Below are 115343 nucleotides of genomic sequence, written 5' to 3' on the forward strand. Positions count from 1 at the left end.
GCGGCCTCTGCGTCGCCCCTTATCACTACCGCCATTTCGACGAGCTGATGGCCGATATCGGCGCGAAAAACCAGAAGCGCGGCGGACTCGCGGGCCGCTTCCAGCCGCCGGATGCGGATGCTTACGCCAAGTTCCTGGCGACGGCGCCGGACTACCGGGCGGCGTGAAAGGAGAATTGCGGCGGCTCGCCTCCGACGTCTACGATCTCGCTGGCCATCGAATCGACGGGAACCAGCCATAGGATCGGCCATGGGATCGAGACGACTTGCCGCCGCGGCCCTCGCGGCTGTTGCCATCTTCGGCGCGGTGCCCACCGTTGCGCAGAAGGCGGCGCCGACGCCACAGCAATCGGAGGCGCTCGCGGCTTACGAGCGCGCGCTCGGCGACTTCAAATCCATCCTCACTGAGCGGCGGCGCCAGATCGAGGCGAAGGAGCCGCTGCCGAACCTGCCGGGACAGGCGCTCTATCTCGCGCGCGTCGCTGTGATCAGCAGCTACAAGGACCTCACCGACGTCATGCCGTCGCGGATCGGCCGGCCCAACAAGTTCGAGATTCCTCCGGCCTATTTCGACGCCGAGATCGAGCCGCTGGTCGACGAATACGGCAGGCTCTTCGACCTCATGGAGGCGCCGCCTGCCAGCGCGCAGAGCTCGCCGACGCCGTTCAAGGACGTCGTCGATCTCGCCGTTGCGATCGCGCGCGCCAAGGGCCTCGCGCCCGAACATGCCGAAGTTGCGGGGCGGATCAGCCTCGGGCTGTTCTTTGCGGAGACCAACGGCAAGCAGAACGTCCGCAACGCACGCTCGAACACCTATATGGGCAGCTTCCAGACCGGCCCCTCCGAAGACCGCAACGGCCGGCGGAAATGGGAGAAGATCAAGGGCGACGTAGCTGCGATCGACCCGGGCTTAAGCGCGCGAGACGACAAGGAGGAGGCGCGTGCCCGCGGCACCGATCAGCGCTTCAACCACTGGACCAACGTCCGCAACGGGTTGATGAACGCGCACTCCGATCTGTTCCGCGAGATTCCGGGTATCGTCAAGACGCTGCCTGATACGATCGACCAGATGAAGCTTTTCCAGCTGATCCAGATCGTTCCAACCCCGACGCGGTCCGCGCTCAAATCGGGCGATCTCCTGAATTACCGGGTGTCAAGCCCCAGAATCATGGGATACCTGCGCAACAACAGCATCTTTGCCTTCGGACGGGCCGACCGGGCGAAAACCTCGGCGAGCTACCGCGAAATCTTCGCCGCGATGTGGCTGTTCAACCGGAAGTTCGAGAAAGCGATGGCGAAATACGCGGAGATCAGGGCGCGCTGAGGAAGCGGGTTGCAACTGCCAGCGCAGGTTGTAGTCTCGCGGTGGCATCGATCACGCGGACCTTTCCATGCGCATTCTCGTTCTCGGCGGCAGCCAGTTTCTCGGCCGGGCGATCGCAAGCCACGCCTCCGCTGGCGGGCATGACGTGACCTGCGCGGCCCGCGGCCTTGCGGGGCCGATTGCCGCCGGCGCCCGCTTCCTGCGGATCGACCGCGACGTGGCCGACGGACTTGCGCCGCTCGCGGGTGAGACATTCGACGCCGTGGTCGATGTCTCGCGTCATCCCGGCCAGGTCCGTCGCGCAGTCGCCGCGCTGAAGCGGCCGGGCGTGCATTGGACCTTCGTCTCGACGATCAGCGTTTATGCGGACAACCGCATCCCGGGGCAACGCGCCGACACGGCGCCGCTGCGCGAGCCTGTTGCGGGAGAGATCGAGCACAGCACCGAGGCGATCTACGGCGCAGCCAAGGTCGCCTGCGAACAGGCGGTCGGCGATGACGCCTTCATCTGCCGCGCCGGACTGATCGCAGGCCCCGAGGACCCGACCGGACGGTTCGCCTATTGGCCGGCGCGGCTTGCGCGCGGCGGCGAGGTGCTGGCGCCGGGATCGCCGGAGGATGCGGTCCAGTTCATCGACGTGCGCGATCTCGCGCAATGGATCGTGCATGCGGCAGAGAGCGGTCTCGTCGGCATCTATGACGGGATTGGGCCGATCCGCACGCGCGGCGGATTCCTGAGCGAATGCGCTTCCGCGCTGAACGCGTCCTGCACCTTCACCTGGATCGATCGCGCCTTTCTGGAAGCGCATGACGTCAGGCGTTGGGCGGGCCCGCGGTCCTTACCGATGTGGCTGCCATTGCCGGACTACGCCGGCTTCCTGACGCGCGATACCTCGCCGGCACGCGCGGCCGGATTGACCTCGCGACCGCCGGGAGACACCGCGCGCGATACGCTTGATTGGCTCAACGCCAACAACGGGCCCGTCGTAGGTCTCACTGCCGAAGACGAGAAGGATGTGCTCGCGGCGTGGCATGCGCGCCAGCCCTAGGTGCAGACGGGCCAATCGTTCGCCGGTGAAGAAGCGCCTTGTCGTGACAAATCTGTCAAAGGCCACACTGCCGTTTTCGGTGCAAGACCCGTGACCGCCATGGCTATGGTGTTCCACGACTGCCCGTTTGTTGGTAGCCTGCCGCACCGACAGACAGCAATCGGGGACCACCGAATGACGCGCGCCAATCCCGCATCTCCCGCACGACGCAATGGAGCAGCGAGGAAACATATCGGTCGGGCACTCGCCGCAACCGCGGCATTGGCTGTGCTCGCCGGCTGCGAGGACAAGAACACGTTCGTGGCGCCGCCGCCGCCCAAGGTCGACGTCGCGACGCCGGTGCAGCGTCCGGTGACGCGCTACATCGAGGCGACCGGCAACACGGCACCGATCAAGAGCGTCGATCTCGTCGCGCGCGTGCAGGGCTTTCTGCAAACGATCGACTATCAGGACGGCACATTCGTGAAGCAGGGCACCCAGCTGTTCACGATCGAGCCTGAGACCTACAAGCTCAAGCTCGAGCAGGCGCAGGCGGCCGAAGTCGGCGCGCAGGCCTCGCTCCGGCAGGCGGAGGCCGACTACAAGCGACAGGCCGAGCTGGTGCAGCGCCAGGCGGTCTCGCAAGCCACGCTCGACACCTCGACCTCGAACCGCGACAACGCCCAGGCCAATCTGCAGCAGGCCCAGGCCAACACCAAGCTCGCCGAAGTCAATTACGGCTACACCAAGGTCACGGCACCGTTCGACGGCATCGTCAGCGCGCACATGGTCTCGATCGGCGAGCTCGTCGGCGTCTCCTCGCCGACCCAGCTCGCCACCATCGTGGCGATGGACCCGATCTATGTGAACTTCACCGTCAACGAGCAAGACGTGCTGCGCATCCGCGCCGAGGCGACCCGTCGCGGACTGACGCCCGCGGACATGAAGCACTTCCCGATTCAAGTGGGGCTGCAGACCGATACCGGCTACCCTCATGAGGGCAAGCTCGACTACGTCTCGCCGACCCTCAACCAGTCGACCGGCACGCTGGCCGTGCGCGGCCTCGTTCCCAACGACAAGCGGGTGCTGCTGCCTGGCTATTTCGTCCGGGTCCGCGTGCCCTTCGACCAGGAGAAGAGCGCCCTGCTCGTTCCCGACACCGCGCTCGGCAGCGACCAGGGCGGCCGCTATCTCCTCGTCGTCAACAGCGACAACGCCGTCGAGCAGCGCAAGGTACAGATCGGCCCGGTCGACAACGGCCTGCGCGTGATCGAGAGCGGCCTGAAGCCAGAGGATCGCGTCGTGACCGCGGGGCTCTTGCGCGTCATCCCGGGCCAGAAGATCGACCCGCAGGTGACGAAGATCGAGCAGACGCAGGCCTCGAGCAAGTAGGGGCTGCCAGCCATGATCTCAAAGTTCTTCATCGAGCGGCCGGTCCTCTCGAACGTCATCGCGCTGTTGATGATCCTGATCGGCGGCGTCGCGCTGTTCAATCTCGCCATCGCGCAATACCCCGACGTGGTGCCGCCGACCGTGCAGGTCACCACGCGCTATCCCGGCGCCAGCGCCAAGACCGTGATCGATACCGTGGCGCTGCCGATCGAGCAGCAGGTCAACGGCGTCGAGGACATGCTGTACATGCAATCCTACAGCGGCTCCGACGGCACCTACACGCTGACCGTGACCTTCAAGATCGGCACCGACCTCAACTTCGCGCAGGTGCTGGTGCAGAACCGCGTCTCCAGCGCATTGTCGCAATTGCCGCAAGCCGTGCAGAACCAGGGAGTCACCGTGCAGAAGCGGTCGACCTCGATCCTGTTGTTCGTGACGCTCACCTCGCCGGATGCGAGGTACGACAGCCTCTACTTGAGCAACTACGCCACTATCAACATCCGTGACGAGCTCTCGCGCCTGCCCGGCGTCGGCAACGTCACCGTATTCGGCGCCGGGCAATACTCGATGCGGATCTGGCTCGATCCCAACAAGCTGCAGGTGCGTGGCCTGGTGCCGCAGGACGTGATCCAGGCAATCCAGCAGCAGAGCCAGCAGGTCGCCGCCGGTCAGGTCGGCGCGCCGCCGACGCCGCCGGGACAAGCGTTCCAGTACACGCTGAACGTCAACGGACGGCTCGACGATTCCGGCCAGTTCGAGAACATCATCGTCAAGACGGGCACGAGCGGCGACGTCACGCGGGTGCGCGACGTCGGCTGGGTCGAACTCGGCGCGCAGACCTACAGCCAGATCTTCTCGCTCAACAAGCAGCCCGCGGTCGGCATCGGCGTGTTCCAGTCGCCGGGCGCCAACGCGCTGCAGGTCGAGCAGGCCGTCGAGAAGAAGATGGCGGAGCTCGCCAAGCGCTTCCCCGAAGGCATCAAGTACGACACGCCGTTCGACACCACCAAGTTCGTCGAGGCCTCGGTGCACGAGGTCTATATGACCCTGATCGAGGCCGGCCTGCTGGTGCTGGTCGTGATCCTCATCTTCCTGCAGGACTGGCGCGCGATGCTGGTGCCGGCGACGACCGTGCCTGTCACCATCATCGGCGCCTTCGCCGCGATGGCGGTGCTCGGCTTCACCATCAACATGTCGACGCTGTTTGCGATCGTGCTCGCGATCGGCATCGTGGTCGACGACGCCATCGTCGTGGTCGAGGGCGCCGCCCACAACATCGAACAGGGCATGAACGGCCATGACGCCGCGATCCGCGCGATGGACCAGCTGTTCGCGCCGATCGTCGGCATCACGCTGGTGCTGATCTCGGTGTTCCTGCCCGCTTCGTTCCTCGCCGGACTGACCGGGCGCATCTACTCGCAATTCGCGCTGGTGATCGCCGCGACCGCCCTGCTCTCCGCCATCAACGCCGCGACCTTGAAGCCGACGCAATGCGCGCTGTGGCTGCGGCCGGCCGTGCCGCCGGAGCAGCGCAATTTCTTCTATCGGGGCTTCAATGCGGTCTACAACCGCGTCGAGCGCGGCTACACAAGGCTGATCACGTTCCTCGTGAAGCACGCCACCATCTCGGTCGCGTTCGCACTGCTGATCATCGCCGCCAGCGGCTATGGCCTGTCGCGGGTGCCGACCGGCTTCCTGCCGATAGAGGACCAGGGCTATCTGATCGCCGCGGTGCAGCTGCCCGACGGCGCCGCGCTGGAGCGGACGCAGGCCGTGCTCGACAAAGCGAGCGGGCTGATCAAGGACACGCCCGGCGTGGCGCAGGTCATCACCATCGCCGGCATCTCCGCGCTCGACAACAGCGCCAGCCTCGCCAATGCCGGTGTCGCCTACATCATCCTGAAGGATTGGGACGCGCGTAAAGGGCCCGGTGAGGATCTGCGCTCGCTGGTCTTTGGCCTGAACGACAAGCTCGCTGATATCATGGAGGCGCGCACCATCGTGTTGCCGCCGCCGCCGATCCAGGGCATCGGCAACGCCGCCGGCTTCTCGATGCAGGTCGAGCTGCGCGACGGCAACAGCGATTTCGCCAAGCTGCAGGCCATCACCGGCGCGATGGTCACCAACGCTCAAAGCCAGAGCGCGCTGCAGCGCGTGCAGTCCTCGTTCCGCTCCTCGGTGCCGCAATTCAACGTCGAGATCGACCGCGTCAAGACTCAGACGCTTCATGTCACCACGGATCAGGTGTTCTCGGCGCTGTCGACCTATCTCGGCTCTTCCTATGTCAACCAGTTCAACAAGTTCGGCCGCGTGTTCCAGGTCTATACGCAAGCCGATCCCGCCTTCCGCGTCACCGAGCGCGACATCGCCAACATGCAGGTGCGCAACTCGAATGGCGACATGATCCCGATCGGCACCGTCGCAAAGATCACGCCGGCCACCGGCCCGTCGCTGATCAGCCTCTACAATCTCTATCCGTCCTCGACCGTGATCGGCCTGCCGGCGCAGGGCTATTCGTCGGGCCAATCGCTGAAGCTGATGGAGGAAATCGCGGACAAGACGTTGCCGCCGGGCACCGGCTATGAATGGACCGCGATGTCGTATCAGGAGAAGGCGGTCTCGAACCAGATCTACTGGGTGTTCGGGCTCGCCATGCTGCTGGTCTATCTCGTGCTCGCCGGCCAGTACGAGAGCTGGTACGCGCCGATCTCGGTGATTCTCGCCGTGCCGCTGTCGCTGCTCGGGCCGATGCTGATCCTCTCCGCTCTCAAGATCGACAACAATCTCTATTGCCAGATCGGCCTGATCCTCTTGATCGCGCTCTCGGCCAAGAACGCCATCCTGATCGTCGAGGTCGGTCTCGAGCTGCACGGCCGCGACGGCAAGCCGATCATCGAATCCGCGATCGAGGCGGCGCGCGCCCGCTTCCGCCCGATCCTGATGACCTCGTTCGCCTTCATCCTCGGCGTCGTCCCGCTGGTGCTCGCCACCGGCGCCGGCGCCAGCGCGCGCAAGTCGATCGGCATCACGGTATTCTCGGGCATGCTGGCCTCGACCTGCCTTGCGGTGCTGTTCGTGCCGGCCTTCTTCGTGGTGGTGCAGCGCTTCGAGAACTGGCGGGCGTCGAAGAAGAAGCCGCAGGCGGTGGCGGAGGTGAAGCCCTAACCCTGCTCCGCCGGCGCCTGCCGCGCCTCGCCGCTCGAGACCAGGAGCACCGAGACCTTCGACTGTCGCAGCACTGCATCGGCGACGCCGCCGAAGGAGAGATGGTCGGCCTGGATCCGGTCAACGCCCATGACGACGAGGTCGACGTCGGTGGTGTCGATCTCGCGCAGAATCGCCGCCTCCGGCGCGCGGTTCACGCGCAGGGTCGTGGTGATGTCGACGTCGTGGCGGGCGGCGAGATCGCTGGTGTCCTTGAGGATGCCTGTCTCCTGGCTCAACCCGCGCGAGCGACCGCGCTGCGCACCCTTGTCGCGCGTCGTCGCTACATAGACCACCCGGAGCGAACCTGAGCCGGCCTGCGCCAGCGCCACGGCGACCTCGGCACCGCGCTTGGAGACGGCGCTGCCGGACACGGGAACGAGGATGTTGAGCGCCTCGGGCATCGGCTGTTTCAGGTGCTTGCCCTTGGCGGCCACGATCGCAAGCGGTCCTTCGAACTTCGCGGCAATATCCTCGACCTTGCGATCGAAACGGTCCTTGGTGGCGGCGACCTTGGCGATGCCGACGACCAGGAGATCGAAGCCTTTGCGCGCCTCGTCGGCAATGGTCTCGCCAAGCTCCGCGCGCCTGGTGCGGCTGATGACATCGACGCTGCCGGCATCGTTGTCGCTGTTGGCGGAGACGGTTTCGGCCGCCTTCTTCACCACGGCTTCGTGGCTCACTTCCTCGCCGCGCCCCTTCTCTTGTTCCTCGGCGCGCTTGCCGATATGCAGCACCGTGATCGGCAGGCCGCGCATGCCGGCGATCAGTCCGGCGACATGCGCGGCGAAGGTGGCGTTGACGCTCTCGTCCACGGCGAGCAAGGGACGTTCGAGATTGGCGACGAAGCCGCGCCTCTCGAACTCCTCGCGCTCCAACCGCTCCTTCTCCTCCGCGCTCATCGGCAGCCTGGCCAGCGCCGCGCGCAGCATCGGCGGCATCGCCATGGTGGTCACGATCGCCATCGTCACGATCATCGTGAACAGGTTCTGGCTGAGCACGCCGATCGACAGGCCAATGGTCGCGATGATGACCTCGGTCGAGCCGCGCGCGTTCATGCCGCTGGCGAGGGCCAGCGACTCCCTCCCGTTCAACCCGCCCACGGTGCCGCCGACGAACGCGCCACCGAACTTGCCGACGCTGGCGATCACGACGAGCAGGCCGGTGAGCATCAGGAGGTTGGGATCGCGCAGCACCGTGAGATCGGCGCTGAGTCCGGCGAGACCGAAGAACACCGGCATGAAGAAGCTTGAGATCAGCCCGCGCAGGCGCTCGTCGATCTGCCGCGTCAGGATCGGCGATTCCCCGACCAGGATGCCGGCGACGAAGGCACCTAATACGGTGTGGACGCCGATCAGATGCGTGATCATCGCCATGACGCTCATCAGCAGCAGGATCACGGAGATGACCGCGGCCGCGCTGACGAGATTGTCGTTAGCCCAGCGGATCAGCTGGAACACCAGGCGGCGGCCGATGGTGAAGCTGACCGCGAGGAAGGCGAGCGTTCCCAGCACCGACTTGGTCACGGAAACGATGTCGAGCGAGCCTTGCGAAGCGAGGCTGAAAATGACGGCGATGATGATCCAGCCGATGGTGTCGTCGATCACGGCGGTCGCGACGATGATCTGCCCAACGTTGCGGCGCATGAAGTTCATCTCGCGCACGACGACCGCGACGATCTTCACCGAGGAGATCGACAGCGCCGTGCCCATGAACAGCGACGCCACCAGGCGCTCCTGCGGATTGGGCAGCAGCGCATCCGGCAGGAACTCGCCGAGTGCGAAGCCGCAGGCGAACGGCACGACGATGCCAGCGATCGAGATCGCGATCGCGGCCCTGCCCACCTTCCGGACCAGCTTGAGGTCGGTTTCCATGCCGGTCAGCAGCAAAAGCAGCAGGATGCCGAACTGGGCGATGCCGGCGATCATCGCCTTCTGCTCGGGCGTGTTGGGAAAGATCGCGGCTTGCGCCTCGGGCCAAATCCAGCCGAGCAATGACGGCCCCAGGATGATGCCGGCGAGCAGCTCGCCGATCACTGAGGGTTGGCCGACGCGCATCATGATCTCGCCGAGGCCGCGACCAACCGCGATCAGCAGGACGTCTGCGCCACCAGCAGGAATTCGGACGGGCCGGCCGATTTGCCCGCTTCGGCGCCAGCCGCAATGGTGGTGAGGATGAGCGCCGCGGGGACGAGGCCGACCGGCCGGAGCAAGGTCCACAGCATGCAGGCGTCATTTCCCCTTTACCCGGCCCCGCTGTCGGGGCCACGGGGATAGAACCCGCGGGAGGTGGCGGGAGTTCCTGCCGCGCACGACGGGACGGAGGGGGCAAAAACGCCAAACGCGAAAACAACCCCATGCACAGTAGGGATGCCGTTGAAAACTTTCAAAAAGTTCGGCTTTGCCGAAACGGCTTGCTCCGTCGGGCAAAACACTGGCAGAATGGCATCGTGGGTGGCATGGCGAGGGTGCCTCCTCATTCTCCGTCATTCCGAGCGCAGCGACTTGTCCGCCGAAGCCTTGGCGAAGGCGGAAGCAATCCAGAATTTTTCCGCGGCGGCAATTTGGATTGCTTCGTCGCAAGGGCTCCTCGCAATGCGGTGGAGAGAGTCTCCCTCACACCACCTGCGGCGTGCGGATCTCGCGCGGCAGGATCAGCGCGGCGGCGATGGCGAGCAGGCAGAGGGCGGCGAAGGAGTGCAGCATGGTGACGAATCCGCCCCGCTCATAGAGCCAGGCGACCAGACCGACGGAGGCGCCGGCCGCGGTGAAACCGACGAAATAGCGCACGGCATAGGCGCGCGAACGCCACTCTTCCGTGGTGTATTTGCCGACCATGGCGTCGTTGACCGTCACCTGCCCGAACGCACCCATGACGATGCCGATCGAAACGACGATCAGCGGCAGGTTGGACAGGCTCGCGGCCAGATACAGGAATGGCGCCAGCATGAAGGAAAGTGGCAGCGCCACCGTCTTCAGGGAGTAGCGGTCGAGCAGCCGGCCGATCGTGTACTGCGTCATCGCGCCGAACACGTAGACGCCGGCGGCGATGACACCTAACAGCGCCGGGCTCTTGGTCAGGTCCGCAAGGCGCTCGGCGAACAGCTTTGGCAGCGCCACGGTGACGGCGTTGAAGGTCGTGGAGATCGCGATCACCACGATCAGCAGCGCCAGGATCACGCGCCACATGTCCTGCCTGGCCACCCGCGCCTGCGCCGCCGCTTGCTTCGAGCCCTTGCGGTCCTCATGCACGACGCTCAGCGCGAAGGCGATGCCGATCAGGACCGTAACCGCGCCAGGAACGATGAACGCAAAACGCCAGCCGAGATATTGGCCAATCACGCCGGTGACCAGGGCCGACGACGCCACGCCGAGATTGCCCCAGACGCCATTGATGCCCATCTCGCGGCCGAGCCGGTCGGCGTAGGACACGATCATGGCGGTGCCGACGGGATGATAGATCGACGCAAAGATGCCGATCGCAAGCAGCGCCGCGCCGAGCTGCACGGGGGTCTGCACGAAGCCGACCGCGATCATCGAAAGGCCGATGCCGACGAAGAAGATCAGCATCATGTGGCGGCGGCTCCAGCGATCGCCCAGCCAGCCGGTGAGCAGCGAGCCGGCGCCGAAGGCAACGAAGCCCGGCGTCGCGTAGGGCAAGAGTTCCGAATAGGCCATGCCGAGCGCCGGGCCCATGATGATGACAGCGGCGGCGAAGATCAGCATCGAATAATGGTCGATGAAATGACCTGCGTTGACGAAACCGATGACCCGACTGGGGCTGTTCATTCCCGAATCCTCTCCTGCTCCGAAATGAGTTATATGTCCTCCCCATGACGGGATGCTGCCAATGACTGTCTTGGAAACGCCAATCCTGCGGGAGGTCCGGAGCAACCACCGCTCGCCCGCGGGCGTGCACCTGGTCGCCCGCGACTATCCCAAGGGGATGCGGATCGATCTGCACATGCACCGCGAGGCGCAGCTGATCTATGCGGCAAAGGGCACGATGCAGGTGACGACGCCCGCCGGACGCTGGCTGGTGCCGCCGGACCGCGCGGTCTGGGTGCCGGCCGGGCTCGAGCATGCCATCGACCTGCTGGCCGACATCGAGATGCGCACGCTGTATTTCGACCTGTCCTGGCTGAAGCGCGAGCAGCGCTATGACGGCCTGACCAGGGAATTCGTGGTGCGGGTGTCGCCGCTGCTCAATCAGGCGATTCTCGCGCTGTTCGACGGGCGCAACACCGAAGAGCGCACCGAGCTCCTGGTGCGCCTGGTGATGCTGGAATTGCACCAGGCCGAGGATTCCGCGACCTTCGTGCCGCTGCCGCGCGAAGCGCGCTGCCGCCGCGCGGCGATGATCGTGCTCGACGATCCCACCGGCCTGCACGACATCGACACGCTGGCGCGCGCGGTCGGAACCTCCGCGCGTACGCTGTCGCGGCTGTTTTCGAGCGAGACGCAGCTGAGCTTCAAGAGCTGGTGCCAGCGCGCGAGGATTGCGGCGGCGATCGAGCGGATATCGACGGATGCGAGCGTGTCGGTGAAGCAGCTCGCGACCCAGCTCGGCTATGCCAGCGTGCCGGCGTTCTCGGCCGCATTCCGCCAGGTGACGGGTCGGACGCCGACGGAGTTTGCAACACACGCGGTGTCGTCGCCCGGCTTGACCGGGCGACCCAGTACGCCGAGACGGCTCGGCTAGAATCGAGAAGCTGCGGCGTACTGGATGCCCCGGTCAAGCCGGGGCATGACAGCGCGTTGGAATGAGCACTGCCCGGCATATCATCGACCCGTTCCGGCATGCCCTCATTCTCCAAACGCACGGCGGAGCGAAAGATGCCGCATTCGCCTGCTTGATTGTGATCGGCTTGCACCCAAATCCCGTGTAAGCTTGCCGCATCGCACAGACCTGATACGAAAGCCCCGATGGCCAACGCCTTCTTCTCCGACCTGCTTGCCACCATCTCCGAGCGCGGCCGCACGTTGCTTCGCCGGGGGGACGCCGCCGAAACCAAGCATGATGCCGACGGACTGCTCGAGCTCTGCGATGCGCTGCTGTCGGGCCGGGGCGAAGCCTCGGGCACGGCGATGGCGCGCGAGGTGCTCGACATCTACCGGGAGCTGGACGCTGCGGGACGCCGCGCCTTCTTCGAGGGATTGGTGCGCGATTTCGGTCCCGACCGGGAGCGCCTGTCCAAGGCGATCGAGACATGGCGGGCCGCGCCCAGCGACGAGGACGCAAGCTCGCTGCACTTCGCTTCCGAGCCGCGCCGGCAGGAGCTGATCCGGCGGCTCAACCGCGCGCCCGGCGGTACCGGCGATCTCGTCAACATGCGCGCCGATCTGCTCGGCATGATGAACGGGCACACCGATCTCGCCGCGCTCGACCGCGACGTCTCGCATCTTCTTTCTTCGTGGTTCAATAGGGGGTTTCTCGTGCTGCGCAGGATCGACTGGTCGACGCCGGCCAACATCCTCGAAAAGATCATCCGTTATGAGGCCGTGCACGAGATCTCGGACTGGGATGATCTGCGCCGCCGCATCGATCCGGTCGACCGGCGCTGCTACGCCTTCTTCCATCCTGCGATGGTGGACGAGCCCTTGATCTTCGTCGAGGTGGCGCTGACCGAGACGATCCCCGGCGCGATCCAGCCCCTGCTCGCAGTCGACCGCCAGCACCTGCCGATCGAGCGCGCGCGCACCGCCGTGTTCTATTCGATCTCCAACACCCAGCGCGGCCTGGGCGGCATCTCCTTCGGCAGCTTCCTGATCAAGCAGGTGGTGGAAGAGCTGCGCCGCGAGTTGCCGAAGCTCGACACCTTCGTCACGCTGTCGCCGGTGCCGGGCTTCATGGCCTGGGTTAAGCAGGACAAGGATCTGCCGCTGTCGGACGAGGACCGCGAGGTGCTGAGGCGCCTCGACGATCCCAGATGGTTCGAGAGCCCGGAGACGGCGGCGCTGCTCCGCGCCGTGCTGGAGCCGCTCGCGGCGCACTATTTTCTCAAGGCGCGCACGCCGAAGGGCAAGCTGATCGATTCCGTCGCCCGCTTCCATCTCGGCAACGGCGCTCGGCTGGAGCGCATCAACTGGCTGGGCGACCTCTCGCCCAAGGGAATGCGCGAGTCCGCCGGCGTCATGGTCAACTACCTCTACCGCCTCGACGACATCGAGAAGAACCACGAGGCCTATGCCAATGACGGCGAGGTCGTGGCGTCGAGCGCGGTGAAGAAGCTGCTGAAGGGCGAAGGGCGAAGGCTCCTGGATATGCGGCTGTCGTAGGGGGCGGACGCTTACCACATCGTCATTGCGAGCACAGCGAAGCAATGCCGCCGTGGAAAGATTCTGGATTGCTTCGCTGCGCTCGCAATGACGGAGTGTGGGGCGACAGCTGGCGAAACCCAACGACCGCCCGCCGCAGGCTCGGACAACCACGGATGACTTCGGCTCTCTCCACCGTCATTGCGAGGAGCCCTTGCGACGAAGCAATCCAGGCTGCTGCCGCGGAAAGATCCTGGATTGCTTCGCTACGCTCGCAATGACGGAGGACCTGGCAGCGGCTCGCCGAGTAGCCGCAGATCTCCTGCCGGTCAGATCAGCGCCTCGTACAAATCGTCCCAATTCGGATTGAGGCTCTCAATGAGCGCAAGCTTCTTCGCCCGGCTGCCACCTTTGATCTGCTTCTCGCGCACAATTGCGTCGGACATGGTCGCGTTCAGCTCGTACCAGACGAGGAGCTTGCAGTCGTGCTTCGATGAAAAACCCTTTACCAGTCCTTCGCGATGCTCGAACGCGCGGCGCGGCGGATTGGAGGTGACGCCCGTGTAGATCGTCCCGTTGCGGCGATTGGCGAACATGTACACGCAGGGTTGCTTCATAATCGTACTCGGCTGAGAATAGCCGCTACGATATCACAACTAAGAGATGACTACGAGGCTTTCGCCAGCGTCATTGCGAGGAGCCGTTGCGACGAAGCAATCCAGACTGCCGAAGCGGAAAGAACCTGGATTGCTTCGCTGCGCTCGCAATGACGGAGTGTGTGGCGACAGCTCGCGCAATTCGGCACATTGGGCTGCGGGCCAGACGCCCGCGAGCGGCAGTGGCCCCTCCACCGTCATTGCGAGGAGCTCTTGCGACGAAGCAATCCAGACTGCCTCCGCGGAAAGATTCTGGATTGCTTCGCTGCGCTCGCAATGACGGAGTGTGTGGCGCGGACGTCGCGCTCCAACGACACTCCTACTCCGCCAGCGCCTTCATCTCCTTGTAGAGATCGGACTTGCCTTCGAAGCCGATGCCTGCAAGCTCGGGCATGGTGATGTGGCCGTTCTCGACGCGGACGCCGTCGGGGAAGCCGCCATAGGGCTGGAACAGGTCGGGATAGCTTTCGTTGCCGCCTAAGCCGAGGCCGGCGGCGATGTTGAGCGACATCTGGTGGCCGCCGTGCGGGATGCAGCGGCTCGGCGACCAGCCGTGGGTCTTCAGCACCTCCAGCGTGCGCTGGTATTCGCACAGGCCATAGGACAAGGCGCAATCGAATTGCAGCCAGTCGCGATCGGGGCGCATGCCGCCGTAGCGGATCAGGTTGCGGGCGTCCTGATGGCTGAACAGGTTCTCGCCCGTCGCCATCGGGCCCGGATAAAATTCGGCGAGCGCGGCCTGCAGCGCGTAGTCGAGAGGATCGCCGGCTTCCTCGTACCAGAACAAGGGATAGTCGCGCAGCATCTTGGCGTAGGCGATGGCGGTCTCCAGGTTGAAGCGGCCGTTGGCGTCGACGGCGAGCTGGGCGTCCTTGCCGATCTCCTTCAGCACCGCCTCGATGCGCCTGCGGTCCTCGGCGATATCAGCGCCGCCGATCTTCATCTTGACGACGTTGTAGCCGCGATCGAGATAGCCGCGCATCTCGGCCCGCAGCATCGAGAGATCCTTGCCGGGATAATAATAGCCGCCGGCGGCGTAGACGAAGACGCGCGGATTGGCTTTGACGCCGTGACGCTCGGCGAGCAAGCGGAACAGCGGCTTGCCGGCGATCTTCGCCACCGCGTCCCACACCGCCATGTCGATGGTGCCGACCGCGACCGAGCGCTCGCCGTGGCCGCCCGGCTTCTCGTTGGTCATCATCGCGGCCCAAACCTTGTCGGGGTCGAGATTGTCGCCGGCTGCGTTGAGCAGCGACTTCGGATCAGCTTCCGTGATGCGCGCGGCGAAGCGCTCGCGGATCAGACCGCCCTGCCCGTAACGGCCGTTGGAGTTGAAGCCGTAGCCGACGACGCGCTTGCCGTCGCGGACCACGTCGGTGACGACGGCGACGAGGCTGGTCGTCATCTTCGTAAAGTCGATATAGGCGTTGCGGATTGGCGAAGAGATCGGTTTTGTAATTTCGCGGACGTCGACGATGCGGACGGACATGGGGTGGGCTTTCAGTGGTTATTATCGTCATCGCGAGGAGCGAAGCGACGAAGCAATCCAGACTGCCTCGGCGGAAAGATTCTGGATTGCTTCGCTTCGCTCGCAATGACGAGGGAGAGAGTGTGCGCCCCTCGCAATGACGCGGAGAGAGTGAGGCGCGCTCGGCTCAAACTATTTCTTATCCCTGAAGTACGGCTCGACCGGACCGTGCACCTTGATGGTCAGCGGGTTGCCGTGGCGGTCCTTGGCGTTCCCTGCGGTGACACGGACCCAGCCTTCGCTGATGCAATATTCCTCGACATTGGTCTTCTCGATGCCCTTGAAGCGGATGCCGACGTCGCGCGCCAGGATCTCCGCGTTGTAATAAGGGCTGTTCGGGTCGACCGACAGGCGGTCCGGAAATTCGTCGCTCATGATTGTCTCGCTCACAACAATGTTTCGATCTGTTTGCGCAATCCTTCGGGCCGGGCGGTCGGCGCGTAGCGCGCGACCACGCGGCCCTTACGGTCCACCAGGAATTTGGTGAAATTCCATTTGATGGCGGCCCCTAACAGGCCGGATTGCTGGCGTTTCAGGTACTCATACAGTGGATGCGCCTTCGGCCCGTTGACGTCGATCTTTTCGAACAAGGGAAACGTGACGTCGTAGTTCGAGGAGCAGAATTCCTGGATCTCGCTCGCCTGCCCCGGTTCCTGCGCGCCGAACTGGTTGCAGGGAAAGCCGAGCACCGAGAAGCCGCGCGGAGAGAGGTCGCGATGGAGATCCTCGAGGCCGCGATATTGCGGCGTGAAACCGCATTTGCTCGCGGTGTTGACGATCAAGAGCACCTGCCCCTCGAAACGCCGCAGGGCGACCTCCTCGCCGGCCAGCGAGTTGGCTTTGAAGTCGTAGATGGCGGTCATCGCTAGCCCACGGGATCGATCGGCGATGGCGGCACGCCGCCGGCCTCGATCGCTTCGCCTGCGAGCAGGCACAGATCCTCGCGATAGCGGCCAGAGACGATGTGCACGCCGACCGGCGCCCTGCCGACGAGACCTGTGGAGACCACGAGGCCCGGCAATCCCATGAAGGGAATCGCGATCTGCGGCAGCTGCGCTTCCCAGACCCGCTTGAAGGAATCCTCGTCCTTGCGGTCGAGATGGTCGGGGAACGGCAATTCGCCGGAGACCGGCGTCAGCAGCACGGCGTATTTTTCGAAGAACAGCATCCAGTCGCGGGTCAGCGTGGCTCGCCGGGTCAGCGCCTTGGCGTAATTGGCCTGATCCATCGGCGTGACCCTGGCGCGGTTGCCGCGCAGGCAGGCCAGTGCGCCGGGATCGCCCTCGCGCTCGGCCATCTCCAGCTGCGCCTCATAGCCGTCACCGAGCCAGAGCTTGATCTGCCATTCCACCGCTTCGCGCATCGGCGGCGTGTCCTCGATCACATCGACGGTCCAGCCCGCGCGCTCCAGCCGCTTGCCGGCATCGCTCACCGCGGCCTTCACCTCCGGTGCGGTGGCAAGGCCACCCGGATTGAGGCACAGCGCAGCGCGCTTGTCGCGTGCGGGTCCTTGCAGCGGCACCGGCGCGAACCAGGGATCGCGGATGTCGCGGGCCGACATCGCTTCAAGCGAGATGCGCAAATCGTTGACCGTGCGCGCCAGCGGGCCCGAGACCGCCATGATCTGCGGACCGATCGGGCGCTCCGGCAGCGCCGGGTTGAAGGCGGGAATGCGTCCGAGCGTCGGGCGCAGACCGTGCACGCCGCAGGCATAGGCGGGATAACGGATCGAGCCGGCGATGTCGGTGCCGTGCGCGATGTGGCCGATGCCGGCCGCGACCGCCGAGCCGGCGCCGCCGGACGAGCCGCCCGGCGTCAGCGAAGCGTCGCGGGGGTTCTTGGTGTCGCCGTGGATGAGATTGGTGGTGAACCAACGGTAGGAGAAGGCCGGGCAATTGGTGCGGCCGAGCAGGATGGCGCCCGATTTCCGGAAATTGGCGACCACTGGATTGTCCTCGCGCGCGATCAGGTCGCGCTGCAGCTTGAGGCCGTTGGTGGTGGCAAAGCCTTCCTGGTCGACATTGGCCTTGATGGTGACGGGCACGCCCGCGAGGACGCCGGGGTCCTCGCCCCGGCTAATTGCGGCATCGACGGCATCGGCCTGCTTGAGCACGTCATCCGGCCGGTGGTCGATCACCGCGTTGAGCTGGGGATTGACGGCATCGAGCCGCGCGAGACCGGCCTTGGCGGCTTCCCTGGCGGAGACTTTTTTGGACCTGACGAGGGTGGCGAGGTCGGCGGCCGACAGGCGCCAGAGATCTTGCATGGCTTGCTCCGTATGACAGGCGTCTTTTAGCGCCGGGAACGCGGCAAAGCCATGCGGATTTCGCGGGGGTGAAAGGCGGGTTTTGCGCGGGGCGTTGCCTCATTCTCCGTCATTGCGAGGAGCCCTTGCGACGAAGCAATCCAGGCTGCCTCCGGGGAGGGATTCTGGATTGCTTCGCTACGCTCGCAATGACGTGGAGAGAGCGGTGAGCCCGTTACCCTACCGCGTCCGGCTAATGCCTCGTCGCGGACTGGTCCGGCATGTCGAGCAGCGCTTCGGTGAAGGGAAACTCCAGCACGATCTCGCCGTCGGCGTCGGTGACCTCGATGACGGCATCCAGCAGCGCCGGCTGGGTTCCTTCCGACTTCACGACCTCGAGGATCATCTGGCGCGCGACCTCCCAGGCGCGATCGGGGTTGCGCAGGTCCTCGCCGTCAGGATCCACGATCAGTTCGTCTCCGATGCGGGTGTTGAAGAAATATCTGGGCATGCCTGATCCATTGGGGTCGTCTGTCGCCGATGAGAAGCCGTCCATACTCACAACTGGTTTATCCCGACAGGGATCACGACCTATCGGCAATTTTGCGTATCTGATCCGCTCATCTTTGCGGCCGCAATACGCCATCTTTGCAGTGCAACAATTCCCGCAGCCTACTACCTAGGTCGGGAAAATTTCACTGGCGAACTTTGCCGTCCGCACTAATTTGTCCAATGGGCGGATACGTCCGAATTCGCGAAAATGGAGAGCCAAATGGCCTGGAAAGCCCCTAAGATCGTCGAAGTGCCCTGCGGCATGGAAATCAATATGTATGTGAGCGCCACCCGCAAGTAAGCGGCTGGTGGAAACGCGTTCTGCGCAGGTGGTTCTTTCGGTCACGATACGTTTCCGGCAGAGAGAAACCTTGTCCGAAACTGTCTCGGCCTGAGATCCACCTCGCCAATTCGCCTCCAGGAGACGGATCATGCTTCGCGTCGTCGTCCTGGGCGCCGGGGCCGGCGGCGGAGTTCCGCAGTGGAATTGCGGCTGCGAAGGCTGCCGCGCGGCTCGTGCGAAGGGACATGAGCTGTTTCGAACCCAGGCTTCGGTCGCCTTCAGCGGCGACGGCGAGCACTGGTTCCTGATCAACGCCTCACCCGATCTTCGCCAGCAATTGAACGCCACGCCGCAGCTGCACCCAAAGGCGGGCGCGCTGCGCCACACGCCGATTGCGGGCGTGATCTTGACCAACAGCGAAGTCGATGCGGTGGCCGGCCTGCTGTCGATGCGCGAAGGCTCGCCCTTCACGATCTATGCGCACGAGAAGGTGCTGGCGATCCTCAGCTCCAACAGCATCTTCAACGTGCTGAACGAGAAGAACGTGCGGCGCCAGCCGATTGCTCTCCGCGAGCCGTTCGAGCCGCGGCTGCCCGACGGTGCGCGCTCGGGGCTCGAGGTGCTGCCCTTTGCCGTGCCGGGCAAGTCGGCCTGGTATCTCGAAGGCAAGGTGCATCCGGGCGGCGAGAGCGGCGACGGCGACACGCTGGGCCTGAAGATCACCGACAAGGCCACGGGCAAGTTCTTCTACTTCATCGCGGCCTGCGCCGAAGTGACCGACGCGCTCAAGGCCGAGATCGACGGCGCTTCACTGGTGTTCTTCGACGGCACCGTCTGGCGCGACGACGAGATGATCAGGGCCGGCCTCGGCCACAAGACCGGCAAGAGCATGGGCCATGTCGCCATGTCCGGCGAGGACGGCGCCATCGCCCGGCTGGCCGATCTCAATATCGACAGGAAGCTGTTTCTGCATATCAATAACTCGAATCCGGCGCTGCTGCCCGGCTCGCCCGAGCGCAAGCTCACTGAGGAGGCGGGCTGGCAGATACCCGCGGATGGAACGGAGATCGTGCTGTGAACGCCGCATCACTGACTGGAATGACCGCACTCTCGATCGGCAAGGACTTGAAGCTCAACTCCGCCGAGGAGCTGGAGGCAACGCTGCGCCACATCGGCGCCACGCGTTATCACAGCCTGCACCCGTTCCATAAGCTGCTGCATGGCGGCAAGCTGAACAAGGGCCAGGTGCAGGCCTGGGCGCTCAACCGCTACTATTACCAGAGCACCATTCCGATCAAGGACGCGGTGGTGATCTCCCGCTTCCGCGACCGCGCCACGCGGCTGGAATGGCGCCATCGCATCGAAGACCATGACGGCGACGTCGGCAGCGAAGGCGGCATCGAGCGCTGGATCAAGCTGACCGAAGGGCTCGGGCTCGACACCGCTTACGTCGAATCCACCGAAGGCATCTTGCCGGCGACGCGCTTCGCGGTGGAAGCCTATGTGCACTTCTGCCGCGAAAAAAGCCCGCTGGAGGCGATCGCCTCCTCACTGACCGAGCTGTTCGCGCCCAACCTGCATGAGGAGCGCATCGCCGGCATGTTGGAGCACTACGACTTCGTCAACCCGGATATCATGAGCTACTTCAAGCGCCGCCTGACCCAGGCGCCGCGCGACGCCAATTTCGCGCTCGATTATGTCAAGAGGCACGCCACGACGCCGGAGCAGCGCGCGCAGGTCTGCAACGCGCTGATCTTCAAGACCAACGTGCTGTGGGTGCAGCTGGATGCGCTCCAGCATGCCTATGTCGAGGGCCACATTCCGCCGGGCGCGTTCGTGCCCAAAGCGAGCTGAGGATCAAAGCGATGGCCGGGCCGCGGAACATCAGCGTCAGCGAGGCGAGCCGCCCCGTGCTGCCGCGGCATGCCAAGCTGAAATACGACGAGACCCGCAAGGTCTGGGTGATCCTGGCGCCGGAACGGGTGCTGGCGCCGGATGAGATCGCGGTGGAGGTCTTGCAACTCTGCAACGGCGAGCGCAATGTCGGCGACGTCGCCGATCAGCTCGCCGCAAAGTACGCAGCGCCGCGCGAGGCGATCCTGGCCGACGTCATCGCCATGCTGCAGGATCTCGCAGACAAGGGCTTTCTCACCGAGATCAGGGAGAAAACGTCATGAGCGACGTGACCATCCCGCCCAGCGACAGCCTCGCGGTGCTGGAAAAGCAGCGCTCGACGGCGGAGACGTTCGGCATCCCGCTCGCGGTACTGCTCGAGATCACTCATCGCTGCCCGCTGCAATGTCCCTATTGTTCCAATCCGGTCGAGCTCGACCGCTCTGGCAAAGAGCTGACGACGGACGAGTGGAAAAAAGTGCTGAGCGAGCTCGCCGAGATCGGCGTGCTCCAGGTGCATTTCTCCGGCGGCGAGCCCACGGCGCGAAAGGATCTCGTCGAGCTGGTCAAGCATGCCAGCGACGCCGGGCTCTATACCAATCTCATCACCTCGGCCGTGCTGCTGACGCGCGAGAGGCTCAGCGATCTCGCAGATGCCGGGCTCTGCCATGTGCAGATCTCGTTCCAGGGCATCGAGGACGGCCTCGCAGATCGCGTTGCCGGCTACAAAGGCGGCCACCGCAAGAAGCTCGAAGTCGCGAAATGGACGCGCGAGCTCGACCTGCCGCTCACCGTGAACGCGGTGATGCACCGGCAGAACCTGCACCAGCTGCCCGACATCATCCAGATGGCGCTCGATCTCGATGCCGACCGGCTCGAGGTCGCCAATGTGCAATATTACGGCTGGGCGCTGAAGAATCGCGCCGCGCTAATGCCGACCGTCGCGCAGCTCGATGAGTGTACCCGCCTCGTTGAGGAGGCGCGCGAGCGGCTGAAGGGCCGACTGACGATCGACTACGTGGTGCCGGATTATTACGCGCTGCGGCCGAAGAAATGCATGGGCGGCTGGGGCCGGCAGTTCTTCAACATCTCGCCCGCCGGCAAGGTGCTGCCCTGCCATGCCGCCGAGAGCATCACCGGGCTCGATTTCGAATCGGTGCGCTCCAACCATTCGATCGCCTGGATCTGGCAGAACTCGGAGGCCTTCAACCGCTATCGCGGCACCGGCTGGATGAAGGAGCCGTGCAAGTCTTGCGAGTTCCGCGAGATCGATTTCGGCGGCTGCCGCTGTCAGGCCTTCGCGCTGACCGGGGACGCCGCCAACACCGACCCGGCCTGCGCGCTGTCGCCGCTGCACGAGACCATCTTCAAGCAGGCGGAAGCCGAAGCCGAGGGCGAGACCAGCCGCTTCCTCTATCGCAACTTCGCCGGCGGCACCCTGGAATCCGAGAATGACGCCTGACGCCGACGCGGGCACGGCGGCCAAACGCACTGATCCCTTTGCGCCGCTGACCTCCGATATGCTCGACGTCGGCGACGGCCATGAGCTCTATGTCGAGAGCGTCGGCCGCAGCGACGGCATCCCCGCGGTCTATCTGCATGGCGGGCCCGGCAGCGGCTGCCAGCCCGACCATCGCCGGCTGTTCGATCCCGACCGCTTCTGCGCCGTGCTGTTCGACCAGCGCGGCTGCGGCCGCAGCCGGCCCAAGGGATCACGCGAGCACAACACCACACAGCATCTGATCGCGGACATGGAAACGATCCGCGAAAAGTTTGGCTTCGAACGCTGGATGGTGGTCGGCGGCTCCTGGGGCGCGACGCTGGCGCTGGCTTATGCAGAGGCGCATCCCGAGCACGTCTCCGGCATAGCGCTGCGCGCGACGTTTCTCGGCACGCGAGCAGAAGTCGAGACGGCCTTCACCTCGCGCCTGTCGCAATTCCATCCGGCGCTGTACGAGGATTTCCTCAGCGTGCTGCCGCCAGAGGAGCGCGACCGGCCGGTGGATGCCTATTGGCGCCGCATCCTCGATAGCGACCCTGCCGTGCATGGCCCGGCGGCGAAGGCCTGGCACGACACCGAGCGCGTCTTGTCCGAGCACAAGCCGGCACGGACGCGGCTCGACCTCGCCGGGCTGAACGTCTGGCGCACATTGCCGGCGACGCCGTTCATGGAAGCGCATTATTTCATCAACGACAGCTTCATGAACGAGGACCAGCTGCTGCGGAACGCGGGCCGGCTCGACGGCATTCCCGGCATGATCGTGCAGGGGCGCTATGATCTGTTGTGTGCTCCCGCGACAGCGCAGGCCCTTGCGAAAGTATGGCCCGGTTCCGAGCTTCGCATCGTGGAAGAAGCCGGGCATTCGCTCTATGATGGCGGCGTGAGGGACGCGGTCATGAAGTCGATCGCGGACCTTGCGTCGAAGATCGGGCGATGAGAGGACAAGAAGAATGCCGCTCGCCGGAAAGGGCATGCTGCTGACGTCGATGAACATCGACGCTGCGGACGAGGCCGATTTCAACCGCTGGTACGATCGCGAGCATCTGGAAGAGCGTGTCGCAATCGACGGATTTCTCGAAGCGCGGCGCTATGTCGCGCATGCCGCCAACCCCAAATATCTCTCGCTGTACTCGACCGAAACGCTCGGCGTGCTCGACAGCCCCGCCTACCGGGCGCGCCTCGCCGACCAGACCGAATGGTCGCGGCGATCCATGGCGCGCTTCAGGGACATGCTGCGCGTGGTCGCGCGCATCACAATCAGCAAGGGTACTGGCCGCGGCGCGTCGCTCGGCCTGGTGCGGCTGCGGCCGACGCCCGACAACGCCGGTGCGTGGCGTGATGCGCTGCAAGAAAAGCTGGCGCCGCAGGACCGCGACGGCATCATCTCGATGCACCTGCTCGAAAGCGAGCCGGAATTGTCGGGCGCAACGGCGGGAATTCCGGCGGTGCGCAACGAGGGGGCGCGCGACTGGTTCGTGCTGATCGACGGCACGCATGTCAATGCGGTCTCCGCCGTCATCGCCGAGCGCTTCACCGGCCCGGCTGCGGCGCCCTTCCCGCTCCCCATCTCCGTCGGCACCTACTGCCTGATGTGGGACCTCGCCAAGAGCGATGTCGCGCGCGGCTGAACGGCATCCGCATCGCAGCATATTGCACCGCACGCATCTCGTGCGCCGCGCGTGCTGTGCACGCGTACCTCCCATGAAAGCGGTGACGCGCGCAAATTTGCCGTTGTACTTCGGAACGGTTCTAATAAGCTAACCCAATGACGTCATTCAGAAACCAGATCGAAGCGCGTTAAGCGCTCGCCAAGCTCAAACAAAAAAGGCCGCGGGGTCTTCGGGCCTGCGCGGACAGGGTAGGAATGAAACCGACCGACATCGCGGCCCCCGACTACTTTCACAAAGTGGTCGATTGCCAATGGGCCTGTCCTGCGCACACCCCGGTTCCCGAATACATCCGACTGATCGCCCAAGGCCGCTACAGCGATGCCTACATGATCAATTGGAAATCGAACGTATTTCCCGGCATTCTGGGACGCACCTGCGATCGTCCCTGCGAGCCGGCGTGCCGGCGCGGACGCGTGGAGGAAAATCCTGTCGCGATCTGCCGCCTCAAGCGTGTTGCAGCGGATTTCAAGGACGACATCAGGCAGCGGCTGCCGAAGCCCGGGCCGAAGAACGGCAAGCGCGTCGCGCTGGTCGGCGGCGGTCCCGCTTCGCTGACGGTGGCGCGCGATCTCGCGCCGCTCGGCTATCACTGCACCGTGTTCGATGCCGACCCGGAAGCCGGCGGCATGATGCGCACGCAGATCCCGAAATTCCGCCTGCCCAATTCGGTGATCGACGAGGAGACCGGCTACATCCTGGGTCTCGGCGTCGAGTTCAAAGGCGGCCACCGCATCGACAGCATGAAGGCGCTGCTCGCGGAGAAATACGACGCCATCTTCGTCGGCTCCGGCGCGCCGCGCGGCCGCGAGCTCGAACTTCCCGGCCGGAAAGAGGCCGCCGCCAACATCCATATCGGCATCGAATGGCTGGCCAATGTGTCGTTCGGCCATGTCGACAAGATCGGCAAGCGCGTCATCGTGCTCGGCGGCGGCAACACCGCGATGGATTGCTGCCGCACCGCGCGCCGGCTCGGCGGCGAGAAAGTCACGGTGGTCGTGCGTTCCGGCTTCGACGAGATGAAGGCCTCGCCCTGGGAGAAGGAAGACGCGATCCACGAGGATATCCCGATCCTCAACTACATGGTCCCGGTGGCCTTCAAGCATGTCGCCGGCAAGCTAATCGGCGTCACCTTCCAGCACGTCAAAGCCGAATACGACGCCAAAGGCCGCCGCAATCTGGTGCCTTCGGGCGATCCCGATCAGACCATTCCCTGCGACGACGTGCTGGTCGCGGTCGGTCAGGAGAACGCCTTCCCCTGGATCGAGCAGGATTGCGGCATCGAGTTCGACAAATGGCACATGCCGAAGGTCGATCCGAAGACCTTCGCCTCGACCAATCCGAAAGTGTTCTTCGGCGGCGATGCCGCGTTCGGCCCGAAGAACATCATCTGGGCGGTCGCGCACGGCCATGACGCCGCGCTGTCGATCCACAAGATGCTCTCGGGCGAAGCGGTCGACGAACGGCCGCTGCCGGAGGTGCAGATCTCCTCGCAGAAGATGGGCATCCACGAATGGAGCTATGACAACGACATCTCGCCCGACAAGCGCTATAAGGTACCGCATCGCGACAAGGTCGTTGCGCTGAAGGACATCCGCGCCGAGGTCGAGCTCGGCTATGATGTCAAGCTGGCGCTCGGCGAAGCGCATCGCTGCCTGAACTGCGACGTGCAGACCGTGTTCTCGACCTCGCTCTGCATCGAGTGCGACGCCTGCGCCGACATCTGCCCGATGGATTGCATCACCTTCACCGCCAACGGCGAGGAAAGCGATCTGCGCCAGCGCCTGAAGGCGCCCTCCGCGCATCCGGACCAGGACCTCTACGTCTCCTCGGACCTGAAGACCGGGCGGGTGATGGTGAAGGACGAGGATGTCTGCCTGCATTGCGGGCTGTGCGCCGAGCGCTGTCCCACCGGCGCCTGGGACATGCAGAAATATTTCATCGAGATGACCCACGCAGGTTCGACATGTCCGACAAAAAGCCGATCAGCAGCGTAAACGACTTCGTCGTCCGCTTCGCCAACGTCAACGGCTCGGGCTCGGCCAGCGCCAACGAGATGTTCGCGCGCGCGATCCTGCGCCACGGCGTGCCTGTCAGCCCACGCAACATCTTCCCCTCCAACATCCAGGGCCTGCCGACCTGGTACGAGGTGCGCGTGACGGAAGCCGGCCATCTCGGCGCACGCGGCGGCGTCGACATGATGGTGGCGATGAATCCGCAGACCTGGGACAAGGACGTCGCCGGCATCGAGCCCGGCGGCTACCTGTTCTACGATTCCACCAAGCCGATGCCGTCGACCAAATTCCGCGACGACATCACAGTGATCGGCGTGCCGCTGACTGCGATCACCAACTCGACCTATACCGATCCGCGTCAGCGACAGCTGTTCAAGAACATCATCTATTTGGGCGCGCTCAGCGCGTTGCTCGACATGGACCCCAAGCTGATCGAGCAGCTGATCGGCGAGCAGTACAAAGGCAAGGAGAAGCTGCTGTCCTCCAACGTCCATGCGCTGCATCTCGGCCGCGACTGGGCGCTGCAGAACCTGAAATGTCCGATTGGGCTGCGCGTGAAGAAGTCCGACAAGGTCGGCGACCGCATCTTCATCGAGGGCAACAGCGCCGCCGCGCTCGGCGCGGTCTATGGTGGCGCCACCGTGTGTGCCTGGTATCCGATCACGCCGTCCTCGTCGGTGGCCGAGGCTTTCACCGCCCATTGCAAGAAGTACCGGCACGATCCTGAAACGGGCAGGGCGAAATACGCGATCGTGCAGGGCGAGGACGAGCTCGCGTCGATCGGCATCGTGATCGGCGCGTCCTGGAACGGCGCCCGCGCCTTCACGGCGACCTCCGGCCCCGGCATCTCGCTGATGACGGAGTTCATCGGCCTCTCGTACTTCGCAGAGATCCCGGCCGTGATCATGAACATCCAGCGCGCCGGCCCCTCCACGGGCATGCCGACCCGCACCCAGCAATGCGACATCATCGCCTGCGCCTATGCCTCGCACGGCGACACCAAGCATGTGCTGCTGTTCCCCGAGGACCCGGCCGAGGCCTTCGAGTTCGCGGCGGCCGCCTTCGATCTCGCCGAGCGGCTGCAGACCACGATCTTCCTGATGCTCGATCTCGACATCGGCATGAATCACCGGCTCTGCCGTCCACTGAAGTGGGACGATGCCAGGCAATATGACCGCGGCAAGGTGATGACGGCGGCGATGCTGGAGGAAGGCCGCGACTTCGGCCGCTATCTCGACGTCGACGGCGACGGCATTCCCTACCGCACCTATCCCGGCACGCATCCGACCAAGGGCTCCTACTTCACCCGCGGCACGTCGCGGGACCGCTATGCGCGCTACTCCGAGGAAGGCACGGTCTACGCCGACAACATGCAGCGCCTGATGCGCAAGTTCGAGACCGCGCAGGACCTCGTGCCGCGTCCGCTGCAGGCCAATGCGGAACGGCCGACCAAATATGGCGTGATCTATTTCGGCTCAACCTCGCCGGCGATGGACGAGGCGATCGGCCTGCTGGAAGCGCGCGGGCATCAGCTCGACCGCCTGCGCATCCGCGCCTTCCCGTTCCATTCCAGCGTGGCCAGCTTCCTCGCCGAGCACGATTTCGTATACGTCGTCGAGCAGAACCGCGACAGCCAGCTGCGCCAGCTCATCGTCAACGAGAACGGCATCGATCCCGTCCGGCTGGTGCCGATCGTGCATTACGACGGCACGCCGATCACCGCCCGCTTCATCGCCAAAGCCATTGGCGACCACCAGGACCACCTCAAGGTGACCCCGCTCCGCAAGGCCGTGTCATGACCTACATCGCAAAGCCCAAATTCCATCATCCAGGCCTGAAGAAGAACGCGCTCGGCTACACGCATCGGGACTACGAGGGCAAGATCTCGACGCTGTGCGCGGGCTGCGGCCACGATTCGATCACGGCCTCGATCATCGAAGCCTGCTACGAGCTCTCGATCGAGCCGCATCGGGTGGCGAAGATCTCCGGCATCGGCTGCTCGTCGAAGACGCCGGACTATTTCCTCGGCAATTCGCACGGCTTCAATTCCGTGCACGGCCGCATGCCATCCGTGCTGACAGGCGCCAACCTCGCCAACCGCGAGCTGATCTATCTCGGCGTCTCCGGCGATGGCGATTCCGCCTCGATCGGTTTCGGGCAGTTCGCGCATTCGATCCGGCGCGGCGTCAACATGACCTATATCGTCGAGAACAACGGCGTTTACGGCCTGACCAAGGGCCAGTTCTCGGCGACCGCCGATCGCGGCTCGAAGAGCAAGAAGGGCGTCACCAACACCGACAACGCCATCGACCTCGTCGCCATCGCGCTGCAGTTAGGGGCCACCTTCGTGGCGCGCTCGTTCTCCGGCGACAAGAGCCAGCTGGTGCCGCTGATCGCCGCCGCGATCGGCCACAAGGGCGCGTCCTTCATCGACGTGATCAGCCCCTGCATCGCCTTCAACAACCATGCCGGCTCGACCAAGAGCTTCGACTATGTCCGCGAGCACAATGACGCCGTGAACCGGCTCGACGTGCTGGTCGGCCGCGACCCGATTGCGGTGGACTACGCGCCCGGCACGGTGCAGGTGGTCGAGCACCACGACGGCAGCAAGATCGCGCTGCGCAAGATCGATGCGGATTACGATCCGCACGACCGCCTGGGCGCCCAGACCTTCCTAGCAAGGCACGCCGCCAAGGGCCAGATCGTCACCGGTCTTCTGTACGTCGACCCTGAGGCCGAAGACCTGCACGAGCATCTCAACACGGTCGAGACGCCGCTCAACGCGCTGGAGGCGGACACGCTCTGCCCGGGCTCGGCGGTGCTGGACAAGATCAACGCCAGCCTGCGGTGATCATCTTCGCGCTGATGCCGCCGGCCTAACGCGTATCGTGATCTTCTCCGACACGACGGGTGGTTCGAACGGATAGTGCTTGGCGTCGCCAAGCACCAGTTGCAGCGTGTGCGTGCCCGGCGGAAGCTCGAGAAACGTTTCGGTTTGTCCGGCTCCGAAATGCAGATGGGACTTGTCCTGCGGAATCGGCTCCTTGGCATCAATGGGGTCTTTCACATCGATCAACAGATGATGGTGGCCGGCATTGTGGTAGTCGTCACCGGCATGCGTCACGCCCATGTTGCGCAGGCCGAACCGGACCCAAAACCCACCACGGATCTTCTGGCCGTCATACGGCGAGATGAAATAAAGCTTGGCGTCCTTTGGCGCAGTTTTGCCTTGCGGATAGGCCGCGCCGGGGAGCAATGCGATGGCGGCCGCGAGCGCGATACAGGAAACGATCTTCATCAAATTGACTCCAGTACCTACGGACTGAGCGCGATCCGGAATCCATGCGTGGGGTAACGGACGCCGGTGTCGTATCCACCGCGGTTTGACGGCCGCACATATCTCGAATCGTTCTTCCAGGAGCCTGAGCGCAGGACATGAGAGCCGCAGTCAGGGCTAGTCCACGCCGAGCCGTCGCTGGGCGCGCCCTGATACGTCCGGTGCCAGCAGTCTGCGACCCACTGATCGATGCCGCCGCCCATGTCGTAAAGCCCGAATGGATTGGGCTTGAAACTGCCGACCTTGGCCGGCTGCTCGGCCGCAAGTTCACCGCAATCCTTGCAGCCCGCCATGCCCGGCTGGAGCTTGTCGCCCCACCAATATTTGGTCTGTGTCCCGCCGCGTGCCGCATATTCCCATTCGGCTTCGCTGGGAAGCCGGTAGGGCTTCTTCGTCGCTTGCGCGAGCCAGGCGACATATTGCTGCGCATCGGTCCAGCTCACATTGCTGACCGGGGCATCGTCCTTGCCAGTGGCCGTGAATCCGCACGCCTTGGCGGCAGCGCATTCGTTCCACTCCTGCACCGTTACCGGATATTTTCCGATCGAGAACGGCTTGATCGTGACCTGATGGACGGGTCGTTCGGTCGGATCGTCATTGCTTCCCATCGCGAAGCTGCCGCCACGAATGGCGATCATTTCGGGTTCCCGGACCGGCGTCACCGATGGACTGGATGCCGGAGACGGTGAAGGCGATGCTGCGGGCGGTGGCACCGTTGTGGGCAACGGAGAAGCCGCGGGTGCGGCTTGTGGCGCCGGTGCTGCCGGGCTCGGTAACGACGGAACGGACTGCGGCGCCGGCGAAGCCAACGGCGCCGCGATCGGGGGAGCGGCAGCCTGTTGCCCCACCTGGCTGCGGTGCTGCACCAGCACGTACCAAAGCACGTAGCCGGCAATCACCAGCAATGCCGTGATCAGAAGAAAGAGCAGGACGTTCTCACGCCGGCTTCTTGTCTTGCCGACCGCATCAGCGTCCGGCAGCACACGATACACGCGCACCGGATCGGTGATGTTCTTGACCTTGCGGTCGCCGAGCGACTCATAGCCGCATACGATCTTGTGTTTGATCTGCTCGTAGATCGCGCCGGATATGAAGACCTGCCCCGGCTCCGCGATGCCCTCGATACGCGTGGCGATGTTGACGCCGTCACCATAGATGTCGTCCGGCTCCACGATGACGTCACCGAGATTGACGCCGATCCGATATTCGAGCCGGGAATGCTTGGGAATGGAGGCGTTGCGGCCGACGAGATTCTGCTGGATGACGATGCTGCATCGAACGGCTTCCACGGGACTGTCGAATATGGCGATGAAGCCGTCGCCGGTCGTCTTCACCAGACTTCCATGGTGCTCGATGATGCTGGGCTGGATGATGTCGCGCTCGATCCGCTTGACGCGGGCATGCGTGCCTTCCTCGTCGGCCTGCATCAACCGGCTGTAGGAGACGATATCGCCGACGATGATCGCGGCGAGACGGCGAGGCATTCCGCTGTGCGGCGGCGGCTCGTCGGGATTTCCGGGTCTGAAGTTGCGAATTTCGCCCATGCGGGGGACTCCACAAACTTACAAGGCAGCCCCAGCCTACGACCGCCAAAGGCGATCGTCTGTGAAGGCTATCACATTGACGAACCGAGACAATGTCGCAGCGATTGCAGGCTTCAAGTTCCGAAGAGCCGCCCGCTTCACCGCTTGAACCTTCTCGAGCCCATCAGTGACTAAGGCGGAGCGTGAAGCGAGTTGCGCGAATCCGCACCGCGACCACCGCTCGAGCGGCTTGCGACGGTTGAACGCGGGTCACCAATTCTGCGTCTAACAGACAGCAGCTCTGTCCTGCTGCGACGAAATTCTCGTGTGCACGAGGCCCTCATGAAGCTCGTCATCCTTGCTGCCCTCACTTTTGCTGCGCTGACCAGCGTCGGCCGCGCCGAGGAAGTCGACGATATCCGCGAGGCCAGCACGGCCGAGGCCGAGACCTTCAATACGCGGATGTATGCGAAGCCTCCCGGCGACAAGGCCTATGCCTGCTTCGTCCGCCGCTACGATGCCGACCATCTGGCGCGGCATCCGAAGCAGAAGGTCGCCGCGATGAAGCTGCTGATCTCCGCGGAATTCGACAAGGAGGACAAGGAGCTTCACCATTCCTTCCGCCTTGGCTTCAGGTACCGTCACCGCAGCGGCGATTTCGACTCCAGCGGCTCGTGCAACCACGCCGTATTCACCAGGAGCGGCGACGAGGTCCGCCTCGGCTGCGGCGTCGACTGCGATGGCGGCGGCATCGGCGTTGCGCTGCCCAAGGACGACAAGTCCGCGATCGTCCGGCTCGAACGTGTCAGGGTCTGGCAGAACAACAAGCCGGACGATGACGCCGAGCATTCGCTGACCGCCGGCGCCGACGACAAGATTTTCCGGCTCGACCGGGCCGACAATCGCGAGTGCGCCTCGCTGGTGACCGACCGCAAGGAACTCGCGGCGCTGCGCCACAAATGATATGCCTGCGTAAATTCGGACTTCGTCGAGGAGATCGCCATGAACCGCCGGAACATCCTGTGGAGCGCCGTCTCGGCACTCGGTGCGGCGCTTGGCGTCTCGAGCGCGAAAGCCATCACCGCCACCGCGCCATCGAACAAGCTCAAGGTGGCCTATCACCTCAGCGACGCCGAGAAGGTCCATTTCGTGCTCGGCAATATCCAGAACCACATCGACGGGGTCGGCGGCCCAGAGCATGTGACGATCGCGCTGGTGATCCACGGCCCGGCGCTGAAGGCGTTTCACTCGGCGCAGGCCAACCCCGACGTCAGCAAGCGCGTCGGTGACTTCTCCCAGGGCGGCATCGAGCTCGCCGCCTGCGGCAACACGATGAAAGCGCAGAACGTGACGCTGAGCGAGCTGCTGCCAGGCTTCGTCAACGCCGAGAACGGCGGCGTGGTGCGGCTCGCCGAGCTGCAGTCGCAGGGGTATCTGTATTTGCGGCCGTAGCGTTTCGCGGGGCGCCTCCACATTCTCCGTCATTGCGAGGAGCCCTTGCGACGGAGCAATCCAGAGTGTCTCCGAGGAGGGATTCTGGATTGCTTCGCTGCGCTCGCAATGACGGCGGAGGACGTTGCGCGAGCGACAGCCATTTCCCTCCAAGTCCACTTGACTCACCCATAACTCTACAGTTATGAGTTAATCCATAACTTCCTAGTTATGGATTCCTCATGTCCCCCACCCCCGACCTCCTGTTCAGGACGCTCGCCGACCCGACCCGGCGGGCGATCTTCGAGCGGCTGTGCCGTGAGGGGGAGCAGACGGTCGGGGCGCTGACGGCACGATCCGGCGTGTCGCAGCCGGCGGTGTCGAAACATCTTGGCGCCCTGAAGCAGGCGGGCCTGGTTCGCGACCGGCACGAAGGACGGCAGACCCATTACAGCGCGCAGCCCGGTGCGCTCAATCCGCTGATCGACTGGACCGGCCAGATGGCCGGGTTCTGGCAGAAAAGGTTAGATGCCCTCGACGATCTCCTGAAGAGGATGGACCAATGAACGCCCCCGCCGAGACGCGCTCCGTCGTGATCGAGCGCGAATTTGCCTATCCCGCCGAGCGGCTCTGGCGCGCGCTGACGCAGCCGCATCTGATCGAGGAATGGCTGATGAAGAACGACTTCAAGCCGGTCGTCGGCCATCGCTTCAATCTGCGCGGCGAATGGGGCGGCGTGCTGGACTGCGAGGTGCTCACCATCGAGCCGCAGAGGACGCTGGCCTACACCTGGAATTTCTCGCACGAGGACGCCGCGTTCGATCTCAAGAGCATCGTCACCTTCACACTGACGCCGACGAGCGCCGGCACCCATCTGCGCGTCGAGCAGGCGGGCTTCCGCCCGACGCAGAAACAGGCGTTCGGCGGCGCGCATGCCGGCTGGAAGCAGTTTTTGGCGAAGCTGGACGATTTGCTGGCGCGGGCGAGCTAGCTCCACCACCCATTCCGATCATTCTCAAAGGAGGTCCCAATGAGCACGCCTATGTGGATTCGGCAGATTCATCGCTGGCTGTCGATGGCTTTCACGCTTGCCGTCATCGCCAACATCGTGGCGATGACGATGCAAGTCGAGGCCGTGTGGATCGGCTTCCTGGCGCTGGTGCCGCTGATTCCGCTGCTCGCGACCGGGCTCTATCTGTTCGCGCTGCCTTATCGCGGCCGCAGCAACGCGTGAACGAGGCCATGATGAAGAAGCCCGTGGCGGCGAAGACGAGCAGCGCGAAGCAAGCAGGTACCGCCTCGCCATCCAAGCTGATCGACGGCCGGATCAAGGAGCTCGGCGACTGGCGCGGCGAGATGCTGGGGCGGGTTCGCGCGCTGATCAAGGAGGCCGACCCTGATGTCGTCGAAGAGTGGAAATGGCGCGGTGTTCCCGTCTGGGAGCACGACGGCATCATCTGCACCGGCGAGACCTACAAGGAGGTCGTGAAGCTGACCTTCGCCAAGGGCGCCGCGCTGGCGGATCCCGCAGGTCTCTTCAATTCCAGCCTCGACGGCAATGTGCGCCGCGCGATCGATATTCGCGAGGGCGAAACGATCAACGAGAAGGCGTTGAAGGCGCTGATCCGCGCGGCGGTCGAGCTGAATGCGAGCAAGAAGAAGCCGGGGAAGCGATCAGCCTCGTAGACGCGATGGGCCGCCACAAGTGCCTTCCTTCTCCCCTTGCAGGAGAAGGTGGCGCGAAGCGCCGGATGAGGGGTCTCCATCGGCACGGGAGAGTGCGGAGAGATACCCCTCACCCCAGTGAGCTTATGTCTGCCGGCGTCGCTGCCCTCTCCCGCAAGGGGCGAGGGCACATCAATGCGCATCTCGCGTGGTGCCCCATGTAGGCAGCCCCCGTCACGCCACCGCCGCCGCGATCGGGCGTGGGCTGACGACGTATTCGCGCAGCACCTTGTCGTTGGCATCGACCTCGATCAGTGCGACGTCGTAGGTCCAGAGATCGGCCAGGTGCTGGAGCACGCGCTTGGCGTCGGTCTCGTTGAGCTGCGAGCCCTTGATGACGTGGTGATGCAGGATCAGGCGGCGGTCGCCGGAGAGATCGACGTCGACCACCTCGATATTGGCGTCGATGAAGCCGACATCGTGCTGCCGCGCCAGCTCGCGGCGGACGCGGCGGAAGCCGCGCTCGTCGTGGATGGCGTCGACCCGGATGCCGGCGCGCTCCTCGGGATCGTCGTGCAGATGGAACATGCGGAAGTGCCGCATCAGCTTCGGACTCAGAAACTGTCCGATGAAGCTTTCGTCGCGGTAATTGGCCCAGACGTCGCGCAGCACGCCCATGACGTCGCCCTTGCCGGCGATGTCGGGGAACCACTCGCGGTCCTCGTCTTCCGGATTGGCGACGATGCGCTCGATGTCCTGCATCACGGCAAAACCGAGTGCGTAAGGATTGAAGCCCGAGAAGCGCGGGTCGTCGAATTCGGGCTGGAACACCACATTGGTGTGCGACCCCAGAAATTCGAGGAAGTTGCCGTCGCTGATGCGACCCTGCTCATGCAGCTTGGTCATGATGCGATAATGGACGTAGGTCGCCGTCCCCTCGTTCATGACCTTGGTCTGGCTCTGCGGATAGAAATATTGCGCGATGTGGCGAACGATGCGGAGCAGCTCGCGCTGCCAGGGCGCCAGCCGCGGCGCGCTCTTCTCTAGGAAATAGAGCAAATTCTCCTGCGGCAGGCCGAGCAGCTTGCGGCGGCGCTCGATGCTGAGCGTGGAGCGGCTCTTGGCGGCGCCCTTCGGCACGGTGCGCCAGAGATCGTTGAAGACCTCCTCCTCGTGCTGGCGGCGACGCCCTGCCCGCTTCTCCTCGGCGCGCAGATCGAGCTTCTTCTTGCCGGGATAACGGTCGATGCCGTGCGACATCAGCGCGTGCGCGGCGTCGAGCGTGCGCTCGACCTCGATGCGGCCGTAGCGATCCTCGCACTGCATGACGTAGTTCTTGGCGAAGTCGAGATAGTCCAGGATGCCGTCGGCATCGGTCCATTGCTTGAACAGATAATTGTTCTTGAAGAAATGGTTGTGGCCGAAGGCGGCGTGCGCGATCACCAGCGTCTGCATCGTCGCCGTGTTCTCCTCCATCAGATAGGATATGCAGGGCGAGGAGTTGATGACGATCTCGTAGGCCAGCCCCATCAGGCCCTTGCGGTAGGACGCCTCATGGAACGCGAAGTGCTTGCCGAACGACCAGTGCTTGTAGAACAGGGGCATGCCGACCGACGAATAGGCGTCCAGCATCTGCTCGGCGGTGATGACCTCGATCTGGTTCGGATAGACGTCGAGGCCGAGATCCTTCAGCGCCACCTCCTCGCAGGCATCGGTGATGCGCTGCAAGGTGTGGAAATCCCAATCGGCGCCTTCGAACAAACGTTCCTTCATGGAGCGGCCTTCTCCTGGGCAGTGTCGCGGCGCTGGAACAGATCGTGGAATACCGGGAAGATCTCGCTGCGCTCCGAGACCTTGCGCATCGAGAGCGGGGCGCCGCTGTTGCGCAGGCGTTCGTAGAGGCTCCAGAGCGAGGAGTCGGAGAGATCGAAGGCGCTGCCGCCGGCCTCGCCGACCTCGAGATAGGCAAAGAACTGGCAGACCGGCAGGATCTTCTCGGTCAAGAGGAGCCCCGTGAGCTCGCCGTCGGAATAGGAATTGTCGCCGTCGGAAGCCTGCGCGGCGTAGATGTTCCAATCCGACGGGTTGAAGCGCTCGCGCACGATCTCGTGCATCGCCTGCAGCGCACTGGAGACCAGCGTGCCGCCCGAGGCCGGACCATAGAAGAAGGTCTGCTCATCGACCTCCTCGGCGCGGTCGGTGTGGCGGATGAAGACGATCTCGACGTGCTTGTAGCGCCGCTTCAGGAACACGTAGAGCAGCATGTAGAAGCGTTTCGCCAGGTCCTTCATGTGCTCGGACATCGAGCCGGAGACGTCCATCAGGCAGAACATCACGGCCTGCGCGACGGGCTTGGGCACCGTCTCGAAGCGCCGGTAGCGGATGTCGAGCGGATCGATGAAGGGGATGCGCTTCGACTTCGCCTTCAACGTTTCGAGCCGGGCCACGAGAGCCGCACGCTCGTCCTCGTCCGTGCATGCTTCGATCGAGGCTTCCAGCTCTTCGATCTCGTCCTTGCGCGGACGCTTGAGCGCGATGCGGCGGGCGAGCGCGAGCTTCACCGTCCGGCTCACCGAGATGTTGGCGGGCGAGCCGGTCATGGTGTAGCCGGCGCGCTGGATGCCTTCGCTCTCGGTCTGTGCGATCTTGCGCTTGGCGAGATCCGGAAGCTCGAGGTCGTCGAGGAACAGATCGACGAACTCGTCACGGCTCAACACGAAACGGAAGGCATCCTCGCTGTCGCCTTCGCCGGGACCGGAATCCTTGGCGCTGCCCTGCCCGGAGCGCTGGAGATAGTCGCCTTCGATGAACTTCTTGTTGCCGGGCAGGACCATGTCGCGCGTCCCGCCTTCACGGCGGAAACGCGGCTCGTGCATGCCGTCGAGTGGAATCGTGACCTCACCACCCTCCAGGACGTCCTTGATGTCGCGTTCCTGCGAGGTCTTCTTGACGGCGCCCTGCACCAGGGATTTGGCCCGACGCAAGAACCGCTGGCGGTTCTCAAGACTCTTGCCGCCTGGATTCAGGCGCCTGTCAATAATGTGAATGGGCACTTTACCATTCGCCTCCCATCCGCCTCAACCGGCCTGCTTCACGCGCATGTACCATTCGACGAGCCGGCGAACCTGACGTTCGGTATAGCCGCGCTCCACCATGCGTGCGACGAACTCGCCGTGCTTCTTCTCCGTCTCGCCGTCCTTCTTCGACCCGAAGGAGATGACCGGAAGCAGGTCCTCGACTTGGGAGAATATCCGCTTTTCGATCACATCGCGAATCTTCTCGTAGGAGGTCCAGGTCGGGTTTTTGCCGCCGTTCTGGGCCCGGGAGCGTAACGAGAATTTGACGACCTCGTTGCGGAAATCCTTGGGATTGGCGATGCCCGCCGGCTTCTCGATTTTCGTCAGCTCCTGGTTCAAAAGCTCGCGATCGAGCAGCTGGCCGGTATCGGGATCCTTGAAGTCCTGGTCCTCGATCCAGGCGTCGGCATAGTCGACGTAGCGATCGAACAGGTTCTGCCCATAATCCGAGTAGGATTCGAGATAAGCCTTCTGGATCTCGTTGCCGATGAACTCGGCGTAGCGCGGTGCGAGCTCGGCCTTGATGAACTCGAGATAGCGTTTCTCGGTCTCCTCAGGCAGCTGCTCGCGGCGGATCGCCTGCTCCAGCGCGTACATCAGATGCACGGCGTCGGCGGCCACCTCCTGCGGATCGTGGTTGAACGTCGCAGCCAGGATCTTGAAGGCGAAGCGGGTCGAAGCACCATCCATGCCCTCGTCGACGCCGGCGGCGTCGCGATATTCCTGGACGCTGCGCGCCTTCGGATCGGATTCCTTCAGGCTCTCGCCGTCGTAGACCCGCATCTTGGCGAACAGGGTGGAGTTCTCGTGCTTGCGCAGGCGCGACATCACCGAGAACCGCGCCAGCGTCTCCAGCGTCGACGGCGCGCAAGGAGCCGAGGCGAGCTCGGAGCCCTGGATCAGCTTCTCGTAGATCTTCTGCTCCTCGGTGACCCTGAGGCAGTAGGGCACCTTGATGACGCAGATGCGGTCGATGAAGGCTTCGTTGTTCTTGTTGGCCTTGAAGCTCGCCCACTCGGCTTCGTTCGAGTGCGCCAGGATGATGCCGGTGAACGGGATCGCGCCGATATTCTCGGTGCCGATATAATTGCCTTCCTGGGTTGCGGTCAGCAACGGGTGCAGCATCTTGATCGGCGCCTTGAACATCTCGACGAACTCGAGCACGCCCTGATTGGCGCGGTTGAGGCCGCCGGAATAGCTGTAGGCGTCCGGATCGTTCTGGGCGTAGGTCTCGAGCTTGCGGATGTCGACCTTGCCGACCAGCGAGGAGATGTCCTGGTTGTTCTCGTCACCGGGCTCGGTCTTGGCGATCGCGATCTGGCGCAGCCGCGACGGCTGGATCTTGGCGACCCGGAATTGCGAGATGTCGCCGCCGAAGGCTTCGAGCCGCTTGTAGCACCACGGGCTCATCAGGCCGGTGAGGCGACGGCGCGGAATGCCGTACTTCTCCTCCAGCATCGGACCGAGCTGATCGGGATCGAACAGGCTGAGCGGGCTCTCGAACACGGGCGAGAGCTCGTCGCCGGCCTTGAGCACGTAGATCGGCTGCACTTCCATCAGCGACTTGAGCCGCTCGGCGAGCGAGGACTTGCCGCCGCCGACCGGGCCGAGCAAATAGAGGATCTGCTTGCGCTCTTCGAGACCTTGCGCCGCATGGCGGAAGAAACCGACGATGCGCTCGATGGTTTCTTCCATGCCGTAGAAGCCGGCGAAGGCTGGATAGGTGCGGATGGTGCGGTTCAAAAAAATACGGCCAAGGCGTGGGTCCTTGGCCGTGTCAATCGTCTGAGGCTCACCGATCGCCGCTAGCAGTCGTTCAGCCGCGTTCGCGTATTTCATGGGATCGCTTCGACACGATTCCAGATATTCCGCCATCGACATGTCGTGCTGGCTTCTCGCCTCGAACGACCGAGCGAAAGCGTTGAATAGAGAATCGTTGTACATGATCCCTCTCCGCGTGAGTTCCGCTACAAGCTGAAACGAAAGCAGTTACCGGACCGTTCCTCAGGCCGTTTCGAATCAGCGTGAGCACATGACAATCATTGGACACCCGGGTGGCGACTCGACGCAACGCACAACGTAGGCACTCCATGAGTTACGAACAGGCACCTGCCTGTAATTTGTGCGAATCTCTGTCTATTCTGGCTCATTTCCAGAAAATGTCACTCGGTCGCCACATCCGGGCGTTCCCGGGGATGGCCCCCATCCGGCGGTGCAGCATAGCGGGCCGGGAGCGGCGATCTTATGACACTTGTACGGCGAAGCCTTGTAGCCCCCGTTCATCTTCCTGCTGCAATGCGGTGTGCTGGCAGCCTGTACGTCGCGGCAACGCGCAGCACCGTGTCACAGTCGCTGCCAGGCCAGGCCCACCCCGACGGATGACAACGCGATCGTTCTGTGCGTAACGGCCAGCTTGGGATGCTGCGGAGCTCTTCGCATGTCCGGCGTCGGCCTCAGCACGATCATTTCGTGACCGCGGCAATCTTCGAGCAAGATCTCCGCTATCGAACCCCGTGGCAGAAATTCATTGTCGATACGGAGAGCGCGGATGCGAAGGAGTGGATGACGACGACATGCCCGCTGGGCAGCGAGGCGCTAAGATCGGCCGGATGGTGACGACCCTTACGCAACAGTAAGCTGCCCGTCTGGATCGCCATGATCGCGACGGAGTTACACTGGAGGGTATGACTCCCGCACCCTTGATTGGTTCCCTCCCGGGTGCATGTAGGCTAGAGGATAGCGCGTCAGACCTTCGCGAAAACCCCTCGTCCGCAGGCTTGGAGATAATAAGCATCATGAATCCCGTCAAAGAACTGGAAAAGCACGGACAGGCGGTCTGGCTCGACTTCCTGGCCCGCGGCTTCATCGCCAAGGGCGACCTGAAGCGGCTGATCGACACCGACGGCGTCAAGGGCGTCACCTCCAACCCGTCGATCTTCGAGAAGGCGATCGGCAGTTCGGACGAATATGACGCCCCGATTGGCAAGGCGCTGAAGCGCGGCGACCGCACCGTGGCCGACCTGTTCGAGGCCGTTGCGATCGAGGACATCCAGAACGCCGCCGACGTGCTGCGCCCGGTCTACGACCGCCTCAAGGGCGGCGACGGCTATGTCAGCCTGGAGGTCTCGCCCTATCTCGCCATGGACACATCGGGCACGATCGCGGAGGCGCGGCGGCTCTGGAAGGACGTCGGTCGCAAGAACCTGATGGTGAAGGTGCCGGCGACGCCGGAGGGCCTGCCGGCGATCGAGCAGCTGATCAGCGAGGGCATCAGCATCAACATCACGCTACTGTTCTCCAAGGCCGTCTATCTCGAGGTGGCCGAGGCCTACATCGCCGGTCTGGAGACCTACGTCGCCGGCGGCGGCGATCCGTCGCATGTGGCCAGCGTCGCCAGCTTCTTCGTCAGCCGGATCGATTCGGTGGTCGACAAGCAGCTGGACGAGAAGATCGCCCGCGCCAACGATCCGTCCGAGAAGGAACGTCTCGCCGCGCTCAAGGGCAAGGTGGCGATCGCCAACGCCAAGCTCGCCTATCAGGACTACAAGCGCCTGTTCGCAGGCCCGCGCTGGGAGAAGCTCGCCGCCAAGGGCGCCAAGCCGCAGCGCATGCTGTGGGCCTCCACCGGCACCAAGAACAAGGATTACAGCGACGTCCTCTATGTCGAGGAGCTGATCGGCCCAGACACCATCAACACCGTGCCGCCGGCAACGCTGGATGCGTTCCGCGACCACGGCAAGCCGCGCGACAGCCTGGAAGAGAACGTCGAGGACGCGAAGCGCGTGCTGGACGAGCTGGAGCGCTCCGGCATCTCGCTCGATGCGATCGCCGAGGAGCTGGTCAAGGACGGCGTCAAGCTGTTTGCGGATGCCGCCGACAAGCTCTACGGCGCCGTCGCCCACAAGCGCGCCGTCGTGCTCGGGCCCGCACTCGACCGCCAGCAGCTTTCGCTGGGCGAGGCGCTCGGCAAGGCGCTGGCCAAGACCACGGAGGAATGGCGGGCGTCGGCCAAGATCCGCAGGGTGTGGCAGCGCGACAAGTCGGTCTGGACCGGCGCGGACGAGGACAAATGGCTGGGCTGGCTCGACAGCCCGGCGAAGGCCGACATTGCCGATTACGAGGACTATGCGGGCCGCGTGAAGGGCCAGAAATTCTCCGACGCCGTCGTGCTCGGCATGGGCGGCTCCAGCCTCGGCCCCGAGGTGCTGGCGGAGACCTTCGGCAAGAAGCCCGGCTTCCCCAAGCTGCATGTGCTCGACTCCACCGATCCGGCACAGGTGCGGGCGATGGAGGCGAAGATCGACATCGCCAACACCGTCTTCATCGTCTCCAGCAAGTCCGGCGGCACCACCGAGCCGAACGCGATGAAGGACTATTTCCACGAGCAGGTTGCCAAGGCGGTGGGTGCAAAGGTGAAGACCGGGCATCGCTTCATCGCGGTGACCGACCCCGGCTCGTCGCTGGAGAAGGCGGCGAAGCAGCTGAACTACGCCCGCATCTTCCATGGCGAGCCCTCGATCGGCGGACGCTATTCGGTGCTCTCGCCCTTCGGCTTGGTGCCGGCGGCAACCGCGGGCATCGACGTCAAGAGCTTCGTCAAGCATGCGCTGGCGATGGCCCGCTCCTGTGGCCCCGATGTGCCGCCGTCCGAAAACCCGGGCGTGCAGCTCGGCCTTGCCATAGGTCTCGCGGGACTCGAAGGCCGCGACAAGGTGACGATCCTGGCGTCGAAGAAGATCGCCGATTTCGGCGCCTGGGCCGAGCAGCTGATCGCGGAATCGACCGGCAAGGAGGGCAAGGGCCTGATCCCGATCGAGGGCGAGCCGCTGGGCGATCCCTCCGTCTACGGCAACGACCGTTTCTTCATCGACATCCGCGTCGAAGGCGAAGCGGACGCCGCACATGACTCCCAGCTTGCCGCGATCGAGGCGGCGGGTCACCCCGTGGTGCGCATCGTCATGAAGTCGATCGAGCATCTCGGCCAGGAATTCTTCCGCTTCGAGATGGCAACCGCCGTGGCCGGCAGCATTCTCGGCATCAACCCGTTCGACCAGCCGGACGTCGAAGCAGCCAAGATCAAGACCCGCGAGCTCACCGCCGCGTTCGAGAAGACCGGCAAGCTGCCGGCGGAAGAGCCGGTGGTCAGCACCAAGGACGCCGATCTCTACACCGACGAGACCAATGCCACGGCGCTGCGCGCCGCCGGCGCCAATGGCGATCTCGGCTCCTGGCTGAAGGCGCATCTGTCGCGATCCAGCGACGGAGACTACGTCGCCCTGCTCGGCTACATCGCGCGCGACAAGGCCACGATCGACGCGCTTCAGGCCATGCGCCTCGAGGTGCGCGAGAAGCGGCATGTCGCGACCTGCGCCGAGTTCGGCCCGCGCTTCTTGCACTCGACGGGACAGGCCTACAAGGGCGGGCCCGACAGCGGCGTCTTCCTCCAGATCACCGCCGATGACGCCAAGGACCTGCCTGTGCCGGGCCAGAAGGCGAGCTTCGGCGTGATCAAGGCGGCGCAGGCCCGCGGCGATTTCGACGTGCTGACGGAACGCGGCCGGCGTGCGCTGCGGGTGCACCTGAAGGGCGGGCTCAAGAAAGGCCTTGCCGCGCTCAATGCAGCGCTCAACGACGCGCTGAACTAAAGGAATAATGCAGATGCAACTCGGCATGATCGGCCTCGGCCGAATGGGCGGCAACATCGTTCGCCGCCTGATGCGCCACGGGCATTCGACGGTGGTCTACGACAAGGACGCCAAGGCCGTCGCGGGCCTTGCCGCCGACGGCGCGGTCGGCTCGGCGACGCTGGAAGAGTTCGTCGCCAAGCTGGAGCGGCCGCGCACGGCCTGGGTGATGCTGCCGGCAGGACGCATCACCGAGACCACGATCGAGACGATCGCCGGCGTGATGCAGGAAGGCGACGTCATCATCGACGGCGGCAACACCTTCTGGCAGGACGACGTCCGCCGCGGCAAGGCGCTGAAGGCGCGCGGCATCCATTATGTCGATGTCGGCACCTCAGGCGGGGTTTGGGGGCTCGACCGCGGTTACTGCATGATGATCGGCGGCGAGAAGCAGGTGGTCGACCGGCTCGATCCGATCTTCGCGGCGCTCGCGCCGGGCGCCGGCGACATTCCGCGCACCCCGGGGCGCGAGGGCCGCGATCCCCGCGTCGAGCAAGGCTACATCCACGCCGGGCCCGTCGGCGCCGGCCATTTCGTCAAGATGATCCACAACGGCATCGAATACGGCCTGATGCAGGCCTATGCCGAAGGTTTCGACATCCTCAGGAATGCCAATATCGAGGCTTTGCCGGCGGATCATCGCTACGATTTCGATCTCGCCGACATCGCTGAAGTGTGGCGGCGTGGCAGCGTGATTCCGTCCTGGCTGCTCGACCTCACCTCGACCGCCCTCGCCGACAGTCCGCAACTGTCGGAATATTCCGGCTTCGTGGAGGATTCCGGCGAAGGCCGCTGGACCGTGAATGCGGCGGTCGACGAGGCCGTGCCGGCCGAGGTTTTGACCGCGGCGCTCTACACACGTTTCCGTTCCCGCCGGGAACACACCTTCGCTGAAAAAATTCTCTCGGCGATGCGCGCAGGGTTCGGCGGACACAAGGAGCCGAAGCAGCCGGGCGCGGCGAAGCCGAAGTAACGCGTAAACCAAGCGAAGGCCGACCATTCGTGACAAAAGACCCGCAGCCAAAGCGCAAGCCGGAAAATTGCGCCTTCGTCATCTTCGGCGTCACCGGCGATCTCACCCATCGCCTGGTGATGCCCTCGCTCTACAACCTGGCCGCCGAGCATCTTCTGCCGGAGAAATTCTGCGTCGTCGGCGTCGCCCGCAGGGGCCAGTCGGATGAGGAGCTTCGCGACAGCCTGCTGAAGGGCTTGCGGCAATTCGCGACGCGCCCGGTGGACGACGACATCGCGACGAGGCTTTTGGAATGCGTGACCTTCGTCGAGGCCGACGCAAAGGATCCGCCCTCCTTCGACCGCCTGCGCCAGCATCTGGATTCGCTGGAATGTGCGCAGGACACCGGCGGCAACCGGCTGTTCTATCTGGCAACGCCGCCGGCCGCGTTCGCGCCGACCGCGCGGGAGCTCGGCCGCACCGGCATGATGAGGGAGAACGGCGCCTGGCGGCGGCTCGTGATCGAAAAGCCGTTCGGCACCGATCTGGCCTCGGCCCGCGCGCTGAATGCCGAACTCTTGAAGATCATGGACGAGCACCAGATCTACCGGATTGATCATTATCTCGGCAAGGAAACGGTGCAGAACATCCTGGTGCTGCGCTTTGCCAACGGCATGTTCGAGCCCATCTGGAATCGCAACCACATCGACCACATCCAGATCACCGTGGAAGAGAAGCTCGGGGTCGGCCACCGCGGCGGCTTCTATGATGCCACCGGCGCGCTGCGCGACATGGTGCCGAACCACCTGTTCCAGCTGATGTCGCTGGTCGCGATGGAGCCTCCCGCCCGCTTCGACGCACATTCCGTACGCTCCGAGAAGGCGGACGTGCTGACATCGATCCAGCTGCCCAGCCGGGAGGACGCACTGAAGAATTCGGTGCGCGCGCAATATCTCGCGGGCCGCAGCGGCGACGACGAGATCACGGACTATCGCAAGACCGCGGACGTCAAGCCCGACAGCACCACCGAGACCTTTGTCGCGCTCAAGCTGATGATCGACAATTGGCGCTGGGCCGGCGTCCCGTTCTACTTGCGCACCGGCAAGGCGCTCGGCCACAAGCGCACCGAAGTCGCGATCAAGTTCAAGCAGGCGCCGCTGTCGATGTTCTCAGGGACGGACGTCGACCGGCTGTCTCAGAACTTCCTCACCATCGGCATCGCGCCGACCGAGACCATCGAGCTGCAGTTCAACGCCAAGATCCCGGGGCCGAGCATCACCATCGACGGCGTCGAGATGAAGTTCCGCTATGGCGACTATTTCCGCGCCGATCCCTCGACCGGCTATGAGACGCTGATCTACGACTGTATGATCGGCGACAACATCCTGTTCCAGCGCGCCGACGGCATCGAGGCCGGCTGGCAGGCGGTGCAGCCGTTCCTGGACGCCTGGAAGAGCGCGGGCAGCAACGGCATCGAAACCTATGAAGCCGGCAGCGACGGCCCTGCCTGCGCCGACGAGCTGCTCCGGCGCGACGGACGCAGCTGGCGGAAGTACTCGTGATGGCTCCGGCCGGGCAGCCGAAGCTGATCGTCGAGGCCGATGCCGAAGCTCTCGCCCGCGCCGCGGCCGAGCGCGCAATGGTGCGGATCGCAGCCAATTCCGGTCGGATCGCGATCTGCCTCACCGGCGGCTCCAGCCCGAAGAAGCTGTATCAGTTGCTCGGCAGCGAGGCCTGGCGCGGCAGGATTCCGTGGGAGCGCGTGCATTGGTTCATCGGCGACGAGCGTTTCGTGCCCGACAGCGATCCCCTCAACAACATGGCGGTCGCCCGCGCGACCTTTCTCGATCGCCACGCGCCCGCCGGCCATATTCACCCGATCCCGACCACAGCCGACAATCCCGATGCCGCTGCGGAAGCCTACGCGCGTGAGCTGCAGGCCTTCTATGGCGGAGACCAGCTCGATCCCGCACGTCCGCTGTTCGATCTCGTCCTGATGGGCGCAGGACCGGACGGCCACACCGCCTCGTTGTTTCCCGGTTACCCCGAGATCGAGGAGACCCGACGCTGGGTCGTCGGCGTTCCCAAGGCGAACGTTGCGCCGTTCGTGCCGCGGGTCTCGCTCACCCTGCCCGCTTTGGCCTCCTGCCGCGAGATGCTGTTCGAGATTGCCGGGCACGACAAGCGGCCGATCTTGACGCGCCTCTGCAATGGCGAGAATCTGCCGGCCTTGCGCGCGCGCTCGAACGGCGAGACCGTCTGGCTGGTCGACAAGGCCGCGCTTCCGGAGGACATTCGTGGGCCGCGCTGAAGCACCCTGTGCATTGATCGTGATGGGCGTGTCGGGCTCGGGCAAGAGCACGGTCGCGAAGGCGCTCGGCGAGCGCCTCGGCTGGCGGTTCGAGGACGGCGACAGCTTCCATCCCGCCAGCAATGTCGAGAAGATGCGGGCCGGACATCCCCTCACCGACGAAGACCGCTGGCCCTGGCTGAATGCCATCGCCGACGAAATCGCGCGGGTCTGCGGCCGCGGCGAGCACGTCATCATCGCCTGCTCGGCGCTGAAGCACGCCTATCGCGACGTGCTGCTGCGCGGACGCGATGACGTCCGCTTCGTGTTCCTGAAGGGCACCAAGGAGCTGATCGCCGAACGGCTCGCGCAGCGCAAAGGGCACTTCATGCCGCCCGGACTGCTCGCCAGCCAGTTCGAGACGCTGGAGCCGCCGGAGCCGGGCGAGCACGTCATCACCGTCTCGATCGACGAGACCGTCGAGGCGATCGTAGACGGCATCGTGCGGCAGCTCAAACTGGGCGGCGCAACACCCAAGGTTCTGCCATGACCCAAATCTCACTCGTGGTCTCCGACGTCGACGGCACGCTGCTGACCAAGGACAAGACGCTGACGGAGCGCGCGAAGAACGCCGTGCAGCGGCTGCACCAGGCTGGCATCGGTTTCACCATCACCTCCAGCCGTCCGGCGATCGGCATGCGCTTCTTGATCGAGCCGCTGGCGCTGTGGCTGCCGGTTGGGCCGTTCAACGGCTCCTCGATCGTCGATCCCGAGATGCGGCCGGTCGAGCAGCACCTGATTCCAGCGCGCGCGGCCGAGCGCACCTTGCAGATCCTCCGCGACTACGGCGCCGACGTCTGGCTGTTCACCACCGACAAATGGCTGATCGACAATCCCAGCGGCAGCTACGTCGCGCACGAGCGGCACACGATCCGCTCCGATCCGACGATCGTGACTGACTTCTCGCCCTATCTTGCCAGCGCCTGTAAGATCGTCGGCGCCAGCGCCGACGCCGCCCGGCTCGAGGCGTGCGAGAAGGTGATGCAGGAAGCCCTCGGCAGCGCAGCGACCGCGGTGCGCTCGCAGACCTATTATCTCGACATCACCCCGCCGGGCTTCAACAAGGGCACGTTCGTGCAAGCGATGGCCAGGCGCCTCGGCATCTCGACCGACGCGGTCGCCACCATCGGCGACATGCAGAACGACCTCGCCATGTTCCGCGTCAGCGGCACCTCGATCGCCATGGGCAACGCCGCCGACAACGTCAAGGACGAGGCGACGCACGTCACTGCGACCAACGAGCAGGACGGCTTTGCCGAGGCGATGGAGATGATCTTGACGCGGAATGGGCTGGGCTAAAGCGGAATGGCTTAGATTGACTCGATTGCCACGGGCTCGGTGCAACCTCTCCCGCTTGCGGGAGAGGTCGCGCCGAAGGCGCGGGTGAGGGCTTTCTCCTCTAGGGGGCTATCCCATTGCGGAGACACCCTCTCCCCAACCCTCTCCCGCAAGCGGGAGAGGGAGTGCACCGTGCTCGTGGGGGCAAAAGCGCCTGACGGCTCTTCCTACTACTTCGACCGCTGCACCGCCGGCTTCTCGCTGCCTTGCCTTGCCGCCGACAAATTGTGCGCCGTGTTGATCAGCGCGATGTGGGTCAGCGCCTGCGGGAAATTGCCGGTCTGGCGGCGGGCCACGGAATCGTATTCTTCGGCCAGTAGCCCGACGTCGTTGGCGATGCCGACCACGCGGTCAAGCAGAACTTGCGCCTTGTCGAGATCGCCCGACAGCACGTAGGCATCGGCGAGCCATAGCGTGCACGCCAGGAAGGCGCCTTCGAGCGGCGGCTGGTCCGGGGGCAGCTCGCGCGGGTCGTGCCGCAGCACGAAACCGTCGCGCATCAGGCATTTTTCGGCCGCGGCGATGGTGCCGCGGATGCGCGGGTCGTCCGCCGGCAGGAAGCCGACGGCGGGCAGCAGCAGCACGCTGGCGTCGAGCATCTTCGAGCCGTAGGATTCGACGAACGCATTTTCCTCCGCATCGAATCCCCTGTTGCAGACATCGCGATGGATGGCTTCGCGTAGCGCACGCCAGTGCAGCAGCGGCGCCTTGAAGCCGAAGGTCTCGGCGCTCTTGATGCCGCGGTCGAAGGCGACCCAGGTCATCACCTTGGAGAAGACGTAGTGCTTGGGTTGGCCGCGCCGCTCCCAGATGCCGTGGTCGGGCCGGTCCCAGACTTCGGCCAGATGATTGAGCACGGCGCATTCCAGCGCCCAGGTCGTCTCGTCGTCGAGCTTGAGCCTCGCCATGCGCGACTGGTGGAAGGCGTCGATCAATTCGCCGTAAACATCGAGCTGGAGCTGCGCGTGGGCGGCATTGCCGACGCGCACCGGCTGCGCCCCCTCGTAGCCGCCGAGCCAGCCCGCCTCCCATTCCAGGAGGCGCCGCTGGCCCCAGATGCCGTACATGATCTGCATGTTCGAAGGGGAGCCGGCGGCCGCGCGCAGCAGCCAATTGTGCCAGGCCAGGGCTTCCTCGGTGTAGCCCGAGTTCATCAGCGCCAGCAGCGTGAAGGTGGCATCGCGCAGCCAGCAGAAGCGATAGTCCCAGTTCCTGCTGCCTCCGAGCTTCTCCGGCAAGGAGGTGGTGGGTGCCGCGACGATGCCGCCGGTCGGCGCGAAGGTCAGCGCCTTCAGCGTGATCAGCGAACGCAGGACCAGCTCCTGATAGTCGCCGTCACGGGTGCAATGGCCGCACCAGTCCTCCCAGAATTTTTCGGTCTCCTGAAGCGCCAGCTCCGCATCGATCGGCGCAGGCGGGGCGAGATGCGAGGGACCGTAAGTCAGCACGAATGGCACGGTCTCGCCTTCCTTCACCTCGAAATCCGAGACGGTGGTCAGATCCTCGCCGCGGGTCTCGACCGGAGTGCGCAGCACCGTCATGTCCTGGCCGGCGATGGCCATCAAGGAATGGTCGATCCGCCGCACCCAGGGAATATCCGCGCCGAAGCCGAAGCGGATGACGAGCTCCATCCGCATCTTCACGGTGCCACGGATGCCGCGGACCAGCCGCACGATGTCGGACGCCTTGCCGCGCAGCGGCATGAAATCGATCAGCGCGACGGTGCCGCTTTTCGTCTCGAACCGCGTTTCGAGGATGAGGGTGTTGCCGAGATAGCGCCGCGAGATGGAGGTTGCGCCCTCGCTCGGCGCGATCAGCCAGCGGCCATTCTTGTGGGTGCCGAGGATGGCGGCAAAGCAGGCGTCGGAATCGAAGGCCGGCCAGCACAGCCAGTCGATCGAGCCGTTGCGCCCGACCAGCGCCGCGGTCTCGCAATCGCCGATCAGCGCATAGTCCTCGATCCTCTGAGCCAATGTCGTGCGAGCCTGGCAAGTCCCGGCGGCTCAATTCCCGCCGGGCAATGAACGTTCCCGTGTCGCAGCCTTCAAAGCTGCGAGATCGATCTTGGACGCGATCTTGTCGAGCGCGACCGGCAGGCGCTGGCGCCAGTTCGGATGCTCGTCGATCGTGCCGGGAATGTTGGGCTGGTCAATCACGCCGAGCAGATCCTCCATCGACACCGCGAGCAGCCGCGACGGCGTGCGCGACAGGAAGGCCAGCACAGAGTAGAGATCATTGGCGCTGATGCCGTTCTGGCGCAGGATCTCGTCGAGCCTGCCGAGCGCATCCCAGCGCGCCTGGTCGTTCTCGCCGGGATCGAGCCCGAGCGAGCGCTTCATCTTGAGATCGCTGAAGGAGCGCCAGCCGGCATAGGTCGACAGGTCATGGGTGTTCAGCGTCACCAGCGCATTGGGCCGGTAATGGTCGACATTGCGGAAATGCCCGGCATCGTCGCGCTCGAACATCATGACGAGATAGGACCAGATGCCGAAATCCTGCATCATCTCGCGGAAACCTTCCGGCACGGTGCCGAGGTCCTCGCCGATCACGATGCATTTATGGGCCGCGCTCTCGCGCGCTACGGCCGCCAGCAGCGCCTCGAACGGCATCTGCACATAGGCGCCGTTGTCGGGCTTGAAGCCGCGCGGCACCAGATAAAGCCGTTTCAGGCCGAGCACGTGATCGAGCCGGATGGCGCCGGCATGGCGCATCGACGCCGCGAGCATGTCGGCGAACGGGACGAAAGATTGCGCTTCCAGCCCACCGGCATTGAAGCCGGCAAGGCCCCAATCCTGGCCGATCGTGTTGAGCACGTCGGGCGGCGCGCCGACCGCGAGATGACGCGAGATCGCCGTCTGCTCGTTCCAGGCATCGAAGCCGTTGGACTGCACGCCGACGGCGACGTCGAGATAGAGTCCGACCCGCATGCCGAGCTGACTGGCGAGCGCGTTGGCCCCGTGCAGCTGGCTGTCGGCCGTCCATTGCACGAATTCGACGAACTCGACCTCGCGCTTGTCGGGGCCGTTGCGCAGCTCGGCGAATTTCGCCTCGTCCGGCTGCTGCCATTCTTGCGGCCATTCCCACCAGGGTCCGGTGAAACGATGCCGCAGCACCTCGAAACAGGCAAAGCGGGACAACAGCGGCGCGCGCTCCGCACGGAAGGCGTCAAACGCCTTGCGACGCGCCTCGCTCGCGCTTGTCACGAAGCTGCTAAAGGCGGCGCGCAGGCCCAGCCATTTCAGCGCCGCCATGTCGGTATAAGGGACGCGGTCGCCCTCGCGCAGACGGGCAGCCGTTGCGGCCGCGTCGGGCACGAGGTCGGCCGAAAATTCAGGGATCGCCTCGACGTCGATATAGAGCGGGTTGAGGAAAAGCCGGCTGTTCGGCGAATAGGGGCTGCAATCGGCCGGGTGATCGTCGAACAGGACATGCAGCGGATTGAGCCCGACGCCGTCGGCCCCGAGCTGCTTGGCGAGCCGGACGAGGCCGGCGAGATCGGTGAAATCGCCGATGCCCCAATTGCGGTCGGAGCGGACGCTGTAGAGCTGCACGGCGAGCAGCCAGCCGCGGTCGAAATCGCCGCCGAAACAGCGCTCGGGCGCCACGATCATCGGCACGTCTTCGCTCGCACCTTCGGCATCGGTCAGCGTCAGGCGGTGATACCCGAGCGCCAGGCCCGCCGGCCAGGCGATCACCGGCTCCCGCGTCTCGCCTGCCGCGATCACATTGCCGTTGCCGGCGATTTTCCATTGCAGCGGCGGCGCGCCAACCGACGCCAATTCCGTGCGCGGGCGTCCGAGCGCACGGACCACGACCGGCCCGCTGACGAAGCGATAGACCCGCTTCTCCGGCAGGGCATCGAGGATGGATTTGAGGGCCTCGGGCGCGGTGACCCGCAGCTTGCCGAGGGCATCGATGAATTCGGATTGAACGCCCTTGATCCGGGCTTGAGCTAAAAGATCCATTCGGCACGCAGCTTGCAGGCCATTGTTTGGCCAGGGGCATCGAGAATAACGAGATCGCGGAAGAGGTTAGTCAGGGGTAACTCGCAAACTGCGCTTGCCGTTCCCAAGGGAACCAATGACACACAAGCGGCTTTCTATCATGGTACCAAGCGTGGGTTCCCGACAAGGGAAACGGGCTCCTGCTTTCTTGTCAATGGCATCACCGTGAACAAGACAATTCAAACTGTCGAGAGTGCCGCGGCCGGCAGCGCTTTCCTGATCGAGGACGTCTATCCCGCGATCGACGGCGGCCGTTTCGCCGTGAAGCGGATCGCGGGCGAGCCGGTCGAGGTCTGGGCCGACATCTACCGCGATGGCGAGGCCGTGATCTCAGCCGCGCTGATCTGGCGAGGAGAGCAGGAGCGCGAATGGCGGAGCGAGCCGATGACCCATCACGGCAATGACCGCTGGTCCGGCGCGTTCACGCCCCCCGAGCCCGGCCAATATGTCTACGCGATCGAAGCCTGGACCGACGAGTTCGCTACATGGTCGCACGCCGCCGCGCGAAAGCGGCGCACCGGGGCCGATGTCAGCCTCGATGCGATCGAGGGCGCCGGGCTTTTGACCAAGGCGCATGGCGCGCGGCAGGACGCCGCAGCGATCATCATCAGACAGTGCGAAGATTACCTGAGGAACGGCGACATCACCTCGCTGCTCGCGACCGAGCTCGGCGAAGCCATGGCCGAGAGCCAGTCGCGGCCGGACCTGACGCGTTCGCCATTCTTCCCGCTGACTGCCGACCGCGACAAGGCCCGCTTCAGCACCTGGTATCAGATGATGCCGCGCAGCCAGAGCGCATTGCCGGGCCGGCATGGCACCCTGCGCGACTGCATCGCGCGCGTGCCTGACATCGCCGCAATGGGCTTTGACGTGCTCTACTTCACGCCGATTCACCCGATCGGCAAGACCAGCCGCAAGGGCCGCAACAACGCACCGGTGGCCCGTGAAGGCGATCCCGGCTCGCCCTATGCGATCGGCTCGGCCGAGGGCGGCCACGATGCGCTGCATCCGGAGCTCGGCACGATCGAGGACTTCCGCGCGTTGGTCGCCACATGTCTTGAATACGGGCTCGAGCTTGCGCTGGACTTCGCGGTGCAGTGCTCGCCGGATCATCCCTGGCTGACGCAGCATCCGGAATGGTTCAAATGGCGGCCCGACCGCTCGGTGAAGACGGCGGACGGCCCCTATTCTGACATCGTTATCCCCGACTTCAATTCGGTCGATCGCGTCGGGCTGTGGAATGCGTTTCGCGACGCCATGCTGTTCTGGATCGACAAGGGTGTAACCATCTTCGCCATCGACAATCACGACACCGCGCCGCTCGCGTTCTGGGAGTGGCTGATCCGCGACATAAGCCGCCGTCATCCCGACGTGATCCTGTTCTCCAAGACCTATGCACGGCCAAAGCCGATGAAGGGCCTCGCCAAGCTCGGCTTCGCGCAGTCCTTCACTTACTTCCCCTGGCGCACGGAAAAATGGGAGCTGGAGCAATATCTCGGCGAGCTGACGCGCTATCCCGAACGCGATTTCTACCGTCCGAACATGTTCGTCAACACGCCTGACCTGTTGCCCTTTCACCTGCAGAGCGGAGAGGCGTGGGCCTTCAAGTCGCGGATCACACTGGCGGCGACGCTGTCAGGCAATTACGGCATCTACAGCGGATTCGAGCTGCTGGAGCATGAGGCCATTCCCGGCCGCGAAGAATATCTGGATTCCGAGAAGTACCAGATCAGGCAGCGGGACTGGGATCGTCCCGGCAACATCAAATCGTACATCGCCGCGCTCAACCGCATCCGCAACGAGAACGCGGCGCTCCAGCAGACCGCGAATTTGCGCTTTCTCGCCATCGAGGACGGCGAGACGATCGCCTTCGCCAAGGAGGCGGCCGATCCGGCCAGCATTGTCGTCGTCGTGATCGCGCTCTCGCGCCGTGAGCGAGAATGCTGGCTGGCGCTCGGCGATCTCACCGTTGACGCCGGCGGGCGGCGTCACCATGTGACGGCACTCGAAAACCTCCTCACCGGCGAACAGTCCCGCATCGAATGGGGCGGCATCAAGTTGCGTATCGATCCCGACCGCGATCCGGCACTTCTGTTCCGCTGCCTGGCGTAAGGGGTCACGCCATGAATGTTCTGTCTTCCGTCGACACCAAGAAGGCTGAGGCTGCCGAGATCGTGGATGAGCTCTGGTACAAGGACGCCATCATCTACCAGCTCCACGTCAAGGCCTTCGCCGACAGCAACAATGACGGCATCGGCGACTTCGCCGGCCTGACCGAGCGGCTGCCCTATCTGCAGGAGCTCGGCGTCACCGCGCTGTGGCTGCTGCCGTTCTACCCGTCGCCCGGCCGCGACGACGGCTACGACATCGCCGATTACGGCGCGGTCAATCCCGATTTCGGGACGATGAAGGACTTCAAGCGGTTCATCCAGGAAGCGCAGAAGCGGGGCCTGCGCGTCATCACCGAGCTCGTCGTCAACCACACCTCGGACCAGCACAAATGGTTCAAGCGCGCGCGGCGCAGCCATCCGGGCTCGAGCGCGCGCAACTGGTACGTCTGGAGCGACACGGATCAGAAGTACCAGGGCACGCGCATCATCTTCACCGACACGGAGAAGTCGAACTGGACCTGGGATCCGGAAGCCGGGGCGTTCTACTGGCACCGCTTCTTCTCGCACCAGCCCGACCTCAATTTCGACAATCCACGCGTGGTCAGCGCCATCATCCAGGTGATGAAGCGGTGGCTGGATGCCGGTGTCGACGGCTTCCGGCTCGATGCGATTCCCTATCTGTGCGAGCGCGAGGGCACCTCGAACGAAAACCTGCCCGAGACGCATGCGATCATCAAGCGCCTGCGGCAGGAGCTGGATGCGTATTCCAAGGGCAAGCTGCTGCTGGCCGAGGCCAATCAATGGCCGGAGGACGTGCAGGAATATTTCGGCCGTGGCGACGAATGCCACATGGCCTATCACTTCCCGCTGATGCCGCGCATCTACATGGCGATCGCCCAGGAAGACCGCTTCCCGATCACCGACATCCTGCGCCAGACGCCGGATATCCCGGCGAGCTGCCAATGGGCGCTATTCCTGCGCAATCATGACGAGCTGACGCTGGAGATGGTCACCGACGTCGAGCGCGACTATCTCTGGACCACCTACGCCAACGATCCCCGCGCGCGCATCAATGTCGGCATCCGCCGGCGCCTTGCGCCGCTGATGGACAACGACCGGCGCAAGATCGAGCTGATGAACTCGCTGCTGCTGTCGTTCCCGGGCACGCCGATCATCTATTACGGCGACGAGATCGGGATGGGCGACAACATCTATCTCGGCGACCGCAACGGCGTCCGCACGCCGATGCAGTGGAGCCCGGACCGCAACGGCGGCTTCTCGCGCTGCGACCCCGCCCGCCTCTACGCGCCGCTGATCATGGATCCCGTTTACGGCTATGAATCCGTCAACGTGGAGGCGCAGTCGCGCAGCCTGTCCTCGCTGCTCAGCGCCACCAAGCGGCTGATCTCGGTGCGGAAGTCGACGCTCGCCTTCGGCCGCGGCACCATGACCTTCATCCGCCCGGCCAACCGCGCCGTGCTCGCCTATGTCCGCCAATACCGCGACGAGGTGATCCTCTGCGTCGCCAATCTGTCGCGCGCCGCGCAGGCCACCGAGCTCGACCTGTCGCCGTGGAAGGACCGCATCCCGCAGGAGATGCTCGGCCGCACACGCTTTCCCGCGATCGGCGAATTGCCCTACATGATCACGCTGGGGCCCTACGGCTTCTACTGGTTCCAGCTTCAGGAGCGCGACAAGTCCGAGCCGGTTGTGCCGCGCGCGGTGCCGGAATTCGAGACGCTGGTCGTGCCGGTGAACTCGAACTGGGTCTCGCTCGCCCGCGAGCGCGGCGTGTTCGAGCGCGACGTGCTGCCGGGCTTCCTGTCACGGACGCGTTGGTATCCCGAGAACAATCCCAAGCACATCCGGACCACGCTGACCTCCGCGGTACCGTTCAGCGACATCGGCGACAACAGACCCTGGATCGCGTTCTTCGAGACGACGCGGGACGAGGTGACGACGCGGTACGTGATGCCCATGCAGATCGAATGGGTGCGTTTCGACCGCGAGCGCTTCAACCCGAAGGCGCTCGCCGCCGTCCGCCAGGGCGCACGCGAAGGCACGCTCCTCGACGTCGCGACCGAGCAGATCTTCATCGGTCTGTTCTTACGAGGACTGTCGCAAAACCTGGTCGTGGACGAGAACAATCTGCGGCTCGAGTTCAAGGCGACCAGCCGTTTCGCCGACTACACCATCAAGGAGCCCGAACGCATCCGCGCCATCGAACAGTCGAACAGTACCGCGCTGGTCGACAACAAGTACGTTGCCAAGATCTATCGGCGGCTGGAGAGCGGCATCAGCCCCGAGATCGAGATCGGCTACTATCTCACCGAGGTCGCCCGCTTTGCCAATACGCCGGCGCTGCTCGGCAGCGTCGAGCTGGTCGACGGCAACCAGCGCAGCGCGCTCGGCGTGCTGCATGCCTATGTCGAGAACCAGGGCGACGGCTGGACCGTGACGACCGGATATCTCGACCGCTATATCGACGAGCAGCGCGTGGCGCCCGCCGATGAGATGCCGCGCGAAACCCAGGAGCAGGCGCCCTATCTGCATTTCATCGCGCAGATCGGCCGGCGGCTCGCCGAGCTGCATGTCGCTCTCACCGCGGCAGAGCCCGCCGATCTCGCCCCGGAGCCGATCGACTCCGCCCAGATCAAGGCTGCGCTCTCCGACCTCAAGGCGCGTGCCGAGCGGATTCTCGAGCTGCTTGCCGACAGCCGCGACGGGCTGCGGGAGATGGACCGGCCCCTGATCGACCGGCTCATCGCTGCACGCGCGGACCTGTTCGACCGCCTCAATGCGCTCTTGCCATCCGAGATCGGCGGGTTGAACATCCGTCATCATGGCGACTTCCGGCTCGGGCAAACTCTGATCGTGAAGGACGATATCTTCATCATCGACTTCGACGGCGATCCGCGTGTGCCGCTGGCCAACAAGCGCCGCAAGGCGCCGGCCGCGCGCGACGTCGCCGGCCTGATCCATTCCATCGACCTTTCTGTAAACGTGGCGCTGAGCCGCGCGCTCACGGGTGCTTCCGACGAGCAGGACCGGCTCGCGGCCGCCCTCGACGAATGGCGCGAGCGCGCCACCGCGACCTTCCTGTCCGCCTACCGCGAAGCCATGATCGATCGGAGGCTGTGGCCGGACGATCGGTCCTGCGCGGAAGGCCTGTTGAGATTTTTCCTCCTGGATCGAGCGTTCCACGACGTAGAGTACGAGCTGTCCCGCCGGCCTGAGGGGCTGCATGCGCCGCTGACCGGACTGCTTCGCATTCTGTCAAGTGCCGAGAGCGAAGCCCATGCCTAAACTGCCTGCAGAAGCCTACGCGATCATCGAAGGTCGCCACTCCGACCCCTTCCACTATCTCGGGCTGCATCCCGAGGGCGGAAAGAGCGTTGTCCGCGCGTTTCTGCCCGAGGCCACCAATGTCGAGGCAGTCGGCGACCATGGCGAGGTCGCGCCGCTCGATCGCGTCCACGATTCCGGCCTGTTCATCGGCGCCCTGCCCAACGGCTCGAAGCACTACCAGCTGCGCGCGAAGTTCGGCAACGACGTGGTCGAGTTCGAGGATGCCTACCGTTTTCCGCCGATCCTGACCGATTTCGACCTCTATTTGCTCGGCGAAGGCACCCATCAGCGCCTCTACGACAAGCTCGGCGCGCATCCGATGCGGCTCGAGGGCGTCGACGGCATCGGCTTCGTGGTGCTCGCGCCGAACGCGCGGCGCGTCTCCGTGGTCGGCGACTTCAACTACTGGGACGGGCGACGCCATCCGATGCGGGTGCGCGGCAACGGCTATTGGGAATTGTTCATCCCGCATGCGAAGGCCGGCGATCACTACAAGTTCGAAATCGTCGGACCGCATGGTCATCTGCTGCCGCTGAAATCCGATCCGATGGCATTTGCCAGCGAGCTGCGGCCGAAGACGGCCTCGATCGTGTTCGACGAAGCGCGCCTGCCGCGACCGCGCCCGGCGCCTGAAGGCATCAACGCATTGTCGGCGCCGATGTCGATCTACGAGGTGCATCTCGGCTCGTGGCGGCGCAAGGACAACAATGAATGGCTGACCTATCGCGAGCTGGCCGAGCAGCTGCCGGCCTATGCCCGCGACATGGGCTTCACCCATCTCGAATTCCTGCCCGTGAACGAGCATCCGTTCGATGGCTCCTGGGGCTATCAGCCGACCGGCCTCTATGCGCCGACCAGCCGTTTCGGCGGCCCCGAGGATTTTGCGGCGCTGATCGATGCCTGCCACCGCGAAGGCATCGGCGTGCTGCTCGACTGGGTGCCGGGTCACTTCCCCGACGATCCCCACGGGCTCGGCCATTTCGACGGCACCGCGCTCTATGAGCACGCCAACCCGCTGCAGGGCCGCCACCTCGACTGGGGCACGCTGATCTACAATTACGGCCGCACCGAAGTGACGAACTTCCTGGTGTCGAATGCGCTGTTCTGGATGGAGCGTTACGCCATCGACGGTCTGCGCGTTGATGCGGTCGCGTCCATGCTCTATCTCGACTACAGCCGGCCGCCCGATGCCTGGATCCCGAACCAATATGGCGGGCGGGAGAACATCGAGGCAATCAACTTCCTGCGCCGCTTCAACACGGAAGTGTTCGCCCGCTTCCCGCAGGCAACCACCGCCGCCGAGGAGTCCACCGCCTGGCCCCAAGTCTCGCGCCCGGTCGAGTTCGGCGGGCTCGGCTTCGGCTACAAGTGGAACATGGGCTGGATGCACGACACGCTGAACTACATCAGCAAGGATCCGATCCACCGCAAGCATCACCACGGCGAGATCCTGTTCGGCCTGCACTATGCGTTCTCGGAGAACTTCATCCTGCCGCTGTCGCATGATGAGGTCGTGCACGGCAAGCGCTCGATCCTCGGCCGCATGCCCGGCGACGAGTGGCAGCGCTTTGCCAATTTGCGCGCCTATTACAGCTTCATGTTCGGCCATCCCGGCAAGAAGCTCTTGTTCATGGGCGCCGAGATCGCGCAGAGCCGCGAATGGAATCACGACCAGTCGCTCGACTGGCATCTGCTCGAATACAAGGTCCATTCCGGCGTCCAGGCCTTGATCCGCGACCTCAACCGGCTCTATCGCGCGGTTCCGGCGCTGCACCAGATGGATTGCGAGCAGGCCGGCTTCGAATGGCTGATCACCGATGATGCCAACCGCAACGTCTTCGCCTGGCTGCGCAAGGGATTCGACGAGCACGCGCGGTGTGTCGTCATCATCAACTTCTCGCCTAACGTCTACCAGAACTATCGCGTTCGCGTGCCCTTCGGCGGCAAGTGGAAGGAAGTTCTCAACTCCGATTCCGCCCATTACGGCGGCAGCAATGTCGGCAATGTCGGCGAGGTCCATGCCGAGGGCGGCGAGCTGCGCCTCACCATTCCGCCGCTGGCTGCGATCTTTCTTGTTCCGGAAAGCTGATCGATGCGCCTGACTGCCGGATCGCCCGCACGGCTCGGCGCAAGCTGGGACGGACGCGGCACCAATTTCGCGCTGTTCTCCGCCAACGCGCAGAAGGTCGAGCTCTGCCTGTTCGACACCCAAGGCCGCCGCGAGCTCGAGCGCATCGAGCTGCCCGAGAAGACGGAGGATGTCTGGCACGGCTATCTCAACGACGTCTCGCCGGGCCAGCTTTACGGCTATCGCGTGCACGGCCCCTACGAGCCCGAGCACGGCCATCGCTTCAACGCCAACAAGCTGCTGCTCGACCCCTACGCCAAGCGGCTTGCCGGGCGTCTGGTCTGGAGCGATGCGCATTTCGCCTACCGCACCGGAAGCCCGCGCGAGGACCTGTCGTTCGACCGGCGCGACAATGCGCGCGGCATGCCCAAGGCCGTCGTGGTCGACGAGACCTTCAACTGGGGCCGCCGCGAGATCCGGCCGAATATTCCCTGGGAAGACACGATCATCTACGAGGCACACGTCAAGGGCCTGACCCAGAAGCGCGAGGACGTGCCGCCGAATCTGCGCGGCACCTATGGCGGCTTGTCTTCACCGGCAATGATCGATCACCTCAAGAAGCTCGGCGTCACCACGGTCGAGCTGCTGCCGGTGCACAGCTTCGTCGACGACCGCATCCTGGTGGAAAAGAAGCTCGCCAATTACTGGGGCTACAACACGCTGTCGTTCTTTGCGCCCGAGCCACGCTACGCCCAGGACAACGCGCTCGATTCCTTCCGCACTACGGTGGCGCGGCTGCACGATGCCGGCATCGAAGTGATGCTCGACGTCGTCTACAACCACACCGCCGAGGGAAATCATCTCGGTCCGACGCTGTGCTATCGCGGCATCGACAACGCCTCCTATTATTGGTTGAACCGCGAGAACCCGCGCTATTACGACGACTTCACCGGATGCGGCTCGTCGGTGAACCTCGCCCATCCGCGCGTGCTGCAGATGGTGATGGATTCCCTGCGCTACTGGGTCGAGGTCTGCCATGTCGACGGCTTCCGCTTCGACCTCGCCACCACGCTGGCGCGCGGGCCGAACGGTTTTGACCGCGGCAGCTCGTTCCTCACCGCGATCCGGCAGGATCCGGTGCTGGCTGCCGTCAAGCTCGTCGCCGAGCCGTGGGACCTCGGCCTCGGCGGCTACCAGGTCGGAGCCTTTCCCTCGCAATGGTCGGAATGGAACGACCGCTATCGCAGCGCCATGCGCCGCTACTGGAGCGGTGAAGGCAGCCTGATCGGCGACATCTCCAGCCGAATGACCGCATCCTCCGACTTGTTCAACCACGACGGACGGCGGCCGCGCGCCAGCATCAACCACATCACCGTCCACGACGGCTTCACGCTCGCCGACCTCTTCAGCTACAACGAGAAGCACAACGAGGCCAACGGCGAGGACAATCGCGACGGCTCCAACGACAATCACAGCAACAATTGCGGCGTCGAGGGCCCGACCGATGATCCTGGCATCATCAACCTGCGCCGCCAGCTGCGCAAGAACGTGCTGGCCTGCCTGATGCTGGCCCAGGGCGTTCCGCTGATCCTCGCCGGCGACGAGGTCGGCAACTCGCAATCTGGCAACAACAACGCCTATTGCCAGGACAACGAGGTCGGCTGGGTCGGCTGGGACAATCTCGGCAAGGACGGCGACGACATGATCGACTTCGTTGCCCATCTCGCCGACATCCGCCGCCGTTTCTCACAGTTGCGCAGCCATCGCTGGCTCGACGGCCGCCCCAAGGACGGCGTCTCCTACGGCGCATTGTGGCTGACGCCCGCCGGCAACGAGATGACGGAGAGTGACTGGACATTCCCGGATGGGCGGTTTCTCTCCTATGTGATGGGCCCGATGGAACCGGGCGGCGCTGCGATCTTTATCGTACTGAACGCCGCTCCCGAAGAGATCGCATTCAAATTGCCCAAAATGACCGAATACAAGCGCTGGCAGCAGATCCTGAACACGACCGATGCCAAGCTGAATACGATCGACTTCCTGCCCGGGAGCGACAGCAAGGCGCCGCCGCGCTCCGTGCTCGCCTTCGCAGGCGCACTATGAGGCCATCCTTCGGGGCGAGGCCGACCAAGGACGGCGTGTCGTTCCGGCTGTGGGCGCCGGCCGCGCGCCGCGTCGATCTCCTGCTCGACCGCAGGCACGCGATGCAGCGCCGGCAGGATGGCTGGTTCGTCGCCGAGATCGCCGGCTTGTCATCTAGCAGCAAGTACAAGTTCAGGATCGACGACGACATCGACGTGCCGGATCCCGCTTCGGCCTTCCAGCCCGACGACGTGTTCGGCCCGAGCGAGGTGATCGATCACGATGCCTTCGTCTGGCGCGCGCGCGATTGGCGCGGCCGTCCCTGGGAAGAGACGGTGCTGATCGAAACCCATGTCGGCACCTTCACGTCCGAAGGCAGCTATCGCGCCATGATCGACAAGCTCGATCACCTCGCCGCGACCGGCATCAATGCGCTGGAATTGATGCCGCTCGCCGATTTCGCAGGCCGCCGCGGCTGGGGCTATGACGGCGTGCTGTGGTATGCGCCGGACAGCGCCTATGGCCGGCCCGAAGACCTGAAGACGCTGATCGACGAGGCGCATCTGCGCGGGCTGATGGTGTTCCTCGACGTCGTCTACAATCATTTCGGCCCGGAAGGAAACTATCTCGGCCGTTACGCGCCGACCTTCTTCACCGATGCGCACACGCCGTGGGGCAGCGCGATCGATTATCGCGTGCCGCAGGTGCGAGCCTTCGCCGTCGAGAATGCGCTGTCCTGGCTCGGCGACTACCGCTTCGATGGCCTCAGACTCGACGCCGCCAACCACATCATGGCTGTCCCGGGCGAGCAGTCCATGCTGCAGGACCTCAGCGTTGCCACCGGCGAGCTCGCCAAGGCCACGGGACGTCACATCCATCTCGTGTTGGAGAACGGCGACAACCTCGCCAGCCTGCTCGATGCCGCGCAGGATCCGCCGAACGGCAAATATCGCGGGCAGTGGAACGACGATTATCATCACGTCTGGCACGTGATGCTGACCGGCGAGCATGCCGGCTACTATGGCGATTACCAGACGCCGCGCCTGGATCTGGCACGCGCTCTCGCCTCCGGCTTCGTCTATCAGGGCGAGATCTCGGAATTCTGGGGCAAGAAGCCGCGCGGCGAGCCGAGCGGCCAGCTGCCGCCGGCGACCTTCGTCAATTTCCTGCAGAACCACGACCAGATCGGCAATCGCCCGCTGGGCGAGCGGCTGGAAAGCCTGGCATCGCCACAGCAGATCGAGGCCGCGCTCGCGGTCACCCTGCTCGCGCCGATGGTGCCGATGCTGTTTCAGGGCGAGGAATGGGGCTCGACGGTCCCCTTCCCGTTCTTCTGCGATTTCCAGGGCGAACTCGCCGATGCCGTGCGCAAGGGCCGCAAGCGCGAATATGCCTGGGCTTACGAGAAATACGGCGACGAGGTGCCCGACCCGCTCGATCCGGCAACGCTGCAATCGGCCGTGCTCGACTGGACCGGCCGCACGCCGCAACAGGAAGCGCGGCTCACGCTGGCGCGAGAGCTGCTCGGCGTCCGTCGCAAGCAGATCGTGCCGCGGCTGAAGGGCGCAAGCTTCGGTGATGCCGAAGCGGCCGACAACGGCCTCGTCACCGCACATTGGCGCATGGGCGACGGCACCACGTTGCGTCTTGTCGCCAACCTGTCGGATCATGAGATCACCTCCAGCGTCAGCGCGGGCACGCCGATCTGGGGCGGCGGAGCCGGCGAGCGGCTCACGCCCTGGTCGGTGGTTTGGCGCCTCGGAGGTTAGAATGCCTCCCGCCATTCCGCTCGCGACCTACCGGCTCCAGCTCACCGCGGATTTCGATTTCGACAAGGCCGCCGCGGTCGTTCCCTATCTCAAGGCGCTGGGCATTACGCATCTCTACGCCTCGCCGGTGATGAAGGCCCGCAAAGGCTCGACCCATGGCTACGACACCGTCGATCACGGCCAGTTCAATCCCGAGCTCGGCGGCGAGGCCGGCTTTGCGCGGCTGAGCCAGGTGCTTCAGCAGCACGATCTCGGGCTCATCATCGATTTCGTTCCCAACCATGTCGGCGTGCATTTTGCCGACAATCCGTGGTGGCTCGACGTGCTGGAATGGGGCCAGGCCTCGCCGCACGCGGCGTCCTTCGACATCGACTGGGACCAGCTGGCCTACCGCGCCCGCGGCGGCGTGCTGCTGCCGATCCTCGGCGCGTCCTACGGCGAGGCGCTGGAGCGCGGCGATATCGAGCTGCGCTACGACCCGGACGAAGGGACTTTTTCCGCCTGGTATTTCGAGCACCGCTTACCGATCGCGCCGGAGCGCTATGGCGAGATGCTGCGGATTGTCGTCAAGGAGGCGGACGCGGCGGAAACAGAGCCCGGCAAGCGCCTGCTGTCGCTCGCGACCCGCACCACAGGGCTGCGGCGCCCCAATCGCAAGGAAGCTCCCGGCTTCAAGTCCGAGCTCAAGGAGATCGCAGGCGCCGCCGACATCATCAAGCGCGGCCTTGCCGCCTATCGCGCCGGCAAGGACCGCCCGGCACAGACGTTGACGCTGCATCATCTCCTCGAGCGCCAGCACTACAAGCTCGGGCACTGGCGGCTTGCGTCCAGCGACATCAATTATCGCCGCTTCTTCGACGTCAACGGCCTCGCCGGCCTGCGCGTCGAGGACGCGAGCACGTTTGCCGCTACGCACCGGCTGGTGAAGCAGCTCATCGCCGACGGCAAATTGCAGGGAATCCGGCTCGATCACATCGACGGCCTGCGTGACCCGGCCCAGTATTGCCAGCGATTGCGCCGCCTGGTGCGCGACGCGCAGGGCAACGCAAAGCCCTTCTACACCGTGATCGAGAAGATCCTGTGCGAGCACGAACGCCTGCCGCATTTCGCCGGCGTCCAGGGCACCACCGGCTACGAGTGGATGAATGTCATCACCCACGTGCTGGTCGATCCCAGGGGACTGGAGGCGCTGGACGAGACCTGGCGGCAGATCAGCAACCGGCCGCCGCGGCTTGTGCCTTACGTCAAGGACGCCAAGCGGCGGGTGCTGGAGACGCTGCTCACCAGCGAGTTCACCGTGCTGACGCGCCTGCTTGCGCGCATCGCCAACGGCCATTATTCGACGCGCGACTTCTCGGCCGACAGCCTGCGGCAGGCGCTCGAGCTCTATGTGTTGCATTTCCCGGTCTATCGCACCTACCTGACGCATAGTGGCCCGACCGCAGCGGACCGCAAGCTGATCGACGACACTATTGCGCGCGCCCGCCGCGACTGGTTCGCCGCCGACGAAGGCATTTTCGACTTCCTGCGGGATGCCTTGACCATGGACCTGCTCAAGCCGGGCCGTCCGCCGCACAGCGCCCCGCGCGTGCGCCGCTTCGCGCTGAAGGTGCAGCAATTCACCGGCCCGATGATGGCAAAGTCGCTGGAGGACACCGCGTTCTATCAATTCCACCGGCTGCTGGCGCTGAACGAGGTCGGCGGCGACCCCGCCAGCACCGGCCTCAGCATTCCCGCCTTCCACCAGGCCATGCTGGCCCGCGCCAGGGAATGGCCGCAAGGCATGACCGCAACCGCCACCCACGACACCAAGCGTGGTGAGGATGCGCGCACGCGCATCGCATCGCTCAGCGAGATTCCCGGTGAATGGACCAGCGCAGTGGCGCGCTGGAAGGTGCTGAACGCGCCGCACCTCACGCTGCACGGCAATTTCCGCGTGCCGTCGGCGACGTTCGAATACATGCTCTACCAGACCCTGCTCGGTGTCTGGCCGGTTCAAGCGCCGGCCGATGCTGGCTTCATCGAGCGCATCCAGGCCTATGCCCTCAAGGCCGCGCGCGAAGGCAAGGAGGAGACGAGCTGGCTCAACCCTCATGAAGCGTATGAGAACGGGATCCGCGATTTCATCGCGAAGATCCTCGACCCCGACCAGTCCGCGGAATTCCTTCAGGCCTTGCAGACGCTGGCGCGCCGCGTCGCGCTGCTCGGCACGTTGAACTCGCTGAGCCAGCTCACGCTCAAGGCGACGCTTCCGGGCGTGCCGGACTTCTATCAAGGCACCGAATTCTGGGACCTGTCGCTGGTCGATCCCGACAACCGCCGCCCGGTCGACTTCGCCGCGCGCCACGCGGCGCTGCCATCACTGGAAGCGCCGGACTGGAGCGGCCTGATCAAGAGCTGGCCGGACGGCAGCCTCAAGCTGGCCTGGACGCGGCATCTGCTCAAGCTGCGCAACGAGCTTGCCGACGTCTTCGCGCAGGGCGACTACCAGCCGCTGGAAGTACGGGGCGCCCATGCCGATCATGTCATCGCCTTCGCGCGTCGTCATGGCCGCGCCGCCGCGATCGTCGTGGTCGGGCGTCAGTTCGCGCCGTTCACCCAAGCAGGCCGGGAATGGCCCGCACCGGAAGCTATTGACGCCACTATCGACACCACGGGCTATGTCGTGCCCGGCCTTGCCGGCAACGACTTGCCGCTCGCGCAGGCCTTCCGCGATTGTCCTGCCTTCGTCGTCGCAGGCCGAACGGCGAATGCCGTCAGGGCGGCGCGGCAGCGCGTGCGCGCCTGAAGTCACTTTCCCCCGTCTTTGGTCAGCAGCAATTGGCCGCGCTTCCTGATCGTCGCCTGCGCCATCTCGGCAAAGCGCTGCAACAGCCAGGGCAGCACCACCTCGACCCGGACCTGATCGTCGCCGACATGGACCTGCCCCGTCGCGACCTGGCCGAGCGCGCGGACGCGGAAGGCCAGAGTGTCGCCGCTCCAGCTTTCCTCCTCGACCTGCATCACGGGAATGCTCGCCGCGGCGCGGCCAAGCCCCGTCTTGAGCCGGCGCACCGCCTCCTCACGGCCGAGACGATGCGGAATCGAGACGACGAGCGGTGCTGACATGGGTCCTGCCTTTCTGACTGACGTCACATAGTCATGTCGCGTCCACCAACAAAGGTTCCATGCAAGTTGATCCCCCGGCCGTGTTTCAAAGCCGGAACTTTACAACCTGCGGCAAGTTGCTCCCGCACAACGGGACAGGTTGCAATGACCCTTCTTACGAAGGGCTGGAGGAGATTCGCATGTCAATCGGCACGATCATTCTGATCATCTTGATCATCGCCCTGCTCGGCGGCTTCAGCGGCATCGGCGGCGGGCCGTTTTATGGCACCGGCTATTACGGCGGCGGCGGCCTCGGGCTTGTCATCGTCATTCTGCTGATCCTGATCCTGATGGGAAGGATCTAGTAGTGGCTCCGTAGGGTGGGCTAAGGCGCAACGCGCCGAGCCCACCACTTCGCTCGAACGAAACAAGGTGGTGGGCACGCTCCGCTTTGCCCACCCTACGACACCCGCCTTCCCCGCAACAGCGGCAGACCTACTTCACCTTCCCCGCCAGCTTCTTCATCGCGGCCTTGATCGACACGGCTGCATCCTCATACCCCTCCCATGCCTTCGATCGCGCCAGCAGGGCCGGCACGGTGCGCAGCGTATAGCGCTTGGGATCGAGGTCGCTCTTCACCTGCGCCCAGGTCACCGGCATCGAGACCGTGGCCCCGGCGCGCGCTCGGGGCGACAACGGGGCCACCGCCGTCGACATGCGGTCGTTGCGCAGATAATCCAGGAAGATCTTTCCCTTGCGCAGCTTCTTCGACATGTTGAGCAGATAGCGCTCGGGATCGTCGTCCGCCATCCACTGGCAGACGCCTTGGGCAAACGCCTTGGCCTCCTTCCAGCTCACCTTGTCGCGCGCGCCATGGAGCAGCGGCACCACGACGTGAAGGCCCTTGCCGCCGGTGGTCTTGCAGAAGCTCTCCATGCCGATATCAGCGAGCCGCTGCCGCATCTCCTTGGCGGCCTCGACAACGTCGGGAAAGTCCACGTCAGGGGCGGGATCGAGATCGAACACCAGGCGGCCCGGGGTATCATAGGCATAGGGCGCGCAGTTCCAGGGATGCAGCTCGACGCCGCCGATCTGCGCCACCGCGGCGAGCCCTTCGATCCGGTCGATCTGAAGATACGGCTTGCGGTCACCGGAGACCCGCGCGAGCTCAAGAAGGTTCGACGTTCCCTGCATCGCATGGCGCTGGAAGAAGCATTCGCCCTTGATTCCGTCGGGCGCGCGGATCAGCGAACAGGGCCGGCCCTTGAGATGCACGATCATCCATTCGCCGACGGCTTCGAGGTAGCGGGCAAGATCCAGCTTGGTGACGGCACCACCATCGCCGTCATCCGGCCAGAGCTCCTTGTCCGGCTTGGAGATGACGACACCCATGACCTCGGCATTTTGAGCGGCCTGCTTCGAGCGCCCGCCCGCCTTGGTGCGCGCCGTCTTCCTGGCCCGGGGCTCGGCGAGCTCGGTGTCGACGGGCGTCTCGGCCTCGACCTCCTCGGCCGCCTTGTCCTGCCGCAAGCCCTTGAAGGCCGCCTGGCGAATATTGCCGTCGGCCGTGAAGCCCGCGAACTCGATTTCGGCGACGAGCTCCGGCTTCAGCCAATGCACGTCCCGCGTCTTCTTCGGCGCGTTCTTGCCGCCGAACGGGCTTTCCTTGCTCTCAATCGCCTTCAGCGCCGGCATGATGCGCTTGACTTTATCAGCGCCAAAGCCGGTGCCGACCATGCCGACGAAGGCGAGATGATCGCCGCGCTGCACGCCTGCCATCAGCGAACGGAATTTGCCGTTGGTGGTCTTGTAGCCGCCGATCACCACCTCGTGTCCGGCGCGGCATTTCGACTTGACCCAGCTCTCGGTGCGCCCCGAACGATACGGCGCGTTCAGCTTCTTCGACACCACCCCTTCGAGCTCGAGCTTGCAGGCCGATTGCAGCACCGCATCGCCGCCGCTCTCGAAATGCTCGACATAGCGGATCTGAGTCGATTTCCGCTTGCGCGCTTCCAGCAGCTTCTTGAGCTGCGCCTTGCGCTCCCCAAGCGGCAGCCGACGGTAGTCCTGCCCTTCCGCGAAGAGCAGATCGAAGGCGAAGAAGATCAGGTCGTCGGTCTTGCCATCGGACAGCGCAGCTTGCAGCGAGGAGAAGTTCGGCGCGCCGTTATGGTCGAGCGCGACGATCTCGCCGTCGATCATCACGTCCGGCAGCGCGGCGGCTTCCTCGGCGATGGAGGCGAACTTGCTGGTCCAGTCGAGACCCTTGCGCGTCTTCAGCGTCGCCTCGCCGTCCTCGACCCGGAGCTGGACGCGATAGCCGTCGAACTTGATCTCGTGGCACCAGCCCTCGTCTCCGGGCGGCCGCTCGACCAGCGTGCAGAGCTGCGGCGCAACGAAATCCGGCATCGCCGACACCGTCTTGGCCCTCGTCGCGGTCGCGGCACTTTTCTTCGCCGCTTTGCCGCGCTTCAACGCGGTGCGCGGCGACGGCTTCACCGTGCGCCCTTTGGTCTCCTCGGCACGATTGGACTGCCAGACCGCGTCGGCCTTGCCCTTGGTCCCCTTCGCCAGCATGAACGGCTTCGGCGCGCGGCCCTTTCCCTCCGCGATCTGTTCCATCGCCCGGCCCGAGGCGACGGACTTGTCCTGCTCGAGAATATCGTTGTCCGCGCCTTCGCGGACATACTCGTCACGATGCTTGATCAAGAGCCAGTTGGTCCGCTTCTCGCCGCCGCGGTTGCGCATCCGCACCAAGACCCAGCTTCCCTGCAGCTTGTCGCCATGGAGCGTGAACTTCAGGTCGCCTTTCTTGAAGCCGGCTTCCGGATCGTCCGATTCCCAGGTGCCGCGGTCCCACAACATCACGGTGCCGCCGCCGTACTGGCCTTCCGGAATCGTGCCTTCGAAATCGCCGTAGTCGAGCGGATGGTCCTCGACTTCGACGGCAAGCCGCTTGTCGTGGGGATCAAGCGAAGGCCCCTTCGTCACCGCCCAGGACTTGAACACGCCGTCGAATTCGAGCCGGAGGTCGTAGTGCAGCCGGGTCGCATCATGCTTCTGGATGACGAAGCGCCGCTGTTTCGATGGCGCCACGGCGGTCTTGCCCGAAGGCTCCGGCGTCTTCTCGAAGTCCCGCTTCTGTCGGTAGGTGGAGAGTTTCTGCAGCACGTCCGGTCCCGCTTCTCGTTCGGCACTTGAAGCCTATCACGGCGAAAGTCCCGCCCGGAACCAAAACCCGATGGGACGGTTGGGGTTCCAAAACGCCTTGAAAACGCTGGAGAATGGAATGGCCCCGCGCGCCTACTGGAAGGGAACGTTGAAGCTGTCGCTGGTCAGTTGCCCGGTCGTGCTCTATCCGGCGACCACCGCGGCCGAGAAGACGCGGTTTCACCTGATCAACCGCGAGACCGGGAACCGGCTCAAGCAGCAGATGATCGATTCCGAGACCGGCGACGTCGTCGAGAGCGACCAGAAGGGCCGCGGCTACGAAGTGCGCAAGGGCAAATACGTCGAGATCGAACCGGAGGAGCTCGAGGCAGTCCAGATCGAGAGCAATCACACCATCGACATCGAGAGCTTCGTGCCGCGCGAGGAGATCGACCAGCGCTATCTCAACCATCCCTACTACATCGCCCCCGACGGCAAGGCCGCGGTCGACGCCTTCGCGGTGATCCGCGACGCCATGAAGGACCAGGAGCGCGTGGCGCTCGCCAAGATCGTTCTCACCAACCGCGAACACGTCATGGCGATCGAGCCGCGCGGCAAAGGCCTGCTCGGCACCACGTTGCGTTTCCCGTACGAGCTGCGCGAGGAGGACCAGTTCTTCGACGACATCAAGAGCCCGAAGATCACCAAGGACATGGTCGAGCTCGCCGGCCACATCCTGCAGACCAAGGCGGCGCATTTCGATCCCAGCAAGTTCAAGGACGAATACGAGGACGCGTTGAAGGCCCTGGTGAAGCGCAAGGCCAGCGGCAAGAAGATCGAGCTGCCCGAGCCCGAGGAACGGCCGAGCAATGTCGTCAGCCTGATGGACGCACTGAAGCAGAGCCTGAAGGGACGCGGCGGGAAGAAGTCGGCGGCGAAGTCGCATGCGCGGCGCGCGACGGGACGGCATCGAAGTGCGAAGAAGGCGCACCGGTCGACGGCAAGGCACAGGAAGGCGGGTTAGTGCGTCATTCCGGGGCGATGCGAAGCATCGAGCCCGGAATTCATCGTGCCAAGCGCGACGCAGAGAAATGGATTCCGGCCCGCGCCAACGGGCGCGTCCCGGAATGACAGCCGGGATCTATTCCCCCGCCTTCAGCCGATACCCGATCCCCGTCTCCGTCAGCACGTATTGCGGCCGCTCCGGATCGGCTTCGATCTTCTGGCGAAGCTGACGGACATAGACGCGTAGATATTGCGCGTCGGTCAATTCGTCCCACAGCTCCTTCAGCAGGAAGCGGTGGGTAAGCACCTTGCCGGCGTGCTGCACCAGCACCCGCAACAGGTCATATTCCTTCGGCGAGAGCTTCACCTCGCGCTCCCCGACCTTGACGATGCGGCGGACGAGATCGACCGAGAGATCGCCGGTGCGGAACACCGGGCGTTCGCCCTTGACCTGAAGCTGGTGACGCAGCGCGGCGCGCAGGCGCGCCAGCAGCTCCTCCATGCCGAACGGCTTGGTGAGATAATCGTCGGCGCCGAGATCGAGCGCCTGGACCTTGCCGGCTTCGTCGCCGCGGCTCGACAGCACCACGATCGGCACGCCGTCGTTGCGGGCGCGGATGGTGCGGAGCAGCTCATGGCCCTGAACGTCGGGCAGGCCTAGATCCAGGATGATCAGCGCCGGCTCCTCGCCAAGTTTCTCCAGCGCCGTCTTGCCGTTCGGCGCTTCCAGGATTTCGTAGCCCTGGGTCGTCAGCCCCATTCGCAGCAATTTGCGGATCGGCGGCTCGTCGTCGATGACCAGGACCTTGATCGGAGCAGCGCTCATGCGGCGGTATCCAATGCGTGGCTCTCTGCCGGAACCGGCAGGCGAATGGTGAGGACCGCGCCGCTCCGCTCGCTGCGATTGGCGGCGGAGATCGTGCCGCGCATCGCCTCGACGAAGCCGCGCGAGATGGCAAGCCCGAGCCCGGTGCCGGGACGGACGTGATCGCCCTTCTGCACGCGATAGAACTTGTCGAACACGCTCTCGAGCTCGTCCGGTGGAATGCCGGCGCCCTCGTCGACGACCTCGAGCACGACATGAGCGCTGTCGCGCCGGCCGCGGATCGAGATCGTGGTTTCGGGGGGCGCGTATTTCGCGGCATTGTCAAGCAGGTTGAACAGCACCTGCTCGAACAGCACGGCGTCGAGCTGGAGCATCGGCAGATCGGCGGCCAGCACCAGCTCGACCTTGTGGCGGCTGAGGATCTTACTGGCGCGCCGGAGCGCGCTGCCGACGATCTCGCTGAGATCGTGCAGCGCTGTGGTGGGCACGATGGCGCCGGATTCGAGCTTGGTCATGTCGAGCAGATTGGCGATGAAGCGGTTGAGCCGCTCGGATTCGTCGATCACGGTGGCGAGCAAATCGCGCTTCTCGGTGTCCGAGAGCGCGCCGGCGAGATCGCGCATGGTGGAGGCCGCCCCTAACACCGAGGCGAGCGGCGTCTTCAGATCGTGCGAGATCGAGGTCAACAGCGCCGAGCGCAGCCGCTCAGATTCGACGGTGCGCTTGACGCGGTCCATGTCCTCGACCAGCAGCACACGCTCGATCGCGAGCGCGCCCTGGTCGACCAGCGCATCGAGTAGCCGCCGCTGGTCCGGCGTCAGCAGCGGGCCGGTGCGATCGTTGTCGATGCCGATCACACCGATTGGGCCCCGCCCGGTGCGCATCGGCAGAAACAGCCGCTTGGCGCCCGGCAAGGTATCCGAGCCGCGACCGGCGGGACAATCGTTGCTCCAGGCCCAGTTGGCGGCGGCAAGATCGGCCTGGTCAAGCTCGTCCTCGGGCGGATAGCCTGATTTCACCGTCAGCAGGCCTTCATCCGGCAACAGCAGCACCACGCGGACCTTCAGCATCAATGCGGTCTGGTAGGCACTGGCCCACAAGACGTCGTCCAGCGTGGCAGTACCGGCGAGCTTGCGGCTGAAGGCATAGAGCTGCTCGGTCATCCTGATCCGGCCGATCGCGGTGTCGGCCTGGATGCGCACGCGCGCCGCGACATTGGAGACGATCATCGCCACCACCATGAACAGCACGAAAGCGGCGACATTGGTCGGGTCGGTGATCGTGAAGGTGTAGATCGGCGGGATGAAGAAGAAATTGTAGCAGAGCGAAGCCGCCACCGTGGCCAGCAGCGAGGGCCACAGGCCGTAGCGCACGGCAACCGCGACGACCGAGGTCAGCAGCACGAGATCGACGTTCTCGATGCCGAAATAGGGCTGGATCAGCTTGGCAGCGCCGAGACCCATAAGCACGATCCCAAGCGCCTTGAGAAAAGGCAAAGGATCGAACGGCTCGGATCGTGCGGCGGTCTGCACCGCCATCTTGGGCGCGGCCTCTCCGGAAAGCTCGTTGCCGGGAATGACGTGAACGCTGATATTGCCCGCACGCCGTACCAGGTCGTGCACGACCGAGCCGCGCGTCATCTCGAACCAGTGCGAGCGCGTCGACTTGCCGATCACGATCTGGGTGACGTTGTTGCCGTGCGCGAAACCGATGAGATCGTCAGCGATGCGGCGGCCGACGGCGGGAATGGTCAAGGCTTCGCCGCCGAGCGATTCCGCGAGCCGCAGCGTATCGGCCAGCCGATCGCGCTCCTCGTCGGACAATTGCAGCGATCGCCGCGTCTCGATCGAAATCGCGGTGAACGGCGCATGCAGCCGGTCGGCCAATCGCTTGGTGTAGCGCACGAGGCCGGCCGCGCGCGGGTCCTCGCTGACGCAGACCAGGATGCGCTCACCCGCGGCCCAGGGCCCCGGAATCGCATTCGCCTGCATGTGGTTGAGCAGCTGCTCGTCGACCCGCTCGGCGGTGCGCCGCAGTGCGAGCTCGCGCAGCGCCGTGAGATTGCCTGGCGAGAAATAATGCTCCAGCGCCCGCTCGGCCTGCTTGGGCACATAGACCTTGCCCTCCTTCAGGCGCTGGATCAGGTCGTCGGGCGTGAGGTCGATCAGCTCGATCGCGTCGGCGCGGTCGAACACCGAATCCGGCACGGTCTCGCGCACCCGGACATGGGTGATCTGGGCAACGACGTCGTTCAGGCTCTCGATGTGCTGGATGTTGACGGCGGTATAGACGTCGATGCCGTGCGAGAGCAGCTCCTCGACGTCGAGATAGCGCTTGGGATGGCGGCTTCCGGACGCATTGGTGTGGGCGAGCTCGTCGACCAGCGCAATCTGCGGCCGCCGCGCGATCACCGCGTCGAGGTCCATCTCCTCGACGATCTGGCCGCGGTAGTCCAGCCTCTTGCGCGGGACCACTTCGAGGCCGCGCACCAGCGCCTCGGTCTCGGCACGGCCATGGGTCTCGACGAAACCGACCACGACATCGATGCCGGCCTTGCGCTTGGCCTGGGCGCTTTGCAGCATCTCGTAGGTCTTGCCGACGCCGGGAGCGGCGCCGACGAAGATCTTCAGCCTGCCGCTCGCACCCTCCTCCCGGCGCGCCGCTTCCAGCAGGGCCTCCGGTGACGGACGTTGTTCGGGATCGCGACGCTCTCGGACCATCTTGCCAGTATAATCATCCGTACATTGCCAGCCTAGACGGCTACTTCGCGGCGACCCGATCGAGCGCGAGGTTCAGCGCCAGAACGTTGACCCTGGGCTCGCCGAGGAAGCCGAGCAGACGGCCTTCGGTGTTGGCGGCCACGAGCTGCCTGACCTGACCGTCCGGCAGATTGCGCGCCTTCGCGACGCGCGGCACCTGGAATTGCGCGGCTTCCGGCGAAATGTCGGGGTCGAGGCCGCTGGCCGAGGTCGTCACCAGGTCGACCGGCACGGAAGCGTTCGGATTCTCGGTCCTGAGCTTGTCCACATCTTCCTTCAAGCGGTCGGCCAGCGCCCTGCTGGTCGGCCCGAGATTGGAGCCGCCCGAATTGGCGGCGTTGTAGGGCGCGGGCACCGTCTTGGTCGAATCGTTCGGGTCCGGCGCCAGCGTCGCCGAGGGGCGGCCGTGGAAGTACTTGTCGTCCTTGAACTCCTGCCCGATCAGGGCGGAGCCAATCACCTTGCCGTCTTTCTCGATCAGGCTGCCTTGCGCCTGCACGGGAAACAGCGCGCCGGCAATGCCGGTCATGGCGAGCGGATAGGCAAGGCCCGTGATGGCGGTGAGCGCCAGCAAGAGGACGATGGCGGGGCGGATTTCTCTGAGCATGCTGGGTCTCCTATGTCTTCCGTCATTGCGAGCGAAGCGAAGCAATCCAGGGTCTTTCCACGGAGGCAGTTTGGATTGCTTCGTCGCAAGAGCTCCTCGCAATGACCGGTTATGCCAAATGCAAGGCGGTCACCACGAGATCGATCGCTTTGATGCCGATGAAGGGAATGACGATGCCGCCGAGCCCGTAGATCAGGAGGTTGCGGCGGAGCAGCGCGCCGGCACCGACGGCGCGATAGGCGACGCCCTTCAGCGCGAGCGGAATCAGCGCGATGATGACGAGCGCGTTGAAGATGATCGCCGATAGGATGGCGCTCTGCGGGCTCGACAGGTTCATGACGTTGAGCACGTTGAGCTGAGGGTAGAACGCCAGGAACATCGCCGGGATGATCGCAAAATATTTGGCGACGTCGTTGGCGATCGAGAACGTCGTCAGCGCACCGCGCGTCATCAAGAGCTGCTTGCCGATCTCGACCACCTCGATCAGCTTGGTCGGGTTGGAGTCGAGATCGACCATGTTGCCGGCCTCGCGGGCGGCTTGCGTGCCGGTGTTCATGGCGACGCCGACGTCGGCCTGGGCGAGCGCCGGCGCGTCGTTGGTGCCGTCGCCGCACATCGCCACCAGCTTGCCCTTGGCCTGCTCGTCACGGATCAGCTTGAGCTTGTCCTCGGGCGTTGCCTGCGCCAGGAAATCGTCGACGCCGGCTTCCGCGGCGATGGCGGCCGCCGTCATCGGGTTATCGCCGGTGATCATGATGGTGCGGATGCCCATGCGGCGCAGCTCGGCAAAACGCTCGCGGATGCCGCCCTTGACGATGTCCTTGAGCTGGACGATGCCGAGCAGCTTGCCGTCCTTCGCGACCGCCAGCGGCGTGCCGCCCGATTTGGAGACCTCGTCGGCAATGGCGCTGATCTCGCGGCTCGCCTCGGATAGGGCCGCGGGCTGCATCGCCCGTGCCGCAGTACCGGAGGAGATCGCGGTCGGCGCCCTGCCGGCGATATAATTGAGGATGGCATCGACCGCGCCCTTGCGCACCGACGAGCCGCCGGCGTCGACGCCGCTCATGCGGGTCTGCGCCGTGAACGGAACGAAGGTCGCGCCAAGCTCGGCCATATCGCGGCCGCGGATGCCGTACTTCTCCTTGGCCAGCACGACAATGGAGCGGCCTTCCGGGGTCTCGTCCGCCAGCGAGGCGAGCTGGGCGGCATCCGCCAAGTCCTGCTCGGCGACGCCGCGCACGGGACGGAAGGCGGTCGCCTGCCGGTTGCCGAGGGTGATGGTGCCGGTCTTGTCGAGCAGCAGCGTGTCGACGTCGCCGGCGGCCTCGACCGCGCGGCCCGACATCGCCAGCACATTGAAGCGCACCAGGCGGTCCATGCCGGCGATGCCGATCGCCGACAACAGCGCACCGATCGTGGTCGGGATCAGCGTCACGAACAGGGCCACCAGCACGACCACCGAGATCGAGCCGCCGGCATAGGCGGCGTAGCTCGGGATCGTCACGGTGGCGAACACGAAGATGATGGTGAGGCCGGCGAGCAGGATGTTGAGCGCGATCTCGTTCGGCGTCTTCTGCCGCTCGGCGCCCTCGACCAGCTTGATCATGCGGTCGATGAAGGTCGATCCCTGCGCGGCGGTGATGCGCACCCGGATCCAGTCCGACAGCACCTGCGTGCCGCCCGTCACCGCCGAACGGTCGCCGCCGGATTCGCGGATCACGGGCGCGGACTCGCCGGTGATGGCGGCCTCGTTGACGGAGGCGACGCCCTCGACCACCTCGCCGTCCGAGGGGATGGTGTCGCCGGCCTCGACCAACACGAGATCGCCGACCTTCAGGCTCGTGCCTGACACGAGCTTGTAGTCCCGGCCCGCGCCGCTCAGGAGCTTGGCCTGGCTCTCGGTGCGGGTCTTGCGCAGTGTCTCGGCCTGCGCCTTGCCACGGCCCTCGGCCACGGCTTCGGCGAGATTGGCGAACAGCACGGTGAACCACAGCCAGAGGATGATCTGGAAGGTGAAGCCGAGATTCTCCCCGCCGGTGACGAGGTCGCGCAGGAAGATCACGGTCGTGAGCGCGGCCACGATCTCGACCACGAACATCACAGGGTTCTTGATCATGGCGCGCGGATCGAGCTTGGTGAAGGCAGCGCCGATCGCTGGCATCACGATCTTCGGATCCAGCATCGCCGAGACCGGCATGCGCTTGTTGGATTTGTGGACAGGTTCCATGGAGGTCACTCCGAAAAGCGAGATCAGAAGACGTTGCCGGCGTTCATTGCGAGATGCTCGACGATGGGGCCAAGTGCGAGCGCCGGGAAGAAGGTCAGGCCGCCCATGATCAGGATGACGCCGACGACGAGGCCGACGAACAGGCCTCCGGTGGTCGGGAAAGTGCCCATCGACGGCGGGATCGACTTCTTGGCCGCGAGCGAGCCTGCGATCGCCATCGCCGGCACGATCATGAAGAAGCGGCCGACGAACATCGCGGATGCGCCCGTCAGGTTGTAGAACGGGGTGTTGCCGGTCAGGCCGGCGAAGGCGGAGCCGTTGTTGGCGGTCTGCGACGTATAGGCGTAGAGCACTTCCGAGAAGCCGTGCGGGCCCGCATTCGCCATCGAGGCAACGCCGGTGGGAAGCACGACCGCGACGGCCGACCAGCCCAGGATCATCAGCGGCAGGATCAGGATCGCGAGCATCGCCATCTTGACCTCGCGGGCCTCGATCTTCTTGCCGACATATTCCGGCGTACGGCCGACCATCAGGCCTGCGACGAAGATCGCGAGAACGACGAACAGCAGCATGCCGTATAGGCCGGCGCCGACGCCGCCGACGATGATCTCCCCTAACTCCATGTTGATCAGCGGGATCATGCCGCCGAGCGCGGTGAAGCTGTCGTGCATGGCGTTCACGGCGCCGCAGGACGCGGCGGTGGTGATCACCGCGAACAGCGAGGACGCAACGATGCCGAAGCGGACTTCCTTGCCCTCCATGTTGCCGCCGGTCAGGCCGAGTGCATGCAGGGTCGTGGTGCCGCTGGCTTCAGCCCAATAGCAAACGGCGACGCCTGCGACGAACAGCACGCCCATCACCGCGAGGATCGCCCAGCCCTGGCGCTGGTTGCCGACCATGCGGCCGAACACGTTGGTGAGCGCCGCGCCGAGCACGAAGATCGACAGCATCTGCACGAAATTCGACAGCGCGGTCGGGTTCTCGAAGGGGTGAGCGGCATTGGCATTGAAGAAGCCGCCGCCATTGGTCCCGAGCATCTTGATCGCGACCTGCGAGGCGACCGGGCCGACCGCGATGGTCTGCTTGGCGCCCTCGAGCGTGGTCGCTTCGACGTAGTCGCCAAGCGTTTGCGGGATGCCCTGCCAGACCAGGAACAGAGTGAACACGACGCAGATCGGCAGCAGGATATAAAGCGTGCAGCGGGTCACATCGACCCAGAAGTTGCCGATTGTGCGCATGGACGCGCGGGCAAAGCCGCGGATCAGGGCAACGGCGAGCACGATGCCGGTGGCCGCCGACAGGAAATTCTGGTGCGTCAGGCCGACCATCTGGGTCAGATAGGACAGCGTGCTCTCGCCGCCGTAGTTCTGCCAGTTGGTATTGGTGATGAAGGAGATCGCGGTGTTGAAGGACAGATCCTCGGCGACCGCGGATTGGCCGGCTGGATTGAACGGCAGCACGGCCTGCAGCCGCATCAGGCCGTAGATGATGAGGAAGCCACCGACATGAAACAGCAGCATCGCGACCGTGTAGGTCAGCCAGTGCTGCTCGCGCTTCTCGTCGATGCCGGAGATCCAATAGATGCCGGCCTCGATCGGCCGCAGGACGGGCGACAGGAAGGTGCGCTCGCCGTTGAACACGCGCGTCATGTACCAGCCGAGCGGCTTGGTCAGCGCGACCACGATCGCGCAATAAAGAATGATCTGGAACCAACCGATCACAGTCATGGCATTAACCCTTCAGGCTTTTGGTCCGGCGCAAAAGCGGCAGGAGCAGCGCGAGCAGGCCCGCGACGAGCGCAGCGTCGGCCAGCAGCAATTTTGCGAGCAGCAACACGGCTCAGAACCGCTCGGGCCGCAGCAGTGCATAGGTGAGATAGATCAGGAGGCCGAACGAGACGGCGCCGGCGAGCGCATAATCGAAGATCATGGCCCGCTCCCTCACAGCCGTTCGCAGGCATAGGTGTAGCCGATCGCGAGGGCAAAGAAGAAGAAGCCCGGCGCCAGCATCAAAAGGTCCATCATGGCGATACTCCTTAGGAGAGACGATGTCCGGCATAGCCCGTCTCTGGATCCCGGCGGGCCGCTTGCTGCGATCGAGCGCGGCACGGGCGGGAACTTCACCGCGCTGAAGTGCCACCGCGCCCATAGGTTTTCGAGATGAGACCTATGGCGACGTTATAGGAATCTCATAAAGGCCGGCCCGTCCCGGCGCAGGGCTCGCGCCTGAGAGCTTTCCCCGCAGCCATCCTTCGAGACGCCCGCTTGGGCGGGCTCCTCAGGATGAGGGCGGAGTGCGCGGCCATAGTTTCAGCGGGCACTGACGCCGATGAGCCTCATCCTGAGGAGGCCGCTTATGGAATCCTTATATCTCTCACCCGAACCCTCTCTCGTTTTCAAATGCCCTCCAGGCCATCTTGGCGAGGCCGGCCGACTGACCGACGCCAATTCCAGGAGGCCTGATATGACCGCTCTCCACCCGCTCGATCTCCCCTCGCTCGCCGAGCAGCTGCGCAAGGCCCATTCAATGACGCGGCCGCTGATGCTCGACATCATCGGTCGCGCCTGCCGACGCTTGCCGTCGCTGGGCCGGAGCGAACGCGCAGCCCGCGTCGTGCGCCTGATCGATGCGGAAGCCTGGGCCGATGCGGCGCTGGCGCTGCTGGAGCTCGAGCTGCCGATGTGGCAGGTCCGCCGCATCGCCTACGATGACGGCGAGTGGCATTGCGCGCTGTCGCGCGAGCGCGAGCTGCCGGACTGGCTGGATTCCGCGGTCGATGCGCGCCATGCCGACCTCGCGCTCTCTCTGTTGTCGGCCTTCGTCGAAGTCCGAACGCTGGCCATCGAAGTGTCGCGGCCGAGCGTTCCGTCGGTGCGCCCTATGCTGGATCCGCTTTACGAACCGGTCGCCTGCCACAATTCCCGCTAGACGCATCTGAAAGGACACGAGAAATGCCGACGCCGATTCTCGGCTTTGAGCGACCCCGTCTGAGGGCTGAACAGCAGTTGCCCATATCGAAGCTGCGCAAAGCTCGACTCGAGCGTATCGCCCTGCATGGGTTGGCCATGCTGTCGATGGGCAGCGTGCTCACCGCGCTGATCGCGCTGAGGACCGCAATCCATATCTGGCATCTCCAGGCCTGACCGGCATTGCGGACGTGATGATCTTTCGCGGCCTCAGCGGCTAGCTCCTCACCTCCGCCTCGATCAGTCGCGCCAGCTCCGACGCGGTGACCTCGATCGGCCGGCCGCTGCGCTCGACGCGGGCCTGGATCAGCGCGCCCTGGAGCGCCGACGTGCAGAGCACCGCCAGCGCCTCCGCCCGCGGCCTGGCAAACCCGTCGGCGACGAGCTTGTCACGCAGGATCGATAGCCGTGCCGCATAGGCCTTGCGACCGGCCTCCGACACGGCGCGCTCGCGCGGCGCCAGCTCGAGCAGCACGGTCGTGATCGGGCAGCCATTGCGGAAGCCGGAGCCCTGCATCCAGCCTGCCAGCAGTCTGGCGTGGGCGCGCAAGAGCTCGCCGGTCGAGCCGCACTCTGCCGCGAGCTCGGCGACCGTCGCCGCGACGCGGCGGCCCGCCTCCTCCACCGCCGCCACCGCGATCGAGGATTTTCCGTCCGGAAAGTAATGATAGAGCGACCCCTTCGGCGCGCCGCTGACGTCGACGATGTCGTTGAGGCCGGTGCGGGCAAATCCCTGGCGGCGGAATAGCGTCACCGCGGCATTGATGATGGGCTGACGGTGCTTCGGCACGGCCGGCATGGCACTCTCCTCCGCTCGGAAATTATATTGATTGGTCTACATCAGCCTCCGACAGTCAAGGCATGACAATGACGGAGAGAGGCAGATGCCTGAGAGAGTGACCTATGAACTGAACGACGGCGTGGCGCGGATCGGGCTCGACGACGGCAAGGTCAACGTGATGTCGGCCGCGATGCTGGGCGAGATCGGCGCCGCCTTCGACCGCGCCGAGACGGAGGCGGAGATCGTGGTGCTGCGCTCGGGCCGGCCAGGCATCTTTTCCGCGGGCTTCGATCTGAAAGTGTTCGCCTCGGGCGATGCTGCCAAGAGCCTGGAGATGGTCCGGGCCGGCGCCGAGCTTGCGCTGCGGCTGATGTCGTTTCCACATCCGACCATCGGCGTGATGGAGGGCCATGCTTACCCGATGGGAACGTTCCTGCTGCTCGCCTGCGACGTCAGGCTGGGCGCGCGCGGACCGCACCGCATGGGGCTGAACGAGGTGGCGATCGGCATCGCGCCTCCCAGCTTTGCCATCGAGCTCGCGCGCAGCCGGCTGCATCCGGCCTGGCTCAGCCGTACCGTCACGCTTGGCGAGATGTACGAACCCGGGGAGGCGCAGACGGCCGGCTTTCTCGATCGCGTGGTTACACCTGAGATGGTCGACGCCACGATCGAGACGATCATCACCGGCCTGCGCGCCATCCACAAGCCGTCGCATGCCACGGCAAAGCGGCGCCTGCGCCGGGGAGCCATGGACGCCATGCGCGCGGCGATCGATCGCGAGCTGACCATGGCTGCCTATGAGGCAAGCAACCGCGCGCGCAGCGCAGTCGCGCTGCCCGGTTGAGGTCGGCTATCCCGCGGAAAAGGCGTTGCCTAAAACTACCTGGCCGATCTGGCGCAGTTTCACGGAACCGTGTAGAGCGGTTTCATGAGCACAGGCAATGTCAACGTCGTCGCCCACCCCCTGGTCCAGCACAAGCTCTCCCTGATGCGGGAGAAGGACCGCTCGACCAAGAGCTTTCGCGAGATCCTGAACGAGATCGGGATGCTGCTGGCCTACGAGGTGACGCGCGACCTGCCGCTGGAGCTGGTGGACATCGAGACGCCGATCGCGCCGATGCAGGCACCCAAGATCGCCGGCAAGAAGCTCACGCTGGCGCCGATCCTGCGCGCCGGCGTCGGCTTTCTCGACGGCATGCTGGCGCTGATGCCTTCGGCGCGCATCGCCCATATCGGGCTCTACCGCGACCCCGAGACGTTGCAGGCCGTGGAATATTACTTCAAGGCGCCGCAGGACCTGTCCGACCGCACCGTGATCCTGATGGACCCGATGCTGGCGACCGGCAACTCGGCCTGCGCCGGCGCGTCCCTGCTCAAGGCGCGCGGCGCCCGCGACATCCGCTTCGTCTGCCTCCTGGCCGCGCCTGAAGGCATCGCCAAGTTCCAGAGCGAGCATCCCGATGTGCCGATCTGGACCGCCGCGATCGACGAGCGGCTCAACGACCACGGCTATATCGTGCCGGGCCTGGGCGACGCCGGCGACCGGATGTTCGGCACCAAGTAGACAGGCTTGCGCGACCGGGTTAGTCCGATGGCCATGAGTGCCAACGATTTTTCGCTGCAATCGCTGCTCCGGATCAAGACCGCCGCCGACCCTGCCCTGGTATTCGACGGCAAGGCCGTCGCTCGCGCGGAATTCTCGGCGAAGATCGAGCAGACCGCCGCCTGGCTAGCCGCGCAAGGCATCGGCAAGGGCGACGTCGTTGCGGTCTGGCTGGTCAACCGGGTCGAATGGCTGACACTGCTGTTCGCCGCCGCACGGCTCGGTGCGGTCGCCGCCGCCGTCAACACGCGCTACCGCAGCGCGGAAGTCGCGCACCTGCTCAAGCTGTCAGGCGCGAAGCTCATGGTGGTCGAGGCGGCATTCCGCGCGATCGACTTTGCCGCCATCCTCGCCGATGTCGCCGAGGCCGAGGTGCCCGCGCTGGAACGGCTGGCGGTGGTCGGCGCGGATGCGATCCCCGCACGCTGGCCCTGCGTGCGGTTCGATGCGTTCGAGACGACTTACCCTTCCCCTCCGCCGCGCCAGGATGATGTCGACCTGCCCGTGCTGCTCTACACCACGTCGGGCACGACCAAGGGGCCGAAGCTCGTCGCGCATTCGCAAGCGACGCTGGCGACGCACGCCGCCTCCGTCGCCCACGCGCTCCAGCTCGATCCCCACCGTCATTCGTTGCTGGCGATGCTGCCGTTCTGCGGCACGTTCGGCATGACGAGCCTGCTCGGTTTCCTCGCGAGCGGCGCGACCATTCATGTGCTCGATGCCTTCGACGCAGCGCCGGCGCTGCAGATCCTCAGCACGCAACGGATCACGCATTCCTTCGGTTCGGACGAGATGTTCCGGCGCATCCTCGCCCTCACCGATGCGCCACGCCCGTTTCCGCATCTCGAAGTCTGCGGCTTCGCCGCGTTCCAGCCCGGCTGGCGCGAGCTGGCTGTGGAAGCCGAAGCGCGCGGCATGAAGCTGTTCGGCCTCTACGGTTCGAGCGAGGTGCAGGCGCTGTTCTCGATCGGCCGCCCCAGTGATTCCTTTGCCGATCGGATCGAGGGCGGCGGCTGGCCGATGTCGCCGGAGGCGAAAGTCCGCGTGCGCGATGTCGAGACCGGAGAACACGTGGCCAGCGGCGTCTCCGGCGAGATCGAGATCAGCGCGCCTTCGCGCTTCCTCGGCTACTTCAACAATCCGGAGGCGACGCGCGAGGCGATCACCGCCGACGGCTTCTTCCGGACCGGCGACATCGGCCGGCTGCGCGGCGACGGGTCGTTCGTCTACGAGACTCGCGCCGGCGATGCGATGCGCCTCGGTGGCTTCCTGGTCGCGCCCGGTGAGATCGAGGACGAGCTCAAATCCTGCACCGGTGTCGCCGACGCCCAGGTCGTCGCCATCGATCTCAAGGGGCAGGCGCGCTGCGTCGCCTTCGTGATCCCGACAACGGAGCCGCCCATCCAGGAGACGCTGATCGCGCATCTGCGCGAGCGGCTCGCCGGCTACAAGGTGCCAGCGCGGATCTATGTCGTGGAGGCCTTCCCGGTGACCGACAGTGCCAATGGCGTGAAGATCCAGCGGGCCAGGCTTCGCGCCATGGCAATGGAGCGGATCGCCGCCGAATAGATTCGCTCAGTACGACTTCGCGAGCCCCAGCACCTTTTCCGCGATGAAGCTGAGCGCGAGTTGCGGGCTGACCGGCGCGATGCGCGGGATCAGCACCTCGCGCAAATAGCGCTCGACGTGGAATTCCTTGGCGTAGCCGAAGCCGCCATGGGTCATCACCGCCTGTTCGCAGGCCGAGAAGCCCGCTTCGCCCGCCAGATACTTTGCGGCATTGGCCGCGGCGCCGCAGGGCATGCCCTTGTCGTATTGCCAGGCCGCCGACATCACCATCAGCCAGGCCGCTTCCAATTCGACCCAGTTCACCGCGAGCGGATGCTGGATGCCCTGGTTCTTGCCGATCGGACGATTGAACACGACACGCGTCTTGGCGTATTCGGTCGCGCGCGACAGCGCGAGCTTGCCGAGACCGACCGCCTCGGCCGCGATGAGAATGCGCTCCGGATTCATGCCTTCGAGGATGTACTCGAAGCCTTTGCCCTCCTCGCCGATGCGGTCCTCCATCGGGATCTCGAAATCCTCGAAGAACAGCTCGTTGGAATCGACGATCTTGCGGCCCATCTTCTCGATCTCGTGGACCTTGATCCTGTTGCGGTCGAAATCGGTGTAGAACAGGCTGAGACCGTGGGTGGGCGAGCGCACTTCCTCCAGCGGCGTAGTGCGCGCCAGCAGCAAAATCTTGTGCGCGACCTGCGCGGTCGAGATCCACACCTTCTGGCCATTGACGATGTAGCGGTCGTTCTTGGCGACCGCGCGGGTCTTGAGCTGGGTGGTGTTGAGGCCGGTGTTCGGCTCGGTGACGGCGAAGCACGCCTTCTCGCGGCCCTCGACCATCGGCGGCAGCATGCGCCTGCGCTGCTCCTCGGTGCCGAATACGACGACGGGGTTGAGCCCGAACACGTTGATATGCACCGCCGAGGCACCGGACATGCCGGCGCCCGACTCGGCGATGGTGCGCATCATGATCGCAGCTTCCGTGATGCCGAGCCCGGAGCCGCCATATTCCTCGGGCACGCAGATGCCGAGCCAGCCCGCGTCCGCCAGCGCCTTGTGGAAGTCGTGCGGGAAACCGCCGTCGTGGTCCTTCTTCAGCCAATAGGCGTCGGGAAAGCCTTCGCAGATCTTGGCGATGGCGTCGCGAATGGCTTCCTGCTGATCGGTGAGCGCGAAATCCATGGTCTTGATCTCCCTTCGCCAAGCGTTCTTTAGCTCGAAAAACTGCATGCAGATACGTGAATTTGCCCGCGAAGTGTGTCTACCATGCATGGGGTCATGCGGCGCGACGCTGCGCGCGCGCCGTTATTTCGCAGGGAGGAAACCGCGATGGCCGGACTATATTTCGAGGACTTTGCCGTGGGCCAGGAGTTCAGGCATCCGCTGACCCGGACCGTCACGGAGATGGACAACACCATGTTCAGCCTGCTGACGCTCAACCCGCAGCCGCTGCACATCGACGCGCATTTCGCCGAGAAGACCGAGTTCGGCCAGCGCATTTTCAACAGCCTATACACCCTCGGCATCATGATCGGCATGACGGTGTATGATACGACCTTAGGGACTACCGTCGCCAATCTCGGCATGACCGACGTCACCTTTCCGAAGCCGGTCTTCCATGGCGACACGTTGCGGGCCACGACAAAGGTGCTCTCTGTGCGGGAATCCAGATCGCGGCCCAAGGCCGGTATCGTCGAGTTCGAGCATCATGCCCTGAACCAGAACGACGAGATTGTCGGCAAATGCCGCCGCATGGCGATGATGCACAAGAGGCCGGTCTGATGCGTTCGATGCTGTTCGTGCCGGGCGATTCCCGGCGCAAATTCGAGAAGGCGAGCGAAGGCAAGGCCGACGCGCTGATCATCGATCTCGAGGATTCCGTCGTCACCGAGAAGAAGGCGGAGGCGCGTGAGCTGACGCTCTCGATGCTGAAGAGCCGCCCCGGCCCGCATCAGCTCTATGTCCGCGTCAACGCGCTCGACACCGGCATGACGCTGGCCGATCTCGCCGCCATCATGCCGGGCAGGCCTGATGGCATCGTGCTGCCGAAATCGCAAGGCGGCGACGACGTGCGTCAGGTCGCGACCTGGCTCGAAGCTTTGGAAGCCGCCTCCGGCATCGCGATCGGCGCGACCCGCATCGTCTGCGTCGCGACGGAGACCGCCGGCTCGATCTTCGGGCTCGGCAGCTACAAGGGCAGCTCCCCTCGCCTCGCCGGACTGATGTGGGGCGCGGAAGATCTCTCCGCCTCGCTCGGCGCTACCGAGAAGGCGAGCGGCGGCGTGTTCCACAGCCCCTATCGCCTGGCGCGGGATCTCTGCCTGATCGCGGCGGCAGCCGCCGAGGTCGCGCCGATCGACACTGTTTACACCGACATCGACAATCTCGCCGGCCTCGAGCAGGAGACGCGTGCCGCGCGGCGCGACGGTTTTTCGGCCAAGGCGCTGATCCACCCCAAGCATGTCGACATCGTCAACGCGGCCTTCGCGCCGACGGAGGCCGAGCGCGCCTGGGCGGAGAAGGTGATCGCGGCGTTCGCGAGCAATCCCAATTCCGGCACGTTGCGGCTCGACGGTCAGATGATCGACAAGCCGCACCTTCGCGCGGCGATGAAGATTCTCGGCCAGTCCTAGAGCGGGACGCAAGCCGGGCCGGCTGCCGGCCTCAGTCGAACCCCTGAACGGGCGGTGCCGGGGAATGCGCCGGCGCGGCAGGCGCGGCTTGAACCGGGGGAGCCTGGACCGGCGGCGGGGCCGGATTGCCGGCAGCTCTCATCTGGCCGTTGGCGGCCATCGCCTCGCGCGTGCGCGACGGGCTGCCGGTCGCGGCGGCGCGACGCGGCGGCGGCTGCCGGTGCCTGGCCGACTGCGAGCCTCTCAGGCCCCAGGACCGGGCGATCGAAGGTCCGGCCGTGTAGCCGATCAAGGCGCCGGCGACCGCACCCACCGGCCCAAGCACGACCGCACCCGAGACCGCGCCGAGCGCCGCATCGCCCGCGCGCTCCTGCGCGAGCGCGCCCGCGGGCACGCAGGCCAACATTGCGACAGCAGTGATCAGTGCCTTGTTCATCGGAGCGCCTCCCTCGCGACAGATCACTCCTGCTCAAATATGGCCACACGAGGTTCCCTTGCCGGCCAACAAAAGGCAATCGCGCCCGGAACCCGGGCGTCCGGACAGCTCGATCGGCCGACCATCGATCTCCAGGAGCCGGCAACGAGGACAGGCGCGCCAACATCTTGACACCGCTTAGCCGCTGAATATTTTTTCGCCGAGAAGAGATCTTCTCATCCTCGCAAAACCAAAGGATCTAACGCGACCGTCTGGAGAGACGACGATGCTCGATGAGAATTTGGCCCGCATTCGTGCGCACCGCAACAACATCCACCGCTACCGGCGCCTGCTGAAGACCAGGCTGTCGCAGCTCGAGCGCCAATTCATCGAGAGGCGACTTGCCGAAGAGCGATCGGCGCTCGATGGCCTGACCGCCAGCACCTTTCCCGTCGGCTTCCGCGCCGCCGAAGCGCCGGCGAACGCGTTGGGGATGGCCCAATGAACAGCCAACGCGATCTGCTGATCCGCGGCAGCGAGAAGGTCATCGGCCATTACGAGCTGCTTCTTGCCAGCGCCAAGAGCGAGCATGAGCGCGAGCTCTATCGCCAGCGCATCGAACGCGAGCGGCGGCTGATCCGGGACCTGCAAGGCGAATGGGATCACCGCGCGGCCTGAGCTGGGAGATCACGCCTCCCGGGCTATCGCACATGAGATGTGGCTATGTGCACCGACTGTCTCCACAGCGTCATGGCCGGGCTTGTCCCGGCCATCCACGCCTTTCCACGCAGCACAAAGAACGTGGATGCCCGGGCCTTCGCCGCGCCGAAGCGGCTTCGGCCGCGCAGGCGGGACAAGCCCGGGCGTGACGACCTCCGCAAAATTCAAATGCCATAGCCCTGCCATCGCAGGACGAACCGCTAGCGCGGTTCGTCCTGCGCATTCGTTTCAGCGGACGAGGCGGTTGGGGCCTGCGAGCGCGCTGCTCGTGCCGGCTGCGGGCGCCACTCTCACCGTGGCGGTGAGCGGCGCACCGTTGCGCAGCAGCGAGAGCTTCACGTCCTCGCCGATCCGCGCCAGGCCGATCGTGTTGCGGAGCTGGGCGGCCGTGCGGATCGGGCGGTCGTCGGCGCCGGTCACGACATCGCCCTTGCGCAGGCCGGCCTTCTCTGCGGGCGAATCCGCCGCGATCTCGGCGATGACGGCGCCCTGATTCAATCCCTTGTTGACCGACGGATGCAGGTCCTTCAGCGAAATGCCGATGCGGCCGCGCTCGACCCGGCCGCTCACGATGATCTGCTCCATCACCTTGCGCGCCATGTTGACCGGAATGGCAAAGCCGATGCCGACATTGCCGCCCGCGGGCGAGATGATCGCCGAGTTGATGCCGACGAGCTCGCCGCGCAGGCTGACCAGCGCGCCGCCGGAATTGCCGGGATTGATCGCCGCGTCGGTCTGAATGAAATCCTCATAGCCCTGCTTGCCGAGGCCGGTGCGGCCCAGCGCGCTGACGAGCCCTGAGGTCACGGTCTGGCCGAGGCCGAAGGGATTGCCGATCGCGAGGACGAAATCGCCGACATCGAGCCCGTCGCTGTCGCCGAAGGCAAGCGCCTTGAGCCCGACCGGGTTCTGAACCTGGAGCACCGCGACATCCGTGGGCGGATCACGGCCGATGACCTTGGCGGAAAACTGCCGGCCGTCCTTGGTCGTGATCTGAACGGCGGATGTGCCCTCGACCACGTGATTGTTGGTCAGCACATAGCCGCGCTGGGCGTCGACGATCACCCCGGAGCCGGTCGCATTGACCTCCTTCTCGATCTGCCGGGGAACGTCGAAGAACTCGCGAAACAGCGGATCGCGATAGAGCGGGTTGTCCTCGCGCACGCGGCCGTGCACGGAGATGTTGACCACGGCGGGCGTCACCTGGCGCACCAGCGGAGCCAGGGTCGGCACCGGGCCGCCGGTCTTCACATCCGGGATCTGGCCGGCGGCAGGCTGCGACGCCGTCGGCGTCAGCATCAGCAAGGCCAGGAACAGCAGACGCACAGCATTCATCATCGTCACCCTGCCGCGTTGTGTTGTGAGGATAGTCGGAACCTTGCTGCTTCAGCCTTCGTCGCCTGACGCGACGATCAAGCCCTGGAAGGCCAGAAGCGGGACGGTCCAGGCTGCCGCGGCCTGACCGAGCAGCACGAGAGCGAGGACGGTGGGCGTGACTATCATGCCGCCTGCCCTTCTGCGGCGGCCCATGGCCGCCGCAGCCGCATCGGCACGCCGCCGCCCCGCGGCGGATCATCATTGTCATTGTCGCCGTCGAGCTTGCGCAAGGCGGCCAGAATGTCGGCGAGCCGGACCGTGTGGCTCATGCCGGGAATCTCGCGCAAGGCGGGACAGGATTCGACCGCATACATGTCCGATGCCCAGGACGACAGGATGACGCGCTTCTCGGGCGACGAGAGCTCCTCCGCATTCAGGACGTCGGCAGGCGAGTCGTAATGGGCGGCAGGATGAAACAGCGGATTGAGAGTGCCGGAACTGGTATTCACGTTGGTCATCGATGGGTCTCCCACATGCTCCTTTCCAGGGGGACGGCTTGTTGACGATGAGACGGCGGCGCCACATCGCCGCCGTCTCACCTGACTTTAATGCGTATTGATCGCGATGCGCTTGACGCCTTCGCGCGCCTTCTCCGATTTCGGCAGCGACACGGTCAGGACGCCGTTCTTGAACGATGCCTCGGCCTTGTCCTCCTCGACACCCTCCAGCGGAATCTGCCGCTCGAAGGCGCCGTAATAGCGCTCGGTGAAGAACTTGCCTTCGCCGTTGCGCTCCGCCTTCTTCTCGCCGCGGACGGTCAGCACGCCATTGGCGATCTCGACCTGAACGTCCTTCTCCGTCAGGCCGGGAAGCTCGGCCGAGACGGTCAGCGTCTTGTCGGTCTCGCTGAGCTCGACCTTCGGCCAGCCGAAACGGCCCTCCATCAGCGGCGACAGGCTGGTCGCCCCGAAGCCGCGGAAGACATCGTCGAACAGACGGTTCATCTCGCGGTGAAGCGTCAGGAACGGATCGAAATTGTCGCGCGCCGGCGCAAGCTCCTGGTTCTTCGACCAGGGAATGAGATCACGAAAAGCCATGGTACCCTCCTTCATGCATCGGAAAGCGCGGCCCGCGCACGCGCGCGCCGCGTTCCGCTACCTGTTCGATCGAGCGCTCAGGCTGCTTTCTTCTGCTCGATCTGCGTTGCCGCAGGAGCGCCGCCCGCGATCGGAATGCGGCGCGGCTTCATGGCTTCCGGAACCTCGCGGACGAGGTCGATGATCAGGAGCCCGTCCTGGAACGAGGCCTGCTTCACCTGGACGTAATCGGCGAGGTTGAACACGCGCCGGAACGGACGCGCGGCAATGCCCTGGTACAAATATTCCCGCGCGGCGGTCTCGGGCTTCCTGCCCTCGATGGTGAGCGCGTTCTGTTCGGCCGTCACGGTGATGTCGCTGACGCCGAAGCCTGCCACCGCAAGGCTGATCCGGTAGTGGTCTTCGCCGGAACGCTCGATGTTGTAGGGGGGATAATTGTCCTCGGTCGCCTGGCGCAGCGTGCTGTCGACGAGGTCGGCCAGGTGGTCGAAGCCGATGGTGGAGCGCCACAGCGGCGCAAAGTCAAAGCTGGTCCTCATAACCAAGTCCTCCAAAGAGCAAGATGGATACGAAGGAGCGCAAGGCGGGATTTCAGACGGGTCCGAAAGACCAACCCGGCGCCCGTGCCGGACCCGGTTGGCATCCGACACACCGCTCTCGCGGCGAAAAACGACTTAGAAAACCGCAAACCGGTTTCAAGAGGGGCCAACGGATTTTTTTCGACCCCATCGATGGTCCGCCGAGCCCGGACGCACTCGGCGGCAACGGCAAGGTAAAAAAGGGGTAAAATGGGCGGGTCGAGGGTAAGGCCAGGTTGCCTCCGCGCGTCTGGCCCCGGGGCAACGCGCATGACGAACCAGGCGGCTGCACACCGCAGACCAGGGACCCGACCGCGTCCGGCCGGTCGCACGGCCGGCGCGATTGCCCTGCTGGCCGTCGCAACCGCCTTTGCGGCGCAGGCCGATGACATTGCCATCTCGCCTGCTGGGCTAAAGACGCTCGGAACGATCGATGCGCGCTTTCAATCCTACAACATCGAGATGGTGGAGGTGACCGGCGGACGGTTCTGGAAGCCTTATCCGCGAACCGCACGTGCCTTCGACGAACGGGATCGTTACAGCGCGCGGCCGCCGATCGATCTTGCCAATGCGCGACTGCGCCTGCTCGCCGCGGCGTTGTCGCCGGCCTATCTGCGCGTGAGCGGCACCTGGGCCAATGCGACGTTCTTTGCCGAGGCGCCGGGAGCCCCACCGCCGGGATTCAACACGGTGCTCAGCCGAGCGCAGTGGCGCGGCGTCGTGGAGTTCGCGCATGCGGTCGATGCGGAGATCGTCACCTCCTTTGCGATCAGTCCCGGCAGCCGCGATGACCACGGCATATGGAAGCCGGATCAGGCGCAGCAGCTGGTCGACACCACGCGCGCTCTGGGTGGGCGCATCGCCGCCGCCGAATTCATGAACGAGCCGACGCTCGCAGCGACGGGCGGTGCACCGGCGGGCTATGACGCGGCCGCGTATGGCCGCGACTTCAAGGTCTTTCGCGAGTGGATGCGGCGCGCCGCACCGGAGACGCTGATCCTCGGTCCCGGCTCGGTCGGCGATGCACCATCGCCGTCCGGAGCGGGGCTCACCACGCGGGACCTGCTTGCCGCATCCGGTCCCGGCGTCGATCGATTTTCCTATCACCATTACAACACGATCTCACCGCGCTGCGGCGGGCACGACGATCCGGCGCAGGCCCTCTCGGAGCAATGGCTGGCGCGCACGGATACGACACTCCGGACCTACCAGGCGCTGCGCAACGCATTCGAGCCGGGCAAGCCGATCTGGCTGACCGAGACGGCTGATGCCGCCTGCGGCGGCGGCTTATGGGACCGGACTTTTCTGGACACGTTCCGCTATCTCGACCAGCTCGGACGCCTGGCGAAGGCCGGCGTCCAAGTGGTGATGCACAACACGCTGGCTGCCAGCGATTACGGCCTGCTCGACGAAACAACGTTCCGGCCGCGGCCGAGCTATTGGGCCGCGCTGCTCTGGCGCCGGCTGATGGGAACGATCGTGCTCGACGCAGGCAAACCTGCTGCGCGCGATCTCCATCTTTACGCGCATTGCCACCCAGCCACGACAGGCGCGGTGTCGCTGCTCGCAATCAACACCTCGCGCGGCACATCGCGCACGCTATCGCTGCCGGATTCCGCCAAGCGGTACACGCTGCACGCAGCGCAGTTGCAGGGTACGATTGTGCAGTTGAACGGCAAGAGGCTCACGCTGACCCCTGAGGGCCAGCTGCCCCGGCTCGAGGCACGCGCAGCACCGCCGGGAGCAGTCAGGCTTGCGCCGACGACCATCACCTTCCTGGTGTTTCCGAACGCTGCAAGTCCGGCTTGCTTGTCCCGACGCTCAGGATCTTAGCGGGCCCCGCGCCGTCTCCGGCGCCAGCAGCGTCGCGACGATCGTGATGACCGACAGCGCGACGATGTAGACCGACACCGCCCAGTAGGAGCCGGCCCAAGCCAGCAGCGCAGCCGCGATCAGCGGCGAGAAGCCGCCGCTGAGCGCCGCCGCGACGTTGGCGCCGAGCGAGGCACCGCTGTAGCGCACCTGGGTGCGAAACAGCTCCGGCATGAACGCGGCCTTCGGCCCGAACAGCAGCGCATGGGTGAGCGTCATCGTGACGACGAGCGCAAGCGTGATCAGCGCCGGCTCCCTGGTATCGAGGAACCAGAACAGCGGAAACGCCAACGCCACCGAGAACACGCCGCCGGCCAGATACAGCGCCTTGCGTCCGAAGATGTCGGACAGCCAGCCGGCAAGCGGCAGCGTCGCGAACTCGACGATCGCGGCATAGACCACCGCATCCAGGATCACCTGCCGGGGCAGGCCGAGCTTGGTCGTCGCGTAAACCACCGTGAACACGGTGAGGAGATAAGCGAGCCCGACCTCCGACACCGTGATGCCGATCGCGAGCAGAAAGCTGCGCCAGTCGCGGCGCAGCACTTCGAGGGCCGGCTGCGCCAGCACCTCCTTGCGCTCGACGATCTCCTTGAAGTGAGGCGTCTCGGCGAGCTTGAGCCGCACGATGAAGCCGACGCCGACCAGCAGAATGCTGATCAGGAACGGCACGCGCCAGCCCCAGCTGAGGAAGTCCGCCTCGGGCAGCTTCGTCATCAGGGCGAAGATGCCGGTGGAGGCGGCGACGCCGACGGGGAAGCCGACCTGCACCAGGCTGCCGTAGAAGCCGCGGCGATTGCCGGCGTGCTCGATCACCATCACGACCGCGCCGCTCCACTCGCCCCCGAGCCCGATGCCCTGAACGAAACGGAGGATCACGAGGAGTATCGGCGCCCAGACGCCGATCTGATCGTAGGTCGGCAGGCACCCGATCAGAAAGGTGCCGAGCCCCATCGCGATCATGGTCGCAACCAGCATGGTCTTGCGGCCGAGCCGGTCGCCGTAATGCCCAATGATGGCGCCGCCGATCGGCCGCGCAACGAAGCCGACCGCATAGGTCGAGAATGCCGCGAGCGTGCCGACGAAGGGATCGAAGCTCGGGAAGAACAGCTTGTTGAAGACGAGCGCCGCCGCCGTGCCGTAGATTAGGAAATCGTACCACTCGATCGCGGTGCCGAGCGCACTCGCCCACACCACATGCGCCGTCGTCGATCTTTCCGCGGAAGCGGAGACCCCCGTTGCTGTCGTCATGCCCTGCCCCAAAGGATTCCGGACGGCATCATGGCCAAACCTTGTGACGGCTGCAATCTGTGGAGGTGTTGCCTCCCACAGGATTACGGCGCGGGATTTGTGCGCAGGTCGCGCACCACCCGTCATTGCGAGGAGCCCTTGCGACGAAGCAATCCAGACCGCCTCCGCGGAAAGACTCTGGATTGCTTCGCTTCGCTCGCAATGACGGGTGTGAGGCAGGAGCGCTCCTTAAGGGGCATCACCCGGCCATCGTGGAACCGGCCCGACAGCCGTTATTCGCCATTGACAAACTAATTCGCCATTATCTAATTTGCCTCCACAACGACCCTGCCGCACCAAGCGGCCAAAAAGAGAGGAAACGATAATGAGAGGGCTTCTGGCCTGCGCCGTGCTCGCGGCCATGACTTCGGCTGCCATGACCACAGGTGCCAGCGCGCAAGTGTCCGACGACGCGGTGCGGATCGGCGTGCTGACGGACCTGTCGAGCTGGGGCCGCGACAACTCTGGGCCGGGCTCGGTCGAGGCCGCAAAGATGGCCGTGGAGGAATTCGGGCCGACCGTGCTCGGCAAGCCGATCGAGATCATCAGCGCCGACCACCAGATGAAGACGGACGTCGGCGTTCAGATCGTCCGCGGCTGGTTCGACAACGGCAAGGTCGACGCCGTCGTCGACATCCCCAATTCCGGCATCGCCATCGCCGTGCACAACATGGTGCGCGAGCGGGGCAAGGTCGCGCTGCTCTCCGGTCCCGGCGCGAGCTCGCTGACCGATGAGCTGTGCAGCCCGAACACCGTGCACTTCACCTACGACACCTATGCGCTCTCGAAGGTGACGGCTTCCGCCGTGATCAAGGAAGGCGGCAAGTCCTGGTACTTCATCACCGCGGATTATGCCTTCGGCCATCAACTCGAGAAGGACGCCACGCGCTTCATCAACGAGATGGGCGGCAAGGTGCTCGGCGGCGTCAAGCATCCGACCAACACCGCCGACTTCTCCTCCTTCGCGCTGCAGGCGCAGAGCTCGAAATCCGATGTGGTCGCCTTCGCCAATGCCGGCCAGGACACCGATAACGCCATCAAGCAGTCCGGCGAGTTCGGCCTGGTCCAGGGCGGTCAGAAGCTGGTCGGCCTCTTGATGTTCGACACCGACGTGCACGCCATCGGCCTGAAGGCCGCGCAGGGCACCTATATGACCACGGCGTCCTACTGGGCCATGGACGAGGCCACCCGCGCCTGGTCGAAAAAGTTCTACGAGCGCACCAAGGTGATGCCGACTATGATCCAGACCGGCGTCTACGGCTCGGTGCTGCACTATCTCAAGGCGATCAAGGCGGCCGGCACCGACGATTCCGCCAAGGCGATGGCGAAGATGCGCGAGCTGCCGATCGAGGATATCTTCGTCCATGGCGGCAAGTTGCGCGAGGACGGCCGCGTCATCCGCGACATGTATCTCGCCAAGGTGAAGACCCCCGCGCAGTCCAAGGAGCCGTGGGATTATCTGGACATCGTCAAGACCGTGAAGGGCGATGACGCCTTCCGTCCGGTCTCCGAGTCCAAATGTCCGCTCCTGAAGAAGTGAGGCCCGATATGGCTGGCAACGAGCATGGCACCATGGAGACGTACGAGTGCGACGTGCTCGTGGCCGGATCGGGTTGCTCCGGCATGTCGGCCGCGATCACCGCGCGTCATCGCGGACTCGACGTGCTGATCGTCGAGAAGGAGCAGCGCTTCGGCGGCACCACGGCCCGCTCCGGCGGTTGGCTCTGGATTCCCGGCACCTCGCTGGCGAAGGCGTATGGCATCGAGGAGACGCCCGAGCAGGCCCGCACGTATTTGCGGCACGAGGCCGGCAACAATTACGACGCAGCACGCGTCGATGCCTTTCTGAGCGCCGGCCCTGAAGCTGTCGATTTCTTCACCACCAAGACCGCGCTGCGCTTCGACATGCCGCTGGTGTTTCCCGATTATCACGCGGAAGCGCCCGGCGGCGCCCAGGGCGGCCGCTCCATGGTGACGCGCCCGTTCGACGGCCGCGAGCTCGGCGATCTCATCAAATCGCTCGGCAGGCCGCTGCCCGAGCTCACCGTGTTCGGCATGATGTTGGGAAGCGGCAAGGAGATCATCCACTTCATGCGCGTGACGAAGTCGCTGACCTCGGCGGTCTATGTCGCCAAGCGCCTGACGCGGCATCTCATGGACGTGGTGCGCTATGGCCGCGGCATGACGCTCACCAACGGCAATGCGCTCGCAGGCCGCCTGGCAAAGTCCGCGCTCGACCTCAAGATTCCGATGTGGCTGTCCTCGCCGGTGCGCGAGCTGGCGGTCGAGAACGGCACCGTGACCGGCGCCATCGTCTCGCGCCAGGGACGTGAGGTGCGCGTTCGTGCACGACAGGGCGTCGTGCTCGCCTGCGGCGGCTTTCCCCATGACGTCGAGCGGCGCAAGAAGATGTTCCCGCACGCGCCGACCGGCGTTGAGCATTATTCGCCTGGGCCTGCAGGCAACACCGGCGACGGCCTGCGCCTTGCGGAAGGCGCCGGCGGCCGCATCGAGAACCGCCTGCCGAACGCGGCGGCCTGGGTGCCGGTGTCGCTGACCACGCGCAAGGACGGCTCCAAGGGAGTGATGCCGCACTTTATCGACCGCGCCAAGCCCGGCGTGATCGCGGTGATGCGCGACGGCAGGCGTTTTGCCAATGAGGGCAATTCCTATCACGACTTCGTCCAGGCCATGATCAAGGCGGCCAAGCCCGGCGAGGAGATCGCCGCCTTCCTGGTCTGCGACCACAGGACCTTGCGGAAATACGGCCTCGGCTGCGTGCCGCCGTTTCCGATGCCGCTGGGTCATCATTTGAAGACCGGCTATCTCATGCGCGGCGACACGCTTGAAGCGCTGGCGGCGAAAGCCGGGATCGATGCCAAGGCGTTCGCCGAGACCGTCAAGCAGTTCAATGCGACGGCGCCGCTGGGACAGGACGCCGCCTTCGGCAAGGGCTCGAAGGCCTATAACCGCTACCAGGGCGATGCGCTGCACGGCCCCAACCCCTGCGTCGCGCCGATCGAGAATGGTCCGTTCTATGCCATCAAGATGGTGATCGGCGATCTCGGCACCTATGCCGGCATCGTCACCGACGCGAACGCGCGGGCGCTCGATGCCGAGGGCCGGGTGATTCCCGGCCTCTATGCCGCCGGCAACGACATGGCGAGCATCATGGGCGGCAATTATCCCGGCGCCGGCATCACGCTTGGGCCGGCGCTGACCTTCGGCTACATTGCCGGCCGACATCTTGCCGACAGCGCTGCCAAGCGCGACGCGGCGTAGAGCATGATCCGGAAAAGTGTGCAGCGGTTTTCCGAAGAGATCATGCTCAAACAGTGACTGAGGCCCATCGGAGGCGCATGAAGAGAGAGAGCCGCGGCATTCAGTCGATCGAGGTCGGCGGCGAATTGCTTCGCGCGCTCGCGCGGAGCAGCGAGCCGATGATGCTGCGCGATCTCGCCCGCGAGGCCGGCATGACGCCGGCCAAGGCGCATCCTTATCTCGCCAGCTTCTCCCGCATCGGCCTGATCGAGCAGGACGAGACCACCGGCCGCTACGAGATCGGCGCGCTGGCGCTGGAGCTCGGCCTGATCAGCCTGCGCCGCCTCTCGGGCGTGCGCATCGCGCGGCCCAAGATCGCGGGCCTTGCGAGCCAGATCGGCCACGCCGTCTCGCTCGCGGTCTGGGGCACGCACGGCCCGACCGTGGTGCAGCTCGAAGAGCCGGCCCAGCCGGTGCACATCGTGATGCGCGTCGGCTCGGTGATGGCGCTGCTGGAGACCGCGACCGGCCGCGCCTTCGCGGCGTTCCTGCCGGAGCAGACGATCAGCGCGGCACTCGACAGCGGCCTCGACCGCCATGGCGTCGGCTACAACCCGAAGCGCGCCGTGAAGGGGGCGAAGGTCGCCGAGATGCTGACCGAGGTGCGCAAGCACGGCCTCGCCCGCGCGCTCGGCGATCCCCTGCCCGGCGTCAACGCGTTCTCCGCCCCGGTGTTCGATCATTCCGGCCACGTCGCGCTGGTCATCACCGCGATGGGCCCGGAAGGCACTTTTGATGCCCGCTGGGACAGCCCGATCGCGCACGCGCTGCGCGACTGCGCGGGGGCCATCTCCAAGCGGCTCGGTCACGGGCTGACGGTTGCGGCGGAGTGAGGGCAGACTGCCCGCCTCACGACGACTGTCATTCCCCGCGAAGGCGGGGAATCCAGTACGCCGCGGCCCATCGATTCAATCACGACCGCCTCGGAATACTGGATCGCCCGGTCAAGCCGGGCGATGACAGCGAGAGTGGGGCGACAACGGCCCTACTTCTCCTTCACCGGCACCGTGTAGTTCAGGACCAGCCGGCCACCATCCGGGTAGATTGTCTGCCCCGTGATATAGGACGCATCGTCGCTGGCAAGGAACGCCACGACGGCGGCCACTTCGCTCGGCTCGCCGCCGCGGCCCGCCGGCGTGCGCGACAGCACGGTCTTGCGCGCGTCCTCGGACGTGTAGATCGCTGAGGCCACCATGTCCGTCAGGATCGTGCCCGGCCCGACCGCGACGACGCGGATGTTGTGCGGAGCGAGTGCGACGGCGGCGACCGAGGTCAGCTGCTTCATGCCGCCCTTGGACATCGCGTAGGTCGCGAGCGCCGGGATCGCGAGCAGCGCGTTCACTGATGACATGTTGATGACGACCCCGCCGCCGCCTTGCGCGATCATTTGCCTTGCCGCCGCCTGCACGCCGAAGAACGCGCCCTTCAGATTGATGCCGATGATCTCGTCGAATTCCTCTTCGGTGATGTCGAGGATGTCGCGATTGCGGGCGACGCCGGCATTGTTGACCATGATGTCGAGCCGGCCGAACTCCTTCACCGCGGTCGCGACCAGCTGATCCACGTCCACGCGCTTGGCGACGTTGCCGACGACAGTGCGCAGGGCATCCGGCCGCCCGAGCTCGGCGGCCGTGGCGGCGAGGCCCTCGGCATCGACGTCGGAGATGACGACCTTGACGCCGTCGTCCAAAAACCTCTTCGCGCAGGCCTTACCGATGCCGCGCGCCGCGCCGGTGATGGCGGCGACCTTGCCGGATAGTTTCATGGGTTCACTCCTGGATGTGTGACGATCTCACGGACGCATTCACGCAAAGACGCGCGGGCGCAGCCCGGCATGAAACCAGGTGATCATGGAATAGATGTCGTAGACGGGCAATCCGACCTCAGCCTGAAGCGCGGCGGCATAAGGCGGCATGTTGGTGCATTCGAGGACGATGGCGCCGACATCCGGATGCTTGGCAACGAGCTCCTTGCCGGCCTCGACCACGTCGCGCTCGGCTTGTGCGATGTCCATGTCGTCCTTCTCGGCCTTGATCAGGACACGGAAGAACTCCTTGCCATTCTCGGTCCCGACCAGCGGCGTGTCGAGCGGAACGCCGGCACCCTCGAGATGGGCCGGCGTCAAGGTCGAGCCCGACACCGTGACCAGGCCGACGCGCTTGCCCGGCGGCAAGGTCGCCTGCACCCACGGCACCTGCATCAGCGAGGAGGTCGCGACGGGAACGCCGACGGCCGCCGCGATCTCCTTCTGGAACAGCGAGAGGAAGCCGCAATTGGTGGTGATGGCCTCCGCCCCTAGCCGCACCAGATCCTTGGCCGCATCGATGAAGTCGGGCAACAGGCCGGCCGCGCCCTTCAGCACCACCTTTTCCGGCGAGGCGCCGCTCACCACGCGATAGAGCACCGGGAATGGCCAGGTCGTGCCGTTGCCCATGTCGCCGGGAATGCGGGGAAAGCGCGCCTCCAGCATCAGGATGCCGAGCGGCGCGCCGTAGATGGCCTTGCCGCCACGGGCGATGCGGGAGGACGAGCTGGCTGAGGTGGTCATGGTGCGCTCTCAGAGGAAACGATCGGGCGCGAACGGCGCGAGTGGAATCTCCGGCGCCTTGCCGCTCACGAGCTGGGCGACCAGACGGCCGGTGCGGGCCGAGCCGACCAGGCCGACATGGCCGTGGCCGAAAGCATAGACGATGTCGCGCGAGGCGCGCGCATAGCCGATGCAGGGACGTCCGTCCGGCATGCTCGGCCGATGGCCGAACCAGGTCTTGACGCGCGAGGCCGGAATGTCCTTCGGCAGTTTCGGGAACATGCTGACGAGGTGGTTGCGCAGGATCTCGGCGCGCTTCCAGTTCGGCGCGGCCTCGAGGCCGGCGATCTCGACCGTGCCGGCGGCGCGCAGGCCCTTGTTGGTCCAGTTCACCACCAGCTTGGCGTCGGAGGCCATGATCGAGCTGCGCGGGCCGACTTCCGGATTCTCGATCACGACATGATAGCCGCGCTCGGTCTCGAGCGGGAGGGGATCGCCGACCGACGCCGTGAGCTGCTTCGAGCGGGCACCGGCCGCGACCACCGCGGCATCACAGGCGATCTCGCCGGTCTCGGTGACGACAGCGACGAGCTTGCCGCCGCTGAGCTTCAGCCCGGTCGCCTTGGCGCTTACGTGCTTCGCGCCGCTGGCGATCGCATGATTGGCAAGGGCTGCAACATAAGCGCCGGGATCGCGGCAGCGCCCGGCCTCCTCCACCACGACGCCAAAGGTGTAGCGCGGATCCAGATCCGGCTCACGCTGGCGCATTTCGTCGGCGTTGAGCTCCAGCCATTCGACGCCGACCTTCTTGCGCAGGCGCCAGCCGAGATCGTTGTCGAAATTGCCGCGCGAGGTGAATACGTGCATCACGCCGTTGCGCTCGATCAGCTCGGGGACGCCGGCTTCTTCCGCGAGCTTCTTGTGCAGCAGCGGCGCGTCCTTCAACAAATCGCGCAGCGCGAACGCCGTCGTCTCGACCCGCGCCGCGGTCCAGCCGGAGAGCAGATACTTGATGAGCCAGGGCAGCGCCTTCGGCAAGTAAGACCAGCGGATCGCGAGCGGGCCGAGCGGGTCCATCAAATAGCCCGGCACCTTCTTCCAGACGCCCGGCTCTGCCGGCGGGATCACCGAATGCGATGACAGCCAGCCGGCATTGCCGTAGCTCGCCGCCTGTTCGCCGCCGGGCTCGCCCGGATCGATCAGCGTCACGCGATGGCCCTCGCGCAGCGCCTCGATGGCGCTGATCACGCCGACCGCGCCGGCTCCGATGATGGCGACGTGGCGGCCGTCCGGCATCGCCCTAAGCCTTCACTGCGGGCGTAAAATCCTTGCCGACCGAGATCGCCCTGGGATCGATGATGCAATGGAGGATCGACGGCTTGCCCGAGGCGAGCGCGCGCTCGAACGCCGGTGCGAACTCCTCGGTGCGCTCGACACGCTCGCCATGACCGCCGAACGCCTTGGCATACATCGCGAAATCCGGGTTCTTGAGCTGGGTGCCGACGACGCGGCCGGGATAGTCGCGCTCCTGGTGCATGCGGATGGTGCCGTATTGCGCATTGTCGATGATGATGACGATCAGTGGCGCGTCGTACTGCACGGCGGTGGCGAACTCCTGGCCGTTCATCAGGAAGCAGCCGTCGCCCGCAAACGCGACCACGACGCGATCCGGGTATTGCCGCTTGGCCAGCACGCCCGCCGGCACGCCATAGCCCATCGAGCCCGAGGTCGGCGCGAGCTGGGCGGCGAAGCTGTGGAAGCGGTGATGGCGATGGATCCAGCCGGCGTAATTGCCGGCGCCGTTGCAGACGATCGCGTCGTTCGGCAGGCGGTCGCGCAGCCAGGTCATCACCTCGCCGTACTGGAACCTGCCCGGCAGCTCGCGCGCCTTCTCGGTCCAGGCCAGATAATCGGCATGCGCCTTCGCGGCCTCGCCCTTCCATGCCACCGCACCTGACGGCTTCAACGTCTCGACGGCGGCGGCGAAGGCGGCCGGCGTCGCCTGGATCGCCAGTTCAGGCTGATAGATGCGGCCGAGCTCTTCGGAGCCCGGATGCACATGGATCAGCTTCTGCTTCGGATTGGGAATGTCGAGCAGTGTATAGGACGACGATGGCATCTCCGACATGCGGCCGCCGATCAGCAGGACGACGTCGGCATTGTCGATGCGCGCCTTCAGGCCGGGGCTCGGCCCGATGCCGAGGTCGCCGGCATAATGCGAATGGTCGGCGTCGATCAGCGCGGCCCGGCGGAACGAGGTCGCGACCGGCAGGTCGAACCGCTCGGCGAACCGCGCGATGCTCTTGGCCGCCTCGTCGGTCCAGCGCGAGCCGCCGAGAATGACGAGCGGCGCCCTTGCGCCGGCCAGCATGGCGCCGAGCTTTTCGATATCGGCCGGCGCCGGCCAGCTCACGGCGGGCTCGATGCGCATGGCGTCCGCCACCGCCGCCGTCTCGGTCAGCATGTTCTCCGGCAGCGCGATCACCACGGGACCGGGGCGGCCCTGCATGGCGACGCGGAAGGCACGCGCGACCAGCTCCGGAATGCGGTCGGGGCGATCGATCTCGACCGCCCATTTCGCCATCGAGCCGAACACCGCCTTGTAGTCGAGCTCCTGGAACGCCTCGCGCTCGCGCATGCCGGTGTCGACCTGGCCGACGAACAGGATCATCGGCGTCGAATCCTGCATCGCGATGTGAACGCCGTGGCTGGCATTGGTGGCACCGGGGCCGCGTGTGACGAAGCAGACGCCGGGCCGCCCCGTGAGCTTGCCATAGGCCTCCGCCATCATCGCCGCACCGCCTTCGGCGCGGCAGATCACGACGTCGATCGGGCTGTCATGCAACGCATCGAGCGCCGCCAGATAGCTCTCGCCCGGCACGCAGGTGACGCGCTCGACGCCCTGGGCGACGAGCTGATCGATCAGGATCTGGCCCCCGGTGCGGGTGTTGCGAATGGTCATGTCGGCTCCCTCAAGACTTCGGCGATACGCACGTGTTCGGGAACTGGCCTAAGACAGGCCGAGAGCGTGTGCAAGGTCGAAAGGCTTCTCGCAGCCTGCGCAGGCGTCATGCCCGTCCCTGCCGTTTGCACTACAGGCCCTGCCGCGGCCATGATGGCGAGGTTCGGCATCTTCGTCTACGATCCCTCTGAATCACTGTTCGGGAGCACCGGAATGCAAACCATTGGCCTGATCGGCGGCATGAGCTGGGAGAGCACCGCGCTTTACTACAAGCTCATCAACGAGCGGGTCCGCGACCGCATTGGCAAGCTGCATTCGGCCCCGCTTCTGATGTATTCCTACGATTTCGAGGAGATCAAGCAGATGCAATATGCCGGCCGCTGGCAGGAGGCGGCGGCGAGCCTGGCGGAGGTCGCGCGGCTGCTCGAAAGTGCCGGCGCGCGGGCGATCGTGCTGTGCACCAACACGATGCATAAATTGGCGCCGGAGATCATCTCCAGCGTCAACGTTCCGTTCATCCACATCGGCGATGCGACGGCCGAGCGGATTCGCGCCAAAGGATATCGGCGGGTCGGCTTGCTCGGCACCAAGTTCACGATGGAGGAAGACTTCTACATCGACCGATTGCGCGCGCACGGTCTCGACGTCATGGTCCCTCCCGCGGACGAGCGCGCCGAGGTGAACCGCATCATCTACGACGAGCTGTGCCTCGGCAACGTCGCCGCGCCCTCGCGCCGCCGCTACCAGGAGGTGATGGCGGCGCTCGTCGCCGGCGGCGCCGAGTGCATCATCCTCGGCTGCACCGAGATCACCATGCTGGTCGGCCCCGACGACATTTCGGTCGAGACCTTCGACACCACGGCCATTCACGCCGAGACGGCCGCCGATTTCGCGATCGGGTGAATTGATCTCGTCAATTTCAGCCCCGTTATCCTCACCCGCTCCGCTTCTGTCGCGCGCTCGCCAGCAGCACCAGCATGAATGAGGCCGCCGTCATCAAGGTCGAGATCGCGGCGATGGTCGGATCGATCTCGTCGCGCAGCGCGGTGAACATGCGCTTGGTCAACGGCTGATACTGGCCGCCGGAAATGAACAGCGCGACGATGGTCTCGTCCATCGCCGAGATGAAGGCGAAGATTCCGCCCGCAACCACGCTGGACTTGATCTGCGGCAGCGTCACCGCGAAGAAGCTGCGCAGGCGGTTCATGCCGAGGCTGCGCGCCACCATCTCCTGCGCCGGATCGAAACTCTGCAGGCCCGCGAGCACCGAGATGACGACATAGGGCAGGCCCAGCATCACGTTCGCCAGCACGAGGCCGGGCATGGTCGCGACCAGACCGACTTTGGCATAGACGAAGAAGATGCCGACGGCGGTGATGATGATCGGCACCACCAGCGGCAACAGAAGCGCCAAGTGGATCAGCCTCATGATGCGCAGCTTCGACTGGCTGATGGCATAGGCAGCGGCCACCCCGAACGGGGTCGCGATCACGACGGTGAGGAGGGCGACCGTCAGCGTCACCCGCGTCGCCTGCATCCAGGCGGGATTTGAGAAATACTGCTGGTACCAGCGCAGCGAAAAGGACGGTGGCGGAAAGGTGAGAAAGCGCGCGCTGGAGAACGAGATCGGCGCGATAATCAGAACGGGGAGGATCAGATAGACCAGCACCAGCGCGCTGACCACGTAGAGGGCGATCCGTGCGGGCGAGGCGCGCATCATTTCTGCCCCAACACGCGGTCGAGCGAGATGAAGCGGCTGACGACGAAGAAGATCACGAGCACACTGATGAGCAGCACGACGGCGACCGCGCTGGCCGCGCCGAACTGGTTGTAGAGCTCGACATTGCGGCTCACCAGCATCGACACCATCACGGTGCGGCCGCCGCCGAGTAGCTCCGGCGTGATGTAGAAGCCGAGGCAGAGCACGAACACCATGGTGCAGCCGGCGAGCACGCCCGGCAGCGACAGCGGCAGGAACACGCGCATGAAGGTGAGCGACGGGCTCGCGCCCAGGCTGGCGCCGGCCTGCATGAGATCGTTGGGAATCTTCTGCATGGTGGCGTAGAGCGGCAACACCATGAAGGGCAGCAGGATGTGCACGGTCGCAACCACCGTGCCAAAGGTGTTGTGGACCAGCGCGAGCGGCTCGGAGATCACATCGAGATAGCGCATGAACTGGTTGATCACGCCAGTGCGCTGCAGCAGCGCCAGCCAGGCATAGGCGCGGACCAGCACGCTGGTCCAGAACGGCAGCACGACCAGCGACAGGATGACGATGCTCCACCCTTTCGGCACCGAATTGGCGAGGTAGGCCACGGGATAGCCGAGCAGCAGCGCGATTGCCGTGACCGCGAGGCTGATCTCGAAGGTCAGCGCAAAGCTGCGCCAGTAGACGTCTTCGGTGAAGACGCGGCGATAGTTCTCCAGCGTGAAGCCGTCGTGGTAGATCGACTGCCAGGCCAGCCAGCCGACCGGCAGCAGGATCAGAGCCAGGATCACCAGCAGCGCCGGCGACACCAGTGCCAGCATCAGGCCGTGCTCACGGCGCTGATGTTTTTGGGAGGGATCTGGCACTGAAGTCGTCAACGCTGCCTCGCTCACTTCTGCATGAAGGACGCCCAGCGCTTCTCGGCGGCTTCGCCCGCCGGCGAGGACCACCAGGCGTAGGACATCAGCGCTTGCTTCGCCGCATTGGCCGGCTCGCTCGGCAATTGCGCGGCGCGCTCGGGCTTGATCACGCCCGTCTCGAACGCCTTGGGATTGCCCGGACCATAGTCGATGTGCAGTGGCAGATTGGCCTGGTGCACGGGATCGACGGCCTCGTTGAGGAATTTTATCGCGGTGGCGAGATTCGGCGCGCCCTTGAGGATGCAGAGCGAGGTACTCTGCAGGATGCCCTGGTTGTAGGTGAAGGCGACCTTCGCGCCTTCCTTGGCGACGGCACTGACGCGGCCATTCCAGGCCATCTCCATGTCGACCTCGCCGTCATTGAGCAACTGCGCCGACTGCGCGCCCGAGGTCCACCACACCGTGATGTGCGGTTTGATCTCCTCCAGCTTCTTGAAGGCGCGGTCGACGTCGAGCGGATAAAGCTTGTCCGGTGCGACGCCGTCGGCCATCAGCGCCGCCTCCAACGTTGCAAACGGATGGTTGCGCAGCGCGCGGCGGCCGGGGAATTTCTTCACGTCCCAGAAATCGGCCCAGCTGTTCGGCGCGTCCTTCGGGAATTTCTTCTGGCTGTAGGCAAGTACGCTCGAATAGAACTCGTAGGACACTGAATAGGGGCTGCGATAGGCCTCCGGCATCGCCGCGCCGTTTGGAATCTTCGAGAAGTCGAGCTTCTCCATCAGCCCCTGTTCGCCGCCGCGCAGGCAGTTACCGGTCGGGGTGTCGACGACGTCCCAGATCGGCTTGCCGCTGCCGACCTGCGTCTTGATCGCGGGCCAGGCATCGGGAATGGAGTCCTGGTTGATGGTGATGCCGAGCTTCTTGGCGGAGGGATCGAGGATCGCCACCGTCTGCGCCTGCTGATAGGCGCCGCCCTGCGAGACGAAGGTGATCTGCTCGGCGGCATCAGCCGCGCTGGTCAGTCCGATTGCGCCCAGCAGCGCGCAGCCCAATCCAAATTTCTGCTTCATCGTCATCCTCACCTCCTCCAAATAGATCTCACTGACCGATCGCATCGAGAAACTGGTACCAGCCGGCGACTATGCGCACGGCGGGCTCCCGCAGCGGATAGAACGGAATCGCCTTCATGCGCCGCGCGTCGAGCAGGCCGACGTCGGGCGCCTCGCCGCGCACGAAGGCGGCGAGATAGCTGCCCATCAGGCTCGACATCGCAACGCCTGCGCCGTTGTAGCCGACCGAGAAGAGCGTGCGGTCATCGAGCCGGCCGATATGTGGGACCGAGTCCAGCGTCATCGCGACGAGGCCCGACCATTTGTATGCGAGCGGGACATCGGCGAGATCGGGGAAGATGCCGACCATCGCCTTGCGCAAGGCGTCGAATGCGGCCTGCGAATCCTGCTTGCCGAAGGCGCCGCGGCCGCCGAAGATGACGCGGTTGTCGACCATGCGGAACCAGCGCATCATGCGCTTGGTCTCGGTGTAAGTGCGCCCCGTCGGCATCAGTTTTCCCGCGAGATTGCCGGGAAGCCGCTCGGTTGCGATCATGGCGCTGCGGAAGGGAATCAGCGTGCGCTGCAGATGCGCCGTCGCGCCGGTCAGATCCGAATAGCTGTTGGTCGCGATGATCGCCTGTTTTGCGCGCACCGCGCCTTGCGGTGTCTCGGCAACGATGCCGTCCTTCTCGCGCCGGAGCTTGACGACCGGCGACTCCTGGAAAATCGGAACGCCGCGGCTTGCAACGCCGTTTGCGAGGCCGCGCAGATAGTTCAGCGGATGGATCCCGCCCGAGCCGGGATTGAGCACACCGCCGACAAAGATCTCGGAGCCGGTCTCCTCGCGCACCTGTCCCTTGTCGAGGATGCGGACCGCGGCGGAGCCCATTTCGCGCGTCATCCAGTTGGCCTCGTCGATCGCGGCCTTGAGCGTCGTCTCATTGTGCGCGGCCTTGACCTGGCCGGTGCGCACAAGGTTCGCGCTGGTGATGCCGAATTCGGAGACGAGTTCCTCGACCATGTCGGTCGATTCATGCGCGATCTCGTACATGCGCCGCGCCATGGCGCGGCCGTGTGCGGCATCGATCTCGCGGAACGACAGACGGAATTTTGCCGTGATCACCCCGCCATTGCGCCCGCTCGCGCCCCAGCCGGGACGGTTGGCCTCGAGCACGACGGGACTGAGCCCGCTCCTGGCGATGTGGTGCGCGGCGGAGAGGCCAGTGTAGCCGGCGCCGATGATCACCACATCCGCCTGTTGCTCGCCCGACAGCACGGGAAACGCGCGCGCCGGCTCCGCCGTGGCTTCCCACAGTGAATTGACCGATGGCAGCGCGCGCCAGTCCCGTGTCATGCCACAGCTCTCCGTTACGCCGCCGGTCCGATCGCGGCGTCGGCAAGCGCCTTCAACGTCGGATAATGGAAGTCCGGCTTGGTCAGCGTCTCGACCGCGGGCGTGCCGCCGAAGCCGGCGATGCCCTGGCGGCGCTCGATCCAGCACACCTTGTAGCCGAGCTTCCGCGCGATCCCGATGTCGTGATATTGGCTCTGCGCGACGTGCAGGATGTCGGACTGCTTGTAGCCGAAGGCCGACTGGCGGCCCTTGTTGTAGGCGAAGAATTCCGGGTTCGGTTTTGCAACGCCGGTGTCGTCGGCGCAGACGGTGTCATCGAAGGGATTGCCGAGCGCATGCGCGTAGCACGACAGCGCCACGCGGTCGGCATTGGTCATCGCGACCAGGCGGAATTTTGTGCGCAGGCGCTTCAGCGCCTCGACCGAGTCCGAGAACGGCCCCCAGCGCAGCACGGCAAGCTGGAAGACGTCACAGGAGGCATCGTCCGCCGGCAGCCCGAGCTCGTTGGCGAGATAGCGGTAGACGTAGAACATCACCTCGCTCGAACGCTCGTAATGCTTGTCGCGGCCTCGCTTGTAGGATTCGAAGATCTGCTCGTCGCTGAGCTCGGCCGCCTTCTTGCCTCCGATCTTGCGCACGGCTTCGAGCACGCCGGTCTCGAAATCGATCAGGGTGCCGACGACGTCGAAGGTGAGAACCTTGAAATTGCTGAACGAGGCTTGGGTCGACATATCGCTTCTTCTCTCGGTTGAACAAGGCTGGATTCAGTCCACCCTGGGCACGACAATGGTGTCCTCGGGGTGGAGCGTAACGGTGAGGCTGCCGCCGAGCGGCGGAATGCGGTGATAGGCCTGGTGATAGCTCGGCTGGCGCAGGCTGAGCGCGATGCCGTCGGCGAGCGCGAGGAAAATGCGCAGGCTCTCGCCCTGATAGACGATGTCGGTGACGGTCCCGGTCAGCCGGTTACAGGCGGCATCCTGCGCGCCGTCATCAATCAGCAGCTTCTCGCTGTGCACGGCCAGCATCAGGGCATCGCCATCGGGAATGGCGCGTGCGCTGCGCAGCAAGGCATTGCCGAGCGCAACGCTGGAAGCATCGACGCGGCGGACCGGCAGCATCGTGGCTTCGCCGATGAAGCTGGCGACGAAGGAATCGGCGGGATGGTCATGCAGCCGCGCCGGCTCGTCGATCTGGACCAGCCGGCCGTCCTTCATGACGGCGACGCGGTCGCTCATGGTCAGCGCCTCGCGCTGGTCATGGGTGACGTAGATGATGGTCGCGCCGATCCGCTTGTGCAACGCGCGCAGCTCGATCTGCATGGATTCGCGCAGCTGCTTGTCGAGCGCGGAAAGCGGCTCGTCCATCAGGATCAGGCGCGGCTCGAAGATCATGGCGCGCGCCAACGCCACGCGCTGGCGCTGACCGCCGGAGAGCTGCGCGATGCCGCGCTCTTCATAGCCGGCAAGCCCGACCATGCTGAGCGCCGCGCGCACCTTGTCCGGCCAGAAGGATTTCGGCAGGCGTCGCGCGCGCAAGGGAAAGGCGACGTTCTCCCCGACGCTCATGTGCGGAAACAGCGCGTAATTCTGGAACACCACGCCGATGTCGCGCTTGTGCGGCGGCATGTAGGTGACGTCACGGCCTCCGAATAGAATCGTGCCTGAGGTCGGCAGGATGAAGCCGCCCAAAATGCCGAGCAGCGTGGTCTTGCCGGAGCCGGACGGGCCAAGCAGTGAGACGAATTCACCGGCGCTGACATTGAGCGAAACGTCGTCGAGGGCGCGAACGGCGCCATAGGCCTTGCTGGCGGACCTGATCTCGACGCTCTCCGCGCGCTTGTCCAACGATCGACCTCGCGATGTCCCTCAGCCGGCGTGCCTCACTGCGCGCCATAAGCCTGCTTTATAGACAGGGATTTGGAGCACTCACGGCAAAGCGTGCGCTGCACCAAATCCTCTCTCGAAGGGCCTGTCTTTAAGCTGTCATGCTGATGACACCAGACTTGGCAAAATCCGGCAATTGCCAAATTCTCACCGCGCCCATAACATGACGTTATGCCAGAGCTCCGTCGCATGCTGCCGTCCAGCAACGCCCTGTTCGTCTTCGACGCGGCGGCGCGCAATGGCAGCTTCACGGCTGCGGCCGCCGAGCTGAACGTCACGCAGCCGGCGGTGAGCCGGATGCTCGGCCAGTTCGAGGAGCATCTCGGCGTTCGCCTGTTCGATCGCAAGGCGGGCCGCGCGGTGCTCACCGAAGAAGGCGAGCTGCTCTATCGCCGCGTGCTCGAAGGCTTTCGCAGCATCGAGAGCGGGCTCGTCGAGATCGAGCGGCGGCGCAAGGGCACCGAGACGGTGACGCTGTCGGTCTCCTCCGCCTTCACCACGCACTGGCTGATGCCGCGCATCGACAAGCTGCAGAAGCAGTTTCCGCAGGTCGATCTGCGTTTCCAGCTGATCTCCGGCGCGCTGCGCGGACCGGTGGAGAATGTCGATCTCGGCATGCGCTTCCGCGATCGCGACGAGCCGCCCTCCGGCGGCACGCTGGTGATGAAGGAAGTGATGCTGCCGATGTGCAGCCCCACCTATCTCGGCGAGACCGATCCCACCGAGGGCAACACCATCATTCGCCTCGCCGAGACGCCGGGCGACTGGGCCGCGGATTACGCTTCGCTCCTCACCGGCCGCCGCGGCGCGGCCAAGGCGCTGAGCTTCACCGACTATGCCGTCGTGGTGCAGGCCGCGCTGCTCGGCCAGGGCATTGCGCTCGGCTGGCTGACGGTCGCCTCGCACTGGCTGCTCACCGGCGCGCTGGTGCCGGCCTCCGACCGGCTCACCACCACGCGCCGCATCTGCGAATTCCTGCCGCCGCGCAACCGCCCGATGCGCCCGATCGCCGCCGAGATCCGCGACTGGATCATCGCGCAGATGAAAAGCGAGATCGCCGCGATCGACCGGCTCTATCCGAAGCTCGGCGCCATGGCGGTGTGCTATTGAGCCTGGAGCGAGCTTCACAAGAAGCCGTCATGCCCGGGCTTGTCCCGGGCATCCACGTTCGCGTGCCACGTGGTAAGGCGTGGATGGCCGGCACAAGCCCGGCCATGACGCTGTGGAGGCGTCGCCCCCCTCCCTCCACGTCATTGCGAGCGCAGCGAAGCAATCCAGAGTCTTTCCGCGGAGGGATTCTGGATTGCTTCGTCGCAAGAGCTCCTCGCAATGACAGTGTGGAGAGAGGTTTGCCCGCTACCGATGCTCGATCGCCCTGATCGCGCCGCGGAGCTCGGCGAGGCCGCGCATGCGGCCGATCGCGGTGTAGCCGGGATTGGTGCGCTTGGTGGCGGCGAGATCGTCGAGCATGCGGTGCCCGTGATCGGGACGGAACACGATTCTCTTGTCCGGTGCGCGCCGCGCGTTCTCCTTTAGCAGCGTCTTGAGCACCGCGATCATGTCGACGTCGCCGTCGAGATGGTCGGACTCGTAGAACGACAGGACGTCCGCCTCGCGCTTGGTCGCGCGCAGATGGGCGAACGCGATGCGCGGGCCGAAGCGCTCGGCCATATCAGGGAGATTGTTCTCCGCGCGCACGCCGAGCGAGCCGGTGCAGAAGCAGATGCCGTTGGCCTTGGACGGCACGGCATCGAACAGCGCCTGATAATCGTCGGCGCTGGAAGCAATGCGCGGCAGGCCGAACAGCGGCCGCGGCGGATCGTCCGGATGCAGCGTCAAGGAGACATCGAGCTGCTCGGCCACCGGCGTTACGCGCGCGAGGAATTCCGCGAGATGCTGCCGCAATATCTTTGGCGTGATGTCGCGATAGGTGTCCAGCCGATCGCGGAATTGCGGGATCGTCATCGGCTCGGTGGTCGAGCCCGGCAGCGCGCTGGCAATGACCATGACGAGATAGTCGATATCCGCCTGGCTCATCTGCTCGAACAGCTTTTTAGCGCGCGCCTGCTGCTCGGGGGTATACTCTTGAGCAGCCGCCGGGCGCTTCAGGATGTGCAGCTCGAATGCCGCAAAGCGGTCCTGGTCGAAGCGCATGGCACGGGCGCCGTTCGGCAGCTCCCATTCCAGATCGGTGCGGCACCAGTCCACCACGGGCATGAAGTTATAGCAGATGATCTTGATGCCGGACGCGGCGACCGCCTCCAGGCTCGCGATCCACGCCTCGATCGACTTGGTCGCTTTTCCGCCGAGGCGCTTGACGTCGTCAGGGATCGGAATCGATTCCACCACCGACCAGGTCAGCTGCGAGCGGCCGGGCTGGCCGTTCTCGATGAAGTTCTTGCGCTCCTCGACCGCCTTGCGCGTCCAGGCCTCTCCGATCGGCACCTGATGCAGCGCCGAGACGATCTGGCTCGCCCCGGCCTGCCTGACATCATCGAGCGAGACCGGATCATCCGGCCCGTACCAGCGCCATCCCTCCAGCATCATGTGCTGCCTCCCAAAGCGTTTTCGAGCGAAGTGGGTACCGGTTCGCGTGAAGAAAACGCGTCAAAACAAAAGTCAATTCGCGGTCAACACGACCTTGACGCTCTGCGAGCGGTCGAGCGCCAGCCGCAGCGCGTCGGGCGCGGTCGAGAGCGGCCGCTCGGCGGTGACCAGCGACAGCACATCGACGCTGCCGGATGAGATCAGTTCCACCGCATTCATGAACTCGAAGCCGAAGCGGAACGAGCCGCGCAGGTCGATCTCCTTGGCCATCACCGCATTCGACGGCGTCGGGATCTGGCCGCCCGGCAGATTGCCGATCTGCACCACGACGCCGCCGCGCCTGACGATGCCGATCGCGCTGGCAAGGCCCGCGGCGGTGCCCGAGACCTCGAAGGCGACGTCATAGGGGCGCAACGCGGCCTGCGCCTTCAGCCCTTCCTCGCCGGCCGAGACATTCTCGACATGGGAGGCGCCGAGCTTGGTCGCAAAGGTCAGCGGCGCCGGCGCGATGTCGGCGACGGTGATGTCGGCCATGCCGGCGCGGTGCGCCGCGAGCATGGTCAGGAGCCCGATCGGGCCGGCGCCGAAGATGATGCCGCGCTTGCCCTCGATCTTGCCGGCGCGCGCCACCGCGTGCAGGCACACGGCGAGCGGCTCGGCCAGCGCCGCGGCCTGGTAGGACACGTGATCGGGAATCTTCACGCACTGCGCAGGGATCGCATCGAAGTAGTTGGCGAAGCCGCCCTGCATGTGCGGCGTCTTCGAAGCCGAGCCCATGAAATAGATGTTCTCGCACAGGTTCGGCCGGCCCTCGCGGCAGGCGACGCAATGGCCGCACCAGCGCGACGGGTTGACCGCGACGCGATCGCCGACCTTCAGGTTCGCAGCCGCGCCGGATATCTCGACGACCTCGCCGGAGATCTCATGGCCCAGCACCAGCGGCGACTTCACCACGAAGTCTCCGGTGCGGGCATGACGGAAATAGTGCATGTCCGAGCCGCAGATGCCGCCGGCGCCGAAGCGGATGCGCACCATGCCGTCAGCGAGCTTGTCGAGCGGATGCTCGATCATGCGCAGGTCTTCGGGGCCGAACAGGGTCGCGGCGAGAGCAGTCGAGGTCATTTGGAGAGTCCCATGTATTTTGGCAGCCAGAGGGTCAGGTCGGGAATGAAGGTGATCGCGATCAGCGCCAGCATCAGAGGCACCAGCCAGGGCAGGATCGCCACCGTCGTACGCTCGACGGAGAGCTTGGCGACGCGGGCGAGCACGAACAGCACCATGCCGAGCGGCGGATGCAGCAGGCCGATCATCAGGTTCAGCGTCATGATCAGGCCGAAATGAATGGGGTCGATGCCGAGCTTGAGCACGATCGGGAGCAGGATCGGCACCAAAATGGTGATTGCCGCCGTGGTGTCGATGAAGCAGCCGACAAACAGGATCAGCACGTTGGCGAGCGCCAGGAACACCCATTTGTTCTGGGTGATGCTGAGCATCCAGTCCGAGAGCATCTGCGCCGCCTGCGACACCGTCAGCAGCCAGGCGAAGATCGACGCCGCCGTGACGATGAACAGCACCGAGGCCGTGGTCTCGATGGTATCGAAGGTCGCCTTGGCGACGGTCTGGAACGTCATGGTGCGGTAGCGGACGAGGCCGAGGAACAGCGACCAGATCACCGCGGCGACGGCGGCTTCCGTCGGCGTGAACCAGCCCAGCGTCATGCCGCCGATCAGGATCACCGGCGCCATCAACGCCATCACCGCCGAGAAGTCGAAATACCAGTCGATCAGGAGCAGCGTGCCGAGGCCGATGACGACGGCCATGTTGACCGAGAGGCCGGCGAGGACCATCAGCCAGATCGCCATCGGGAACGACAGCACGATCAATATCTCGAGCCCGGCCGAGCCGAGCTGCGGCCAAGAGAACGGCGTGTCGCTGCCCCATTTGTTCTTGTGCGCGAAATAGGTGACCGTCACCATCATGAACAGCGTCAGCACGACGCCGGGAATGACGCCGCCCAGGAACAGCGCGCCGATCGAGACGTTCGCCATCATGCCGTAGATCACGAACGGCAGCGACGGCGGAATGATCGGTCCGAGCGTTGCGGAGGCCGCGGTGACGCCGACCGAGAACTCGGTGGAGTAACCGTGGTCCTTCATCGCCTTGATCTCGATGGTGCCGAGGCCGGCGGCATCCGCAATCGCGGTGCCCGACATGCCGGAGAAGATCACCGAGCCGATGATGTTGACGTGGCCGAGGCCGCCGCGCATCCACCCCACCAGCGCGACGGCGAATTTGTAAATGCGCCCGGTGACGCCGGCGATGTTCATGAGATTGCCGGCCAGGATGAAGAACGGCACGGCGAGCAGCGGGAAGCTCTCGACGCCGGCGATCATGCGCTGCGCCAGCGTGACGTCGGGCGTCACGCCGCTGACCAGGATATAGAGCAGCGACGACACCGCCATGGCGATCGCCACGGGAACGCCGAGCAGCATGAGAACGAGAAAGCCTCCGAGCAACAGCAGCATGGTTTTATCCTTCCGATCCGTCGTAGGCACCGGGACGTTCGAGGACCGAGTAACCCTGCCGCCAGTTCTGGATTGCCACCTGCACGGAGCGTGCGAACATCAGCACGAACCCGAGCAGCACGGCGTAATAGACATAGTCCTTGGGAAGATTGATGGTGGTCATCTGCTCGTCGCCGATGATCCTGATGTAGACCCAGACCAGCTTGATGGCGTAGCCGAAGAAGGCGATCCGGATCAGGTCGATCGCGGTCGACAGCACGCGCCCTACGGCATGCGGCAGGTAGCGATAGACGAGGTCGACCTGGATATGCCGCGACAGCCGTACGCACATCGACGAGCCGATGAAGACCACCCCGATCAGGCAATAGGTCGCGATCTCTTCGGTCCAGGCGTAGCTGTCGTTGAGCACGTAACGGGTGAAGAACTGCAGGAAGACGGCGAGCGCCATCACCCAGAAAATCGCCAGCGCCACCCAGTCCTCGAAGGCGTAGACGCCGAGATCGACCTTCGGCGTCGCCTCCTCCTCGAAGGTGTGCGCGATCTCGTCGGCGGTGATCTGCCGGTGGATTTCGGCGGTGGACATGGGGGCTCCTCAAACTCGCTACGTCGTTCCGGGATGGTGCGTTAGCACCAGACCCGGAACCTCGAGATCCCGGGCTCGGTCTGCGGACCGCCCCGGGATGACGGCTACGTCGTCACTTCACCGCCTGGATCTTCTCCCAATCCGCCTTGCGGTAGCCGAAGGTCTCGAACGCGACGTTCTTCAGCACGGTGTCGCGGAACTCGTTCTTGTCGACCTCGGTCACGGTCAGCCCCTTGTCCTTGAAGAAGGCGACCAGCTTGGCCTCGTTCTGCTTGATCTCGCCCGTTGCCTTGGCAGCGGCCTCCTGCGCCACGTCGGTGAAGATCTTCTTGTCCTCGTCGCTGAGCTTCTTCCACAGCGCGCCGGCGATCACGGTGTTGAGGTGATCGACGATGTGGCCGGTCAGCACGATGTGCTTCTGCACCTCGTAGAACTTCTTGGCCTCGATCGTCGTCAGCGGATTTTCCTGCGCCTCGACGGTGCCGTTCTGGAGCGCGAGATAGACCTCGGCGAACGCGATCGGCGCGGTGTTGGCGCCGCAGGCCCGCGGCATCGCCAGATAGGCCGGAACGTCGGGCACGCGGATCTTCAGGCCCTTCATGTCCGCGCAGGTCTTGATCGGCTTGTTGGACGAGGTCTGGCGCACGCCGTAATAGGTCACCGCGACGATGTGGTGGCCGCTCTTGTCCTCATAGCCCTTGGCGAGCTCCTTGAAGATGTCGCTCTTGGTGTAGGCGAGCAGATGATCGGCATCGCGGAAGGTGTAGGGATAATAGGTCACGCCGATCGGCGCGAAGCTCTTGGCCGCGAAGCTCGATCCGGAGATGATGATGTCGACCGAACCGAGCGAGAGGCCCTGGTTGATGTCGGTCTCCTTGCCGAGCTGCGAGGCCGGATAGACCTCGATCTGGTAGCGCCCGTTGGTGCGCTTATTGATCTCCTGCGCGGCCCAGACCGACGCCGTGTGGAACGGCTCCGAGGGCTCGTAAACATGGGCCCATTTGAGCTTGGTCTGCGCCATGCTGGCGCTGGTCGCCGCCAACAGCGTGGCGGCGGAAATCGCTGCTGCAATCGTCATCTTCTTTAACATCGACTTTTCCTCCATCGTTCAAGTCTGCTTCTTGTTCGCCCGCCCCGGCATGGATGCGGGCCGCCCAATCTCATCGCCGCCGCGAGCTGCCGCTCTTGGCCCGTTCTTTGGCCCGCTTCTTCGGTGATCGCTTTGGTGTCGTCGGCTTCGCCAGGG

General features: G+C 65.0%; 98 protein-coding genes and 1 pseudogene (2 of these 99 cut by a window edge). 52 read left to right on the top strand and 47 right to left on the bottom strand.

The window, feature by feature from the left end; genetic code table 11:
• The 5 genes from I6F20_RS10345 to I6F20_RS10365 all read left to right on the top strand — a co-directional run.
• Positions 1 to 167: the 3' end of a flavin-containing monooxygenase gene (locus tag I6F20_RS10345; RefSeq protein ID WP_225126065.1), read on the top strand. Its footprint begins 1324 nt before the window's first position; the window shows 167 of its 1491 coding nt (coding positions 1325-1491); its start codon lies beyond the left edge, outside the window; it ends in the stop codon at positions 165 to 167.
• An 82-nt stretch (positions 168 to 249) separates the two neighbouring features.
• Entirely contained in the window at positions 250 to 1323 is a 1074-nt protein-coding gene (locus I6F20_RS10350) for a hypothetical protein (protein ID WP_225126066.1), read from the top strand.
• Between the two features lie 67 nt (positions 1324 to 1390).
• Positions 1391 to 2371, top strand: a complete 981-nt coding sequence (locus tag I6F20_RS10355) for an NAD-dependent epimerase/dehydratase family protein (RefSeq protein ID WP_225126067.1) — start codon at positions 1391 to 1393, stop codon at positions 2369 to 2371.
• Between the two features lie 174 nt (positions 2372 to 2545).
• Positions 2546 to 3742: an efflux RND transporter periplasmic adaptor subunit gene (locus tag I6F20_RS10360; protein ID WP_225126068.1), complete on the top strand. Its 1197-nt coding sequence runs from the start codon at positions 2546 to 2548 to the stop codon at positions 3740 to 3742.
• Between the two features lie 12 nt (positions 3743 to 3754).
• The gene (locus I6F20_RS10365) at positions 3755 to 6907 is read left to right on the top strand and encodes an efflux RND transporter permease subunit (protein WP_225126069.1); all 3153 of its coding nucleotides are present in this window, start codon (positions 3755 to 3757) and stop codon (positions 6905 to 6907) included.
• Here the strand turns inward: I6F20_RS10365 and I6F20_RS10370 are convergent.
• Positions 6904 to 9170: pseudogene (locus tag I6F20_RS10370) on the bottom strand (cation:proton antiporter domain-containing protein). The gene I6F20_RS10365 and the pseudogene I6F20_RS10370 overlap by 4 nt on opposite strands.
• 391 nt (positions 9171 to 9561) lie before the next feature.
• Positions 9562 to 10734, bottom strand: coding sequence for an MFS transporter (locus tag I6F20_RS10375; RefSeq protein WP_225126070.1), 1173 nt, complete (start codon positions 10732 to 10734; stop codon positions 9562 to 9564).
• Positions 10735 to 10795: 61 nt separating this feature from the next.
• On the opposite strand from I6F20_RS10375, the gene I6F20_RS10380 reads away from it, so the two are divergent.
• Positions 10796 to 11647 (top strand): AraC family transcriptional regulator, encoded by an 852-nt coding sequence (locus I6F20_RS10380; protein ID WP_225124003.1) that lies wholly within the window; start codon positions 10796 to 10798, stop codon positions 11645 to 11647.
• Positions 11648 to 11871: 224 nt separating this feature from the next.
• The gene (locus I6F20_RS10385; RefSeq protein ID WP_225126071.1) at positions 11872 to 13224 is read left to right on the top strand and encodes a malonyl-CoA decarboxylase; all 1353 of its coding nucleotides are present in this window, start codon (positions 11872 to 11874) and stop codon (positions 13222 to 13224) included.
• 308 nt (positions 13225 to 13532) lie between these two features.
• Here I6F20_RS10385 and I6F20_RS10390 read toward each other — a convergent pair whose 3' ends face one another.
• The 6 genes from I6F20_RS10390 to I6F20_RS10415 form a co-directional block, all read right to left on the bottom strand.
• The gene (locus I6F20_RS10390; RefSeq protein WP_225126072.1) at positions 13533 to 13820 is read right to left on the bottom strand and encodes a GIY-YIG nuclease family protein; all 288 of its coding nucleotides are present in this window, start codon (positions 13818 to 13820) and stop codon (positions 13533 to 13535) included.
• A 358-nt stretch (positions 13821 to 14178) separates the two neighbouring features.
• Positions 14179 to 15348 carry a D(-)-tartrate dehydratase gene (gene tarD / locus I6F20_RS10395; protein WP_225126073.1) on the bottom strand — a complete coding sequence of 390 codons (1170 nt, stop codon included), beginning with the start codon at positions 15346 to 15348 and terminating at the stop codon, positions 14179 to 14181.
• Positions 15349 to 15519: 171 nt separating this feature from the next.
• Positions 15520 to 15762 carry a DUF3297 family protein gene (locus I6F20_RS10400; protein WP_197948459.1) on the bottom strand — a complete coding sequence of 81 codons (243 nt, stop codon included), beginning with the start codon at positions 15760 to 15762 and terminating at the stop codon, positions 15520 to 15522.
• An 11-nt stretch (positions 15763 to 15773) separates the two neighbouring features.
• A complete protein-coding gene (locus I6F20_RS10405; protein ID WP_225126074.1) occupies positions 15774 to 16250 on the bottom strand; it encodes a glutathione peroxidase in 477 nt (158 codons plus the stop codon).
• 2 nt (positions 16251 to 16252) lie between these two features.
• Entirely contained in the window at positions 16253 to 17653 is a 1401-nt protein-coding gene (locus I6F20_RS10410) for an amidase family protein (RefSeq protein WP_036027256.1), read from the bottom strand.
• Between the two features lie 232 nt (positions 17654 to 17885).
• Positions 17886 to 18143, bottom strand: coding sequence for a DUF6894 family protein (locus tag I6F20_RS10415; RefSeq protein ID WP_225126076.1), 258 nt, complete (start codon positions 18141 to 18143; stop codon positions 17886 to 17888).
• 261 nt (positions 18144 to 18404) lie between these two features.
• Here I6F20_RS10415 and pqqA point away from each other — a divergent pair, with 261 nt between their 5' ends.
• From pqqA to I6F20_RS10465, 10 genes are all read left to right on the top strand, one after another.
• On the top strand, positions 18405 to 18485 hold the full coding sequence (gene pqqA, locus I6F20_RS10420) for a pyrroloquinoline quinone precursor peptide PqqA (protein ID WP_007595659.1): 81 nt from the start codon (positions 18405 to 18407) through the stop codon (positions 18483 to 18485).
• A 130-nt stretch (positions 18486 to 18615) separates the two neighbouring features.
• The gene (gene pqqB / locus I6F20_RS10425; protein WP_225126078.1) at positions 18616 to 19545 is read left to right on the top strand and encodes a pyrroloquinoline quinone biosynthesis protein PqqB; all 930 of its coding nucleotides are present in this window, start codon (positions 18616 to 18618) and stop codon (positions 19543 to 19545) included.
• Between the two features lie 20 nt (positions 19546 to 19565).
• Complete coding sequence (pqqC, locus tag I6F20_RS10430; RefSeq protein ID WP_249786867.1) at positions 19566 to 20321, top strand: pyrroloquinoline-quinone synthase PqqC; 756 nt, start codon at positions 19566 to 19568, stop codon at positions 20319 to 20321.
• An 11-nt stretch (positions 20322 to 20332) separates the two neighbouring features.
• A complete protein-coding gene (gene pqqD / locus I6F20_RS10435) occupies positions 20333 to 20644 on the top strand; it encodes a pyrroloquinoline quinone biosynthesis peptide chaperone PqqD (protein ID WP_057026049.1) in 312 nt (103 codons plus the stop codon).
• Positions 20641 to 21822, top strand: coding sequence for a pyrroloquinoline quinone biosynthesis protein PqqE (gene pqqE, locus I6F20_RS10440; protein ID WP_057026048.1), 1182 nt, complete (start codon positions 20641 to 20643; stop codon positions 21820 to 21822). Before pqqD ends, pqqE begins: the two co-directional genes overlap by 4 nt.
• Positions 21812 to 22798: a prolyl aminopeptidase gene (gene pip, locus I6F20_RS10445; RefSeq protein ID WP_109144748.1), complete on the top strand. Its 987-nt coding sequence runs from the start codon at positions 21812 to 21814 to the stop codon at positions 22796 to 22798. The genes pqqE and pip overlap by 11 nt, the downstream gene beginning before the upstream one ends.
• A gap of 13 nt (positions 22799 to 22811) precedes the next feature.
• Positions 22812 to 23489, top strand: a complete 678-nt coding sequence (locus I6F20_RS10450) for a DUF4286 family protein (RefSeq protein ID WP_036027271.1) — start codon at positions 22812 to 22814, stop codon at positions 23487 to 23489.
• 236 nt (positions 23490 to 23725) lie between these two features.
• Complete coding sequence (locus tag I6F20_RS10455; protein WP_036007315.1) at positions 23726 to 25525, top strand: FAD-dependent oxidoreductase; 1800 nt, start codon at positions 23726 to 23728, stop codon at positions 25523 to 25525.
• Entirely contained in the window at positions 25495 to 27342 is a 1848-nt protein-coding gene (locus tag I6F20_RS10460) for a 2-oxoacid:acceptor oxidoreductase subunit alpha (protein ID WP_192893297.1), read from the top strand. The genes I6F20_RS10455 and I6F20_RS10460 overlap by 31 nt, the downstream gene beginning before the upstream one ends.
• Complete coding sequence (locus I6F20_RS10465) at positions 27339 to 28394, top strand: 2-oxoacid:ferredoxin oxidoreductase subunit beta (RefSeq protein WP_225126080.1); 1056 nt, start codon at positions 27339 to 27341, stop codon at positions 28392 to 28394. Before I6F20_RS10460 ends, I6F20_RS10465 begins: the two co-directional genes overlap by 4 nt.
• Here I6F20_RS10465 and I6F20_RS10470 read toward each other — a convergent pair whose 3' ends face one another.
• Together I6F20_RS10470 and I6F20_RS10475 are read right to left on the bottom strand one after the other, a co-directional pair.
• A complete protein-coding gene (locus I6F20_RS10470; RefSeq protein ID WP_036007306.1) occupies positions 28395 to 28841 on the bottom strand; it encodes a DUF4399 domain-containing protein in 447 nt (148 codons plus the stop codon). It lies immediately after the preceding gene.
• A gap of 17 nt (positions 28842 to 28858) precedes the next feature.
• Positions 28859 to 30424, bottom strand: a complete 1566-nt coding sequence (locus tag I6F20_RS10475) for an SUMF1/EgtB/PvdO family nonheme iron enzyme (protein ID WP_225112118.1) — start codon at positions 30422 to 30424, stop codon at positions 28859 to 28861.
• A gap of 321 nt (positions 30425 to 30745) precedes the next feature.
• Between I6F20_RS10475 and I6F20_RS10480 the strand changes: the two genes are divergently transcribed.
• From I6F20_RS10480 to I6F20_RS10505, 6 genes are all read left to right on the top strand, one after another.
• On the top strand, positions 30746 to 31366 hold the full coding sequence (locus I6F20_RS10480; RefSeq protein WP_225126083.1) for a hypothetical protein: 621 nt from the start codon (positions 30746 to 30748) through the stop codon (positions 31364 to 31366).
• 39 nt (positions 31367 to 31405) lie between these two features.
• Positions 31406 to 31855, top strand: a complete 450-nt coding sequence (locus I6F20_RS10485; protein WP_225126085.1) for a DsrE family protein — start codon at positions 31406 to 31408, stop codon at positions 31853 to 31855.
• A 221-nt stretch (positions 31856 to 32076) separates the two neighbouring features.
• Positions 32077 to 32400, top strand: a complete 324-nt coding sequence (locus tag I6F20_RS10490; protein WP_036007297.1) for an ArsR/SmtB family transcription factor — start codon at positions 32077 to 32079, stop codon at positions 32398 to 32400.
• Positions 32397 to 32825 (top strand): SRPBCC family protein, encoded by a 429-nt coding sequence (locus tag I6F20_RS10495; RefSeq protein WP_036007293.1) that lies wholly within the window; start codon positions 32397 to 32399, stop codon positions 32823 to 32825. Before I6F20_RS10490 ends, I6F20_RS10495 begins: the two co-directional genes overlap by 4 nt.
• A 39-nt stretch (positions 32826 to 32864) precedes the next feature.
• A complete protein-coding gene (locus tag I6F20_RS10500) occupies positions 32865 to 33068 on the top strand; it encodes a hypothetical protein (protein WP_036007290.1) in 204 nt (67 codons plus the stop codon).
• A gap of 11 nt (positions 33069 to 33079) precedes the next feature.
• Positions 33080 to 33520 (top strand): DUF1801 domain-containing protein, encoded by a 441-nt coding sequence (locus I6F20_RS10505; RefSeq protein ID WP_036027326.1) that lies wholly within the window; start codon positions 33080 to 33082, stop codon positions 33518 to 33520.
• Positions 33521 to 33733: 213 nt separating this feature from the next.
• Here the strand turns inward: I6F20_RS10505 and I6F20_RS10510 are convergent, their stop codons facing one another.
• Genes I6F20_RS10510 through I6F20_RS10520 form a run of 3 tightly spaced genes read right to left on the bottom strand, consistent with a single transcriptional unit; the run spans position 33734 to position 38520 of the window.
• Entirely contained in the window at positions 33734 to 35272 is a 1539-nt protein-coding gene (locus tag I6F20_RS10510; protein WP_225112114.1) for a SpoVR family protein, read from the bottom strand.
• A complete protein-coding gene (locus tag I6F20_RS10515; RefSeq protein WP_225126649.1) occupies positions 35269 to 36546 on the bottom strand; it encodes a YeaH/YhbH family protein in 1278 nt (425 codons plus the stop codon). The genes I6F20_RS10510 and I6F20_RS10515 overlap by 4 nt, the downstream gene beginning before the upstream one ends.
• 30 nt (positions 36547 to 36576) lie before the next feature.
• The gene (locus I6F20_RS10520; protein ID WP_036007284.1) at positions 36577 to 38520 is read right to left on the bottom strand and encodes a PrkA family serine protein kinase; all 1944 of its coding nucleotides are present in this window, start codon (positions 38518 to 38520) and stop codon (positions 36577 to 36579) included.
• A gap of 851 nt (positions 38521 to 39371) precedes the next feature.
• Between I6F20_RS10520 and I6F20_RS10525 the strand changes: the two genes are divergently transcribed.
• The 6 genes from I6F20_RS10525 to I6F20_RS10550 are packed head-to-tail and all read left to right on the top strand — an operon-like array spanning position 39372 to position 46861.
• Positions 39372 to 42221, top strand: a complete 2850-nt coding sequence (locus I6F20_RS10525; protein WP_225126087.1) for a bifunctional transaldolase/phosoglucose isomerase — start codon at positions 39372 to 39374, stop codon at positions 42219 to 42221.
• 13 nt (positions 42222 to 42234) lie between these two features.
• On the top strand, positions 42235 to 43233 hold the full coding sequence (gnd, locus tag I6F20_RS10530; protein ID WP_225112112.1) for a phosphogluconate dehydrogenase (NAD(+)-dependent, decarboxylating): 999 nt from the start codon (positions 42235 to 42237) through the stop codon (positions 43231 to 43233).
• Between the two features lie 29 nt (positions 43234 to 43262).
• Positions 43263 to 44774 carry a glucose-6-phosphate dehydrogenase gene (zwf, locus tag I6F20_RS10535; protein ID WP_225126089.1) on the top strand — a complete coding sequence of 504 codons (1512 nt, stop codon included), beginning with the start codon at positions 43263 to 43265 and terminating at the stop codon, positions 44772 to 44774.
• Entirely contained in the window at positions 44774 to 45523 is a 750-nt protein-coding gene (gene pgl, locus I6F20_RS10540) for a 6-phosphogluconolactonase (protein ID WP_225126650.1), read from the top strand. Before zwf ends, pgl begins: the two co-directional genes overlap by 1 nt.
• A gap of 22 nt (positions 45524 to 45545) precedes the next feature.
• Positions 45546 to 46052 carry a gluconokinase gene (locus I6F20_RS10545; RefSeq protein ID WP_050996012.1) on the top strand — a complete coding sequence of 169 codons (507 nt, stop codon included), beginning with the start codon at positions 45546 to 45548 and terminating at the stop codon, positions 46050 to 46052.
• Positions 46049 to 46861 carry an HAD family hydrolase gene (locus tag I6F20_RS10550; RefSeq protein WP_225126091.1) on the top strand — a complete coding sequence of 271 codons (813 nt, stop codon included), beginning with the start codon at positions 46049 to 46051 and terminating at the stop codon, positions 46859 to 46861. The genes I6F20_RS10545 and I6F20_RS10550 overlap by 4 nt, the downstream gene beginning before the upstream one ends.
• Positions 46862 to 47070: 209 nt before the next feature.
• Here I6F20_RS10550 and I6F20_RS10555 read toward each other — a convergent pair whose 3' ends face one another.
• Positions 47071 to 48873 (bottom strand): glycoside hydrolase family 15 protein, encoded by a 1803-nt coding sequence (locus I6F20_RS10555; protein WP_225126093.1) that lies wholly within the window; start codon positions 48871 to 48873, stop codon positions 47071 to 47073.
• Positions 48874 to 48903: 30 nt separating this feature from the next.
• Complete coding sequence (malQ, locus tag I6F20_RS10560) at positions 48904 to 50865, bottom strand: 4-alpha-glucanotransferase (RefSeq protein ID WP_225126095.1); 1962 nt, start codon at positions 50863 to 50865, stop codon at positions 48904 to 48906.
• A gap of 204 nt (positions 50866 to 51069) precedes the next feature.
• Here malQ and I6F20_RS10565 point away from each other — a divergent pair, with 204 nt between their 5' ends.
• The 6 genes from I6F20_RS10565 to treY are packed head-to-tail and all read left to right on the top strand — an operon-like array spanning position 51070 to position 65070.
• Positions 51070 to 53016 carry a maltotransferase domain-containing protein gene (locus tag I6F20_RS10565; RefSeq protein ID WP_225126097.1) on the top strand — a complete coding sequence of 649 codons (1947 nt, stop codon included), beginning with the start codon at positions 51070 to 51072 and terminating at the stop codon, positions 53014 to 53016.
• 11 nt (positions 53017 to 53027) lie between these two features.
• Positions 53028 to 56321: a maltose alpha-D-glucosyltransferase gene (gene treS / locus I6F20_RS10570; protein WP_225126099.1), complete on the top strand. Its 3294-nt coding sequence runs from the start codon at positions 53028 to 53030 to the stop codon at positions 56319 to 56321.
• Positions 56314 to 58452 carry a 1,4-alpha-glucan branching protein GlgB gene (gene glgB / locus I6F20_RS10575; RefSeq protein WP_036027305.1) on the top strand — a complete coding sequence of 713 codons (2139 nt, stop codon included), beginning with the start codon at positions 56314 to 56316 and terminating at the stop codon, positions 58450 to 58452. Before treS ends, glgB begins: the two co-directional genes overlap by 8 nt.
• A 3-nt stretch (positions 58453 to 58455) precedes the next feature.
• Entirely contained in the window at positions 58456 to 60534 is a 2079-nt protein-coding gene (gene glgX / locus I6F20_RS10580) for a glycogen debranching protein GlgX (RefSeq protein WP_225126101.1), read from the top strand.
• Positions 60531 to 62282 (top strand): malto-oligosyltrehalose trehalohydrolase, encoded by a 1752-nt coding sequence (gene treZ, locus I6F20_RS10585; RefSeq protein ID WP_225126104.1) that lies wholly within the window; start codon positions 60531 to 60533, stop codon positions 62280 to 62282. Before glgX ends, treZ begins: the two co-directional genes overlap by 4 nt.
• 1 nt (position 62283) lies before the next feature.
• Positions 62284 to 65070 carry a malto-oligosyltrehalose synthase gene (gene treY, locus I6F20_RS10590; RefSeq protein WP_225126106.1) on the top strand — a complete coding sequence of 929 codons (2787 nt, stop codon included), beginning with the start codon at positions 62284 to 62286 and terminating at the stop codon, positions 65068 to 65070.
• A 2-nt stretch (positions 65071 to 65072) separates the two neighbouring features.
• Here the strand turns inward: treY and I6F20_RS10595 are convergent, their stop codons facing one another.
• Complete coding sequence (locus tag I6F20_RS10595) at positions 65073 to 65390, bottom strand: polyhydroxyalkanoic acid system family protein (RefSeq protein ID WP_036027316.1); 318 nt, start codon at positions 65388 to 65390, stop codon at positions 65073 to 65075.
• 179 nt (positions 65391 to 65569) lie between these two features.
• Here I6F20_RS10595 and I6F20_RS10600 point away from each other — a divergent pair, with 179 nt between their 5' ends.
• A complete protein-coding gene (locus I6F20_RS10600; RefSeq protein ID WP_009798696.1) occupies positions 65570 to 65734 on the top strand; it encodes a DUF3309 family protein in 165 nt (54 codons plus the stop codon).
• 130 nt (positions 65735 to 65864) lie between these two features.
• Here I6F20_RS10600 and ligD read toward each other — a convergent pair whose 3' ends face one another.
• The gene (ligD, locus tag I6F20_RS10605) at positions 65865 to 68540 is read right to left on the bottom strand and encodes a DNA ligase D (RefSeq protein ID WP_225126108.1); all 2676 of its coding nucleotides are present in this window, start codon (positions 68538 to 68540) and stop codon (positions 65865 to 65867) included.
• Between the two features lie 118 nt (positions 68541 to 68658).
• Here ligD and ku point away from each other — a divergent pair, with 118 nt between their 5' ends.
• On the top strand, positions 68659 to 69543 hold the full coding sequence (ku, locus tag I6F20_RS10610; protein ID WP_036007240.1) for a non-homologous end joining protein Ku: 885 nt from the start codon (positions 68659 to 68661) through the stop codon (positions 69541 to 69543).
• Between the two features lie 117 nt (positions 69544 to 69660).
• Here ku and I6F20_RS10615 read toward each other — a convergent pair whose 3' ends face one another.
• The 6 genes from I6F20_RS10615 to I6F20_RS10640 form a co-directional block, all read right to left on the bottom strand.
• The gene (locus I6F20_RS10615; protein WP_109144771.1) at positions 69661 to 70350 is read right to left on the bottom strand and encodes a response regulator transcription factor; all 690 of its coding nucleotides are present in this window, start codon (positions 70348 to 70350) and stop codon (positions 69661 to 69663) included.
• The gene (locus tag I6F20_RS10620; protein ID WP_225126110.1) at positions 70347 to 73070 is read right to left on the bottom strand and encodes a DUF4118 domain-containing protein; all 2724 of its coding nucleotides are present in this window, start codon (positions 73068 to 73070) and stop codon (positions 70347 to 70349) included. The genes I6F20_RS10615 and I6F20_RS10620 overlap by 4 nt, the downstream gene beginning before the upstream one ends.
• 40 nt (positions 73071 to 73110) lie before the next feature.
• Complete coding sequence (locus I6F20_RS10625) at positions 73111 to 73716, bottom strand: K(+)-transporting ATPase subunit C (protein WP_225126111.1); 606 nt, start codon at positions 73714 to 73716, stop codon at positions 73111 to 73113.
• Positions 73717 to 73825: 109 nt separating this feature from the next.
• Complete coding sequence (kdpB, locus tag I6F20_RS10630) at positions 73826 to 75943, bottom strand: potassium-transporting ATPase subunit KdpB (protein WP_225126113.1); 2118 nt, start codon at positions 75941 to 75943, stop codon at positions 73826 to 73828.
• A gap of 23 nt (positions 75944 to 75966) precedes the next feature.
• Positions 75967 to 77670 carry a potassium-transporting ATPase subunit KdpA gene (gene kdpA, locus I6F20_RS10635; RefSeq protein WP_225112098.1) on the bottom strand — a complete coding sequence of 568 codons (1704 nt, stop codon included), beginning with the start codon at positions 77668 to 77670 and terminating at the stop codon, positions 75967 to 75969.
• A 112-nt stretch (positions 77671 to 77782) separates the two neighbouring features.
• A complete protein-coding gene (locus tag I6F20_RS10640; RefSeq protein WP_035698142.1) occupies positions 77783 to 77872 on the bottom strand; it encodes a K(+)-transporting ATPase subunit F in 90 nt (29 codons plus the stop codon).
• 534 nt (positions 77873 to 78406) lie between these two features.
• Here I6F20_RS10640 and I6F20_RS10645 point away from each other — a divergent pair.
• Together I6F20_RS10645 and I6F20_RS10650 are read left to right on the top strand one after the other, a co-directional pair.
• The gene (locus I6F20_RS10645; protein WP_225126115.1) at positions 78407 to 78871 is read left to right on the top strand and encodes a hypothetical protein; all 465 of its coding nucleotides are present in this window, start codon (positions 78407 to 78409) and stop codon (positions 78869 to 78871) included.
• A gap of 23 nt (positions 78872 to 78894) precedes the next feature.
• Positions 78895 to 79086: a hypothetical protein gene (locus I6F20_RS10650; protein ID WP_036007210.1), complete on the top strand. Its 192-nt coding sequence runs from the start codon at positions 78895 to 78897 to the stop codon at positions 79084 to 79086.
• A 40-nt stretch (positions 79087 to 79126) separates the two neighbouring features.
• Here I6F20_RS10650 and I6F20_RS10655 read toward each other — a convergent pair whose 3' ends face one another.
• Positions 79127 to 79708, bottom strand: coding sequence for a TetR/AcrR family transcriptional regulator (locus tag I6F20_RS10655; RefSeq protein ID WP_036007209.1), 582 nt, complete (start codon positions 79706 to 79708; stop codon positions 79127 to 79129).
• An 85-nt stretch (positions 79709 to 79793) separates the two neighbouring features.
• Here I6F20_RS10655 and I6F20_RS10660 point away from each other — a divergent pair, with 85 nt between their 5' ends.
• From I6F20_RS10660 to I6F20_RS10670, 3 genes are all read left to right on the top strand, one after another.
• On the top strand, positions 79794 to 80534 hold the full coding sequence (locus tag I6F20_RS10660) for a crotonase/enoyl-CoA hydratase family protein (protein ID WP_225112095.1): 741 nt from the start codon (positions 79794 to 79796) through the stop codon (positions 80532 to 80534).
• Positions 80535 to 80618: 84 nt separating this feature from the next.
• Positions 80619 to 81254: a uracil phosphoribosyltransferase gene (upp, locus tag I6F20_RS10665; protein ID WP_036007202.1), complete on the top strand. Its 636-nt coding sequence runs from the start codon at positions 80619 to 80621 to the stop codon at positions 81252 to 81254.
• A 33-nt stretch (positions 81255 to 81287) separates the two neighbouring features.
• Positions 81288 to 82862: an AMP-binding protein gene (locus I6F20_RS10670; RefSeq protein WP_225126651.1), complete on the top strand. Its 1575-nt coding sequence runs from the start codon at positions 81288 to 81290 to the stop codon at positions 82860 to 82862.
• A gap of 6 nt (positions 82863 to 82868) precedes the next feature.
• Here the strand turns inward: I6F20_RS10670 and I6F20_RS10675 are convergent, their stop codons facing one another.
• Positions 82869 to 84035 carry an acyl-CoA dehydrogenase family protein gene (locus tag I6F20_RS10675; protein ID WP_060735112.1) on the bottom strand — a complete coding sequence of 389 codons (1167 nt, stop codon included), beginning with the start codon at positions 84033 to 84035 and terminating at the stop codon, positions 82869 to 82871.
• A gap of 96 nt (positions 84036 to 84131) precedes the next feature.
• Between I6F20_RS10675 and I6F20_RS10680 the strand changes: the two genes are divergently transcribed.
• Together I6F20_RS10680 and I6F20_RS10685 are read left to right on the top strand one after the other, a co-directional pair.
• Entirely contained in the window at positions 84132 to 84635 is a 504-nt protein-coding gene (locus tag I6F20_RS10680) for a MaoC family dehydratase (RefSeq protein ID WP_346275790.1), read from the top strand.
• The gene (locus I6F20_RS10685) at positions 84635 to 85486 is read left to right on the top strand and encodes an HpcH/HpaI aldolase/citrate lyase family protein (RefSeq protein WP_225126117.1); all 852 of its coding nucleotides are present in this window, start codon (positions 84635 to 84637) and stop codon (positions 85484 to 85486) included. The genes I6F20_RS10680 and I6F20_RS10685 overlap by 1 nt, the downstream gene beginning before the upstream one ends.
• Positions 85487 to 85517: 31 nt before the next feature.
• Here I6F20_RS10685 and I6F20_RS10690 read toward each other — a convergent pair whose 3' ends face one another.
• Positions 85518 to 85922, bottom strand: a complete 405-nt coding sequence (locus I6F20_RS10690; RefSeq protein ID WP_225112093.1) for a hypothetical protein — start codon at positions 85920 to 85922, stop codon at positions 85518 to 85520.
• 265 nt (positions 85923 to 86187) lie between these two features.
• On the opposite strand from I6F20_RS10690, the gene I6F20_RS10695 reads away from it, so the two are divergent.
• Both I6F20_RS10695 and I6F20_RS10700 read left to right on the top strand, forming a co-directional pair.
• A complete protein-coding gene (locus I6F20_RS10695; protein WP_036007194.1) occupies positions 86188 to 86406 on the top strand; it encodes a hypothetical protein in 219 nt (72 codons plus the stop codon).
• Positions 86403 to 86579, top strand: coding sequence for a hypothetical protein (locus tag I6F20_RS10700; RefSeq protein WP_172786903.1), 177 nt, complete (start codon positions 86403 to 86405; stop codon positions 86577 to 86579). Before I6F20_RS10695 ends, I6F20_RS10700 begins: the two co-directional genes overlap by 4 nt.
• Positions 86580 to 86849: 270 nt before the next feature.
• Here the strand turns inward: I6F20_RS10700 and I6F20_RS10705 are convergent, their stop codons facing one another.
• The 4 genes from I6F20_RS10705 to I6F20_RS10720 form a co-directional block, all read right to left on the bottom strand.
• On the bottom strand, positions 86850 to 87956 hold the full coding sequence (locus tag I6F20_RS10705; RefSeq protein ID WP_518513055.1) for a trypsin-like peptidase domain-containing protein: 1107 nt from the start codon (positions 87954 to 87956) through the stop codon (positions 86850 to 86852).
• A gap of 164 nt (positions 87957 to 88120) precedes the next feature.
• A complete protein-coding gene (locus tag I6F20_RS10710; RefSeq protein ID WP_074447551.1) occupies positions 88121 to 88456 on the bottom strand; it encodes a hypothetical protein in 336 nt (111 codons plus the stop codon).
• 87 nt (positions 88457 to 88543) lie between these two features.
• Entirely contained in the window at positions 88544 to 89035 is a 492-nt protein-coding gene (locus tag I6F20_RS10715; protein ID WP_225126118.1) for an Hsp20/alpha crystallin family protein, read from the bottom strand.
• 77 nt (positions 89036 to 89112) lie between these two features.
• Complete coding sequence (locus tag I6F20_RS10720; protein ID WP_225112090.1) at positions 89113 to 89574, bottom strand: Hsp20 family protein; 462 nt, start codon at positions 89572 to 89574, stop codon at positions 89113 to 89115.
• A 309-nt stretch (positions 89575 to 89883) separates the two neighbouring features.
• Between I6F20_RS10720 and I6F20_RS10725 the strand changes: the two genes are divergently transcribed.
• Positions 89884 to 91446, top strand: coding sequence for a glycosyl hydrolase family 79 N-terminal domain-containing protein (locus I6F20_RS10725; protein WP_225126120.1), 1563 nt, complete (start codon positions 89884 to 89886; stop codon positions 91444 to 91446).
• Here the strand turns inward: I6F20_RS10725 and I6F20_RS10730 are convergent.
• Positions 91435 to 92736, bottom strand: a complete 1302-nt coding sequence (locus I6F20_RS10730; protein WP_036007173.1) for an MFS transporter — start codon at positions 92734 to 92736, stop codon at positions 91435 to 91437. The genes I6F20_RS10725 and I6F20_RS10730 overlap by 12 nt on opposite strands.
• A gap of 364 nt (positions 92737 to 93100) precedes the next feature.
• On the opposite strand from I6F20_RS10730, the gene I6F20_RS10735 reads away from it, so the two are divergent.
• The 3 genes from I6F20_RS10735 to I6F20_RS10745 all read left to right on the top strand — a co-directional run bounded on the left by I6F20_RS10735 (position 93101) and on the right by I6F20_RS10745 (position 96929).
• Positions 93101 to 94315, top strand: coding sequence for an ABC transporter substrate-binding protein (locus I6F20_RS10735; protein ID WP_225126122.1), 1215 nt, complete (start codon positions 93101 to 93103; stop codon positions 94313 to 94315).
• Positions 94316 to 94323: 8 nt separating this feature from the next.
• A complete protein-coding gene (locus tag I6F20_RS10740; protein WP_225126124.1) occupies positions 94324 to 96057 on the top strand; it encodes an FAD-dependent oxidoreductase in 1734 nt (577 codons plus the stop codon).
• A 77-nt stretch (positions 96058 to 96134) separates the two neighbouring features.
• A complete protein-coding gene (locus tag I6F20_RS10745; RefSeq protein ID WP_225126126.1) occupies positions 96135 to 96929 on the top strand; it encodes an IclR family transcriptional regulator in 795 nt (264 codons plus the stop codon).
• 152 nt (positions 96930 to 97081) lie between these two features.
• On the opposite strand, the gene I6F20_RS10750 is transcribed toward I6F20_RS10745, so the two are convergent.
• Genes I6F20_RS10750 through I6F20_RS10765 form a run of 4 tightly spaced genes read right to left on the bottom strand, consistent with a single transcriptional unit; the run spans position 97082 to position 101585 of the window.
• Positions 97082 to 97861 carry an SDR family NAD(P)-dependent oxidoreductase gene (locus I6F20_RS10750; protein ID WP_225126128.1) on the bottom strand — a complete coding sequence of 260 codons (780 nt, stop codon included), beginning with the start codon at positions 97859 to 97861 and terminating at the stop codon, positions 97082 to 97084.
• Positions 97862 to 97900: 39 nt separating this feature from the next.
• Positions 97901 to 98644 carry an aspartate/glutamate racemase family protein gene (locus tag I6F20_RS10755; protein WP_036007157.1) on the bottom strand — a complete coding sequence of 248 codons (744 nt, stop codon included), beginning with the start codon at positions 98642 to 98644 and terminating at the stop codon, positions 97901 to 97903.
• Between the two features lie 9 nt (positions 98645 to 98653).
• Positions 98654 to 99919 carry an NAD(P)/FAD-dependent oxidoreductase gene (locus tag I6F20_RS10760; protein WP_225126130.1) on the bottom strand — a complete coding sequence of 422 codons (1266 nt, stop codon included), beginning with the start codon at positions 99917 to 99919 and terminating at the stop codon, positions 98654 to 98656.
• A gap of 4 nt (positions 99920 to 99923) precedes the next feature.
• Positions 99924 to 101585 carry a thiamine pyrophosphate-binding protein gene (locus tag I6F20_RS10765; protein ID WP_225126132.1) on the bottom strand — a complete coding sequence of 554 codons (1662 nt, stop codon included), beginning with the start codon at positions 101583 to 101585 and terminating at the stop codon, positions 99924 to 99926.
• Positions 101586 to 101798: 213 nt separating this feature from the next.
• On the opposite strand from I6F20_RS10765, the gene I6F20_RS10770 reads away from it, so the two are divergent.
• Positions 101799 to 102488, top strand: coding sequence for an aspartate/glutamate racemase family protein (locus I6F20_RS10770; protein WP_225126133.1), 690 nt, complete (start codon positions 101799 to 101801; stop codon positions 102486 to 102488).
• Between the two features lie 31 nt (positions 102489 to 102519).
• Here I6F20_RS10770 and I6F20_RS10775 read toward each other — a convergent pair whose 3' ends face one another.
• The 6 genes from I6F20_RS10775 to I6F20_RS10800 form a co-directional block, all read right to left on the bottom strand.
• The gene (locus tag I6F20_RS10775; protein ID WP_036027377.1) at positions 102520 to 103305 is read right to left on the bottom strand and encodes an ABC transporter permease; all 786 of its coding nucleotides are present in this window, start codon (positions 103303 to 103305) and stop codon (positions 102520 to 102522) included.
• On the bottom strand, positions 103302 to 104114 hold the full coding sequence (locus I6F20_RS10780) for an ABC transporter permease (RefSeq protein ID WP_225126134.1): 813 nt from the start codon (positions 104112 to 104114) through the stop codon (positions 103302 to 103304). The genes I6F20_RS10775 and I6F20_RS10780 overlap by 4 nt, the downstream gene beginning before the upstream one ends.
• 68 nt (positions 104115 to 104182) lie before the next feature.
• Positions 104183 to 105229: an ABC transporter substrate-binding protein gene (locus I6F20_RS10785; protein WP_225126135.1), complete on the bottom strand. Its 1047-nt coding sequence runs from the start codon at positions 105227 to 105229 to the stop codon at positions 104183 to 104185.
• A 22-nt stretch (positions 105230 to 105251) separates the two neighbouring features.
• Positions 105252 to 106559, bottom strand: coding sequence for an NAD(P)/FAD-dependent oxidoreductase (locus tag I6F20_RS10790; RefSeq protein WP_225126136.1), 1308 nt, complete (start codon positions 106557 to 106559; stop codon positions 105252 to 105254).
• 14 nt (positions 106560 to 106573) lie between these two features.
• The gene (locus I6F20_RS10795) at positions 106574 to 107290 is read right to left on the bottom strand and encodes an HAD family hydrolase (protein WP_225126137.1); all 717 of its coding nucleotides are present in this window, start codon (positions 107288 to 107290) and stop codon (positions 106574 to 106576) included.
• A gap of 33 nt (positions 107291 to 107323) precedes the next feature.
• Positions 107324 to 108403 carry an ABC transporter ATP-binding protein gene (locus tag I6F20_RS10800; protein ID WP_225126138.1) on the bottom strand — a complete coding sequence of 360 codons (1080 nt, stop codon included), beginning with the start codon at positions 108401 to 108403 and terminating at the stop codon, positions 107324 to 107326.
• A 210-nt stretch (positions 108404 to 108613) separates the two neighbouring features.
• Here I6F20_RS10800 and I6F20_RS10805 point away from each other — a divergent pair, with 210 nt between their 5' ends.
• Entirely contained in the window at positions 108614 to 109552 is a 939-nt protein-coding gene (locus tag I6F20_RS10805; RefSeq protein ID WP_225126139.1) for a LysR family transcriptional regulator, read from the top strand.
• A gap of 246 nt (positions 109553 to 109798) precedes the next feature.
• Here the strand turns inward: I6F20_RS10805 and uxuA are convergent, their stop codons facing one another.
• The 6 genes from uxuA to I6F20_RS10835 all read right to left on the bottom strand — a co-directional run.
• Positions 109799 to 110989, bottom strand: coding sequence for a mannonate dehydratase (uxuA, locus tag I6F20_RS10810; RefSeq protein ID WP_225126140.1), 1191 nt, complete (start codon positions 110987 to 110989; stop codon positions 109799 to 109801).
• 72 nt (positions 110990 to 111061) lie between these two features.
• On the bottom strand, positions 111062 to 112111 hold the full coding sequence (locus I6F20_RS10815) for an L-idonate 5-dehydrogenase (RefSeq protein WP_225126141.1): 1050 nt from the start codon (positions 112109 to 112111) through the stop codon (positions 111062 to 111064).
• Positions 112108 to 113514 carry a TRAP transporter large permease gene (locus I6F20_RS10820; protein WP_225126143.1) on the bottom strand — a complete coding sequence of 469 codons (1407 nt, stop codon included), beginning with the start codon at positions 113512 to 113514 and terminating at the stop codon, positions 112108 to 112110. Before I6F20_RS10820 ends, I6F20_RS10815 begins: the two co-directional genes overlap by 4 nt.
• Positions 113515 to 113518: 4 nt before the next feature.
• Entirely contained in the window at positions 113519 to 114097 is a 579-nt protein-coding gene (locus tag I6F20_RS10825) for a TRAP transporter small permease (protein WP_036007120.1), read from the bottom strand.
• Positions 114098 to 114209: 112 nt separating this feature from the next.
• Positions 114210 to 115175, bottom strand: coding sequence for a sialic acid TRAP transporter substrate-binding protein SiaP (locus I6F20_RS10830; protein ID WP_370111903.1), 966 nt, complete (start codon positions 115173 to 115175; stop codon positions 114210 to 114212).
• Positions 115176 to 115257: 82 nt separating this feature from the next.
• On the bottom strand, positions 115258 to 115343 hold the 3' portion of the coding sequence (locus I6F20_RS10835; RefSeq protein ID WP_225126145.1) for a FadR/GntR family transcriptional regulator. Its footprint extends 739 nt past the window's final position; the window shows 86 of its 825 coding nt (coding positions 740-825); the start codon falls outside the window, past its right edge; its stop codon occupies positions 115258 to 115260.

The organism is Bradyrhizobium sp. IC3123, assembly GCF_020193625.1.
Taxonomy (GTDB): domain Bacteria; phylum Pseudomonadota; class Alphaproteobacteria; order Rhizobiales; family Xanthobacteraceae; genus Bradyrhizobium; species Bradyrhizobium yuanmingense.

Coding starts and splice junctions, on each gene's coding strand:
- I6F20_RS10350 (WP_225126066.1), top strand. CDS start 250: ATGGGATCGAGACGACTTGCCGCCGCGGCCCTCGCGGCTGTTGCCATC.
- I6F20_RS10355 (WP_225126067.1), top strand. CDS start 1,391: ATGCGCATTCTCGTTCTCGGCGGCAGCCAGTTTCTCGGCCGGGCGATC.
- I6F20_RS10360 (WP_225126068.1), top strand. CDS start 2,546: ATGACGCGCGCCAATCCCGCATCTCCCGCACGACGCAATGGAGCAGCG.
- I6F20_RS10365 (WP_225126069.1), top strand. CDS start 3,755: ATGATCTCAAAGTTCTTCATCGAGCGGCCGGTCCTCTCGAACGTCATC.
- I6F20_RS10375 (WP_225126070.1), bottom strand. CDS start 10,734: ATGAACAGCCCCAGTCGGGTCATCGGTTTCGTCAACGCAGGTCATTTC.
- I6F20_RS10380 (WP_225124003.1), top strand. CDS start 10,796: ATGACTGTCTTGGAAACGCCAATCCTGCGGGAGGTCCGGAGCAACCAC.
- I6F20_RS10385 (WP_225126071.1), top strand. CDS start 11,872: ATGGCCAACGCCTTCTTCTCCGACCTGCTTGCCACCATCTCCGAGCGC.
- I6F20_RS10390 (WP_225126072.1), bottom strand. CDS start 13,820: ATGAAGCAACCCTGCGTGTACATGTTCGCCAATCGCCGCAACGGGACG.
- tarD (WP_225126073.1), bottom strand. CDS start 15,348: ATGTCCGTCCGCATCGTCGACGTCCGCGAAATTACAAAACCGATCTCT.
- I6F20_RS10400 (WP_197948459.1), bottom strand. CDS start 15,762: ATGAGCGACGAATTTCCGGACCGCCTGTCGGTCGACCCGAACAGCCCT.
- I6F20_RS10405 (WP_225126074.1), bottom strand. CDS start 16,250: ATGACCGCCATCTACGACTTCAAAGCCAACTCGCTGGCCGGCGAGGAG.
- I6F20_RS10410 (WP_036027256.1), bottom strand. CDS start 17,653: ATGCAAGATCTCTGGCGCCTGTCGGCCGCCGACCTCGCCACCCTCGTC.
- I6F20_RS10415 (WP_225126076.1), bottom strand. CDS start 18,143: ATGCCCAGATATTTCTTCAACACCCGCATCGGAGACGAACTGATCGTG.
- pqqA (WP_007595659.1), top strand. CDS start 18,405: ATGGCCTGGAAAGCCCCTAAGATCGTCGAAGTGCCCTGCGGCATGGAA.
- pqqB (WP_225126078.1), top strand. CDS start 18,616: ATGCTTCGCGTCGTCGTCCTGGGCGCCGGGGCCGGCGGCGGAGTTCCG.
- pqqC (WP_249786867.1), top strand. CDS start 19,566: ATGACCGCACTCTCGATCGGCAAGGACTTGAAGCTCAACTCCGCCGAG.
- pqqD (WP_057026049.1), top strand. CDS start 20,333: ATGGCCGGGCCGCGGAACATCAGCGTCAGCGAGGCGAGCCGCCCCGTG.
- pqqE (WP_057026048.1), top strand. CDS start 20,641: ATGAGCGACGTGACCATCCCGCCCAGCGACAGCCTCGCGGTGCTGGAA.
- pip (WP_109144748.1), top strand. CDS start 21,812: ATGACGCCTGACGCCGACGCGGGCACGGCGGCCAAACGCACTGATCCC.
- I6F20_RS10450 (WP_036027271.1), top strand. CDS start 22,812: ATGCCGCTCGCCGGAAAGGGCATGCTGCTGACGTCGATGAACATCGAC.
- I6F20_RS10455 (WP_036007315.1), top strand. CDS start 23,726: ATGAAACCGACCGACATCGCGGCCCCCGACTACTTTCACAAAGTGGTC.
- I6F20_RS10460 (WP_192893297.1), top strand. CDS start 25,495: ATGTCCGACAAAAAGCCGATCAGCAGCGTAAACGACTTCGTCGTCCGC.
- I6F20_RS10465 (WP_225126080.1), top strand. CDS start 27,339: ATGACCTACATCGCAAAGCCCAAATTCCATCATCCAGGCCTGAAGAAG.
- I6F20_RS10470 (WP_036007306.1), bottom strand. CDS start 28,841: ATGAAGATCGTTTCCTGTATCGCGCTCGCGGCCGCCATCGCATTGCTC.
- I6F20_RS10475 (WP_225112118.1), bottom strand. CDS start 30,424: ATGGGCGAAATTCGCAACTTCAGACCCGGAAATCCCGACGAGCCGCCG.
- I6F20_RS10480 (WP_225126083.1), top strand. CDS start 30,746: ATGAAGCTCGTCATCCTTGCTGCCCTCACTTTTGCTGCGCTGACCAGC.
- I6F20_RS10485 (WP_225126085.1), top strand. CDS start 31,406: ATGAACCGCCGGAACATCCTGTGGAGCGCCGTCTCGGCACTCGGTGCG.
- I6F20_RS10490 (WP_036007297.1), top strand. CDS start 32,077: ATGTCCCCCACCCCCGACCTCCTGTTCAGGACGCTCGCCGACCCGACC.
- I6F20_RS10495 (WP_036007293.1), top strand. CDS start 32,397: ATGAACGCCCCCGCCGAGACGCGCTCCGTCGTGATCGAGCGCGAATTT.
- I6F20_RS10500 (WP_036007290.1), top strand. CDS start 32,865: ATGAGCACGCCTATGTGGATTCGGCAGATTCATCGCTGGCTGTCGATG.
- I6F20_RS10505 (WP_036027326.1), top strand. CDS start 33,080: ATGAAGAAGCCCGTGGCGGCGAAGACGAGCAGCGCGAAGCAAGCAGGT.
- I6F20_RS10510 (WP_225112114.1), bottom strand. CDS start 35,272: ATGAAGGAACGTTTGTTCGAAGGCGCCGATTGGGATTTCCACACCTTG.
- I6F20_RS10520 (WP_036007284.1), bottom strand. CDS start 38,520: ATGTACAACGATTCTCTATTCAACGCTTTCGCTCGGTCGTTCGAGGCG.
- I6F20_RS10525 (WP_225126087.1), top strand. CDS start 39,372: ATGAATCCCGTCAAAGAACTGGAAAAGCACGGACAGGCGGTCTGGCTC.
- gnd (WP_225112112.1), top strand. CDS start 42,235: ATGCAACTCGGCATGATCGGCCTCGGCCGAATGGGCGGCAACATCGTT.
- pgl (WP_225126650.1), top strand. CDS start 44,774: ATGGCTCCGGCCGGGCAGCCGAAGCTGATCGTCGAGGCCGATGCCGAA.
- I6F20_RS10545 (WP_050996012.1), top strand. CDS start 45,546: ATGGGCGTGTCGGGCTCGGGCAAGAGCACGGTCGCGAAGGCGCTCGGC.
- I6F20_RS10550 (WP_225126091.1), top strand. CDS start 46,049: ATGACCCAAATCTCACTCGTGGTCTCCGACGTCGACGGCACGCTGCTG.
- malQ (WP_225126095.1), bottom strand. CDS start 50,865: ATGGATCTTTTAGCTCAAGCCCGGATCAAGGGCGTTCAATCCGAATTC.
- treS (WP_225126099.1), top strand. CDS start 53,028: ATGAATGTTCTGTCTTCCGTCGACACCAAGAAGGCTGAGGCTGCCGAG.
- glgB (WP_036027305.1), top strand. CDS start 56,314: ATGCCTAAACTGCCTGCAGAAGCCTACGCGATCATCGAAGGTCGCCAC.
- glgX (WP_225126101.1), top strand. CDS start 58,456: ATGCGCCTGACTGCCGGATCGCCCGCACGGCTCGGCGCAAGCTGGGAC.
- treZ (WP_225126104.1), top strand. CDS start 60,531: ATGAGGCCATCCTTCGGGGCGAGGCCGACCAAGGACGGCGTGTCGTTC.
- treY (WP_225126106.1), top strand. CDS start 62,284: ATGCCTCCCGCCATTCCGCTCGCGACCTACCGGCTCCAGCTCACCGCG.
- I6F20_RS10595 (WP_036027316.1), bottom strand. CDS start 65,390: ATGTCAGCACCGCTCGTCGTCTCGATTCCGCATCGTCTCGGCCGTGAG.
- I6F20_RS10600 (WP_009798696.1), top strand. CDS start 65,570: ATGTCAATCGGCACGATCATTCTGATCATCTTGATCATCGCCCTGCTC.
- ku (WP_036007240.1), top strand. CDS start 68,659: ATGGCCCCGCGCGCCTACTGGAAGGGAACGTTGAAGCTGTCGCTGGTC.
- I6F20_RS10615 (WP_109144771.1), bottom strand. CDS start 70,350: ATGAGCGCTGCTCCGATCAAGGTCCTGGTCATCGACGACGAGCCGCCG.
- I6F20_RS10620 (WP_225126110.1), bottom strand. CDS start 73,070: ATGGTCCGAGAGCGTCGCGATCCCGAACAACGTCCGTCACCGGAGGCC.
- I6F20_RS10625 (WP_225126111.1), bottom strand. CDS start 73,716: ATGCTCAGAGAAATCCGCCCCGCCATCGTCCTCTTGCTGGCGCTCACC.
- kdpB (WP_225126113.1), bottom strand. CDS start 75,943: ATGGAACCTGTCCACAAATCCAACAAGCGCATGCCGGTCTCGGCGATG.
- kdpA (WP_225112098.1), bottom strand. CDS start 77,670: ATGACTGTGATCGGTTGGTTCCAGATCATTCTTTATTGCGCGATCGTG.
- I6F20_RS10640 (WP_035698142.1), bottom strand. CDS start 77,872: ATGATCTTCGATTATGCGCTCGCCGGCGCCGTCTCGTTCGGCCTCCTG.
- I6F20_RS10645 (WP_225126115.1), top strand. CDS start 78,407: ATGACCGCTCTCCACCCGCTCGATCTCCCCTCGCTCGCCGAGCAGCTG.
- I6F20_RS10650 (WP_036007210.1), top strand. CDS start 78,895: ATGCCGACGCCGATTCTCGGCTTTGAGCGACCCCGTCTGAGGGCTGAA.
- I6F20_RS10655 (WP_036007209.1), bottom strand. CDS start 79,708: ATGCCGGCCGTGCCGAAGCACCGTCAGCCCATCATCAATGCCGCGGTG.
- I6F20_RS10660 (WP_225112095.1), top strand. CDS start 79,794: ATGCCTGAGAGAGTGACCTATGAACTGAACGACGGCGTGGCGCGGATC.
- upp (WP_036007202.1), top strand. CDS start 80,619: ATGAGCACAGGCAATGTCAACGTCGTCGCCCACCCCCTGGTCCAGCAC.
- I6F20_RS10670 (WP_225126651.1), top strand. CDS start 81,288: ATGAGTGCCAACGATTTTTCGCTGCAATCGCTGCTCCGGATCAAGACC.
- I6F20_RS10675 (WP_060735112.1), bottom strand. CDS start 84,035: ATGGATTTCGCGCTCACCGATCAGCAGGAAGCCATTCGCGACGCCATC.
- I6F20_RS10680 (WP_346275790.1), top strand. CDS start 84,132: ATGCGGCGCGACGCTGCGCGCGCGCCGTTATTTCGCAGGGAGGAAACC.
- I6F20_RS10685 (WP_225126117.1), top strand. CDS start 84,635: ATGCGTTCGATGCTGTTCGTGCCGGGCGATTCCCGGCGCAAATTCGAG.
- I6F20_RS10690 (WP_225112093.1), bottom strand. CDS start 85,922: ATGAACAAGGCACTGATCACTGCTGTCGCAATGTTGGCCTGCGTGCCC.
- I6F20_RS10695 (WP_036007194.1), top strand. CDS start 86,188: ATGCTCGATGAGAATTTGGCCCGCATTCGTGCGCACCGCAACAACATC.
- I6F20_RS10700 (WP_172786903.1), top strand. CDS start 86,403: ATGAACAGCCAACGCGATCTGCTGATCCGCGGCAGCGAGAAGGTCATC.
- I6F20_RS10705 (WP_518513055.1), bottom strand. CDS start 87,956: ATGAATGCTGTGCGTCTGCTGTTCCTGGCCTTGCTGATGCTGACGCCG.
- I6F20_RS10710 (WP_074447551.1), bottom strand. CDS start 88,456: ATGACCAACGTGAATACCAGTTCCGGCACTCTCAATCCGCTGTTTCAT.
- I6F20_RS10715 (WP_225126118.1), bottom strand. CDS start 89,035: ATGGCTTTTCGTGATCTCATTCCCTGGTCGAAGAACCAGGAGCTTGCG.
- I6F20_RS10720 (WP_225112090.1), bottom strand. CDS start 89,574: ATGAGGACCAGCTTTGACTTTGCGCCGCTGTGGCGCTCCACCATCGGC.
- I6F20_RS10725 (WP_225126120.1), top strand. CDS start 89,884: ATGACGAACCAGGCGGCTGCACACCGCAGACCAGGGACCCGACCGCGT.
- I6F20_RS10730 (WP_036007173.1), bottom strand. CDS start 92,736: ATGACGACAGCAACGGGGGTCTCCGCTTCCGCGGAAAGATCGACGACG.
- I6F20_RS10735 (WP_225126122.1), top strand. CDS start 93,101: ATGAGAGGGCTTCTGGCCTGCGCCGTGCTCGCGGCCATGACTTCGGCT.
- I6F20_RS10740 (WP_225126124.1), top strand. CDS start 94,324: ATGGCTGGCAACGAGCATGGCACCATGGAGACGTACGAGTGCGACGTG.
- I6F20_RS10745 (WP_225126126.1), top strand. CDS start 96,135: ATGAAGAGAGAGAGCCGCGGCATTCAGTCGATCGAGGTCGGCGGCGAA.
- I6F20_RS10750 (WP_225126128.1), bottom strand. CDS start 97,861: ATGAAACTATCCGGCAAGGTCGCCGCCATCACCGGCGCGGCGCGCGGC.
- I6F20_RS10755 (WP_036007157.1), bottom strand. CDS start 98,644: ATGACCACCTCAGCCAGCTCGTCCTCCCGCATCGCCCGTGGCGGCAAG.
- I6F20_RS10760 (WP_225126130.1), bottom strand. CDS start 99,919: ATGCCGGACGGCCGCCACGTCGCCATCATCGGAGCCGGCGCGGTCGGC.
- I6F20_RS10765 (WP_225126132.1), bottom strand. CDS start 101,585: ATGACCATTCGCAACACCCGCACCGGGGGCCAGATCCTGATCGATCAG.
- I6F20_RS10770 (WP_225126133.1), top strand. CDS start 101,799: ATGCAAACCATTGGCCTGATCGGCGGCATGAGCTGGGAGAGCACCGCG.
- I6F20_RS10775 (WP_036027377.1), bottom strand. CDS start 103,305: ATGATGCGCGCCTCGCCCGCACGGATCGCCCTCTACGTGGTCAGCGCG.
- I6F20_RS10780 (WP_225126134.1), bottom strand. CDS start 104,114: ATGCTGGCACTGGTGTCGCCGGCGCTGCTGGTGATCCTGGCTCTGATC.
- I6F20_RS10785 (WP_225126135.1), bottom strand. CDS start 105,229: ATGACGATGAAGCAGAAATTTGGATTGGGCTGCGCGCTGCTGGGCGCA.
- I6F20_RS10790 (WP_225126136.1), bottom strand. CDS start 106,559: ATGACACGGGACTGGCGCGCGCTGCCATCGGTCAATTCACTGTGGGAA.
- I6F20_RS10795 (WP_225126137.1), bottom strand. CDS start 107,290: ATGTCGACCCAAGCCTCGTTCAGCAATTTCAAGGTTCTCACCTTCGAC.
- I6F20_RS10805 (WP_225126139.1), top strand. CDS start 108,614: ATGCCAGAGCTCCGTCGCATGCTGCCGTCCAGCAACGCCCTGTTCGTC.
- uxuA (WP_225126140.1), bottom strand. CDS start 110,989: ATGATGCTGGAGGGATGGCGCTGGTACGGGCCGGATGATCCGGTCTCG.
- I6F20_RS10815 (WP_225126141.1), bottom strand. CDS start 112,111: ATGACCTCGACTGCTCTCGCCGCGACCCTGTTCGGCCCCGAAGACCTG.
- I6F20_RS10820 (WP_225126143.1), bottom strand. CDS start 113,514: ATGCTGCTGTTGCTCGGAGGCTTTCTCGTTCTCATGCTGCTCGGCGTT.
- I6F20_RS10825 (WP_036007120.1), bottom strand. CDS start 114,097: ATGTCCACCGCCGAAATCCACCGGCAGATCACCGCCGACGAGATCGCG.
- I6F20_RS10830 (WP_370111903.1), bottom strand. CDS start 115,175: ATGACGATTGCAGCAGCGATTTCCGCCGCCACGCTGTTGGCGGCGACC.